The sequence below is a fragment of the Bacteroides faecichinchillae JCM 17102 genome, assembly GCF_000614145.1.
GTDB lineage: Bacteria > Bacteroidota > Bacteroidia > Bacteroidales > Bacteroidaceae > Bacteroides > Bacteroides faecichinchillae.
Map to the genome: position 1 here is coordinate 1 of NZ_BAKK01000002.1, position 115,343 is coordinate 115,343.

101 protein-coding genes, 3 tRNA genes and 14 pseudogenes (1 of these 118 running past the window's edge) are annotated in these 115,343 nt (G+C 39.5%); 42 read left to right on the forward strand and 76 right to left on the reverse strand.

Annotated features, from left to right (window positions below; translation table 11 throughout):
- Positions 1-190: 190 nt before the first annotated feature.
- Positions 191-1,627: an aspartate ammonia-lyase gene (locus JCM17102_RS00990; RefSeq protein ID WP_025073625.1), complete on the reverse strand. Its 1,437-nt coding sequence runs from the start codon at positions 1,625-1,627 to the stop codon at positions 191-193.
- Between the two features lie 177 nt (positions 1,628-1,804).
- Between JCM17102_RS00990 and JCM17102_RS00995 the strand changes: the two genes are divergently transcribed.
- Genes JCM17102_RS00995 through JCM17102_RS01005 form a run of 3 tightly spaced genes read left to right on the forward strand, consistent with a single transcriptional unit; the run spans position 1,805 to position 5,440 of the window.
- The gene (locus JCM17102_RS00995) at positions 1,805-3,115 is read left to right on the forward strand and encodes an anaerobic C4-dicarboxylate transporter family protein (RefSeq protein WP_025073626.1); all 1,311 of its coding nucleotides are present in this window, start codon (positions 1,805-1,807) and stop codon (positions 3,113-3,115) included.
- A gap of 33 nt (positions 3,116-3,148) precedes the next feature.
- Positions 3,149-4,207, forward strand: a complete 1,059-nt coding sequence (ansB, locus tag JCM17102_RS01000; RefSeq protein WP_025073627.1) for an L-asparaginase 2 — start codon at positions 3,149-3,151, stop codon at positions 4,205-4,207.
- Between the two features lie 15 nt (positions 4,208-4,222).
- On the forward strand, positions 4,223-5,440 hold the full coding sequence (locus JCM17102_RS01005; protein WP_025073628.1) for a porin: 1,218 nt from the start codon (positions 4,223-4,225) through the stop codon (positions 5,438-5,440).
- A 470-nt stretch (positions 5,441-5,910) separates the two neighbouring features.
- Here the strand turns inward: JCM17102_RS01005 and JCM17102_RS25635 are convergent, their stop codons facing one another.
- From JCM17102_RS25635 to JCM17102_RS01060, 12 genes are all read right to left on the reverse strand, one after another.
- Positions 5,911-6,837 carry an AAA family ATPase gene (locus JCM17102_RS25635; RefSeq protein WP_051572665.1) on the reverse strand — a complete coding sequence of 309 codons (927 nt, stop codon included), beginning with the start codon at positions 6,835-6,837 and terminating at the stop codon, positions 5,911-5,913.
- A 353-nt stretch (positions 6,838-7,190) separates the two neighbouring features.
- On the reverse strand, positions 7,191-7,988 hold the full coding sequence (locus tag JCM17102_RS01015; protein WP_025073629.1) for a hypothetical protein: 798 nt from the start codon (positions 7,986-7,988) through the stop codon (positions 7,191-7,193).
- A 159-nt stretch (positions 7,989-8,147) separates the two neighbouring features.
- Entirely contained in the window at positions 8,148-8,687 is a 540-nt protein-coding gene (locus tag JCM17102_RS01020; protein ID WP_025073630.1) for a hypothetical protein, read from the reverse strand.
- A gap of 1 nt (position 8,688) precedes the next feature.
- A complete protein-coding gene (locus JCM17102_RS01025) occupies positions 8,689-8,910 on the reverse strand; it encodes a hypothetical protein (protein ID WP_016275721.1) in 222 nt (73 codons plus the stop codon).
- A 9-nt stretch (positions 8,911-8,919) separates the two neighbouring features.
- A complete protein-coding gene (locus tag JCM17102_RS01030) occupies positions 8,920-10,137 on the reverse strand; it encodes a leucine-rich repeat protein (protein WP_025073631.1) in 1,218 nt (405 codons plus the stop codon).
- Positions 10,097-10,240: a hypothetical protein gene (locus tag JCM17102_RS30575; RefSeq protein WP_159106299.1), complete on the reverse strand. Its 144-nt coding sequence runs from the start codon at positions 10,238-10,240 to the stop codon at positions 10,097-10,099. Before JCM17102_RS30575 ends, JCM17102_RS01030 begins: the two co-directional genes overlap by 41 nt.
- A 93-nt stretch (positions 10,241-10,333) precedes the next feature.
- Positions 10,334-11,146: a hypothetical protein gene (locus JCM17102_RS01035; protein WP_025073632.1), complete on the reverse strand. Its 813-nt coding sequence runs from the start codon at positions 11,144-11,146 to the stop codon at positions 10,334-10,336.
- A 22-nt stretch (positions 11,147-11,168) separates the two neighbouring features.
- Positions 11,169-12,590 carry an FmdB family zinc ribbon protein gene (locus tag JCM17102_RS31105; RefSeq protein ID WP_245798449.1) on the reverse strand — a complete coding sequence of 474 codons (1,422 nt, stop codon included), beginning with the start codon at positions 12,588-12,590 and terminating at the stop codon, positions 11,169-11,171.
- Positions 12,591-12,593: 3 nt separating this feature from the next.
- Positions 12,594-13,271 carry a zinc ribbon domain-containing protein gene (locus JCM17102_RS01045; RefSeq protein WP_073349128.1) on the reverse strand — a complete coding sequence of 226 codons (678 nt, stop codon included), beginning with the start codon at positions 13,269-13,271 and terminating at the stop codon, positions 12,594-12,596.
- Positions 13,272-13,616: 345 nt separating this feature from the next.
- Entirely contained in the window at positions 13,617-14,204 is a 588-nt protein-coding gene (locus tag JCM17102_RS01050) for a tyrosine-type recombinase/integrase (RefSeq protein WP_025073635.1), read from the reverse strand.
- A gap of 119 nt (positions 14,205-14,323) precedes the next feature.
- The gene (locus JCM17102_RS01055) at positions 14,324-14,656 is read right to left on the reverse strand and encodes an SH3 beta-barrel fold-containing protein (protein WP_025073636.1); all 333 of its coding nucleotides are present in this window, start codon (positions 14,654-14,656) and stop codon (positions 14,324-14,326) included.
- Between the two features lie 35 nt (positions 14,657-14,691).
- A complete protein-coding gene (locus JCM17102_RS01060; RefSeq protein WP_025073637.1) occupies positions 14,692-14,997 on the reverse strand; it encodes a hypothetical protein in 306 nt (101 codons plus the stop codon).
- A 172-nt stretch (positions 14,998-15,169) separates the two neighbouring features.
- On the opposite strand from JCM17102_RS01060, the gene JCM17102_RS01065 reads away from it, so the two are divergent.
- The 3 genes from JCM17102_RS01065 (at position 15,170) to JCM17102_RS01075 (ending at position 17,646) form a co-directional block, all read left to right on the forward strand.
- Positions 15,170-15,463 (forward strand): helix-turn-helix domain-containing protein, encoded by a 294-nt coding sequence (locus tag JCM17102_RS01065; protein WP_025073638.1) that lies wholly within the window; start codon positions 15,170-15,172, stop codon positions 15,461-15,463.
- 302 nt (positions 15,464-15,765) lie between these two features.
- Positions 15,766-17,097: a hypothetical protein gene (locus tag JCM17102_RS01070; RefSeq protein WP_025073639.1), complete on the forward strand. Its 1,332-nt coding sequence runs from the start codon at positions 15,766-15,768 to the stop codon at positions 17,095-17,097.
- A 258-nt stretch (positions 17,098-17,355) separates the two neighbouring features.
- On the forward strand, positions 17,356-17,646 hold the full coding sequence (locus JCM17102_RS01075) for a helix-turn-helix domain-containing protein (RefSeq protein WP_025073640.1): 291 nt from the start codon (positions 17,356-17,358) through the stop codon (positions 17,644-17,646).
- Here the strand turns inward: JCM17102_RS01075 and JCM17102_RS21320 are convergent.
- Positions 17,643-17,852, reverse strand: a pseudogene (locus JCM17102_RS21320) (tyrosine-type recombinase/integrase); the annotation flags it as partial. The gene JCM17102_RS01075 and the pseudogene JCM17102_RS21320 sit on opposite strands and share 4 nt — an antisense overlap.
- Before the next feature lie 279 nt (positions 17,853-18,131).
- Here JCM17102_RS21320 and JCM17102_RS25640 point away from each other — a divergent pair.
- The 3 genes and pseudogenes from JCM17102_RS25640 (at position 18,132) to JCM17102_RS30855 (ending at position 20,951) form a co-directional block, all read left to right on the forward strand.
- A pseudogene (locus JCM17102_RS25640) lies at positions 18,132-19,360 on the forward strand (tyrosine-type recombinase/integrase).
- A 21-nt stretch (positions 19,361-19,381) separates the two neighbouring features.
- The gene (locus JCM17102_RS01090; RefSeq protein WP_025018273.1) at positions 19,382-20,584 is read left to right on the forward strand and encodes a site-specific integrase; all 1,203 of its coding nucleotides are present in this window, start codon (positions 19,382-19,384) and stop codon (positions 20,582-20,584) included.
- Between the two features lie 37 nt (positions 20,585-20,621).
- Positions 20,622-20,951 carry a hypothetical protein gene (locus JCM17102_RS30855; protein ID WP_008628674.1) on the forward strand — a complete coding sequence of 110 codons (330 nt, stop codon included), beginning with the start codon at positions 20,622-20,624 and terminating at the stop codon, positions 20,949-20,951.
- Here the strand turns inward: JCM17102_RS30855 and JCM17102_RS30860 are convergent.
- The 15 genes and pseudogenes from JCM17102_RS30860 to JCM17102_RS30580 form a co-directional block, all read right to left on the reverse strand.
- Positions 20,927-21,076, reverse strand: coding sequence for a hypothetical protein (locus JCM17102_RS30860; protein WP_168770338.1), 150 nt, complete (start codon positions 21,074-21,076; stop codon positions 20,927-20,929). The two genes, JCM17102_RS30855 and JCM17102_RS30860, sit on opposite strands and share 25 nt — an antisense overlap.
- 484 nt (positions 21,077-21,560) lie before the next feature.
- A complete protein-coding gene (locus tag JCM17102_RS01100; protein ID WP_025073643.1) occupies positions 21,561-22,691 on the reverse strand; it encodes a Fic family protein in 1,131 nt (376 codons plus the stop codon).
- A 37-nt stretch (positions 22,692-22,728) separates the two neighbouring features.
- Positions 22,729-23,010, reverse strand: coding sequence for a hypothetical protein (locus tag JCM17102_RS01105; protein WP_008628680.1), 282 nt, complete (start codon positions 23,008-23,010; stop codon positions 22,729-22,731).
- Positions 23,003-23,401 carry a hypothetical protein gene (locus JCM17102_RS01110; protein WP_008628681.1) on the reverse strand — a complete coding sequence of 133 codons (399 nt, stop codon included), beginning with the start codon at positions 23,399-23,401 and terminating at the stop codon, positions 23,003-23,005. Before JCM17102_RS01110 ends, JCM17102_RS01105 begins: the two co-directional genes overlap by 8 nt.
- A gap of 5 nt (positions 23,402-23,406) precedes the next feature.
- Positions 23,407-24,233, reverse strand: a pseudogene (locus JCM17102_RS25645) (GIY-YIG nuclease family protein).
- Positions 24,234-24,235: 2 nt separating this feature from the next.
- A complete protein-coding gene (locus tag JCM17102_RS01120; protein ID WP_025073644.1) occupies positions 24,236-26,047 on the reverse strand; it encodes a hypothetical protein in 1,812 nt (603 codons plus the stop codon).
- Positions 26,048-26,052: 5 nt separating this feature from the next.
- Positions 26,053-26,841, reverse strand: coding sequence for a toll/interleukin-1 receptor domain-containing protein (locus tag JCM17102_RS01125; protein WP_008628684.1), 789 nt, complete (start codon positions 26,839-26,841; stop codon positions 26,053-26,055).
- Positions 26,842-26,844: 3 nt separating this feature from the next.
- Positions 26,845-28,239, reverse strand: coding sequence for a restriction endonuclease subunit S (locus JCM17102_RS28755; protein ID WP_025073646.1), 1,395 nt, complete (start codon positions 28,237-28,239; stop codon positions 26,845-26,847).
- An 8-nt stretch (positions 28,240-28,247) separates the two neighbouring features.
- The gene (locus JCM17102_RS01135) at positions 28,248-30,251 is read right to left on the reverse strand and encodes a type I restriction-modification system subunit M (RefSeq protein ID WP_025073647.1); all 2,004 of its coding nucleotides are present in this window, start codon (positions 30,249-30,251) and stop codon (positions 28,248-28,250) included.
- 6 nt (positions 30,252-30,257) lie between these two features.
- The gene (locus JCM17102_RS01140; protein ID WP_008628687.1) at positions 30,258-30,461 is read right to left on the reverse strand and encodes a helix-turn-helix domain-containing protein; all 204 of its coding nucleotides are present in this window, start codon (positions 30,459-30,461) and stop codon (positions 30,258-30,260) included.
- A 102-nt stretch (positions 30,462-30,563) separates the two neighbouring features.
- Positions 30,564-30,944, reverse strand: a pseudogene (locus tag JCM17102_RS29375) (hypothetical protein).
- Positions 30,945-31,057: 113 nt separating this feature from the next.
- Positions 31,058-31,297, reverse strand: coding sequence for a putative DNA binding domain-containing protein (locus JCM17102_RS01150; protein ID WP_025073648.1), 240 nt, complete (start codon positions 31,295-31,297; stop codon positions 31,058-31,060).
- Positions 31,298-31,328: 31 nt separating this feature from the next.
- A complete protein-coding gene (locus JCM17102_RS21345) occupies positions 31,329-31,652 on the reverse strand; it encodes a helix-turn-helix domain-containing protein (RefSeq protein WP_051572675.1) in 324 nt (107 codons plus the stop codon).
- Between the two features lie 7 nt (positions 31,653-31,659).
- A complete protein-coding gene (locus JCM17102_RS21350; protein WP_033886400.1) occupies positions 31,660-31,989 on the reverse strand; it encodes a helix-turn-helix domain-containing protein in 330 nt (109 codons plus the stop codon).
- Positions 31,980-32,186, reverse strand: coding sequence for a hypothetical protein (locus JCM17102_RS30580; RefSeq protein ID WP_025018267.1), 207 nt, complete (start codon positions 32,184-32,186; stop codon positions 31,980-31,982). The genes JCM17102_RS21350 and JCM17102_RS30580 overlap by 10 nt, the downstream gene beginning before the upstream one ends.
- A gap of 213 nt (positions 32,187-32,399) precedes the next feature.
- Between JCM17102_RS30580 and JCM17102_RS01175 the strand changes: the two genes are divergently transcribed.
- On the forward strand, positions 32,400-32,957 hold the full coding sequence (locus tag JCM17102_RS01175; protein ID WP_025073651.1) for a sigma-70 RNA polymerase sigma factor region 4 domain-containing protein: 558 nt from the start codon (positions 32,400-32,402) through the stop codon (positions 32,955-32,957).
- A gap of 45 nt (positions 32,958-33,002) precedes the next feature.
- On the forward strand, positions 33,003-33,416 hold the full coding sequence (locus JCM17102_RS21355) for a hypothetical protein (RefSeq protein ID WP_033886401.1): 414 nt from the start codon (positions 33,003-33,005) through the stop codon (positions 33,414-33,416).
- Between the two features lie 100 nt (positions 33,417-33,516).
- Here the strand turns inward: JCM17102_RS21355 and JCM17102_RS25650 are convergent, their stop codons facing one another.
- A complete protein-coding gene (locus tag JCM17102_RS25650) occupies positions 33,517-33,996 on the reverse strand; it encodes a DUF3408 domain-containing protein (protein WP_275564292.1) in 480 nt (159 codons plus the stop codon).
- 191 nt (positions 33,997-34,187) lie between these two features.
- Between JCM17102_RS25650 and JCM17102_RS30585 the strand changes: the two genes are divergently transcribed.
- Positions 34,188-34,493 carry a hypothetical protein gene (locus tag JCM17102_RS30585; RefSeq protein ID WP_159106300.1) on the forward strand — a complete coding sequence of 102 codons (306 nt, stop codon included), beginning with the start codon at positions 34,188-34,190 and terminating at the stop codon, positions 34,491-34,493.
- Between the two features lie 268 nt (positions 34,494-34,761).
- On the opposite strand, the gene JCM17102_RS01195 is transcribed toward JCM17102_RS30585, so the two are convergent.
- The 9 genes and pseudogenes from JCM17102_RS01195 to JCM17102_RS01235 form a co-directional block, all read right to left on the reverse strand.
- Positions 34,762-36,075, reverse strand: a complete 1,314-nt coding sequence (locus tag JCM17102_RS01195) for a sigma-54-dependent transcriptional regulator (protein WP_025073654.1) — start codon at positions 36,073-36,075, stop codon at positions 34,762-34,764.
- The gene (locus tag JCM17102_RS01200) at positions 36,050-38,377 is read right to left on the reverse strand and encodes an ATP-binding response regulator (RefSeq protein WP_025073655.1); all 2,328 of its coding nucleotides are present in this window, start codon (positions 38,375-38,377) and stop codon (positions 36,050-36,052) included. The genes JCM17102_RS01195 and JCM17102_RS01200 overlap by 26 nt, the downstream gene beginning before the upstream one ends.
- 46 nt (positions 38,378-38,423) lie before the next feature.
- Positions 38,424-39,127: pseudogene (locus JCM17102_RS32325) on the reverse strand (flavodoxin family protein).
- Positions 39,128-39,133: 6 nt separating this feature from the next.
- On the reverse strand, positions 39,134-40,315 hold the full coding sequence (locus JCM17102_RS01210; protein WP_025073656.1) for an iron-containing alcohol dehydrogenase: 1,182 nt from the start codon (positions 40,313-40,315) through the stop codon (positions 39,134-39,136).
- A gap of 24 nt (positions 40,316-40,339) precedes the next feature.
- A complete protein-coding gene (locus JCM17102_RS01215) occupies positions 40,340-40,669 on the reverse strand; it encodes a TIGR04076 family protein (protein ID WP_025073657.1) in 330 nt (109 codons plus the stop codon).
- A gap of 1 nt (position 40,670) precedes the next feature.
- Entirely contained in the window at positions 40,671-40,973 is a 303-nt protein-coding gene (locus JCM17102_RS01220; protein ID WP_025073658.1) for a putative quinol monooxygenase, read from the reverse strand.
- A 24-nt stretch (positions 40,974-40,997) separates the two neighbouring features.
- Positions 40,998-42,494, reverse strand: a complete 1,497-nt coding sequence (locus tag JCM17102_RS01225) for a flavodoxin (protein WP_025073659.1) — start codon at positions 42,492-42,494, stop codon at positions 40,998-41,000.
- On the reverse strand, positions 42,491-43,063 hold the full coding sequence (locus tag JCM17102_RS25660) for a DapH/DapD/GlmU-related protein (RefSeq protein WP_275564294.1): 573 nt from the start codon (positions 43,061-43,063) through the stop codon (positions 42,491-42,493). The genes JCM17102_RS01225 and JCM17102_RS25660 overlap by 4 nt, the downstream gene beginning before the upstream one ends.
- A 12-nt stretch (positions 43,064-43,075) precedes the next feature.
- Complete coding sequence (locus tag JCM17102_RS01235) at positions 43,076-44,218, reverse strand: NAD(P)-dependent alcohol dehydrogenase (RefSeq protein ID WP_025073660.1); 1,143 nt, start codon at positions 44,216-44,218, stop codon at positions 43,076-43,078.
- Positions 44,219-44,492: 274 nt separating this feature from the next.
- On the opposite strand from JCM17102_RS01235, the gene JCM17102_RS01240 reads away from it, so the two are divergent.
- Positions 44,493-45,407: a helix-turn-helix domain-containing protein gene (locus JCM17102_RS01240; RefSeq protein ID WP_025073661.1), complete on the forward strand. Its 915-nt coding sequence runs from the start codon at positions 44,493-44,495 to the stop codon at positions 45,405-45,407.
- Between the two features lie 69 nt (positions 45,408-45,476).
- Here the strand turns inward: JCM17102_RS01240 and JCM17102_RS01245 are convergent, their stop codons facing one another.
- The 4 genes from JCM17102_RS01245 to JCM17102_RS01260 are packed head-to-tail and all read right to left on the reverse strand — an operon-like array spanning position 45,477 to position 47,751.
- The gene (locus tag JCM17102_RS01245; RefSeq protein ID WP_025073662.1) at positions 45,477-45,740 is read right to left on the reverse strand and encodes an HU family DNA-binding protein; all 264 of its coding nucleotides are present in this window, start codon (positions 45,738-45,740) and stop codon (positions 45,477-45,479) included.
- 19 nt (positions 45,741-45,759) lie between these two features.
- The gene (locus JCM17102_RS01250) at positions 45,760-46,320 is read right to left on the reverse strand and encodes a flavodoxin family protein (protein WP_025073663.1); all 561 of its coding nucleotides are present in this window, start codon (positions 46,318-46,320) and stop codon (positions 45,760-45,762) included.
- A gap of 7 nt (positions 46,321-46,327) precedes the next feature.
- Entirely contained in the window at positions 46,328-47,242 is a 915-nt protein-coding gene (locus JCM17102_RS01255; protein WP_245798446.1) for an arginase family protein, read from the reverse strand.
- A gap of 47 nt (positions 47,243-47,289) precedes the next feature.
- On the reverse strand, positions 47,290-47,751 hold the full coding sequence (locus tag JCM17102_RS01260) for a nitroreductase (RefSeq protein ID WP_025073665.1): 462 nt from the start codon (positions 47,749-47,751) through the stop codon (positions 47,290-47,292).
- Positions 47,752-48,121: 370 nt separating this feature from the next.
- On the opposite strand from JCM17102_RS01260, the gene JCM17102_RS01270 reads away from it, so the two are divergent.
- Together JCM17102_RS01270 and JCM17102_RS30190 are read left to right on the forward strand one after the other, a co-directional pair.
- The gene (locus tag JCM17102_RS01270; RefSeq protein ID WP_025073667.1) at positions 48,122-48,472 is read left to right on the forward strand and encodes a winged helix-turn-helix transcriptional regulator; all 351 of its coding nucleotides are present in this window, start codon (positions 48,122-48,124) and stop codon (positions 48,470-48,472) included.
- A gap of 233 nt (positions 48,473-48,705) precedes the next feature.
- On the forward strand, positions 48,706-48,930 hold the full coding sequence (locus JCM17102_RS30190) for a hypothetical protein (protein WP_139262163.1): 225 nt from the start codon (positions 48,706-48,708) through the stop codon (positions 48,928-48,930).
- 25 nt (positions 48,931-48,955) lie between these two features.
- On the opposite strand, the gene JCM17102_RS31120 is transcribed toward JCM17102_RS30190, so the two are convergent.
- Positions 48,956-49,729, reverse strand: coding sequence for an MATE family efflux transporter (locus JCM17102_RS31120; protein WP_081800175.1), 774 nt, complete (start codon positions 49,727-49,729; stop codon positions 48,956-48,958).
- The gene (locus tag JCM17102_RS31125) at positions 49,729-50,325 is read right to left on the reverse strand and encodes an MATE family efflux transporter (RefSeq protein ID WP_275564295.1); all 597 of its coding nucleotides are present in this window, start codon (positions 50,323-50,325) and stop codon (positions 49,729-49,731) included. Before JCM17102_RS31125 ends, JCM17102_RS31120 begins: the two co-directional genes overlap by 1 nt.
- Before the next feature lie 136 nt (positions 50,326-50,461).
- Between JCM17102_RS31125 and JCM17102_RS01280 the strand changes: the two genes are divergently transcribed.
- Positions 50,462-51,295, forward strand: coding sequence for a helix-turn-helix domain-containing protein (locus tag JCM17102_RS01280; RefSeq protein WP_025073668.1), 834 nt, complete (start codon positions 50,462-50,464; stop codon positions 51,293-51,295).
- Between the two features lie 70 nt (positions 51,296-51,365).
- Here JCM17102_RS01280 and JCM17102_RS01285 read toward each other — a convergent pair whose 3' ends face one another.
- From JCM17102_RS01285 to JCM17102_RS01325, 8 genes are all read right to left on the reverse strand, one after another.
- On the reverse strand, positions 51,366-51,854 hold the full coding sequence (locus JCM17102_RS01285; RefSeq protein ID WP_025073669.1) for a pyridoxamine 5'-phosphate oxidase family protein: 489 nt from the start codon (positions 51,852-51,854) through the stop codon (positions 51,366-51,368).
- 3 nt (positions 51,855-51,857) lie between these two features.
- Positions 51,858-52,181 (reverse strand): DMT family transporter, encoded by a 324-nt coding sequence (locus JCM17102_RS01290; RefSeq protein ID WP_025073670.1) that lies wholly within the window; start codon positions 52,179-52,181, stop codon positions 51,858-51,860.
- A gap of 1,113 nt (positions 52,182-53,294) precedes the next feature.
- Positions 53,295-53,534, reverse strand: coding sequence for a hypothetical protein (locus tag JCM17102_RS01300; RefSeq protein WP_025073671.1), 240 nt, complete (start codon positions 53,532-53,534; stop codon positions 53,295-53,297).
- Between the two features lie 25 nt (positions 53,535-53,559).
- Complete coding sequence (locus JCM17102_RS01305; RefSeq protein WP_025073672.1) at positions 53,560-53,844, reverse strand: site-specific integrase; 285 nt, start codon at positions 53,842-53,844, stop codon at positions 53,560-53,562.
- A complete protein-coding gene (locus tag JCM17102_RS01310; RefSeq protein ID WP_025073673.1) occupies positions 53,844-54,467 on the reverse strand; it encodes a phage integrase SAM-like domain-containing protein in 624 nt (207 codons plus the stop codon). The genes JCM17102_RS01305 and JCM17102_RS01310 overlap by 1 nt, the downstream gene beginning before the upstream one ends.
- 162 nt (positions 54,468-54,629) lie before the next feature.
- Complete coding sequence (locus JCM17102_RS01315; RefSeq protein WP_025073674.1) at positions 54,630-54,851, reverse strand: DUF2795 domain-containing protein; 222 nt, start codon at positions 54,849-54,851, stop codon at positions 54,630-54,632.
- Positions 54,852-54,921: 70 nt separating this feature from the next.
- The gene (locus JCM17102_RS01320) at positions 54,922-55,485 is read right to left on the reverse strand and encodes a cob(I)yrinic acid a,c-diamide adenosyltransferase (RefSeq protein WP_025073675.1); all 564 of its coding nucleotides are present in this window, start codon (positions 55,483-55,485) and stop codon (positions 54,922-54,924) included.
- 45 nt (positions 55,486-55,530) lie between these two features.
- Complete coding sequence (locus JCM17102_RS01325) at positions 55,531-56,172, reverse strand: hypothetical protein (protein ID WP_136498405.1); 642 nt, start codon at positions 56,170-56,172, stop codon at positions 55,531-55,533.
- A gap of 97 nt (positions 56,173-56,269) precedes the next feature.
- Here JCM17102_RS01325 and JCM17102_RS01330 point away from each other — a divergent pair, with 97 nt between their 5' ends.
- Entirely contained in the window at positions 56,270-57,265 is a 996-nt protein-coding gene (locus tag JCM17102_RS01330) for a FimB/Mfa2 family fimbrial subunit (RefSeq protein ID WP_025073677.1), read from the forward strand.
- Between the two features lie 139 nt (positions 57,266-57,404).
- On the opposite strand, the gene JCM17102_RS01335 is transcribed toward JCM17102_RS01330, so the two are convergent.
- From JCM17102_RS01335 to JCM17102_RS32160, 4 genes and pseudogenes are all read right to left on the reverse strand, one after another.
- Complete coding sequence (locus tag JCM17102_RS01335; RefSeq protein ID WP_025073678.1) at positions 57,405-58,094, reverse strand: energy transducer TonB; 690 nt, start codon at positions 58,092-58,094, stop codon at positions 57,405-57,407.
- 297 nt (positions 58,095-58,391) lie between these two features.
- Positions 58,392-58,820, reverse strand: a complete 429-nt coding sequence (locus JCM17102_RS30865) for a putative collagen-binding domain-containing protein (RefSeq protein WP_199901477.1) — start codon at positions 58,818-58,820, stop codon at positions 58,392-58,394.
- Positions 58,797-59,854, reverse strand: a pseudogene (locus JCM17102_RS25670) (glycoside hydrolase family 140 protein); the annotation flags it as partial. The pseudogene JCM17102_RS25670 and the gene JCM17102_RS30865, both read right to left, overlap by 24 nt.
- A gap of 102 nt (positions 59,855-59,956) precedes the next feature.
- Positions 59,957-61,365: pseudogene (locus JCM17102_RS32160) on the reverse strand (sulfatase family protein).
- 513 nt (positions 61,366-61,878) lie between these two features.
- On the opposite strand from JCM17102_RS32160, the gene JCM17102_RS28760 reads away from it, so the two are divergent.
- From JCM17102_RS28760 to JCM17102_RS25685, 7 genes and pseudogenes are all read left to right on the forward strand, one after another.
- Positions 61,879-63,117: a toll/interleukin-1 receptor domain-containing protein gene (locus tag JCM17102_RS28760; protein ID WP_025073679.1), complete on the forward strand. Its 1,239-nt coding sequence runs from the start codon at positions 61,879-61,881 to the stop codon at positions 63,115-63,117.
- A complete protein-coding gene (locus JCM17102_RS01355; RefSeq protein ID WP_025073680.1) occupies positions 63,114-66,335 on the forward strand; it encodes a tetratricopeptide repeat protein in 3,222 nt (1,073 codons plus the stop codon). The genes JCM17102_RS28760 and JCM17102_RS01355 overlap by 4 nt, the downstream gene beginning before the upstream one ends.
- A 145-nt stretch (positions 66,336-66,480) precedes the next feature.
- Entirely contained in the window at positions 66,481-68,148 is a 1,668-nt protein-coding gene (locus JCM17102_RS01360) for a toll/interleukin-1 receptor domain-containing protein (RefSeq protein WP_033886410.1), read from the forward strand.
- Positions 68,149-68,255: 107 nt separating this feature from the next.
- Positions 68,256-68,393 (forward strand): hypothetical protein, encoded by a 138-nt coding sequence (locus JCM17102_RS30590; RefSeq protein WP_159106301.1) that lies wholly within the window; start codon positions 68,256-68,258, stop codon positions 68,391-68,393.
- 13 nt (positions 68,394-68,406) lie between these two features.
- Positions 68,407-68,841: a hypothetical protein gene (locus JCM17102_RS01370; RefSeq protein WP_025073682.1), complete on the forward strand. Its 435-nt coding sequence runs from the start codon at positions 68,407-68,409 to the stop codon at positions 68,839-68,841.
- Between the two features lie 519 nt (positions 68,842-69,360).
- Positions 69,361-71,468 (forward strand): annotated as a pseudogene (locus JCM17102_RS25680) (BT4734/BF3469 family protein).
- 427 nt (positions 71,469-71,895) lie between these two features.
- A pseudogene (locus tag JCM17102_RS25685) lies at positions 71,896-73,180 on the forward strand (NCS2 family permease).
- Between the two features lie 137 nt (positions 73,181-73,317).
- On the opposite strand, the gene JCM17102_RS01390 reads toward JCM17102_RS25685, so the two are convergent.
- Positions 73,318-73,671 (reverse strand): DUF4890 domain-containing protein, encoded by a 354-nt coding sequence (locus JCM17102_RS01390; protein WP_025073683.1) that lies wholly within the window; start codon positions 73,669-73,671, stop codon positions 73,318-73,320.
- Positions 73,672-74,552: 881 nt separating this feature from the next.
- On the opposite strand from JCM17102_RS01390, the gene JCM17102_RS31140 reads away from it, so the two are divergent.
- The 8 genes from JCM17102_RS31140 (at position 74,553) to JCM17102_RS01420 (ending at position 84,082) form a co-directional block, all read left to right on the forward strand.
- Positions 74,553-75,338, forward strand: coding sequence for an IPT/TIG domain-containing protein (locus JCM17102_RS31140; protein ID WP_275564298.1), 786 nt, complete (start codon positions 74,553-74,555; stop codon positions 75,336-75,338).
- Positions 75,339-75,478: 140 nt separating this feature from the next.
- Positions 75,479-75,913 carry an NHL repeat-containing protein gene (locus tag JCM17102_RS31145; RefSeq protein WP_275564299.1) on the forward strand — a complete coding sequence of 145 codons (435 nt, stop codon included), beginning with the start codon at positions 75,479-75,481 and terminating at the stop codon, positions 75,911-75,913.
- Positions 75,914-75,949: 36 nt separating this feature from the next.
- On the forward strand, positions 75,950-78,709 hold the full coding sequence (locus JCM17102_RS25695) for a SusC/RagA family TonB-linked outer membrane protein (protein ID WP_306302448.1): 2,760 nt from the start codon (positions 75,950-75,952) through the stop codon (positions 78,707-78,709).
- Positions 78,703-79,059, forward strand: a complete 357-nt coding sequence (locus JCM17102_RS32165; RefSeq protein ID WP_306302449.1) for a hypothetical protein — start codon at positions 78,703-78,705, stop codon at positions 79,057-79,059. The genes JCM17102_RS25695 and JCM17102_RS32165 overlap by 7 nt, the downstream gene beginning before the upstream one ends.
- 13 nt (positions 79,060-79,072) lie before the next feature.
- Complete coding sequence (locus tag JCM17102_RS01405) at positions 79,073-81,028, forward strand: RagB/SusD family nutrient uptake outer membrane protein (RefSeq protein WP_025073684.1); 1,956 nt, start codon at positions 79,073-79,075, stop codon at positions 81,026-81,028.
- Between the two features lie 21 nt (positions 81,029-81,049).
- On the forward strand, positions 81,050-82,009 hold the full coding sequence (locus JCM17102_RS01410; RefSeq protein ID WP_025073685.1) for a BT_3987 domain-containing protein: 960 nt from the start codon (positions 81,050-81,052) through the stop codon (positions 82,007-82,009).
- Between the two features lie 34 nt (positions 82,010-82,043).
- A complete protein-coding gene (locus JCM17102_RS01415; RefSeq protein ID WP_025073686.1) occupies positions 82,044-83,549 on the forward strand; it encodes a LamG-like jellyroll fold domain-containing protein in 1,506 nt (501 codons plus the stop codon).
- Between the two features lie 92 nt (positions 83,550-83,641).
- Positions 83,642-84,082 carry a hypothetical protein gene (locus JCM17102_RS01420; RefSeq protein WP_025073687.1) on the forward strand — a complete coding sequence of 147 codons (441 nt, stop codon included), beginning with the start codon at positions 83,642-83,644 and terminating at the stop codon, positions 84,080-84,082.
- Between the two features lie 198 nt (positions 84,083-84,280).
- Here JCM17102_RS01420 and JCM17102_RS01425 read toward each other — a convergent pair.
- Positions 84,281-84,364 (reverse strand) — tRNA-Leu (locus tag JCM17102_RS01425).
- Positions 84,365-84,527: 163 nt separating this feature from the next.
- On the opposite strand from JCM17102_RS01425, the pseudogene JCM17102_RS25700 reads away from it, so the two are divergent.
- A pseudogene (locus JCM17102_RS25700) lies at positions 84,528-85,609 on the forward strand (mannose-1-phosphate guanylyltransferase).
- A gap of 101 nt (positions 85,610-85,710) precedes the next feature.
- Here the strand turns inward: JCM17102_RS25700 and JCM17102_RS01435 are convergent.
- The 3 genes from JCM17102_RS01435 to rpsO form a co-directional block, all read right to left on the reverse strand.
- Complete coding sequence (locus JCM17102_RS01435; RefSeq protein WP_025073688.1) at positions 85,711-87,363, reverse strand: AMP-binding protein; 1,653 nt, start codon at positions 87,361-87,363, stop codon at positions 85,711-85,713.
- A 35-nt stretch (positions 87,364-87,398) separates the two neighbouring features.
- Positions 87,399-87,974: a helix-turn-helix domain-containing protein gene (locus JCM17102_RS01440; RefSeq protein WP_025073689.1), complete on the reverse strand. Its 576-nt coding sequence runs from the start codon at positions 87,972-87,974 to the stop codon at positions 87,399-87,401.
- A gap of 181 nt (positions 87,975-88,155) precedes the next feature.
- On the reverse strand, positions 88,156-88,425 hold the full coding sequence (rpsO, locus tag JCM17102_RS01445; protein ID WP_025073690.1) for a 30S ribosomal protein S15: 270 nt from the start codon (positions 88,423-88,425) through the stop codon (positions 88,156-88,158).
- 156 nt (positions 88,426-88,581) lie between these two features.
- Between rpsO and typA the strand changes: the two genes are divergently transcribed.
- Positions 88,582-90,381, forward strand: a complete 1,800-nt coding sequence (gene typA / locus JCM17102_RS01450; RefSeq protein WP_025073691.1) for a translational GTPase TypA — start codon at positions 88,582-88,584, stop codon at positions 90,379-90,381.
- 330 nt (positions 90,382-90,711) lie between these two features.
- Here typA and JCM17102_RS01455 read toward each other — a convergent pair whose 3' ends face one another.
- The 4 genes and pseudogenes from JCM17102_RS01455 to pckA all read right to left on the reverse strand — a co-directional run bounded on the left by JCM17102_RS01455 (position 90,712) and on the right by pckA (position 95,932).
- Positions 90,712-92,013, reverse strand: a complete 1,302-nt coding sequence (locus tag JCM17102_RS01455; RefSeq protein WP_025073692.1) for a MutS-related protein — start codon at positions 92,011-92,013, stop codon at positions 90,712-90,714.
- A gap of 155 nt (positions 92,014-92,168) precedes the next feature.
- Positions 92,169-92,267 (reverse strand): annotated as a pseudogene (locus JCM17102_RS29400) (chromate transporter); the annotation flags it as partial.
- Positions 92,268-92,360: 93 nt separating this feature from the next.
- Complete coding sequence (locus JCM17102_RS01460) at positions 92,361-94,151, reverse strand: right-handed parallel beta-helix repeat-containing protein (protein ID WP_025073693.1); 1,791 nt, start codon at positions 94,149-94,151, stop codon at positions 92,361-92,363.
- Positions 94,152-94,325: 174 nt separating this feature from the next.
- A pseudogene (pckA, locus tag JCM17102_RS25705) lies at positions 94,326-95,932 on the reverse strand (phosphoenolpyruvate carboxykinase (ATP)).
- Positions 95,933-96,216: 284 nt separating this feature from the next.
- On the opposite strand from pckA, the gene upp reads away from it, so the two are divergent.
- Both upp and JCM17102_RS01475 read left to right on the forward strand, forming a co-directional pair.
- Entirely contained in the window at positions 96,217-96,870 is a 654-nt protein-coding gene (gene upp, locus JCM17102_RS01470; RefSeq protein ID WP_025073694.1) for a uracil phosphoribosyltransferase, read from the forward strand.
- A 332-nt stretch (positions 96,871-97,202) separates the two neighbouring features.
- Positions 97,203-97,781, forward strand: coding sequence for a DUF4890 domain-containing protein (locus JCM17102_RS01475; RefSeq protein ID WP_025073695.1), 579 nt, complete (start codon positions 97,203-97,205; stop codon positions 97,779-97,781).
- Positions 97,782-98,368: 587 nt separating this feature from the next.
- Here the strand turns inward: JCM17102_RS01475 and JCM17102_RS01480 are convergent.
- Both JCM17102_RS01480 and ahcY read right to left on the reverse strand, forming a co-directional pair.
- Entirely contained in the window at positions 98,369-100,870 is a 2,502-nt protein-coding gene (locus JCM17102_RS01480; protein WP_025073696.1) for a YfhO family protein, read from the reverse strand.
- A gap of 25 nt (positions 100,871-100,895) precedes the next feature.
- Positions 100,896-102,314 carry an adenosylhomocysteinase gene (gene ahcY / locus JCM17102_RS01485; protein ID WP_025073697.1) on the reverse strand — a complete coding sequence of 473 codons (1,419 nt, stop codon included), beginning with the start codon at positions 102,312-102,314 and terminating at the stop codon, positions 100,896-100,898.
- Positions 102,315-102,498: 184 nt separating this feature from the next.
- On the opposite strand from ahcY, the pseudogene JCM17102_RS25710 reads away from it, so the two are divergent.
- Positions 102,499-103,664: pseudogene (locus JCM17102_RS25710) on the forward strand (sensor histidine kinase).
- Between the two features lie 83 nt (positions 103,665-103,747).
- Here JCM17102_RS25710 and JCM17102_RS01495 read toward each other — a convergent pair.
- Both JCM17102_RS01495 and JCM17102_RS01500 read right to left on the reverse strand, forming a co-directional pair.
- Complete coding sequence (locus tag JCM17102_RS01495) at positions 103,748-105,436, reverse strand: S41 family peptidase (RefSeq protein ID WP_025073698.1); 1,689 nt, start codon at positions 105,434-105,436, stop codon at positions 103,748-103,750.
- A gap of 44 nt (positions 105,437-105,480) precedes the next feature.
- The gene (locus JCM17102_RS01500) at positions 105,481-106,470 is read right to left on the reverse strand and encodes an adenosine kinase (RefSeq protein ID WP_025073699.1); all 990 of its coding nucleotides are present in this window, start codon (positions 106,468-106,470) and stop codon (positions 105,481-105,483) included.
- A gap of 77 nt (positions 106,471-106,547) precedes the next feature.
- On the opposite strand from JCM17102_RS01500, the gene JCM17102_RS01505 reads away from it, so the two are divergent.
- Both JCM17102_RS01505 and JCM17102_RS01510 read left to right on the forward strand, forming a co-directional pair.
- Positions 106,548-106,621, forward strand: a tRNA-Asn gene (locus JCM17102_RS01505).
- Between the two features lie 28 nt (positions 106,622-106,649).
- A tRNA-Asn gene (locus JCM17102_RS01510) sits at positions 106,650-106,723 on the forward strand.
- A gap of 67 nt (positions 106,724-106,790) precedes the next feature.
- On the opposite strand, the gene JCM17102_RS31150 is transcribed toward JCM17102_RS01510, so the two are convergent.
- The 5 genes and pseudogenes from JCM17102_RS31150 to JCM17102_RS25720 form a co-directional block, all read right to left on the reverse strand.
- Positions 106,791-107,852 (reverse strand): hypothetical protein, encoded by a 1,062-nt coding sequence (locus tag JCM17102_RS31150; RefSeq protein WP_275564300.1) that lies wholly within the window; start codon positions 107,850-107,852, stop codon positions 106,791-106,793.
- 277 nt (positions 107,853-108,129) lie between these two features.
- On the reverse strand, positions 108,130-108,831 hold the full coding sequence (locus JCM17102_RS31155) for a hypothetical protein (protein ID WP_275564301.1): 702 nt from the start codon (positions 108,829-108,831) through the stop codon (positions 108,130-108,132).
- A 25-nt stretch (positions 108,832-108,856) separates the two neighbouring features.
- The gene (locus tag JCM17102_RS28765) at positions 108,857-109,474 is read right to left on the reverse strand and encodes a RyR domain-containing protein (RefSeq protein ID WP_025073700.1); all 618 of its coding nucleotides are present in this window, start codon (positions 109,472-109,474) and stop codon (positions 108,857-108,859) included.
- A 229-nt stretch (positions 109,475-109,703) separates the two neighbouring features.
- Positions 109,704-110,411, reverse strand: a complete 708-nt coding sequence (locus tag JCM17102_RS01530; protein WP_025073701.1) for a ComF family protein — start codon at positions 110,409-110,411, stop codon at positions 109,704-109,706.
- A 43-nt stretch (positions 110,412-110,454) separates the two neighbouring features.
- Positions 110,455-111,257 (reverse strand): annotated as a pseudogene (locus JCM17102_RS25720) (inositol monophosphatase family protein).
- A gap of 361 nt (positions 111,258-111,618) precedes the next feature.
- On the opposite strand from JCM17102_RS25720, the gene JCM17102_RS01540 reads away from it, so the two are divergent.
- The 3 genes from JCM17102_RS01540 to JCM17102_RS01550 all read left to right on the forward strand — a co-directional run bounded on the left by JCM17102_RS01540 (position 111,619) and on the right by JCM17102_RS01550 (position 114,834).
- On the forward strand, positions 111,619-111,966 hold the full coding sequence (locus JCM17102_RS01540) for a DUF3795 domain-containing protein (protein WP_025073702.1): 348 nt from the start codon (positions 111,619-111,621) through the stop codon (positions 111,964-111,966).
- Between the two features lie 73 nt (positions 111,967-112,039).
- On the forward strand, positions 112,040-113,503 hold the full coding sequence (locus tag JCM17102_RS25725; RefSeq protein ID WP_275564302.1) for a hypothetical protein: 1,464 nt from the start codon (positions 112,040-112,042) through the stop codon (positions 113,501-113,503).
- A 410-nt stretch (positions 113,504-113,913) separates the two neighbouring features.
- On the forward strand, positions 113,914-114,834 hold the full coding sequence (locus JCM17102_RS01550; protein ID WP_025073703.1) for a HEPN domain-containing protein: 921 nt from the start codon (positions 113,914-113,916) through the stop codon (positions 114,832-114,834).
- A gap of 290 nt (positions 114,835-115,124) precedes the next feature.
- Here the strand turns inward: JCM17102_RS01550 and JCM17102_RS01555 are convergent, their stop codons facing one another.
- Positions 115,125-115,343: the 3' portion of an HU family DNA-binding protein gene (locus tag JCM17102_RS01555; protein WP_025073704.1), read on the reverse strand. 381 nt of this gene lie beyond the right edge of the window; the window shows 219 of its 600 coding nt (coding positions 382-600); the start codon falls outside the window, past its right edge — the gene reads right to left on this strand; it ends in the stop codon at positions 115,125-115,127.

Consider the following 115,343-nt stretch of genomic DNA (forward strand, 5'->3'; position numbering starts at 1 on the left):
CTTTTTAAAAGTGATTCCTATTAATGATGCAAAGTTCTCCCTTTTCGGAGAAACAATCAATGACCATTTCACCGAATGAATTGGCAATTATTCCCAGGTGAATCAAAAGTAACAAAAAAATCGCCGGAGTCGATATAACATCAATTTCTCCAGCGAATCTTTTCCGATTGATTATGTGGCCACTTACTATTTATTCATAGTTCAGATGAATATCCAACTTCACCGGTTTAATCATATTTTCCGGTTTGAGAATGGTATCCAGATCTTTCTTAGAAAGTATATTGTGTTCCAAGACAAGTTCGTAGACCCCTTTCCCTGTCTCCAAGGCTTCTTTTGCTATCTTCGTCGAATTCTTATATCCAATGATTGGGTTCAATGCCGTTACTACGCCGATACTATTGTGTACATCACGCTTACAAGTTTCCTCATTTGCAGTGATACCATCAATGCATAATGTCCGCAACGTATCGAAACCATTCATCAACAAGTCCGCAGATTCGAAACAGCATTGTGCCATTACCGGCTCCATAGCATTGAGTTCCATTTGTGCGGCTTCACCGCTCATAGTCACACAAAGATCATTTCCAATGACTTTATAAGAAATCTGATTCATTACTTCAGGAATTACCGGGTTCACTTTTCCAGGCATAATAGAAGATCCCGGTTGCATGGCAGGCAGATTAATTTCTCCCAATCCGCAACGGGGACCGGATGCCAGTAAACGAAGATCATTACATATCTTATTCATCTTCACAGCTACCCGCCTCATCGCAGAAGAATAACCGACCATACAAGAAGTATCCGAAGTAGCACCAATTAAATCAGTAGCTAGTTTAATATCCAGACCGGTAATTTTACGCAAAGCATCAATACACTTTTCAGCATATTCCGGTTCGGCAGTAATTCCGGTTCCGATCGCTGTGGCACCCATATTGACCGTCAAAAAGTCCTGTGCAGCAAAATCCAAATTCTTCACTTCATCTTCCAGAATACTTGCAAAACCATTAAATGTTTGTCCAAGAGTCATTGGAACAGCATCTTCTAACTGAGTGCGTCCCATTTTTATAATATGGGCAAATGCTTTTCCTTTTTTTCGGAAAGACTCAATCAAGATACCAAAATGTTTCAGTAACTTAAGATGAGTATAATACAATCCAATGTGAATAGCGGTAGGATAAGCATCATTAGTCGATTGTGAACGGTTCACATGGTCGTTGGGGGAACAATACTGATATTCACCACGTTGATGTCCCATCAATTCCAAAGCACGATTGGCTATCACTTCATTAGCATTCATGTTCGTTGTTGTTCCCGCTCCGCCTTGAATCATATCAACGGGAAATTGTTCGTGATGTTTTCCTTCCAATATTTCTTTGCAAGCTTTCAAAATAGCATCCGTTTGTTCTTCCGTCAATAAATCTAATTCACGATTAGCGATGGCAGCTCCCATCTTGGTGATTGCCAAAGCCTGAATGAATAAAGGGTATTCACTCAAATGAAATTTGCTAATTCGGAAATTCTCAATTCCTCGAAGTGTTTGTACTCCATACAATGCATTTTCCGGCACTTCACGACTACCTATCAAGTCGCTTTCCATACGAGTTTTCTTAGATAATTTTTGTTCCATATCGGTTGTTTTATAGCTATAACTTTTTCGTTAGTTGATATAATAACCAATCAAAGATGTTATTGTTTTAATAAATATGCAAAAACTATTCAATAACTTTTTTTGTTGTTAATTCCAAACGGATAGAAAATTAAAAAGGAATTAGTTATATTTGCTTTAAACTTAAAATAACAGTTTATGATATTACAATTAGCTTTTGTTCTGACAGCTATTATTATCGGTGCACGCCTGGGAGGTATAGGACTTGGTGTGATGGGAGGTGTAGGTCTGGGAATTCTAACATTCGTTTTCGGTTTGCAGCCAACTGCCCCGCCCATTGATGTCATGTTAATGATTGCAGCTGTCATTTCAGCTGCTTCTTGTATGCAAGCTGCGGGAGGACTCGACTACATGGTAAAACTCGCAGAACATTTGCTTCGAAAAAATCCGTCACATGTCACATTGCTTAGTCCGCTGGTAACTTATCTATTCACCTTTGTCGCCGGAACCGGGCACGTTGCTTACTCTGTTTTACCAGTGATTGCCGAAGTTGCTACAGAAACAAAGATACGACCGGAACGTCCGCTTGGCATTGCTGTAATTGCTTCGCAACAAGCTATTACAGCAAGTCCCATTTCTGCTGCAACAGTTGCTTTGCTTGGTTTATTGGCGGGATTTGATATCACTTTATTTGATATCCTTAAAATTACAATTCCTGCCACTATTGTCGGGGTATTGGTCGGTGCGCTGTTTTCCATGAGAGTGGGTAAAGAATTAGTAGACGATCCTGAATATCTGAAACGCTTAAAAGATGGATTGTTTAATGATAAAAAGATTGAAATAAAGGATGTCAAGAACAAACGTTCTGCCATGTTGTCCGTTCTCATCTTTATACTTGCAACTGTTTTCATAGTTTTTTTCGGTTCATTTGAGGGGATGCGTCCCAGTTTCCTCATTGATGGAGAAACCGTAACTCTAGGAATGTCTGCTATCATTGAGATTGTGATGTTGTCCGCTGCTGCGATTATTCTTATAGTGACCAAGACAGACGGGATCAAAGCAACACAAGGTTCCGTATTTCCTGCTGGAATGCAAGCTGTTATTGCTATTTTCGGTATTGCCTGGATGGGTGACACTTTCCTGCAAGGTAATATGGCACAACTTACTTTATCCATTGAAGGTATTGTACGTCAAATGCCTTGGTTATTCGGTATTGCATTATTTGTCATGTCAATCCTATTATATAGCCAAGCTGCTACAGTCCGCGCATTGATGCCACTAGGCATTGCACTCGGAATTTCTCCTTATATGCTGATAGCACTATTCCCCGCCGTAAATGGTTATTTCTTTATACCTAACTATCCGACTGTAGTAGCTGCCATCAATTTTGACCGGACAGGGACAACAAAAATCGGTAAGTATGTGTTGAATCATTCCTTTATGATGCCCGGACTGGTATCTACCATCGTAGCAATTGGTTTGGGACTACTTTTTATACAAGTATTTTAATAATATAATTAACCTAAACATCATTATTAAGTTATGAAACAATTCCAGAAACTAGGTCTGATAGTAGTCACACTACTATTTTCCGTAACAATGGCATTTGCCCAAAAACCGAATATCCATATTCTTGCCACCGGAGGAACAATTGCTGGAACAGGAAGTTCGGCAACAGGAACCAATTACACTGCCGGGCAAGTAGCTATCAGTACATTGCTCGAGGCAGTACCCGAGGTTAAGAACATTGCTAATGTAACTGGCGAGCAAATCGTAAAAATCGGTTCACAGGATATGAATGATGAAGTATGGCTAACTTTGGCTAAAAAGATCAATGAGCTATTGAAAAGAGCGGATATCGACGGTATCGTTATCACTCACGGAACAGATACAATGGAAGAAACCGCTTACTTTCTGAACCTGACAGTCAAAAGTGACAAACCGGTAGTAATAGTAGGTGCCATGCGTCCTTCAACAGCACTTAGTGCCGATGGTCCGCTAAACCTTTATAATGCTGTAGTTACTGCGGCTGCTAAAGAATCCAATGGAAAAGGTGTATTGGTTGCTATGAATGGTCTTATCCTGGGAGCAGAAAGTGTAGTAAAGATGAATACAGTAGATGTACAAACCTTCCAAGCTCCTAATTCCGGTGCACTAGGTTATGTCCTGAACGGAAAAGTTACTTATAACCAAATTACCCTCAAAAAACATACTACCCACTCTGTATTTGATGTAACTCACCTGACTTCACTACCTAAAGTTGGCATTGTATACAGTTATTCCAATATTGAAGCAGATATGGTAGCCCCTCTACTCAATAATGGATACAAAGGAATTATCCATGCAGGAGTAGGAAACGGTAATATCCATAAAAACATTTTCCCACTACTGATAGATGCACGTAAAAAAGGTATCCTAGTAGTCCGTTCTTCTCGTGTACCAACGGGTCCTACTACTCTCGATGCTGAAGTAGATGATGCCCAATATCAGTTTGTGGCTTCCCTGGAATTGAACCCACAAAAATCACGCGTTTTGCTAATGCTTGCACTAACCAAAACCATGGATTGGAAACAAATTCAGGAATATTTTAACGAATACTAAAAACCGAGCCAACTTATGAAAAGACTAGTGCTTATGCTACTCCTTGCGGGTAGCATACAGGGAGTATACGCCCAAAATACTGAAAAAAAGGAAAAGTTCTCACCCAACACTCCGTTGTTTGAGGAACTGACAGATGTGAAAAAGAAAACAGATAAATTCAATCTTTTCCTTAATATGCAGGGTAGTTTTGATGCACATTTCAGAAATGGGTTTCAAGAAGGGGATTTCAACATGCATCAGCTTCGTATAGAAGCAAAAGGAAACATCAATAACTGGCTTTCTTACCGCTATCGCCAACGGCTTAACCGTTCGAACGATGCTAACGGCATGATAGACAATCTACCGACTTCTATTGACTGGGCTGGGATTAATATCAAATTAAACGATCAGTTCAGCCTTTTTGCAGGAAAGCAATGTACGGCATACGGAGGTTTCGAATTTGATTTAAATCCCATAGATGTCTATGAATACTGCGACATGATTGAGAATATGAGCAACTTTATGACTGGATTGAATGTCGGATATAATATTACTTCAGATCAGCAATTAAACCTCCAAATATTAAACAGCCGTAATAACAGTTTTGAGAAGACTTATGGTATCACAGAAGATTCTGAAGGTAAGCTTCCCGATTTAAAATCGGGGAAAATGCCGTTAGTTTATACATTAAACTGGAATGGTAATTTCAACAACGTATTCAAAACCCGTTGGTCAGCTTCTCTTTTGAATGAAGCTAGTAGCAAGAACCTCTATTATTATGCCATAGGTAATGAATTGAATCTTGGGAAATGGAATGCGTTTGTCGATTTCATGTATTCACAAGAAGCAATTGACCGCACCGGAATAATCACAAATATTATCGGTCGTCCAAACGGTCATAATACATTTAATACTGATTATCTCTCTGTAGTAGCCAAATGCAATTACCGTTTTCTCCCTAAATGGAATGCTTTTGTAAAAGGGATGTATGAAACTGCTTCCGTCAGAAAAGCCGGTGAAAATATAGAAAAAGGAAATTATCGCACCTCTTGGGGGTATCTCGCAGGGATTGAGTTTTATCCAATGGAAACTAATCTCCATTTTTTCGTAACTTACGTAGGACGTTCATACAATTTCACCTCACGTGCCAGAGTACTGGGACAAGAGAACTACAGTACGAATCGGATATCCGTAGGCTTCATTTGGCAGATGCTATATTCTAAGTCAGTCTTCTCATATAAAAATACCCGATAACCTTTGATCATTATCGGGTATTTATATATCCAGTGCTAATTTTAGACTAATATTCCTCTTCGTTAAAGAAGAATTTGAAGTATGAATATCAGCTAATTACATAAGAAGATGTAGTTTTTGGAAAACCTATTTGGCACTGAAACGCTGCAAAACGCCATTTCATGCCCGAATACGTAAAATAGACCACAATATCGACAATCAGCCATAAACATACGATTTATATTATTTTAATCAAACAATCTCCCCCTCTAGCATTCCATAACAAAACATCAAGGGAGACGCTACAAAGATAAGCGTGAATAAACTTTTGAGCAAACATATTACGCACTTTATTTACGCAGTCGCAATTACGCACTTTTTGCGCATTCATTTTACGCACCCTTATGCCACTTCTTCATACTCTACATATTCGGCTTCCGATTCTTCTTGTATTATCGGGGATGATTCTGTGGAAACATTGGCAACCTCTTTCAATTCTTTAAGCCAATTTCTAACCGTACCTTCTGCCACACCCAACTCTTTGGCAATCGCCTATTGCTCAAACCTTCTTCATGGAGTATCTTTACTTTTGCCTTTAGTATATTTTTATCCTCAGACTTGGACGGTTTCAATAACTTTTCTTCTGCCGAACAACCCTCTTCCACAAATTGCGGAAAATTATCTTCCTTGACTATTCTATATAAGATTACATTATCTCGTCCATGTTGATTTTCGCCTTGTCTCACTTTTATCTGTTTCAAGTAAATCGTCTTTTCATCCATTTGAGAACGTCCCATCGCAAAACTACTATCGCAGAAGTTCATCAACCTTTTACTCCCTGCCAAATCATCAGCCACAATTTCCTTCTTTGAGTTTCGCTTCTTGGTATGGGCAATTACAAGTAAACTCAGTCCGTATGTATGCTTCATCGCTGATAGCCGTTTCATAATTCGAGTGGCTTCCATACCTTGGTCAAGTTTTCCACACAAATAGGTAATGTTATCCACAATATATGTTTTTACTCCCATTTTCACCCCTTCTTCTATCTTTTGAAATAAATACGCCTCTACTTCATTATCCGTACAGACTTGTTCAATTCTTAAACTTGGGCGATAAAGATTGTCAGAGAATTTATAAGGTACTCCCGTTTTATCATTCGTATAACGTGAACGAAATTGGCTCAAAGACAATTCATAATCTAAATACATTACTTTACGTTCTTGTGCTATATCCTCAGCCATTTGCATGGCATATAAACTCTTACCAACATTGGATTCTGCAAAGAATATACATAGTTCATTTTCGTACCAAAATGTCTTATATAATGCCTTTGTTGGTGGAAGTTTCAAGGCTTTTTCCATAGCTTCATTTGCAGTTAAATATGTCTGAACTCTTGTTTCAATATTATTTTTTTCCATTTTCTTCTTTTTTAAATATTAGAAGGCATAGTTTCTACTTCCAAAATCATTTATTGACATTGGCTGTTACTATATAATTGTTTGCTGCCTTTATCTACAAACAATATATTATCAAGTATTTAAATCTTTTTTATTTAATGGAACTACCTTTTGAGCAGTAGGCATCCTAAACGTTCCATAATCACCCTTAGGAAAGGTAACTCATCAATCAGAAAGAGTGCTCATTCCTTTCTGATTAATGATGCAAATGTAAAAAGAAGAAATGGAATTTGGCAACTAAAATCCAACACTTGTTATCCAATCCAAAATCCAAACCAAAAATCCAATAAGCAATTCTATTTTTTTATATAAGTTTACTCCAATTCTTTTGGTACTTCAAAACCGTACTTTTTTAATGCTTGTACTATGTATGAAATATTTTCATTTTTTTCTCTAAATAATTCAGGCTTATGAATGTATTTATAAGCAGAATTATTCGCTTTATTGGTTATGTCATAGTCTTTATTTGTTACATAATTTGCAATCTTTATAATTGTTTCTAAGTCAAGTTTACTACGTAACATATAATACAACACAGCGGTTCTATTCTTATTAGAAGTGCCATTTACTTGTTTACTGTTAGATGATAACATTGCTTCTGCATCTACTTGTTCGTTGGGAGTTTCTTTTTTTTGATATAGATATTCCACATATTCATCGTAAGCCGTTTCTTCATATTTCTCAGAAATATATTCTAATTTATTGGGATTTTCCAAAAAATCTTCTAATGTGTCTTTAACAAATAAGAAACGCCAAGTTGTAATTTTCAAAGAGTATTCTTTACATTCATAAATAAAAGCCAAATACCCGTTCTCCTCTAATTGTTCAAATTGGATTAATAAGTCATTTATAATCCGTAATAGATATTTCATGCAAGGAAACTGATATAATTCTTGTTCCCCATAAGTAGCATATCCAATAAGATAACTATATAATTGCGGAGTCGTCTCAAAGTACAATATATTCCTTAAAAATTGTCTGCAACGCCACCAATCGTAATATTTAACAAGAATTTCATCTAAATTAATTTTTTGAGCATTCGAGATACTTCTGTCATAATTCTCTTTGATATTGTCTGTTATCTTAACAATATCCCTTGCATCTATATCCATTGTTTCCTCGTTTTTATAATTTGCCACTAAAATACAAAAAAAGAGTAATCCCAATAGACTACTCTTTTAAAAATGATGAATAAAATGAAGTATCGCTATACCTCTTAATATTTAAAGAATCAGTATATATAACTTTGAATAAGTCAATTTTACCCATTGTCATATATTAATAAATATCTCGTTCTTTTTCATATCACGTATGTACCGTTCAGAATAAGACATCGGTGAAGGATTGAGATAACAACCTTTATATAAGCAAGATAAACCATTCCCTTTTAGCCAATCTTCAAAGAAAGCATCAATCAAAGAAATTATGGAAGTACATGAAGAATTTTCACAGATAGATACTTGCCTATATTTAACCGAAATTTCATCGGCAAACAATCTTAAAGCTGTAAAATCACATGGTTCTTTAGCCTTGTTTAAATTAGCGACAACAAAGGCAGACAAATAATATACGCTTCCATTGCCATTCACGCAACATCCGAATATTGGGCAATAGCGAAAATCATTTTTTATAATATCCGCTTGAAGTTTTTTTATTAACTCCTTCTGCATACAATTACTTTCACGAATTCCTATCAGCACAAATCCATGTTGTAAATAGTTCCATAGATTCTTAACTGTCATTTCGTCAAGTAAAACCAACGGTTGTTTATTATTAGTGGAAATCCCACATATTTTTTCTATAAAGTTCATACTAATTTATAGTTATATCTTTTGATAACCCCCAAATGCTATCCTTACTTATTATGCTATAAGTAACCAACTCCTGATTATCTTCCAAGCTAATGCGTTCTTTCACTGAATTTATATCATTTTCAGGTATAATGTATTCAGGTATTTCAGGTGTATTTTCCTCTTCGCTACAAGCCGTAAAAAGCGTTGCAAACAATGTAGTCAGTAAAAGTATCTTCTTCATAATAATATTCTATCTTTTAGTATTTACTTTATATGGTTTTAAATTAAACTCTTCCGCTTCCACTGAAATCTTATATTCCATCTTGGGATTCAGGTTCACAATGTTGTTTCCCGTATTCAGTTCTATATCACTGACCTTTCTTCCGTCTTGGAAGCATGAAACAACTCCCGTTTCTGTTGCATCATCCTTTATATTGATGATTAACTTTCCTTTATCCAAACGAATGTCAATGGGATTGGGTGACACATAACCAAAGTATGTCAGGTTCTTGGATAACCCCCAATTATCATCCATTTTATACTTATTGTATAGACCCTTATCAGTAAGATAGACTATACTATTTTTAAACTTATCACCAAATGAATTTTCTTTAATTATTGGTGGTTTAGGTGATGTTACAATGATGCTGTCAAGATTGGTGTTTATTGCTCTGTCCTTGATGATGTCAGAATTGAAAGCATTCTCGCCAATGGATTCAAGATTTTCAGGAAGATAAATTCTTGTTGATATGGTATTAGCAAACGCATTATCCTTAATCGTTTTAAGGTTCTTCAAGTTGGAGAGATAGATATAACCATCGAATAAGTCGTTCCAAAAACGTTTTGCATTTGGTTTATCAGGATTTCCACTATCATTATAAAACGATTCATTCCATTGTTCTTCTGAATCCAAGTAAAGGTCAATGATATTCGCAAGAGCATACTCACCTATTGAAGTTATATTCTTCGGTAAGATGATTGACTTATATTGCGGTTTTTTATTTAATTTCTTGTTGTTATAACTTTTATCAAAGGCATAAGGTGGTATCTCACCATCAGGATATTCATGATAGCCGTTTAAAGTACCATTTTCTCCTTTATAACCTCGAATTTCAGCATTACCATACATTCTAACATCATTCAAGTTTGGAAGGCTGTCACGCATGAATTTGAAGTCCTCTGCTGTCAGGTATGTATGATGCCAAGTACCATCTTCGGGATTCTGTTTATCTTGTATTATGATGTTATCTATTGTTTTCTTCCAAATTTCATAATCAGGTTCAAGCCCATATTCATTCCAAAATTCACTATTTGGGTCAGGATTCCAACATTCTTTTATTCTTTGAATAATAGACCTATGTGGATAATATTCACCTGCAAAAATTAATGTATTTCCCCATCCAGGTCCATCACCAAGGTCAAATTCTTCATCCCCTTTTGTATTCGTTGAGTCCTCTTGTGCTGACATTATCAATCTTGTACGTTTCAATCTTCATGGACGAAGTTTGTGCATTTGCCAATGGAAGTACAAGCATTCCAAAGAGCAATGTAAAAAGCAGTTTCTTAATCATATAATATTAATTTAAAAGTTATATATTATTTATACTGTTTATATTATCTATTGTTGTGGGTACATTTTGTACTACATCTTGTATTACATTTTGTCAATACACATATTCAATCAAGTAATATCCTTTGGAGTAAGAACTATTCTTTTTATTGATTTTCTTCAATAGATTACCTTCATAAATGTAATCGAAAGAATTACTGCCACTTTCTTTTAAAACCAAGTTTTTAGGCTTCTTACCACACCACTCAGTCGCAAACAATATATGCGCATTGTATGGGTGGGCAGTATGTTTTGTTAGTGATACCAAATTAATGTTGGTATTATCTTTTTTATCAGTATAATGGGTTTTAAAATCTTGTGTATAACCATCATCATTAGTATAGCGAAAACCTACCACATTGCCATTTTCCCAAGTATATTCCTCGTAATTATGGATTTTATACCGATTACCACCTTTTTCCTCAGATATAAGGTCAATACTCTTCAACTCCCCACTATCATAATATGTAAGTGTACCAACAGTTGTAACACGTTCCCCATTTAATCCATAGATATACAACCTTGTCATATATCCTTGTTGGTTAAAAGTAAATTCACATTTGGAGTTGAGAACTTGCTTACCATTCACATAAGAAATGAATTGATACCGATTATTGATGATGGTAAATGTTTCCACAGCTTTATATTTGAAATTCTGATAATACTCTTTCCGTACTTCAATCAGGTTTCCATCATCATCATACTTGAAATGATACCATTTATCCCCTTTGTTGCCAACCTCTTTTTGAGTAAAAGCATTAACCCAATGTATGCTTTTCACCAAATATTCACCTCTGCTATTTGTTTTTTGGGCGAATACACATATATTGATACTTATTAAAACGAGTGTAGTTAAAATATTTTTCATGCCTTATCTTTTTAAATGTTCATTAATGATTATCATTTATTACCTCACTTGAAATTAGTTTCAATCTGATTTCTAATGAATTACCTTCCATTTTCCCATATCCTTTTAAATGTTCGGGAGAAGAAAAAGAAAGTTCAAAGACAATTTTCTCATTTTGGCTTTCACCAACCAACTGTAATGATTTATCGGATATTAATTGCCCCGTCAAATCTAACACCGTACCATACTTTACATTTTGGTATTCACCATTTATCATGCCATTTGACAAAACTCCAAAATCCACCTTTATGGGAAAACCTTTCATATCACCCTCATAACGGTAAAAATATCCTTCTATTAATCCTGCATTTTCGCTTCTTCGCTCTATTGAGGGATTTTCTTCGTCATCAACAAGTCGTTTAGTTCCACCCAAATCCACCAACTTATCACCATCATATTTAAAAATATGGCTATCTTTTATAGCAGTTCTTTGCCCATCATTTACCCTTTTCATATATTCGATACGATGTGCATGTATTTCTTCATTGTTTATGTTATCGACAAAGAACATAGCGTATAATTTTGTAGCAGCAGCAAGTTTACAATGCTCGCCATCATTCACGAAACAAAAAATATATGATTTGTTTTCCGTTTTGTTATTAGCTATCTCCTCCGAACTTGGAGTAACATACGCATTCACCACTGCATCATTTATACCATCACCATTCAAATCACTTATAAAAACCTTATATCCTTCGCTGCATTCTTCCAATGGAATAAGCTCCCTATCCCCTTTATAATGTTGCCAATGACGTAAAAAACATTCTCTTACATGTGCTTCTGTTAATTCTAATTTTGACTTGACTGTATTATCAGGTTCTTCCGAAAGTGGCATAGCTTCACTTTCTGCTTTCTCTTTTTGTTTTTGTATCAATTCGTTGAAATGGCGATTAAATTCATCCGTATTTTCTCGACTCCTGCGGTTTATAAAATACACTTGTATGCCTACAAAAAGCACTAAAAAAATAAAACAAAAAAGATAAACCCTTCTTTTATCACCTTTGGAAGCTTTTATTGTAACTACTTCACCACCTTCTACTATATATTCTGCTTCTGTGAAAAATCCAATAACAGCATCATATTTAAGTTCAAGCCGACTATTTTTAGCAGGATTAACATCCAATGTAAAATTAACCTTTCGTAATTTTCCAAAAGTCGACAATTCTATTACAACGGGAGTTGTTTTCAAAAGAATCTTTGTTGATAAACCATCTTTAAAATTACCACCATGATTAATTTCTTCTCCGTTTATTTTCAGTTTTATAGTTCCTTTTACTCTAAAAGTAGAACTCCCTTCATAATAAATTTCCATGAAATGTATTGAAGCGGGACACCCGCATTTCGGACATCGTTGGGCTGCATCAGACATCATGTGTCCGCATTCTTCACATTTAATTAAAGCCATAAATCACCGTTTTAATTTTCTATTGATTTCTTCCAATTCTCTTGTTTGTTTCCTCTTCTCTTGAAGTATTCTATAACCATTCGGGTCTTCACGCATCATTCTTGCATCTTCCATTTCCTCCACCTTATCAAATTCATATCGGATTAGTATTACAATAAAAAATATCACTCCTGCCACTATACCCCAAAGCAAAGAGTGGTCATGACATATCCACCATCCAAAATCAAATGAAGCGGTGAGCATGGTTATTAACATTTTACCACTTCCCAAAAGAAAACCTATATTGATTGACGCAATAATTCTTCCTGATAAAGACCAATTTAAGCCCTCTTCTCCTGACGCATCATAACTTAAATTATTTATCCAAGTCAACAAGCAAAAAGCTATAATTGAAACTACGATAATGCCAATAACACTTCCTGAAATATGAAAAGAAGATTTTTCTTTAGCTTCATTACCGCTAATCTCGGTAGCTTTTGTTTTTGTAGGCAGAACTTCTTGTTTCTTTTTGATAGGATAACCACATTCAGGACATTCATAAACATTTTCTTCCACCATTGTAGAACATTCAGGACAAGGTTTCATAACTTTCTTAGGGGGTATTGGCGTACCACAATGTATGCAAGTTCCCGATTTATCGGAAATTTGCGCACCACAATTGGAACAATCAATAAGTGCCATACGAAATAGAAATATTCCCACAGACTCAAAAGGGAGGGTTACAAAAAAAGGAAGTGGAGTCTGTTTTGTTTATCTCATCAAGAGGCTCTCGACTGCCCGTACAGAAGATAAATAAACAGCTCCACCCTTGACGACTATATGTTATGGTACATATATAACACGCCAAAGGGAGAACGTTTTTCTATTCCTACTGTACAATGAATTGTCGAGATTCCTTGATTCAGAATAAAGCCAAACGCTTCCTTATATACTATGTCTGCCATTGCAAACCAACGACAATGCAAATATATACATTAAAAGCGAATTTGGCAACGTTCTGTGAGCTGTTTGGGGAACAAATATATACTAAAAGGTCAAACAATCATAGGTTTGGAGTAATTCTTCTGTACGAAGCCCCAAATACCGTTTGGTAATAGCCACAGAACTGTGATTGAATAACTCCATCAACTTTATTAAGGCAAGTTCCGCATTCTCGCCATTCATATTATAAACTTGTCGTCCAAAAGTTTTACGTAAACTGTGACAACTGAAATTTTTAATTGACAAATCATATTTTGTTTTAATCTCCTTTAAAATCACATTGATACGCTGCACAGTGAATACACTTCCCTTTTGGCTGACAAGTATAGGAGCATCTACACCAATGGGGTGAATTTGTTGGTAACAGTCCGAAATATGCCTTTTCAATTGTGGGTTAATCCGTATGGTTCTACTTTTTCCCGTTTTCTTCTCAATAATACAAAATTCATCCACATGCAAAATCTCCTTCCAACGTAAAGCCAATATATCGGAAACTCTTAGTCCCCAAAAACAACCGATTGAAACGAACAAAGACATTTGAAATTTGCCATCCCGATATAGGGTGCGAATTAAATTCATTGCTTCTTTCCATTCTAAATAGTCACTTGTTGTTTGACTGTATTTTAAGCTCATAAATGTTCAATTTTGTTAGTTATCAAATTAAAGTGAATATTATATCAGTACCTCAAAACAACAGTGCTATTTAATTTATTGGTATTCAATACAATATTCACTTTGTGCATTAGTGAATATTAAAATACCGCTATTAGGTTCTCCCATCGGAAGGAACGCCAACTGCATTTTTCCAAGTCAAAATAAGCAGTAGTAGCATAATTTTCACGACTTGCGCCCCACCCATAAACCTTATCCTTTACGAAATCGTGATTGGTTGTGCCAAATGCAATACGAACTTCACCATTACTTTTCAAATAGGCGAATTTGACAATTTTTCCACTTTTCAATTTTTCTTTCAGTTGTTCAACCAAAACAGCTTTGGAAATCCCATCAATTTTACGTGCATTAGTACGGAGAGTAATAACTTCTGCTCTAATTGCAGTATTGGAACTTAAAATAATTGCTTGCATATCTTTATTGTTTTATTAGTTAATATTCTATTTAATCAATCACCGCAATAGAAACCATTGCCACGACCATAGCCCATAGCATAAGAAACTGCATCAGAAGACAAATCTTCAAACTCTTTTTTGTTAGGCTTTTCGTTTTTACGGGCGTTGTGTGCTGCCCAACTTGCAGCAATCATAGCATCAAGCCTTGCTGCCTTTTCTTCTCGTGTCTTAACAGCATTCCGCTCCCAACTCCAAGCTGCTCTTAGACACTCTGCCCACGTGCGCCCCTTGCGTTGGAAATCGTTTTTATAAAGTCTATGTGCGTCCTTCATCACTTGTCTTTTATCGTATCGTTTCATATTATTGTAGTGCTATTGATTTCTTATCACTCTGCAAATGTAGTGCTTTCGGTATACATATACAAATAAAATCGTATATTTTTAGAGCTACATTAACTTATTTTATGTATATCTATCAATATACATATCAATAATGAACGTATATTTGTATTTATAATAAAAATGAATACTTATGGCACTACGAATTAAAGAGGTTATAAAAGAAAAAGGTATGACCGTTCAAACATTAGCGGATAAAATGGGGATTAATCGTGTTGGATTAAGTAACCATATTAATGGCAATCCATCTGTTGCAGTATTGGAAAAAATTGCTGCTGCATTGGAAGTACCGATACAAGAATTGTTTGAAAAAGAAAAGAATGAAAACATTAATGGATATATTGAGATTGAAAATGAAGTTTTTAAAATCACTTCCTTTCAAGATATGGAAAATCTTCTTACTCGTTACAAACAGCCTGCAAAATGAAAAAAAATCATATAACCAACTGTTACCACACACAAAAAATCACATTATTAAGCCTATGCAAATAAATAATAAGTTACTAATTATAAGATATATAAGATGAATTACATAATATAAAAAAGAAAAACATATTCTATATACCGTACTTGCGTATCTTTCTTTAACTCAAAAAGACTTTTTTTGTCAATTCTAATTAAAAAGGTGGTAGTGATATATTTCAAGTCGTATATTTGCATTGAAAACACTTGAAGAGGAATCCTTTTTAAGTAGTGCGTAGATAAAAGGCTACTGCACAATAATATAAAATGATTAATAACGACAAAAAGAAAATCACGCTTGGCGTTAGCGTGCAAAAATTCAAGAACAAACCTGATAATTGGAAAGTATTAACCTATAAACGCCATACAATAACCATAGAGGAACTTGTAAACCTTATTTGCGAAGGGCATTGCATTTGTCAAAACTTCAAAACAACAAGTGAAATATTTGGACTTAGAGAAAAAACGATTGCCAATTTTGACTTTGCAGACTGCGTAGTATTGGATATTGACGATACGTTTCTATCTATGAACGACTTCTATTTATCATTAAAAGATGAACATAAGCCAACCATCATTTATACTACGTATAGTAATATTGATAATGTAAATAATAGATTTAGATTGATTTATGTTTTTAACGAACCGATAAGAAGCAATGAATATTATAGGGGCATAGCTAATACTATTGTTTATAATATCCAAAAAGAGATTGAAGGTTTTGATTTAAAGGACAAAACATGTTTGAATGCTTCGCAGCAATTCGCAGGTAATGGTAATGATAACATTGTATATTATTATAATGATAATATACTTTGTCCTACGGATTTTGGGTTTGATGAAAATTATTTTTCCAACTCAGATAGTATATTAAAAAAAGAGAGGAAGAACAACATACAAACAGACTTGGAAAGTCCGATTGGTAATACTGAATTTATGAAAGACTTTTGGGGCATGAGTTATAAAAGAAACGAAGAAGAATTTATACGTAAATATGCAAACGTATATCCATTCCTTGAAGCTACTCCACTGCCTGAGACGGATACAGATACACCTTATATATTATTACCTAACAATTATATTGAAATAAAGCGATATTGGTACAGAGAACCGCAAATCAAAAATGGCAATGAAGTGGCATATAAAAGCCACGTTGTTAAACTTAAATCAGGAAACCGCAGGAAGCTGTTATATGACGGTTGTTTACTCCGAAAGATAATGCTACCTGATATTACAGTAGAGCACTTACTATACTGCCTTGTGTGCGAACGTAGGTACTATGTGGATAACCAAGATAAGGTTATAACCAATAAAATATTATACCAAATAGCCAAAGATTCTTGGAGTGATATAGAGCGAAATATCAACATACAAAAGGACAAAAGACTGTTTATTGTAAATCCCAAGTATTGCGAAAAATATGGAATAAGCAAACAAACAGCCCGAAACATAGCCACTAAAATGTTATTGGACTTACAACTCAAACAATTATACGATACGAATTTATCAATTAAAGAGAATTTGGAATCACTGAAAAATCAGGGCATTAAAATCGGCAAAAGCAGTCTCTACAATTGGGTGAAATCACAAAAAATATAGCCAAAATTTGGGACTCCCGAAAGCAAACCACATGCAAAATACCCCCCATAGGGAGGACTTCCTCCTCCCTGAGTGAGGGGTTACGGTGGTAGGAGTATGTTAAATATCTCAAAAAGCGTAGTCTATGCCGCCGAAAAGTGGTAAATGACTACTCCAAGTCGTATATTTGCAACGTAACGATATTCCCATATCATTACATAAGAATAACCACCTTGTCTATAACTCTATGACCTGAGTGGAGAATAATATATTTAAGCCATGAGTTATGAATTAATTGATAGTGAGAAGCTGAACCAATTAATCTTAAGCATAGAAGTACTAAATGAACAAGTAAGAGAACTATCTAAGAAATCTAAAATTACAGAAAAGAAAATTTACACAAACTGTGAAATTAGAGAATTGCTTGGAGTACAAGACAAATTGATACGAAAGTACCGAGACGATGGCAAATTGGCATATCATAAAGAAGGGGATAAATTTTGGTACACCCAAGAAGATATAGACCAATTTTTATCCCACAACCACTATGAAGCCTATGCTTATAATTAATCAGCAGCAGTGTTATAATCAGGGGTGAAATCAAAGTTTAACTTTGTTTCCACCTCTTTTTGCAATGTTTCAGGTAGAAATTTCGCATACACTTTTTCTGTTACCATCACGCTACTATGTGCCAACAAACGACTAACTTTATGTACATCGACCCCATTATTCAAAGCGAATACAGCAAATGTATGGCGCGCCATGTGGAAAGAAAGAAGTAATATGAGTAATGGAAACGAAAAGAAGGTGTAACGCAATTTTCTGGTAATTAACTATTTCTCTATATTCTTCCACATGAGTAAAACGCAAAAAAGCGAGGCTTATTGAGAATATTCAGTTACCAAATCGTTAGCAGGGCTGTTACCGGCAGGGATAAGGTAACGAAGAGCGGATCAAACAATTTAAAATAGCGATATATTACACTGATTGTCATAGTTTTGCATATCGAAGAACGCTTATAAAACAGGTAAATTTGCCACTAAAAATATAAGCGTATGAAAGTAGAAAAATTCAAGGTGTTGCTCTACCTCAAAAAGAGCGGACTGGATAAATCCGGCAAAGCCCCGATAATGGGGCGCATCACCGTTAACCGGACGATGGCGCAGTTCAGCTGCAAGCTCTCCATCACTCCCGAACTGTGGAATCCCCGTGAAAGCCGTCTGAACGGCAAGAGCAAGGAGGCGGTGGAAGTCAACGCGAAAATCGACAAGTTGCTGTTGGCGGTGAATACCGCTTTCGATTCCCTTCTGGAACGAAAGACCGATTTCGATGCGACAGCAGTCAAGGAAGCCTTCCAAGGCAGCAAAGAGACGCGGATGACCTTGCTCAAACTCTTCGACAGGCATATTGGGGAAGTCAGGGCACGTGTAGGTATCGATGTGTCTCACCGTACACTTCCCAATTACCTCTATACCCGCAGCCGTCTCGCTGATTTCGTCAGCAGCAGGTTCAAAGTATCCGACCTTGCTTTCTGCCAGCTCAACGAACTATTCATCCGGGAATTTCAGGAGTATGTGGTAATAGAGAAAGGCTTGGGCGTCCAGACAGTGCGCCATTATTTGGCCATCCTTAAAAAGATTTGCCGCATCGCATTCAAGGAGGGGCACTCGGACAAGTTCTATTTTCAACACTACAAATTACCCAAACAAAAGGAAACACCTCCAAGAGCGTTAAGCAAGGAGGATTTCGAGAAGATACGGGACATAGAGCTTACCGGATGCCGCCCCGAACACTCCATTGTCAGGGACATGTTCCTTTTCGCCTGTTATGCCGGAACCTCGTACGTGGATGTGGTGGCCATCACTCCCGACAACCTGTCAAGAGACGACAACGGGGCATTGTGCTGAAATACCGCCGGGGGAAGAACGGGCAGTTGAGCCGTGTGAAGCTGCTGCCCGAAGCGGTAGCCCTTATCGAAAAATACCGTGACGATACACGGGGCACACTGTTTCCCGTAATTCCTTACCAGGCTCTGAAATGGTGTCTGACGAGCATCAAAATGAAAGCCGGTATCAAGGGGCGTTTGTCCTACCACATGGGACGGCACTCGTTCTCGACCCTCATGACCCTTGAAAACGGCGTACCTATCGAGACTGTCAGCAAGATGCTGGGGCACGCGGATATAAGGACTACCCAGGTGTATGCCCGTGTAACCCCTAAGAAACTCTTCGAGGATATGGACAAATATATCAAAGCGACAAAAGATTTGAAACTCATTCTCTAACCCTATAAATACAATTCGATTATGCGAAGCACTTTTTCCATTCTATACTACATCAACCGCGGCAAGGTCAAAACAGACGGAACGACTTCAATACTGTGCCGTATCACCATTGACGGCAAGAGCAGCGTATTTGCCACCGGTTATTACTGCAATCCCAAAGACTGGAACGCCAAAACAGGGGAAGTAAAGGATGCAAGGGCAAACAACCTCCTTGTCGGACTCCGTTCCAAAATTGAGACCTCATATGACAATCTATTGAAGGACGCGGGTATGGTCTCGGCGGAAATGCTCAAGAACGAGATTACCCATGTAGCAACCGTTCCGGTCACATTGCTGAAAGCCGGGGAAGAGGAGCGGGAAAGACTGAGAATCCGCTCGGAAGTGATAGATTCTACCTCCTCTTACCGCCAGTCCAAATCCTCGCAGGCATACCTGCACGAGTATCTGCTGTCGCTGGGTATGCGGGACATCGCCTTTGAGGACATTACCGAAGACTTCGGCTGGGGCTATAAACTCTATCTGAAAACCAAAGGCTGCGGGAATGGGCATATCAACCACTGCCTTACATGGCTGAACCGTCTTATCTATATTGCAGTGGACAGGGAGATACTCCGTTTCAATCCGCTTGCGGATGTCCCCTACGAGAAGAAACCGGACTACAAGTTGAAACACATAAGCCGGGCGGAACTGCAACGGGTCATGGAGCAGCCCATGCCGGAGAGGTTGCAGGAGCTTACCCGGAGGGCCTTCATCTTTTCGGCCTTCACGGGGCTGTCATATGTCGATGTGAAACGGCTTTATCCCTCGCATATCGGAACAACCGCGGACGGCAGGAGGTATATCCGTATTAACAGGAAGAAAACCGATGTCGAGTCCCTTATACCGTTACACCCCGTAGCCGAACAGATATTGTCCCTCTACAATACAACCGATGACGGCAGGCCGGTATTCCCTCTGCCCAATCGGGACAGGCTTTGGTACTGCATCCACGAGATAGGCATATTGGCCGGCGTGAAAGAGAATCTCAGCTACCACGCAAGCAGACATTCGTTCGGAACCTTGACGCTTTCAGTAGGTGTGCCGATCGAGAGTATCAGCAAGATGATGGGACACACGAACATCCGGACCACACAAGGCTATGCCAAAGTGACCGATGATAAAATCTCCGAGGATATGGATAAGCTGATGGCAAGGAGACGTGAAAACGGGGCATCTTCCAATTAGAATCCCTGTTTCGCGGTCGCCCGCTTCCTCGCCGCCCATGGAAGTTAGTACAGACTTCATTGAAAGTGAAAAAGTCGGGCGGCAGGCCGTTTCGGGCAGAATCTTCCTCCTTCGGAGCGTATTCAGCCCGAAAACTTTTTCCCTTTCACGTCTGTACAATGGATGCCGTCGGCAGCGGAAACAAGCGACCGACGGAAAAGTCGGAACAAAAACAAAAGAGAAACAGCATACGTTCAGTAGAATACTACCGGTCTGTATGCTGTTCCGATATCCTATAGGAGGGATATTTTTTGACAGCCGAATGAAGCGGGCAGGCGGCAAACTGCGCTCCCTCCAGAAAAATCAATCCGTTTTTTCGGTTACTTGACAATATCCGCCTTTGTCCGGTTCAATGTGCTTTTCACTTTGTCGGCATTCGGTCAGGCTATCTGCTTTCCTATAGCGTTGTTCGGCAAAAGCTTTTGCACTTGGCGTGTTGTTCTTAGAAAGCATAGTGAATGATTTTTCTCCCTACTTTTTATTTCTTCTTCTCTTTTGTCGATTTTTCCTTACTTCTTGAGTTTTCATACAGCTTCTTTCCATTGTTGTAAATGACATCCAAAAGTTCGTTTGTAAGTTTGATGTCTGCAATTTTTATAATACTATCTTCTCCTATTGGATAGCCAAGAATATTGACACTACCAACGCAGCATATTTACATCACTGATTATCAGTGACAATTCATTTTATCAGTACAACCTCCGTTTTTACAAGTACATAGAATGCAAGGACAAATGCAAATCATTGTATTTCATTGTTTTGCATACACGTGTTGTGCCGTCTATTTTCAGTCTTTTTGTGGAATGTCCGCTATCAGCTACAATGTATTGAAGATAGGATATTTCCGCAGATATGTTACAGAACGCTTGTAATGGCTTTCTAGTTGATTGTATGTTTATGTTCTCAGATTGAATAGGGAATATGCAGTTCTTGTCTGTCATTTTTGCATATATTTAGAATTATACACTGCCAATCCTTTAATCGTCAACAGATATTTCTGACGGGGATGGCGAGGCTTGTCGGGGTAGAGCATAGAAACAAATCCCTCTTTTATGGCTGGATTGAGTGAGTATTCCATAAAATTCTCACGGTTTTTTAATCCTACGGTTGCCATCATCTCTTTGACAGATAATCTATTGTTCGCAATAGCTTTTATTAACCGGATGATATTTTCATTATCTATCTGTAATGGATTTTCCGATCTTGACGGGGTGCTTGACGGGGTACTTGTCGGGGTGGAGATGAGTATGTCTTCGGGCGCATTTACTATCATAAAACGATTCCTCAATTCATTGTTTTCTCCCATCAATAGGTTACGAAAGAATCGTTCCAAATAGGCAGCTTCCCTTTTGATTCCTTTTTGTATGTTTTGATAGTTGGCTCTAACTAAAGCATTACGGAAGTACCAAGAGTGTTTAGCGAAAAGGTCATTCTCAACATTGAATCCCATCGAACGTAAATATTGGATGGCAAACACTGCTGTAGTTCGGGTATTACCTTCTCCAAACGGATGAATCTGCCACAATCCCGATACGAATTGAGTTATATGGCTGACTATTTGATAAATGTCCAACCCCGTATAATCAAACGTCTTTTCTTGTTCAAGGTCATATTCGATGGCTTTCCGAATGTCTGGAGCAGATACATAGAATACGGTATCACCACGAAGTACCCATTCTTTTTTGGTAATATTGTAATCTCTGATTTGTCCAGCAAATTTGAATACACCATCAAATATTCGTCGATGGATAGCGGTCAATCCAGCTACAGTGAAAGCAAACGAACGCTCGTTCAAGAGCTTGGTTATATTAGCAGAAACTTTATCGGCTTCCTCCGTTTCGTAATCTTTTTCAGTACGAATATCTTTCGAATCGTAGTAACTCTTGATAAGTTGTTGTACTTCATCAATGGTTATATCCCCCTCAATATGCTTACGAGCAGTCTCAATAAGATATTCGGAGGGCTTCAGGCCATCTACCGCTTGAAGTCCTATTGCCGTTTGCCACGCATAGCCTTTTTCACGCTTTTGCGGCTCGCCTTGCTGAATGTATTCGTCGAAGTTTAGCATTTAATGTAATATATCAGAGTTAACCTGCTTTTATTATTTAAATAATTCTCAATACCCCTATAAGGTAATCCAAGCATATTCCAATTTTTTGAAAAGGCTTTAATTGGGGATTAATTGACATAACAACACTAAGATAATTCAATAAAATTGCAGGATTATAATCTTTGGTAGTTATTTCCAAAACTTGTTGAGAATATTTCAGCCATATACCATACAATTCTTCTGAAAGATTATAATCTTTCATCTGCTTTAATCCGTCATCAATCAATTCACGAATATATTTGCGGATTAATTCTTGATTCTTATTATAATTATTCATTTGTGTATTCTTTTTGAATGTCTTTTAATTGATTTTCTAACTCGGCTAAATCAGGATGGTTATTTTGTTTAATAATATCTTCTTTCAATATTTTGATTTTATGTGTTATTTCATCTTGCTTGGCTTGTTCTTTATTGAATTTAAAACCATATCCTTCTATACTATTGATAAGAGGCATGATTAATAACAATAACCATAAAACAAAAATTAAGCTGTTTCCATCAAATTTGCAAATAAAACATTGAGTTACAAATGTATCAAAGTTTTTTAATACATACATTGACGAAAAAATCAACAATATTATATACCATCCTTTTCTTATCCAATGTAATTCAGATTCAACCTTATTCAAATCATACAAGAATTTGTAAATTTTAGAAAATATATTCATATCATCTATTCTAATTGTTTTCTATAAACTGAATCTAATGTATTTCCATCTTTATCTTTCCATACTAACCAGCCGTTGTTGCTACTACCAATACAGAAATCGGCGGCAGTACTGGGGCTTGAAAAAGTTTTATCCGATGTCAATACCAATATTCCGTTTTCATTGGCGGTGTAGTCTTGAAGCATCTTTTCTCGCTTTTCTTTCCAGTTGAAAGACGGTACCATTGTTGGGGCAACAATGCTTCCTTTTAGGACTGTGAATCCATCAGAACTATAGAAGCCTTTTGCATTGCATCCTCTACCTTTGGTGTAGAACAAATGTTCTTCCTTCGGTTGTGATACTTCAAAGATATTGCAACCGATAAATGATGCCAAAAACTTCACATCTTCGAAAAATTCATCTATTGAGTCCTGTTGATGCTCTGGTAGATTCGGTGCTTTAGGGATTTGTTTATTATCGCTTAAAACAAAAGCGTTTGCTTTCTTGGCTTCAGCTATCGCTTTATACTCTAAGTATTGCACATCAACTTTAGTCATATCGGCATCTTTCGATACGAATATGAGTGCTTTTTGCCAAAACGCTTTTTTGCTGTCGTGGTCTTTTACACGTTCTTTAAAGTTTTCCGTTTCACCTATATATGCCTGTGGTTGGTTGATTCATCTTCGCCTAGTAATATATAAAACGCAGGTTTTTGCAACTTCTTTTGTGTATTCAAATAAGAGAGGTTAGAACGTGGCACGACAAACATTTGGCAAATCTTGTTGCTAATGAATGCGTATTGAGTTCCTTTCGGATCTCCATCAATGAGATATGTTGTTACTGTTTTGCCCATAATTATACACCGTAATGCTTTTCTAATCGTTCTACAAGTCCATCAACTAACTGGGAATAATCCTTAAAACGAAGTTGTGACAAATTCCTTAAATTGAATCCAATAAATTTATCCATATCTTTTCTCTCTTTATTGTGGTCAGTGTCTTCTTTATATAATAATATCATGTTAGGAATCATATTGTGAGATTGTGCCACCCCCATTGCATATCCTATTTCATGATAAACATTAATGTTAGCACTACTTAAATCTGCAATAATCAAACTACATGATTGTATAGCTTCCAGTATTTTATCTTGAATGGAGAATGTGCTTGATTCAATGGTTCTATCAATTCTAATAGGTCTTGGATTCAATGTTATATTGCGATGTTTAGCATTAAATGTCTCTACTGCTCGAACAATTTTTTCGTATATCAATTCACTTTGAGAATCCCCAAATTGCATTGATATGAAAATCTCATTTCTTTTTGTCTGATGTATTCGCTCAAACATATTAACCAAGTTCTCTGAGCCATCGTTGGACAAATCGTCTGCATCAACAATTTTGTTTATTCCATTTTGCTTCGCCCAATACACAAAGGATTTAAGTCGATTCTTATCTAATAATGCATAAAACACCATTGCACACAAGAAAGCAATATTCCCATATTCGTTTCCCTCAAATTGTTCATATTCTCGTCCAACTATATTTAAAGCTTGTTCTATGGTATTTGCATCTTGTACCTTATCGAGAAATGATTGATAAGTTTTCAATTGACTCTTTCTGACTTCTAATGAGTATTTTGCTCCATTGTATTGATTTTGCAAATCGCGTACTTGCAAACTGTATCCATAAACATCTTTCTCCAGTGTCCTATACTCTGATGAAGTTACATCATAATTGCTCCTAAATTTGAAATCATCTAATTTCTCTACAAGTTGATCATGCAATGTTTGAAGTTTAACTAATTGCGAATCCAATTCTTCATATTTTGCTTGAGTACCTGGCAACCTTTTTTGCTCTTCTTCGTATGCCTCTTTAATTTCTGGAATAAACTTGTTAATTAATTGTACGATTCTCAAACAAGCAGTACGATAATAGTCTTGGTCAATAGAATCATTAACCCTTAACCAAGGAATCGCATTGTATCGCCCTGACTTTACTTGTTCTATTAGACGAAGTGCAATTGGGTATTCTTTCCCTAAATTTTCTTTATCGTCAAACACATTCAAATCATGAATAATTTTCAAACTTGCCTCTTGTCTTAATGGTTCTTGCTTAAAATTTATGTTATGGAATATACCAGCTTCAAACTTGTCCGCTTGTTCTTCTGCTGAGAATATCACAGTAAAAGGCACAATAAGTTTTTTCAACTCATTTATGTCCGCATTTGTTTCAGTCCAAACGCTATCAGCAGGACTGTCAAAAGGTTCCAATCTATGATTCCCGTCAACCCTAACTAATTCAGTATTTGTTCTTTTGATTAAATAAGCATGTCTTGCCCGATACCCCTCATAAGGGAGTCTTTCACTTAAAACTTTTAATCCAGGAACAAATTGGGCATCATCTCTATCTACCGCATTATCAATACCGATATTTCTTGCAAAGTTCTCATAATCATGTACTCTGCAAGCAAGAGTAATTTCAGGGAAATACTTGTATTCTCCATTTGCAAGAAACTCAACGATTTCTTTTTTATGATTGTCCAAAGCATTTCTTTGATATGAATCTGGTTTATGAGATATTGCGGCCAAATCCTTTATGGGGGCGAAACCTCTAAGCACAACATAATGATTAAATGTTTTATATATTATTCCTTCTAACTTTGCCATAATTTCTACTTGATGTTATTTATATATTTTAGAAATGCTTCTCTTTGGCGACTCCAGATTTCCTTATCCGGTAATCCAAAATATTCTATCATTTCTTTATGTAACGCATCTAAGGCTATAGATGAATTTATCATTTCTGCCTTTCGAGTGTCGCACAACCAACCTATTTTATTAAAATTCACATCAGGTAAAAGATATAATCGTACTTTGTTGTCGTAAGCCCATACTGCCCCCATTTCATTAATACAGATTTCGCTGGCCTTATATTTTTTAGAAATTATCAAGAACGCATAATCTACATTTTGAATATTCGTTTGTATGTGTTTACGAATATCCTCACCATTTTTTACTCCCATTTCTTCAATAGAAGTACAAAAGATGTCTTCGGCTTTTATTCCTATACCGAGTTGCAAGATGTAATCAACAAATTTTTCAATAATATCTTTATTCTTGGACGAATGGCTTATGAAAATTCGTTTACTATTTACATCTTTCTTTTCTAAAGAAACGATACAGTCAACAATGGCTTCAATAGCACTTAAATGTATAATTTTATCATTGTCATATTGATCTATATGTTTCTGTAGTAACTGGGATATTGTCGGATATTTGACTTTGATATTTTCCACTAAAGCCAACAGATTTGTCTCTAATAGTTTTATATCACCATTAATATCATAATCTGTAAATATAAGATTCAAATGAGAATATGGTATTTTATTCCGTGTAATTCTTACTTGCGTCTTTATGATTGTTTGGCATTGACATGCAATGCTATAAATATCTTCTTTCATGGATTAGCCTAATATTATTTTTTCTATTTCTTGTTTTGTACTTTCAAGTAATTTAACTCCTTCTTTTTGAAGTTGTTTTGCTTGTTGCCGTATTGAAACAACACTTTTTACCATCTCATTTTGAATCTCGATTTCAGGCACAGGAATGAGCATAGAGGATATTTCTTCAAGATTTATATTAGCCCTGGCTACTGGTCGTTTAAGGCGATCAAGATTAAGTTGGCCTATTGAAGATTTTATTACCTCCTTAATATATTCCGGATTATATCCATCTTTCAATCGTACTAAAGCTATTGCCTGATTGATATTTGCTTCACGAGACGAATGGTAAATTCCAACTTGTCCTATTGTTGCGCCAACAATAGCAATCATTATATCACCGTTTTGTACTTTAGATGACTTCATTCGAGTATTATGGACATTGCGTTTTATGTATAATAAATTATCAAAATCTACTTCGCCCATAATGTCAATATTGCCGCTTCTGATGAATGCTACACCATGTTCAGAATCAGTATAATCATCACCGCCTGATTTTGGAGTAATACCACTTGTTATCAATACGGTAATATCACTTAATCTTACCAATTTGTAATTGGAGGTCTCTTTTAGATGTTTAAATGCTTCTTCAAAGTATTCATTATGGTAATAAGGGTCATACCTATTGCCAATTAATTGAGATAAGGAAACTACATTTACTTTTGCATAAATATCTTTTGAGGGTAAAGCTACTCCCATATTCTTTAACACGAAAGAGTCTATACTATCTAACAAAGATTTCGCTTCTTCGTCTTTTTTCTGTTTTGCTTCTTGCGCTTGAATATATTGCTTGATAATTTGTTTTTGAATATCAATAGGAAGGAGTGGTATTTTTACAGACTTTAAATAAGAACTTGATACACGTTGTTGACCTGCAGAGCCACCAAATGAATTTTGAGCAGATTTCAATACTCGCTTATCCCGTAATATATAATGAATATATTCAATTAAAATATTATCAGATTTTGGTCTTAGTACAAAAAACTCCGTTGAACCACAGCCAAATCCATTTTTTAGTTTACAGGCAATTGCAGATTTCCCATTTTGCATACATGGAGTAATTTTTGCCCATAACAGATCGCCTTCTTGAAATTTTGTAAAACCTTTAATCTCCCGAAATCGGATAGTTTTCAATGTCTTAATAGTTCCATTATGTTCATCAATAGATTCCATAGGAATAAATGACATTTCTTCATTATCAGAAATGCCATCAAATGAAACAGGAGGATTTATGTAAACTAATTGTCCTAAATCAAAAGAAGGATACGAATTAGATACAAAGTCAAAACGTGCATTGTAAAAAGACACATCAAAACGATTACCTAAAGCTTGTGAGATATTTATTTTATTTTCAATCATAAGCAATACTAAATTATTGACTTAATACGTTTTGCAACTTCAGGCAGTTCACTACCCTCTATCTTCTTTCCTGTAGCGTCATAACCAATATTTTCAACTTCTATCATTAAAACTTTATAGTCATTAACAAACTGAAAGATTCGCTCCTTATAAAGATCTAACATCCGTTCTGTGCGCTGTTCTTTGTCAAGGTCTTTTTCTTTCTGCACAAGAGCCTTAACATCTTTAAGCGTTTGTTCAAATTTCTGAGTCACAACTTTTGGATGTTTTTTGAGAAATAAAATAGAAGATTTTACACCGGCTTTAACGTGTGAGAATGTATGCTGTGGTAGAGAAACAACAGCCAGTATTTTGAATTTTTCAACCAACCAATCACGTACATATTGACTTGTTGAATTTGTCAGAATGCCATCAGGTACGACTATTGCCAAATATCCATTTTCCTCATTCAGGTATTTATAGCATCGCTCCAAAAACAGAATTTCTGTACTTTGAGATGCACGCCATTTCTTTTTATTGTTGTCATCTGCAATCCGGTCTTTTATCTCAGTTATGCCAAGATTCTTTTCAAACAGCTCATATTCTTTATAATAGTTTACTTCGTCTGCCTTAATAGTAGAACCAAATGGAGGATTGGTCATAATCAAATCAAACGTTCCATCCTGAAATTTAAGATTACGATTTTCTATCTCTAATGTCTTATTGTTCTTAAGACCATCATTAGTGATAATGTTAGTATGGCCGTCATCGTGAATTATCATGTTCATTTTGGCAACGCGCGATATTTGCTCGTTGATTTCAATGCCGAATAAATGTTTTTCGGCAAACTCATGCCAATAATCTTTCCATGATGAACTTTCAGCATTTTCGCCATATATTTCATTAGCTTCGTCACGAATTGTTTTTAAAGCATGAAGCAAGAAACCACCACTTCCACAGGATGTGTCAAGTACTTTCCAGTCCTTATCAATATTTATAGAATTAACGATAAACTCAACAATCGGATTAGGCGTAAAAAATTGTCCGAAGTCTCCACGGAAGAATTCTCCCATGAAACTTTGAAAGGCAACCCCCTTTGCATCAAGATCTGTTCTGGAAAGATTTATGTCTTGTAGATACTGAACGACGGTATATATCTTGTGTTTGTCAAGCTTAATGTCATCTTTGAATACTTCTGGATCTTTCTTGCGCCCATGCTCATACAACTCTCGAACACGTTTTTCAAGTTCCGTTTTAGCTTTCAGATTCTGTTTATCATCTTTGTCTTCTGGATAAGATATGATCTGAAAAGCAAACGGTTCCCCTTTTGTTTTTGGAGTATTGTCTCTCCATTTCTCGTCCCATATCTTACAAAAAATAAGCTTGTCCAATTCATCGAAAGCCGTAGTAGGAGCTAAAGCTCCGCCACCCCACAATGCATCGTGAGCAGACTTAAACTTTTGCCTCAATTCTGCCTGTGTCCCGGCTTGAGGTTCTTTTGCTCCTTTTACATATTTATACCTTTCAACTTTCCCCGCTCGTTTGGGAATGTCTGAGATGCTAATTCGTTCTATTGGATATAGTTCAACTATCTCAAAGTACTCATCTTTAATCCCAGACGTAACCCAGATATACTGACTTGCCAAAGAATGGGCATAGCTATATGCTTGATCAACTGCAACCTGAAATTGCCTTTCATTTATTTGTTCTTCTTTACATTCAACTACAATCAAGATTTTAGAATTTGTCTCATTATAAACAAGAATATCTGCTTCTTTTGTTGAAGAACCTACTTGAACATTTTCATTGACAGATATATTCAGAGGCGAATAATTATAGTCAATAACAAGTTTTAGATATGCTGTTGCTTGTACAAATTCCTCTGGATTACTGAGTTTACGTTTTGCATTATTCTTACAATGGTATGTTATATAACTATTATCGTTGTTGATAGTAATATAATTATTCGCAATTCCCTTTTTAAATAAATTCGTGGAAAGTAGCTCTTTTATTTCGTCTTGAGTCTTAGCCATAATACATTAATTTTTGCTATCAATTAAATCTTTAGGGTTTACTTGAAGAATGGATGCTATTTCAAACAGAACTTCTAAACTTGGTTGTCGTCTGTTGCAAACATATGCATTGACTATGCAGAAACTTCTGCCAAGTTTCTCTGCCAGCCAAGTCTGCTTGATTCCTCTTTCTTCAAGCACCTCTTTTATTCGATTCATGGGTTTATCCATTGTTTTATTTTTATATCATCAATTTGAATACAAAGATATAAAATGTTATGCTATATAAAAAGAAAAGAGGAGGGAAGTTCCTCCTTAATCTTAATTCATGTATTAGACATTCAATTCTTTCAGTGCTAGTGCATAATTGGAACAAAAACCGTCCATTATACACTTCAAACCAAGTGTCTGATAATACTTATAGTCGTCGCCTTTAGTGCATAGGTATTTGTAACCGTAGCGTGGCATGTACTCCTTGAAGAACCGAGCCAAATCTTTCAGGTTTTCTTCTTGGTCCTTCTCGAAGTTATTGCGCACAATGATGATAGACTAGTCGGGGAAGTTGCCTCTTCCACAGCTATACTCCCAAAAGCGGATGTAGCAGTCCAAATCACGCTCACTGATGTTCACACAAAAGCCGTTGGCATTTTGCATCACGCTACAACTGTTTCTGTAGCCGAACTTCTCACACAAGTAGAGATTGAAATCAAGAATTAAATCTTTTTATTTTACAAAGCAAGAAGAATATAGAATTTTGCTTATTTCCAAATTGCTTTTGAAAGATGGATGAAGCGAGCAGGCAGCAAACTGCGCTCTTTCCAGAAAAATCAATCCGTTTTTTCGACCACTTGCCAATATCCGCCTTTGTCCGGCCCGATTCGTCGGAGCACTCCGTCCGCTTTCAGCCTGGCAATCTGTTTTTTCCACGGCTTTGGGGGGGGTATTCTTATCCGCTGGGCAAGTGCTGCTGCGCTCAGTGTATTGCCCTGTGAAAGCAAAGCGATGATTTTCTCCCTACTTTTTACTTTCTTCTCCCTGCTTTTAGCCGGTTTCTCCCCACTTTTCATTTTGAATCATGTTATGATAAAAGTTCGATGTTTATGTATTTTTCAACTTGTACGCTTCCCTGTACCCGTCCATCAAGGTGCGTTCTATGTCAGAGGCCCTGTACAGGATTCTACCGCCTATTTGGGTGTATGGCAGTATGCCGTTGTTACGGTAGTCCTGAAGACTCCTGCGGCTGACCTTCAGTTTCACCGCCAGTTCCTTGTCGGTGTAATAGCGTTCCCCGTCCAGCGACGGCTTGTTGCTGTCACGTATTTTCTCCACCCTTTTAGAAAGGTCTTCCAGCGACGAGAAAAAGGCTCTCACGCGCGTGTCGTTTTCCGGTGTCAGCAGCCGGATGTTGTCGTTGTCAGTCATAAGCATGCTACTTTAGGTTGTTAATATTACATTCTTTTCCCTTATCAACGGCCATACGTCGTTTCATTCCCACCACAGAAAAGACGGCCTTCACGTCTTCCGGCCTGTAGTACACCTTGTGGCTTATCTTCGTGTAAGCCAGCGTTCCGTTCTCCCGCATCGTCTGCAAGGTTCTCGGGCTGACGCAGAGTAGCTTGCACACGTCATCGCTGTCAAGCCACTCCCTTTCTCCTAAATCCTCATGCTCCCGGCAGAGCCGTTCCACCTTTTTAGCGAAATCCTCGAACCCCGAGAGCATCCTCTCGAAAGTTGCCTTCTCTATGACCACTACTTCCATATTCCTGTAAATTTAAGTTTGACATTGATTTTTATTACAAAACGGAACGAGGAAATAATGCCATCCCAACCGTTTCCGGAAGCGAAGAAAATAAAAAAATCAAGACGGGCTGCCAACCGGACGAGAGGTGTCACCGGCAGACATCCCTTTTCACCGTCCGGCTGTAATTCCGAAGGTGAAAACAGAAAAGGACACACTTATTTCTTTGAAGCAAAGGTAGCCGTTCCCCACCGGGGCGCAAGGCCGGGGCCCTGCGGGTCGGCGTGGAAAAAATCATCCTCGCTGCGCTCCGGTATTTTTTCCAGCCGAGCCTTGACGACTTTCCGGTGGGAGAACGGCTGTAAGGCATACAAAGAAACAAGAGTGCCCGTACCACGGGCCGGATGTCTAACAGATAAAAGCAAAAGGATATGGCAACAAAAGACGTGAAAGACTTCAACGAATGGTTCGGCCGTTCATACGCGAGAATGAAAGAGAGACTCTCCATCTATGGAAAAATTGACGAGGACGCATTCCATGACGCTTATCTGGCAGTCAGGAAACAGGTGATGTTCTCCGGCGGAATCGAGGACTGGGAATCCTACTTCTTCGGATGTTACCGGAGAATGCTACAGACGGGAACGAGGGACAGCAGCCGCTACGACTTTCCCGGGAACGAGTATTTCGTGAAACTGGGAAAGACCGACGATGCGGAAGAACCGGAAAAACGGGAAGAGGTGCTTACCGGATGCGACAGGCTGGTAAGGGATATACAGAATTTCCTCAGGCGGCACTTCTCTTACGAGGATTACAGGATATTCATGCTGCGGTTCTACGAGACCGGCAGCTCGTTCCGCACCATTGCCAGACACATGGGAGAGAAAACATCGGCGGTAACACGACGGGTACAGGCGATGATGGAATCCCTTCGGGCAAACCGGAAGTTCATCGCCAGAAGAAGGTTGATAATGGCCGGAGAGTCGGCATGACAAATCTGAAAGATAATAAATGTATCACTCAAAACATAATCGATTATGAAACTGACTGTTTATGACAAGAGCAATTCCCACCCGGCACTGACCTACAAGGGGAAACGGATAATCACGGTATGCCGTGACGGCAGCATGTACCTGAGCAAGATTTTGAGCAGGGAGCTGGGCCTGCACGCAGGCAACAGGCTGTGCATCGCCAGGGACGACGACAGGCCGAAAGACTGGTACATGTTCGTTTCCGACGACGAGAACGGGTTCACGATATGGAACGACCCGCGTTGCGCCCGCTTCTCGAACAGCTTCATAGCCGGCATGATACTTGATGCCGCGAAGGTGGAGAGGTGTGCGGGCTTCATGGTGGCAAGGAAACTGGTGAAAGTGGACGGCAAACTCTGCTACAGGATAATCCTTGACAACCCGATACCGAAAGGGTTGAGAACTACCGGTACGAGATAAGCCGGTACCGGGAAGAAAAAGCAGGGGCATCCGGAGGAGGGAAGAGATTCCAGCCTCCGGGTGTCCCTTTTTTCATGCGGCGGGATGTATCATAACGGTTTCAGGTTGATACGGCTGCTGTAGATGCGTTCAGCTCGTCACGGTACTGTTCCAGATGGGCAGAGAGGATATTGTCGATATAGCACGAGATGCTGAGTGTGGGCGCGATTACGGAAAGCAGGGTACGCACCCGTTCGTAGTTCTCGCTGCTGACATAGGTCTGCCGGCGTTCTTTCACAACGTTGTTGCCAAACAGATGTTCGGGATACTCCTGAAGACTGTTCTTTTTCCGGCATGTTTTCTCCCGGAGGACCTGGGACGGCGTTTCTTCCTCGCTGCCGGACACACCGGAACCGGGAGCTTCCACCTTGTCAGGTTCGACAGGAATCCCGGAACGGTTTTCCGGTTCCTTGCCATCTTCTTTTTGGGAGCCGGCAGCGTTGTTCCCATAACGATTTTCCAGGACGGAGGCGGGAATATCCCCGGCCATTACGCGGCGTATCTGCTCCTCGTCGATTTTAACTTCCTTTCTCTTTACCATAATTCCATATTTTAGATAGTTAGACAATTTTTCCGGCAGTCCTGCACTTTCCTCACCTCGTGAATGTAAGAATACCACCCTTATCACATGTTTACATTATCTGGCGGGTATGTGCATCCGCCCGGTAAGTCGGTCATGTGCCCAATCCCCCACGTGTTCTGCCTGACATCAGGCCGGTCACGCATTCACACATGGGCGGACGGTTGCATTATTATGTTCTTATATGTTCACATTCACCCGTTATCGAAAGGTATGATGTAACCATGCACCCCGTACCTGACGAACACATGGATACTTGTGCGACCGGACGCATTCCGGCATACGCCAAAATAACGATAAATTTTCCGGATTGGCACTCTCATGGCAGCCTGATGACGGCCTGTGACACCATGTGTCATCCTGTTACACCGTTCTGGTGTCCCGATGGTGCCGATTTTGGGTATTCAAGGAGTTATAAAGATGACGAAGAAAGAATTTTCTCGGATGGAAGAGAATAGTCCGCTATATTACAATTTTTCGGATGAAAAATTCATGTTCAAGCGAACATGGCAAGTTGTGTTTTGGGGCACCCGAAATTATTTCCGGCACCCCAAAACAACTTGCACTCGCCTGAAGGCTCGGGAGGGGCTCCACTCCGAAGTCGTTGCGCCCAAAAGCGGAAAAACAGGAACAAAAATTGGAAAAATGACCTCCGTAATATACAGACCGTCTCTCAAGAAATGACCGCTATTGAAAAAGAAAACGAGCTTTATTCGTGTTTCCAATCTACCGCAACCCGTATTTCTTCATTTTCCGATACAGTGTCGCGGAATTTATTTTCAGCAACCGTGCCGCCTGTTCACGGTGCCCGTTGCATATTTGCAGGGCTTTGATGATGGATTCCTTCTCTGTATTCTCGTCTTTCAATGGTAATATGACAGGGGCAATCTCCTTATTCACACGCTCCGTTTGACCGCCGGTATTTAGGTCCGGAAGTTCCAACAAAGGAGTTTCCGTGACCAGCACGGCACGTTTGATTCGGTTCTGCAACTCCCGCACGTTGCCCGGCCAGTGATAGGCGAGCATCCTGCGCCTGGCATCGTCCGTAAAGCCTTGCGTTTCCCGTTTCAGTTCTTTGGAATAGCGTTCACGGAAAAATTCGGCCAGTGGCAGGATGTCTTCCGGACATTCCGCCAACGACGGCTGCCGAATCTCGAACTCGTTCAGCCGGTGGTAAAGGTCTTCCCTGAAACGTCCCTCCCGGATGGCCAGTTGCATATCCTCGTTCGTGGCGGCAATTATCCGCACATCGGCTGTCCGCTCCCTGCCGCCTACCGGAGCATAGGTATTCTCCTGCAATACCCGCAGGAGCAAGGACTGTATCTCGTAGGACATCGTCCCTATTTCGTCCAGAAACAGCGTGCCGCCTTTCGCCATGTCGAAATATCCGGTCTTGGCGCTGTCGGCACCGGTAAACGCCCCTTTCTCGTGCCCGAAGAAGAGCGAGGCGGCCAGTTCACGCGGCAACGCCCCGCAGTTTACCGCGACGAACGGCATATTCCAGCGTTCGCTGTTGTTATGGATGGTTTGTGCTATCGATTCTTTGCCGGTTCCGTTGGCACCGAGAATCATTACCGACATATCGGACGGAGCAACCAGCCCGGCAAACTTTTCCGCTTGCAGAATCCTGGGGCTTGTTCGGTGAAACAGCTCCTTCTCTTTCCTGCGCACCGTAGCCACCGGGCGGAACACATCTTCCGCCAACTCCAGCAGATGCTCCCGGTGTACCGGTTTGGGCAGGTAATCCCTGGCTCCGAGTTTGATGGTACGCACCACATCCGAAACGGAAACATATTCCGTGGTCAGGATGAACGGGATGTCCTTTCTTTCCTTGCGCAACCATTCCAGCAAGGAAATGCCGTCCCCCTCCGGCAATCGCACATCCGACAATATCAGGTCGAACTGCGTTCTGCGTATCAACGAGCGTGCTATCGGCTCGTTCATGGCCGTCACGGCATCATAACCCGCCTGGGCGAGCCAGTCTTTCTGCATCTGTGACAGACCTACATTGTCTTCAACTATCAGTATCTTCCGTTTCATTCGTCACTCTTTTTATCTCGGTTTCCACCACTTTAATAAGTATGGCGGCGTAATCCATAATCTGCCGGGTATGTTCATTCAATATCTTATCGTTTATAGTCTCGTTTTTCAGTAAAGCGCGATAAGCCGACAAGGCTTCTTCCATTTGCAGCAATTCCCACATCGGCTGCATCCGGTGGGTGATTTCACGCAATTTCTGCCTGTCACCGTTTTTCATTGCCGTACCGAGTTCCTTCCGGTCTTTTTCCGACTGGGATATAAAGGAAAGAAGCGTTTTCGACTTGTTGCTGACTTCAGAGAGTATCAGACTGAAATCGACGCTATGGTTATCTTCCTGTCGGTTTTTTCTTATCGTTGAAAGCAGGCTGAGCAACTCGGAGGAAGAGAAAGGCTTGTAGATATAGTCTGTAAATCCGGCATGGAGAAATGCCTCCTTGTCCCTGTCACCGCGCGCAGTCATGGCCACAACGGGTATGGTACGGGAGTTCCCGATATTTGAGTTCCGCAACAGCGTCAGCAGATCGAAGCCGTTGGTTCCCGGCATTTGAATGTCGGACAGCAGCAAATCATAATCCTTGCCCCGCATTGCCTTTACAACCTCTTTGGAAGTGGCACAGGTTGTACAGTTCATTCCGTTGCGCTCCAGCATCTCCTTTATCACATCCAGCAACATGGTGTCATCATCGATGACAAGTACATTTTGGGGCAGGTGTACCGGGTGCGGGATTATCCGGTTCTCGCTTTCTATCGGTTCATCCGTCATCTTCATGGGAAGTGTCACGCGGAAGGTGCTGCCTTGGTCTATACTGCTTGTCACATTGATGGTTCCGCCAAGCAGGTTGACAAGTCCTTTCGTGATTGGCAGACCCAGTCCGAATCCCTGGGCGTTAGCCACGGAACTCAAGCGTTCGAACGGACGGAAGATACGGGAGAGCGTCTCCTCACTCATGCCGATACCGGTATCTTTGACTTCTAACAGCAGTTCTCCTTCATGATAACAGGCATTCAGACTAATTGTACCGGCTTCCGTGAATTTAACGGCATTGCTGAGCAGGTTGTCTATAATCTGCTCGATGCGGTCCACATCACCGTAAAGTTTGACATCGGTATCCTTGAAATCGTGACAGAACAGGATTCCCTTGTTATTGACCACGTGGGAGAAGCCGAAAACGGTACGTTCCAACAAGTCTTTAAGGCTGAAAGGCACATCGTTGCGGGTTTCTTTGGCCTCGTTCAGACGGTACACGTCCAACAGGTTGTTGAGCAAGTGTACCACGTGTTTACATACAATCCTGATGTTGTCCAGGTGATTGTTCCTGCGTTTCTTTTCACGGGTGTCCGTAGCCAGTTCGGCACACCCGCTGATGATGTTCAGCGGGGCACGGATGTCATGGGAAATGGTAAGGATAATATTCTTCCGCATTTCCAGCAACGCATTGTTCTGTTCTATCGTTTCTTCCAGGCGTTTCCTGTTCCTTGCCTTAATCTTGATATCCCGTTGTATGATAAGATACAAAACAAACAACAGGATTATGGAGAATGCAATCAAACCGGTAATGACAAGAGAGGAATGTTCGTAGGAAGCTTTAAGACGTTCTTCTTTGTTTTGAAATGCAATCGATGTCTGCTCGTCCAAACTTGTAATCAGCATGCGTAGTTTCCGGTTGAGTTCCTTATTGTGTAACCGCAGGCTGTCCGTATAGGTCTCAATGTTTCTTCTGCGTTCTTCCTGCAAGGAAATAAGCTCGTTACCCCGTACTCTCACTTTTGTATTAGCGGATGGCAATTGTACGGTTTCCTTGACTCCAAAGAATCCGGCTATCCCTTTTTTCTTGCGGGTGACAGTATGGGAAGTATTTGCTTGTGATGTGACAAGTGAATATTGACCGGCCAGCAGGCTGTCAATATGTTTTTGTTGCCGGAAAATTTCTTTCATCCGCAATAGATGTTCCTCTTTGTTGAGCAGCAAGGTACGGAGGGAATCCACCTGTTCCGGACGCACAAATTCCTTGCATTGTTCACGTAAAATTTGCAGCAGGGAATCCGCTTTCAGACGACGTGTACGGTATAACTCACAATCTTTCCCGGTCCATGTCATGACGGATTCCCCGAAAGTAGCAAGCACGGTGATATGGCGATGGGTAGTGCTGATATTGCTTTGTGTCTGGAATATGGTTATTGACTCCTGCTCTATCTCCGCCACACGTTTACGCTCGTGTAAAACGATGGCGACCATACAACAGATGACCGCCATCAATAATAAATATCCGGCAACTATCTTATGCTGCAATAATAACTTCATTAGCTGTAAACTTCTCAGGTAATCTAATTCTCTGTTTATTTGTTTTTCAAATCCGTCTAAGCAGCCACGCGATATTCTGTCCGAGGTTTTTCATGTTGGCGACGCCCTCCTCGTCTTTCATGGCTTCACCGGGCAGACGGCCGTAAGCTATGTTCCAGTAAGTGGAACCTGCGACGTACATTTCTTTGTTGAGAAAGAAATGGTTGATGGTGTCGATGGTATTCATGGCTCCGGCACGTCTGGCAACAGCTACCGCTCCGCCTATCTTGTGACGGAACATTCCCGGATTGGTGTCGCTGACCACGCTGGCACGCTCGATTACTGCTTTCAGCGTGGATGAAACATCTGCCGAATAGGTTGAAGACCCGAGTATGATGCATCGGCTTCGGTCATCTTTTGATAAAGTTCCTGAAACATATCATTGCCTAACACGCAGTTTTTCTTTCCGGCACAAGCGAAACAGGCTTTGCAGGGGTTTATCGTATGTCCTGCCAACTGTATGTGTTCTGTCTCGTAACCTTCCTTTTTCAGTTCGCCCAATACAAGATTCAGCATGTCCGCCGTATTGCCGTCCTTGCGTGAACTGCCGTTGATTGCCAATACCTTCATTTTTCCTCGTTTTTCTTCTTTTTCGGACAGTCCCAGCACATCGGTGGCGTTCACGCCACCGATGCCCAGTCCTATCCCTGCCGCTACCATACCCATCTTTTTGAGTGCTTCACGGCGGGTCATACTATTTTTCTCACTCATTTTCGGCTATTTATAAGATTCCGCAAATATCCGTACGATGTCTTCATCCGTCATTTGCACCCGGTCGCCAGTGAACATGATACCCATTACTTCGCGTGTGTTGCGCATGAAGGTCTCGAATTCGTCAGGCGTGATGCCGTAGTCGGACATCTTTAAGTCTGCTACGCCACAGGCTTCCTGCAAACGAACGAGAGCCGTGATGAAATCTTCCGGCTTTGTGGCTTCGGTCATACCCAGCAGTCGTGCCAGTTCGATGAAACGGTCGTCACAACCGTGATTGCGGACGAAATAGCTGAAATAAGCCTTGCTAATCATAATCAATCCGGCTCCGTGCGGTAGATTGGGATGATAGGCGGAAAGCGCGTGTTCCAGTCCGTGTTCGCTGGTAAGCAGGGTAAGCGTCATTACGGCTCCCGACAGGGTGTTGGCGAATGCCACACGGGTGCGGGCTTCCAGATCGGAACCGTCTTTCACGGCACGCGGCAGATATTCGGCGATGTTGCGGATAGCTTCGCGTGCATTCATATCGCTGGCAAGGTTGGCACTGGCGGCTATGAATCCCTCCACGCTGTGGAACAGTGCGTCGAAACCCTGAAAGGCGGTAAACTGCGGAGGCACGGAAAGCATCAGCTCCGGATCGACGATGGCGAGGACGGGAAAGAGCGACGAGTGCATGATGAACGCCTTTTCGTTCGTATCCTCTTTGGTAATGACCCCGCAGCCGTCCGTTTCCGAGCCTGTGCCGGCAGTGGTCGTGATGGCGATGATAGGTAACGGACGGTTCTTTATCGGCTGTCCTTTGCCGGAGCCGATGGGCACATAGTCCCATAAATCGCCCTCATTGGCAGCCAGCAGTGCAATGGCTTTCGAGCAGTCCATGACGCTGCCGCCACCCAGTGCCACGAGGAAATCGGCATTGTACGCACGTGCAGTGTTTGCTCCTGCTTCGGAGTTGGCGACTGTCGGATTCGGCATAATGCCGTCGAACACCTCGGTTTCCACACCTGCCCGGTGCAACTGTTCTTCGGTACGGGCGAGGTAGCCGTTAGAGCGTGTGGATTTGCCGTTGGAGATGACAATTAAAGCCCGTTTGCCCGGCATGGGTTGTGCGTGAAGGCTGTTCAACTGTCCTGCCCCGAAAAGGATGCGGGTTGGAATGTACTGGTCGTAACTGAGATTCGTTTTCATTGTCTTATACTATTTTGTTAATCATCAAATAAAAGGAGATTTAACTTCTTCATCCGTTGCTTCCAACTTGAAAAAGACGGGACGCAAGCCATCATTGCAGCAAGTAATCGCAACTCCCGGCTGGCGAACCCAATCATTGAAATAGAACTGCTTTGCACCATTAGCAAGAGCAAAAACGTATGGGTGAATGGTTCGCCATGCACCATCGCAGAAGCCTTCGGGCTTGCCTAATTCGGCATAGAACACCTGTCCCTCTTTCATCATATTGCATGGCTTTAATCCCGGGATGCCATAGTCGCGGGCTAAGTCTTCATTAAAAGTGGAACGCAATACGGTTATTTTTACTTTCTTCATGTTATTTCATCCGTAATCCGTCAATAAGAGGTATTGCATCCATGATTTCGAGATGAAGTACCATGTCTTTTGTTTGGGCAAAGTATTTTTGGAGGTGAGGCGATACGAAATGCCGGTCATAAGCGTCCTGATTCTTGTATTTTTCAAGAATCGTAAACCGGTTTGTATGTTCTTTATCCCATACGGCATAAAGAACCTCGACACCTTCTTCCAAGCATAGCGATGCTTCTATTTCCTCTTTCAATATTTGCTTGTATTCTTCGAGTTTGGACGGTTCAACCGTTATGTGTGCTATTTTTATCATTGCTATATTCTGCTATAATTGATGTTAATACCAGTCGTGCTTCTCGTTCCGGTCGAGTGCGGCGATTCGAGCCATTTCGTCATCGGTCAGCGAAAAGTCGAAAACAGAGATGTTCTCCCTGATATGATCGGGGTTGCTTGAACCGGGGATAGCGACCACACCCCGTTGCAAGTGCCATCTGAGAATCACCTGCACTACCGATTTATTGTGTTTGGCTGCAATTTCGGACAATACTGGATCACTCAAAAGCTCTTTCTGATGTCCGCGACCTCCGAGCGGATACCATGCCTCGACGACGATCCCGAGGTCATGGAGATGTTCCATTACTTCCGTGTCCTGATAATAGGGATGAACCTCGTTTTGAACCAACACAGGTTTGATGTTCACTTTCGGCAGAAATTCATTGATTTCCTTGACATAGTAGCACGATACGCCTATCGAACGGATTTTGCCCGCCGCCACATATTTTTCCATCGCCTTGTACGCTTTCACGTCGTTTGCCCCCGGATGGTGCAACAGCATCAGGTCGATGTATCCGATGTCGAGTTTGCGCAGGCACTCCTCGATGGCGGCTTCGGGATTGGAATACTGGTTGGGATAGAGTTTGGTTGCCACGAAGATTTCCTCACGCGGCACACCCGATTCGCGGACACCTTGTCCCACTTCCTCCTCGTTGCCATAAATGTAAGCCGTGTCGAATTTACGGAAACCGGCGGCAAGCGCAGCCTTTACAGAATTGACGCAAGTGGCTCCATGCAGGCTGTAAGTTCCTAACCCGAGAATCGGCATATCGTAGCCGCTGCTTAATTTCACTGTCGGGGCGTTTCCGTTCGTCCCTTTCGAGAGGTCGAATACCCCTGCATTCGTATTATTATTAAAATTCAAGTTCATACTTTCAATCCAGTTTTTAATTGTTTCTTTCGATTCGTTACCACCGAACCGTCGTCCCTGCTTCCATTCGGCTCCGGTCGCCAGACGATGCAGGTCGGTATCGCTCGAACCGATGCCGCTGGAGTGGGAGGTGCAGAACGGAACAATGGTCTTGCCCGTGAAGTCGTGGCTTTCGAGGAAGGTGAAAATGACTTTCGGAGCTTTGCCCCACCAGATGGGATAACCGAGGAAAACCACATCGTAATCGGCAAGGTTCTCGCATTTGCCCTTGATGGCAGGGCGTGCCGACGGGTCGTTCTGCTCGCGGTTGGCACGGGAGGACGAATTGTTGTAGTTCAAATCCTCGGACGTGTAAGCCACTTCGGGCTCGATGCGCCAAGTCGCCGCATCGCTCGCCTCGACAATCCGGTCGGCAACGCCTTTGGTCGTGTTTGTGCAGGAGAAATAGACCACCAAGGCACGGCCACCCGTAGGCTGTGGGTCAGGTGTAGGATCGGGATTCGGTTCCGGGTCTGGGTCGGGAACTGGGGACGGTTCTTCGGTTTTTACCGGCTCGTCGGTCGGGCTGCAAGCTCCTGTGGAAAGAGCCAGCCCCGACATAAGGAGAAGGGATGATATAAGCATTTTCATATCGGTTTATTCTTTGATTTTACGTAATATTTTTGCAGGTACACCCGCGACAACGGTATTGTCGGTACATCTTTCGTCACAACAGCTCCGGCGGCAACGATGGCGTTTTCACCGACGGTAACGCCCGGCATTATCATCGCACCCGCACCAATCCACGCGTTGCGGCGGACGATTACGGGCTTGACCAGCAGCCGATGCCGCAAAGCCGGTTCTTCGGGATGATGTTCCGTCAGAATTTTCGCTCCCGGTCCGATGAATACACCGTCTTCGAGTGTGATGCCGCCTTGGTCAAGGAACGTGCAGCCGAAGTTGATGAACACCTCTTTGCCCACACGGGTCGTTTTTCCGAAAGCCGTATAGAACGGCGGGAACATACGCACGGAGGCATCCAGCGGCTGTCCCCAGATGCGTTCGAGCAGCGCACGCACTTCATCGGGCGTGTGATAACCTGTGTTCAGTTCCACGACGAGCCGCTTCGTGTTCTCGATCTCCTCGCACAAACGGGGGAAGTCGGAATCCGTTTCCGAAATCCGCTTTCCGCTCCGCATTCTTTCTATAATATCGTTCATCGTTCCGTCCCCTTATTTTATTGTACTCATGTCGATTACATAGCGGAACTTCACTTTCCCGTCAGCAACGTTGCGCCACGCCTTGTCTATTTCGGAAGCATCTGCCTTGATGATTTCCACTTCGGGATATATGTCGTGCGCCACAGAATAGTCGAGCATTTCCTGCGTTTCCTTAATGCCGCCGATAAGTGAACCGTACACCTTGCGCTGGGAGAGGAAAGCCATGTTGGCTATGTTGAGCGTCGATTTGTCGGGAAGTCCCACGATAGCCATTTCACCGCCCATTTTCAGCATGGCGACATATTGTATCGGCTCGTAGTTGGCGGGGATAGTGCTGATGATAAAATCGAACGTGTTGCGCAGTCCCTTCATCTCTTCGGGATTGTTCACATTCACGTAACGGGTAGCACCCATACGGGCGGCATCGGCACGCTTCTCCTCGGTGCGGTCGAACACGGTCACATCGGCTCCCAGGTCCACCAGATATTGCACCGCCATATGTCCCAGTCCGCCGTAACCGGCTACCGCTACCTTGTCGCCTTTCTTGACGTTGCTGAAATGAATGGGCGACCAAGTCGTCACACCCGCACACAGAAGCGGGGCGACCCGTTTCAGGTCGGCGTTTGCAGGTATCTTGATGGCGAAGTTCTCGCTTACCACGATGTTGTCCGAGTAGCCGCCCATCGCCATCTCGCCGTCGTGGTAGATGTCTCTGGAATTGTAGGTAAATGTCGTACCCTTTTCGCAGAACTGCTCCTTGTGCATTTCACAGGAGGAGCAATGTCCGCAGGCATTGACCATGCAGCCGACGCCTGCCAGATCGCCGACCTTGAATTTCGTGACGTTCTTGCCGACTTTCGCCACACGTCCGGCGATTTCGTGCCCCGGAATCATGGGGTAAGCGGCGTGCAATCCCTGTTCCTGCTGCTCGTCCCAAGCGGCGTGCAGGTCGCTGTGGCAGATGCCTGCATACAGGATTTCAATCTGGATGTCGTTGTCGCCGATGGCATGACGGGTAAACTCGTAAGGATGGAAGGTGTCTTCGGCGGAGAACATGGCGAATCCCTTCGCGGGAACACGCTCGTTTTGGTTTTGTGCAACGGCAGAAGCGAAGAAAGCCAACGCCGTCATGGTTGTAATTACTATACGTTTCATATTTGCTTGATTTTGAATTATTGTTTTTTGTACGATGCAAAATTAGGGAGTTCCATGATGTGACACGGTACCTGTCTTACGGACAGAAGTACCCCGATTACAGATTCTATTGCAAGCGTTTCAGTATGATATTCAGCAAAGTACCCGGCTTACGGATAAAAGTACCCGAATTACGTGTTTTGCCCTATGATGCTTTTATAATCGGGGAAAATGTATTTCCTTTGTATTGCGAATAAGAAATCTACGTTATTGAAAGAAAAGTATTTATAGAATTATGGATCACACTGCGGATATAGTAAAGGCTGACACCATCGAACAGTACAATCGGTTCTTTGGGTTCGAGACACGCCACCCGTTGGTCGGCATCGTGCATTTCGACGGCTCCGTGCCGCAACCGACACACCGGATGACGCTGGGATTTTATGCGTTGTTTCTCAAAAAGACGACCGGGTGCATCATCAACTACGGAAAGACGGTCTATGATTTCGACGATGAAACGGTCGTGAGTTTCGCTCCGGGACAGACGGTCGGCATTCACCGGTTGGAGGACGGCCCCGCACCGGAAGCCATCGGTTTGTTGTTCCATCCCGATTTCTTGCACCGTACTTCGTTGGGGCAGAAGATGAAGCAGTATTCGTTTTTCTCCTACGCATCCAACGAGGCGTTACATCTTTCGACGGAAGAGCGCATCATCCTTCAAGATTACATGGAGAAGATTGTCCGTGAGTTGCAGCATCCCATCGACAAGTTCTCCAAGTCGCTGATTGTTTCCAATATCGAGGTGCTGCTCAACTATTGCATGCGTTTCTACGAGAGGCAGTTCATCACGCGTGAGGATATGAATCACGATGCGTTGGCACGTTTCGAGCGGCTGTTGGACGATTATCTCTATTCGGATACGGCGGCAAAGGAAGGAATCCCGACCGTGAAATATTTCGCCGACAAGATTTGTCTTTCGCCCAATTATTTCGGGGATTTGGTAAAGCAGGAAACAGGGAAAACGGCGCAGGAGTACATACAGTTGAAAATGATAGCCGTAGCCAAGGAACGGATGCTTGATCCGGCAGGTACAATCAAGCAGATTGCAGAATCGCTTGGGTTCCAGCACCCGCAGCATTTCGTCCGTTTTTTCAAACGGCAGGAAGGTTGTACGCCGAAGGAGTTCAGGAACAGGGTGACGGCTTCCTAAAAGCCTGAAATAAAGATGCCGCCTGAATTTATCGTTCAGGCGGCACTTCTGTATATGTTTGAATAGTAGCTACTTTATTCTTGATGGTACGAATGTGATTCGTTTTGTGCCTTTGGAGGTGGTATATTTTTCCAAATGGGTAGAATAGAATAACCGTGGTGGAACGTCCTTCAAGACAAAAGAACCGAATCCGGACCATTTTACAGGTTCACCTGTCGCAAGCGTGCGCTTGGTAATCTCGACGGCTTTGTCGAGCACCAAGGCGATTTTCTCTTGCGACATGGGCGGGTCGAGTTCGCTGGAGATGGTGCGGATCAGTTCTTTCTTGTTCATAGTATCTGTTCCCGATTTTCTATTGACCAATCAACATTTTGGCCATGTTGTATCCTAATGTCCGCATTGTCCGAACTCCCATTTCATCCTCTTCATTTTGCTGTTGCTTTTCAAACAGCATATTCCAATAGCTGCTGCTGATAATAGGCATTTCGCTGAAAGTAAAGTATTTATTCAGGCGATCTATTGCGCTGTTTGCACCGGAACGGATACAACTGGCAATGGCTGCGGCAGGTTTTCCCCGAAATAATCCGCCATGTGTGCTTGCTGCATAAAATACTCTGTCAAGCAGTGCACATAAAGCTCCATTGGGAGCAGCAAAATAGACGGGTGTTCCGATAATCAAACCGTCGGATTTCAAAATAGATTCTATCAGCTTGTTGCATACGTCGTCGGAAAATGCACAACGGTATGTTTCGGCACATTTCCGACAGTCAATACAACCTCTTACTGATTTGTTGCCAATCCAGAACCATTCTGTTTCGATTCCCTTTTCATGCAGGGCTTCCTCTACCAGACTCAGAGCTTGCCAAGTTCCTCCTTGGGGATGCGGACTTCCATTGACCAATAAAACTTTCATACCCAGATTATTTCAATAAGGGTAGTTGGTGCAACATCTCTTTGATGCGAATCGCAGTACGCGGCATCGGTTCAGCAACGGTCAAACCGACAATCTCTTTTTCCGTAGCGATGTCGTTTATTACCCTCACGACTTCCGATATTTTCATACCGCTGGGAACAACACCGACAGCAGCTATGATTTCGGCAGGGTCGAGCACGTCCATATCGAAATGTACGACGACTTTGGACGCTCCGCACGATTTCAGCCAACTACGTATCGCATCGCTGTTCTCACGGACATCTTCCGGCGTCAAGTGTTTTATTCCGTATTGTTTTTGTCTTGTCTTGATTTCGTCACGCTCCCAATCACGCAGTCCGACAAAAAGGATTTTGGACGGGTCGAATTTTGTCGGTAATTCTCCGATGATTTTCTTGTCGCCCAATCCCATGCAAGCCGTTACAGCCATCGCATGATATGCCGGATACACATCGCCCGGCAACGTAATGTCGGGGTGTGCGTCAATCCATATCATTGCTACGTCGTCCTTGTATTTGTCGGCGAGGTAAGTGAAAGGCGCGACACTTACGGAACATTCGCCGCCGAGCGTTACGATTTTATCGGGATTTTCTATTTTCAATATATCCAATGCCGCCTTTGTCTGGCTTACGAGTATATCCCTATCGAGTACGCCATCCGTAACCTTACGTTCCGCAAGTGCCGTTGCGACCGGGACCGTTATGGTTTTCTGTCCGTTGTCGGGAGCGAGGAAATTCAGCAACTGCGCTCCAAGATAGTATCCCCTCGATGCCTGTTCGGGGTCTTTCACTTCGGTTATCCACTTGGCTATATCCGCACCTTGCCATTGCGGGTAAATCAAACGTATCGTGTTGTTTTGAGCGTAAAGGGTATTCATTCCCAATGCTAATGCTGCTACTGCCATTGTCTTGAATTTCATTATACTGGTTATTATTGTTTTACATTAGAATTTCAGTCGATATAATGTACATAATCCGCTTTTCTCGGCTTGGGTTGGGGCGCTTCTTGTGCGCTGTAACCGAGAATGCAATTCCCGATACCTTCGTATTCGCCTTCGATTCCCCATTCCCGCAGAAGGGATTTTCCTTCCGGAGTGTCGAATACCTCTTTTGCCCGATGTATCCAACAACTGCCCAGCCCTACGGCATGGGCTGCGTTCAGAAGATTGCCCATTACTAAAGCTCCGTCATAGAGATAGGTCGGGCATTGTTTGTCTGCCAGTACCACCAATACGACGGGAGCACCATAAAACGGATCGGATTCGCTTCCCATGATGCCGGCATTCAGTTGGGATAACCGATTCCGCATCTCCTTGTTCGTAACAGCCACGATAATGGGCGATTGTTTTCCCATTCCGGTAGGAGCGTAAGTACCTGCTTCTACAATTTGTGTTATTAACTCTTTTTCAGGCATTTTGTCCTGATAGGCTCTGATTGCCTGCGGGTTTTCAGAACTTCCAATACTTTGTTTTCACTCATATTATTTTCTGTTTTCGTATTCGAGCAAGATGTAACCAAAAGAAGCAGGATTATAAATCCAAAATGTTTCATTACTGGCAATAGACTTAACTTTTCAACGGTTGAGCCACAGGTTTGAAAAAACGATATCAATGTATTCTTTTTCATAATTTATTTTGTTTTTGCGTGCAAAGTTATAGTGTTCTGCAATTTCAGGCAAGTACGGTAAAATTATTCATATAGTGATAAATTTACCCCTATACATACTTTTGTGCGTATTAAACAAAAGATGTATATTTACAGCAATTTTTAGACGTAGTATAGTTATGTATGAGAAGAAAATCCCCTTTGATATAAATTGTGATATAAAAATCACGATGGAAATAATCAGCGGTAAGTGGAAATGCTGTATTATAAATCGGTTGGCAAATGGTGCAAAACGACCGAGCGAACTGCATCGTGAGTTTTTGGATGCAACTCCACGAGTAATCAATCAACAATTAAAAGAACTCGAACTGCACGGGATTATTAAGAAAGAGATTTTTAAGGAGTTGCCTCCGCATTCTGAATACTCATTGACAGAAGCTGGGAGAACATTGCTTCCTTTAATTGCAGAGCTTGAAAAATGGGGCGCTGGTTATCGCCCTGCTCTGAAAAAGATTTTGGGGTTGGAATAAGTTTGGGGTAAGAGAATAATAAGGATGCCGCTTGAATTTGTTTTTCAAACGGCATCTTAGTTTGTAGCCGGTGATCATATAGCCTGCTGCCCCCAATTGCCATTCATGCGCTGGCCAATCTGATTATAGACTATTTTGTTCTCGACGGTACGAATGTGATTCGTTTTGTGCCTTTGGAGGTGGTGTATTTTTCCAAATGTGTGGAATAGAACAGCCGAGACGGAACGTCTTTCATGACGAAAGAACCGAAGCCGGACTATTTCACAGACTCATCTGCCGCAAGGGTACGCTTGGTTATCCCGACGGCTTTGTCGAGCACCAGAGCGATTTTGTCCTGCGACATGGGTGGGGTAAGTTCCTTGGATATGGTGCGGATCAGTTCTTTCTTGTTTATTTCGTGTTGTCATGCTATTTCAATGTCAAATTCTTTCTCTTGGGCAGAAAGGCGTTTTATGTAGATAGACCATCGTTAGCAATCGTATTTCAGATACCGACGAATTTCTGCCTGACGTATCGGATGTAAATGACGGCACAGGTCAGCAGTTCCGCTGCCGGAATGGCAAGCCATAGGCCGGAGACACCGAATGCCCGGGGCAACAGGACGAAGCACGGCACAAGGAACAATATGCCCCGCAACAGCGTATATACGGTGGAAACCATAGCTTTCTCGATGCTCTGATAGTAACCGATAAAGGCGATGTTGATCGCGAAGAATACGGCGCACAAGGCAAATAGCGGCAAACCATCGACCGCCAGCATATATGCACTCTCCTGCGGACTGAGAAACAGGCGGGCGACCTGCGCCGCTCCCGCCCACAGTCCGACCGTTACCGATGCTCCGCATATCACAGCGGTAAGAACCGATATGCGCAGCGTCCGGCTGACGCGGTGGAGCAGATGCGCCCCGTAGTTGAAGCTGATGATAGGTTGCGCCGACTGGGCAACGGCATTGCTGATGGAGAAAACAACCGGAAAGAGATAGCAGGCGATGGCGAAAGCTGCGACACCCTCTTCGCCGAGCATAGAGATGAACATATAGTTTCCCGTGAGCATCATGACGCTCATAGCCAGTTCGGTCAGGAAAGTGGCGAATCCGATACGGACCATGTACCCGGTATTGCGCAGAGTCAACAAAAGCGAGGTCAGGGTCCGTTTCAGCGGGTAGAACCGCAGTTTGTCCGCGAACCGGAAGAAATAGGCAAAGACCATCGCTCCTCCCACGGCGCAGGCTATTGATGTGGCCAATGCCGCACCCATCACTCCCCAGCCAGCGGGAACACCATGTACCAGTCGAGTACGATATTGACGACCGCAGCTACGATCTGAATCGTCATGGCATACTTCGGCGCACCGTCCAGACGGATGAGCATCATGCCCACACACTCGACGAACAGGAAAAACAAGCCGGGCAACAGCCAGAGCAGATAGCTCACGGCATTCTCTTCGAGCAGAGGGCTGCACCCCAGTGCGTGAACGACGCCACGGGGAAAAACAAAACTGCCGAGACCAATTACCCCGACAAGCAATAATCCGACGATGAAAGCCTGCGTCATGATGATACGGGCAGCTTTCACTTTGTTTTCCGACAGCCGGATGCTCGCTATGACCGAGGCTCCGATTCCGAACATCAGTCCGATGCCGGTGATGACCATAAAAACCGGGGCGACGATATTCACCGCTGCGATTCCTTCGGTTCCCACGCCCCGACCGACGAAGATGCCGTCGATGACCGTCAATGCCGAATTGAAAATCATTCCGACGAGCGTCGGGAAAAACAGCGAACGGAACATAGGACCGATATTGTCGTTCGCAAAATCGAGCCTGTCTCTATTTAAATTTCTATCTTTTTTCATCTGCTGATATGTCATTGAATACAGGCCGCAAATTTAGATATTCTCCCCGGGACGGAAGGGGTGTTTTTTCGGTGACTTATGGTACTTTTCAATACATCTGACTTGCCGACAGTAAGATTTTGCCTAATTTTGCGGTATGAATACATCGACATATCAGAATGAATCATGCGGCATAACCGACTGGAAGAAAAGCATCGGACGTGTCATCAGAACCGACGGGTGCGTGTTCCTGCTCTGTACGGGCGGCAGAGCGACCGTGTCGGCGAATATGCAGAATTTGGTTTTCCGCAAGAATGACCTTGCCGTTCTGACCTCTGATGTCTATTTTTCAGTATCGGAGGTGTCTGCCGGATTTTCGGCCCGTTATGTTGCTTTGTCCGAGCCTATGCTCGAAGCCGCCTATTACCGGATTACCAGCGTATCCTTGTGGGATTACCTCCATCATGTTCCGATATTGAGGTTGTCGCCGGAGCAATGCAGCCTCGTGTCGGGGTGGCTGGAACAGATGGAGTGGATACTGACGCATCTTGACGGCCCCGACCGTTCGGTTCTGCTCAACAACAACGTTTACCACCTTTTTATCGCCATTGATGCCGAACTCGGCAAGGCTGTCGAAACGAAAATCCATGCGCATAAGGATCGGGCGTGGGATATTACCACTCGGCTGTGGTCGCTGCTGACGAAGCATGCGTTCCGGGAAAGGTCGGTCTCTTTCTATGCGAAAGCGTTAAATATAACTCCGGATTATCTGAATAAGGTGTGCCGCCGTGCTTACGGCATGTCGCCGAAGACACTGATCGAGCAGCAGTTGCTTGTCGAGATGAAAAGTTACCTTATTGATACGCGGCTGTCCGTATCCGAAATCGCTGACCTGCTGAACTTCGAGGACGCGTCGTATATGTGCCGTTTTTTTCGGCGCAAGACCGGTTGTTCGCCGCTGGAGTTCCGTAACGGCGGTGCGGTCCGGTAGGTGGCGGAATAATGCGGAATGCCTAAATTTTTTGTATTCCACGACATGTATATGTCGCAGAATATAGTATTCATCTCTTTCTCACAAGTTCAATAGCTTCCTTGCCTGTCAAATGCTCAATGTCGAGACGGAGAATAAGCATGTGCGACAGACCTTTTTCCAGCTCTTTTTGTAATCCTGCATCATCGCCGGGATTGTATCTCGCACCCAGCAAAGATGCTGCATACATCCTTTCGCTCTCGGATTCGATGATTTGAATTTTCCCGAAGGCAATGACACTTCGGAAATAGGTGGTAAACTCGGAGGGGCGAACCTCATCGGCAGCTATGACACAAAATGAAGCCTTGTCATGCCCTCTTATGGCATCTACCTTATGACCCGTTTTGGCACTATGAAAATATAGCCTGCCGTCAGCATAAACATAACTTATCGGAACAGCATACGGATAGCCGTTGTCACCGAGCAGGGCAAGTGTGCCGGATGTCGCCACCGACAAAATGGCATCACATTCCGTTTTTGAGAGCTGTTGGCGAGAACGCCGCATCTTACGAAATTCCATGGCTTATGATACGATTTTAAGTCCGATAATTGATGAGATTAGCGTGAAGATGAAAAACAAACGCCAAAAAGTTGCCGGTTCTTGGAAAAAGAGGATTCCCACCAAAACCGTTCCGACAGCCCCGATACCGGTCCATACGGCATAGGCAGTGCCTATCGGCAGGCTCTGCGTGGCTTTTGCCAGCAATCCCATGCTTATAATCGTAAACACAAGGAATCCTGCCATCCAGCCCCACCAAGGGAGACCATCAACGGACTTTGCACGTCCGAGACAGTAAGTAAAGCCGACCTCGCAGAAGCCGGCGACAATCAGAATTATCCAATTCATAACTGAATCCGAACCTGTTCGAGGGCTGCAAGAATTCTCGGCGACTCCTTCTAAGGCGATACAAAATTACAAAAACACAGAGGAGTTCAAAAGCCTTTTATAAACAAAATCACGATTGTCACTATTTTTGCGATTTTGGACTAATTCTCATGGTCATTCCTTGCTGTCAGTTTCCACGTACTGTCAGATAGCAAAGGATTTGAAATTGATATGACTTATATTTTTGTATTGATATGGCCGAATGACTTTGCAGATGGTGTGGTAGTTAAATCGTTATCGCAATTCTCCTATGTTATTCTGATGATAATCGACAGAAAAATGCCGCTTGAATTTATTTTTAAACGGCATTTATTATCGGTTATACGGCCTGTTGTTCCCAACTTCCGTAACAGGCATTCATGCGCTGGCTAATAAATTATAGACTATTTCATCCGGAACGGGACAAATGAGATTCGTTTTGTACCTTTGGAGGTGGTGTATTTTTCCAAATGTGTGGAACAGAACAACCGTGACGGAACGTCTTTCATGACAAAAGGACCGAACCCGGACCGTTTCACAGACTCACACGATGCAAGAGCGCGCTTGATAATCCCGACGGCTTTGTCGGGCACCAAGGCGTTTTTCTCTTGCAAGACATAGGCGGGGCGAGTTCGCGGAATATGATGTGTACCAGTTTTTTCTTGTTCATAACATTTTATTATTTATTCTTTCCAAAAAATCTATTTTGAGGATTTCAGATTGCCTCTTCGTGATGAAAATAATCGATCAATAAAATGACATTACGAAACATATTCCAGAGAATTTTGCACTCGAGTTGAGCCAATATGGAATTAACCAACAGGTCTTGTTTCTCCAATGCCTCTACCAGTGAATCTACTGAACCAGCATTACAATAATTAAGAAGGGAAAAATCGAGGGTTATAGGATTTATATTAGGTTAGCTATTGAAATTGTGGTAAGAAAAAATAGCAGATAAATTTAAAAAATACTATCTTTGTATAACAAAAAGTGTTCTTTTGACTTAATGCAAAATATGGCGAATATGTGTGATTCGCTCGTTTCTAAATCGTTACCCATTTAAGAGGATAGGAACTATAATTGATTGTATATCAATTATAAAATAGAACTTAAGTGTCTTGCAACGTGCATCGTCAAATTGAATGACAAATCTCCGATTTTATGTCCTAATGCTTTTAACGACACCTTTATAGGAGTGTTCTTATTAATCCGCATTCGTTTAAGTTCTTCTTCATCAGCCAAATTAAAATCATCAGGCAGCAAAGCAAATACAAAGCGGTTACTTCTTTTTTTCATCTTCCATTGCTCCAAGATTTTTACTGCCGCATCATTCAAGGTAATTTCATGTGGTACTTGTCCCTTATACAGAACTTTTTTTCAACTTATGCTTTTCCAAATCAACGTGCATCCATTGAAGGGTTAGTATATCGGAGAAGCGCAAACCGCAAGCATGAAAGGCAAATAAAAACATATCCATATATTCCCTTGTACGTGGATATTTCACTACATTATACAACGCAACAAACTTACTCAACTGTTCTTTAGTCAAGTAGTGTACATCTTCATCTTCCGCATCTTCATCCGATAATTTCGTTTTAATTGGCAAATACTTTTCTGATATTACATCAGCAACAGACGCTTCCATCAACCTTTTCTTGCTGCAAGTTTTGCAGCCTTCATCAATGGAGTTAATGACTTATTGATAGTGGCATTTATATTATTACGTTTACTTTTTCGCCATATAATATAAGAATCTATTATATCTTCCGTCATATCAGCAATACTAATGCTATCTTCACCTAATTCCTCCAAAAGAAAAGTACGAAACAGTTTCAAACCATTTAAACCATTATCACGAACACTTATACCTATCTTTTCCGTCTTATATAACGATTCTAAATTGTCAATAGCCAACTGTACAAAATCCTGATTTTTCTCCTCATTCGCATTGTATTCACCTCTAACCATTGAGCGCAGTACATCAATTGTTAAACGTTTCTCAGACGGGAAATCTAATATCAGCGCATCAATATCATTTTTCTTTTTATCAAGCATCTTATTCAGTCGGACACTTTGCGGATGGGTAGCACGAACCTTTTGTGCCTTATCGTTCCATTCCTTCTCCTTCACCCACACATCCGTTTTATCTTTTGCAATCTTTCTATCCAATGAATATTGAATATAAACCTGATACTCACCTTTAGCATTTTGATTATCTTTCCGCAAAACAAAGCTGCCTGAATTACTTAATGACTTAACTCGTCCCATATACTTACTATTTTAAATTTAGGAATATGGAGCAAAAATAATGTAATTTTTGGGAAACATATTCGGCTTTAAAACGCCTTAAAACGAAAAATGGACGATTTTTGAATCGCCCATTTTATTGATTTTCAGCTTGATTTTCAAGTCCTTTTGCCGATTTTTGCATTAATACTCCTCTTCGTTAAAGAAAAAATCTTCTTTGCTAGGATAATCCGGCCAAATATCTTCGATACTCTCATAGATTTCGCCCTCATCTTCCATTTCCTGGAGATTCTCAATAACTTCAAGAGGAGCCCCTGAACGCATGGCATAATCGATCAACTCTTCTTTGGTTGCCGGCCAAGGCGCATCTTCTAGTTTTGATGCTAATTCCAATGTCCAATACATAATCTTGAGTATTAAAAGTGAATACTAACGTCTTGTTTTCTATTTTTCGGCAAAAGTATAATAAAATCTATCATTTACAACTATTATCCCAAAATATTTCATTATTTTGTTCATCAAAATTAATTTTTCGAGATAAAACGAATAAATAGTCTGATAATCTATTCACATAGGCCAGAAGTTCGGGAGAAATTGTACAAGTTTCGGACAAAACTAAAATGCGGCGTTCGGCTCTCCTACAGATAGTACGACAAACATGACAAACAGCTGCACCACGAGCGCCTCCCGGAATAATAAATGCTCGAAGTTCCGGCAACTGTTCATCCAATTTATCAATTTCTTTTTCAATACGTAACACGTCTTCCTGAGTAATAATACTTGCGCATTTCAGTTGTGTTTTCTCCTGATCGGTGGCAAGGTGCGAACCTATAGAAAATAATTTATGCTGTATTCCCAAAACAAAATCGCGGTCATTCTCATCTATCAAATAGGTATACAACCAACCCAAATGGGAATTTAATTCATCGATTGTTCCATATGCTTCCAAACGTATATGAGTCTTCGGAACCCTGGTACCACCAACAAGACTGGTAGTTCCCTTATCACCGGTTTTTGTATATACAAGGCTCTTTTTCATAATCTTCTATTTATCATTATATATTAAGGTAACGCATAACGGTTCTCAGAAGTTGATCATATAATGCTGTTTTATTTTTGTTTTATCAAAAAAAAGCAGACCGACATCATACAAATCAAAAGTAATCCCTACCCGTTCATCATTTTGCAATTCGTGCCATAACGTTCTCATCTGCCTGGAGTAGGTTATTCCATATACAACAAACAAACTTTTAGGAGTAGTCCGTTGCACACAAACCTCAAAAACTTCTTTTACTAGAACCGGATTCCGGGAATCATTCAGATATAGGAAATCAATCGGTACGTCTGTATCCAGAAAAAGTTCCGACAAGTCAGATGCAAAAAGATATCCGGCAGAAGGCTTTGCAGATTGCAAATAGAGAGAACTCACAGAGGGGCGCCCAACTTCTACAATAGTGGCAGGTTGTACCCTGTTTACCAATCGGAACAACAAGCGGTTAATCTTTCGTGTTCCTTTATACCATCCACATTCTTTTAACTTTTTCTTCTGTTCTGACGCTAAAGAACGGTAAGCATAGTAAGGTAGCTTCTCATAGATCACGTCTGTAATCAAATTGAAAGCAAAAGGAGAATGGACACCATAACCACAACGATAACGGAAACGGGAAAGCCAGATAAAAGGTCTTTTCAAGCAAAGTAGTAGATGATTCATAAGACAATCATTCATTTTTCATTCGTAATGCAAAGATACGTTTTTTAATCTCACAGAACCAATTCAAATAGAAAATGTTATTAGGGAAAACAGGACCTAAACAGCTTTAATTATGAAGAAAATTATTTTTATGGCAACACTAACAGCTGCCATCTTCTCCGGTTGTTCCAGTGACAATCCCATGTTACCCGAAAATGATTGTGGCAACGGAAGTAATGGCGGTGATGGTAATAACGAACTTATCAGCCCCAATATACATGCCACTGTCAATTCACCAGACAACTCACAGAGTCCGATGACTGGTGTTCTGGAAGTATACCCCTGCCAGGCCGGAACTTCCATCTATTTTGGCAATTACATTAATGACATGCTTACGCCATTCCCGGGATTATATAACCTGAAAGACGGAAGTACTTTCGGTACTCCGAAACGTGCGCTATCACTTCCAATAGGGACATATAACATGATTTATTGGGGAACACCTAAATATGAAGAACCTATCTACAGTAATCCGACAGTGACTGACCCTCAGATCACTGTTGGCGGAGATTTATCACAACAGTACTTTGGACTTCGCCAGAATATTCCGGATACTACATATTACCCGGTTTTTGATTTGGTATATGCTGTGAAACCAGCTAATATTGGTACAGAAGAGTTAAATGCTGCCATGAAACGGCAAGTTGCAGGTTTGAAAGTTATTGTAAAAAATAAGAATAATGGTATTTTAAGTTCCAGCATAGCTAGTATGACAGTTCATATCGGAGGGATTGCTGAAAAAATGAACCTATACACTGCAGCTGTGACAAACCAAACCAAGACTGTAGCTTTCCCGCTTGTTCTATCCACAGATGGTACTCAAATGAGTAATGCCACCGTTATGCTATTTCCATCCTCAGTTAGTCCTCTATTTCAACTCATTGTCACTTTGAAAAACGGAACTGTAAAAACATTCAAGCAACCTCTGAGTTCTCCTTTGAAAGCGAATACCCGACTTACCCTAACATTGACTTTAGCCGAAATCTTCTCGGAGGAAGAGACCGGAAATTTTACAATAGACAATTGGCAGGAGGAAAGCGAAACAATCGACATACCCAGTTTGAATTAAATAAAGAGTATCCACTAATCGATAAAGTAACAATTACCGAAGATACGTTTGACGATTAATAATATTTCTGACTATCAATTGAAAAGGGTCGATTCTCATCGCGAGAATCGACCCTTTTTACTCATTTATTCCAAAGTAACTACTGCAATGTGAAACTCACCGGTACAGTAAACTTTACTCTTACTTTCCTGCCGTTTTGTTCACCCGGCTTCCATTTGGGCATTGTACTAATCACGCGGAGAGCTTCTTTATCCAGATAAGGATCAACACCTCGCACCACTTCAGGGCTTGTTATCGATCCGTCTTTGTCTACGACAAACTGAACAATTACTTTTCCACTCGTGCCCGTTTCCTGAGAAATCGTCGGATACTTGATATGTGAAGAAAGATACTTCATTAATTGGGCAGTCCCACCGGGAAATTCCGGCATATTCTCTACTGCCACATAAATCTCATCCTCCAATATTACTTCCTCCACTACTTCAGTTGGCGGTGCCAAAATGCCCTCAACAGGTTTAAACGACATATCTTCCACTACCATAGAAATATCTTCCTCTATCTCTGTCTTATCATCCACTACTACGAATACATCGACTAACTTTGTCACTGGTGGTGGTTCCGGTTTCTTCTCATCAGGAAATGTGATTGGAACAAGCTCCGTTACAAAGATGGATTCGTCATTCAATGACGATGTTGTCGCAATTCTTACACCATGTTGTGTCCATTCGAACGAAACGAACATGAACGCAAGCGCAACAACCAAACCCATCATCAACCAAGAACCACGTTGGTTCTCAGTTGCAGCCTTTTTTGATTTCTTGGCTTCCATAAAAAATTTGTTTAAGTAATTAATAATAGAAAATATATAGTATATATACTACTTATCGTATTTCTTCTTAAAGTATTACTTATAGTGCTCTCTAGCTGCAATAAATATAGTAAATTTATAGACAAGTTATTCTTTTTCAACAAATTATTTAAGAATAAAGGCAGTTGTTTGCTTTTATTTAAAGATTGAAGTTATTAACTAAAGAAATATTAACGAATGATTTCCATCTTTAAAGGAAAGAAATTGATGATTGACACATTTCATAATGATATCCAACGCCAGACTTTGACATTACATTTAGCTTTTTCCTGGTACAGGATATTTTTTTGAGGCATCATCCAAAACCAAAATCCAATCTATCATTTCTCCGGGATCAGGGGATATAAATGTCTGTTCTCCTTTATTAGAGTAAATACCTGCATTACTAGCTTCTCCTGTTCTGGGATTATACCACCAAGCCTTGATTTTATCACCTTTCAATACATTCATTCGTACCTTAAACTTTCTGCCGACAGGTGCGTATATCATGGCGTAGGAAAAATCTTGATCACAAGTCGCAACAAAACGATAGCGGCCTTCTCCCGGCATGGCTGTGGGGATTCCGTCCATAACCAGTATCTTCTCTGTTGCAGGAATACGTGTGAAAAACGGACGTGATTCTATCAACAAACGTCCGTATATCATTTGCTCTGAACCCGGCTGATGTATGGCATCACGCCAAGACATTAAAGGATTATTAATAGGTCCCGATTTGTCAGGATCATACATTTGCCAAATCGAATGATGACCATAAGTATGCCCGAAAGCCCCATTAAATAAATCCCAATATAGAACACGACGAATATCCGATGCGATAGAATGTCCCTACGTTTAGCCTGAAAAGCAACAGGATGATCTTCATACAGAGGTTCACCATCCATTACCGGCTTAGCGGGAGTACGATTATAATCATCTCTGGTTTTAGAATAGTTTCCATATTCTACTTCGTGTCCGTTCTGACGCATATTAAAATCCAGCCAATCTTCCGCATGAAAGAACTGAGCAGAACCTTGTCCTCCTGTAGGATGAAATGTGCGGAGATGTTTTTTCCCATCTCCAGCCGCAAGTCCTTCGGCCATGGCCCGTATTACTTCTTTTTGGTTTTCATTCTCAGGATTTCGATCTCCTCCCAGAATCCATATAATTTGCGCCTCTTTATAACGTCTCCCCAGAAATTCTCCATAACTCCTCGCATTCTGTTTATTAAAGACAGGAGTACCGTCATGCCAATATCTGCCCCATGTTGGAAGAAAGCCTATATATAAATTGAGTTCGTTGGCCTTTTTTACAACATAATCCACATAATCCCAATAATCATTATCGGCACCTTCTTTTATTAAAGGTTTATTCGGATCATTATTTTCAAAAGGTAGGAAACCGTAAGCGTTAGGCACACTGATTCCATCGAGCTCAGCCAAAGCAACCGCTTGGACAACAGTAAAGCCTTTCCGCGCACGATCTTCAAGGTATAAATCAGCTTCTTCCTTATTAGTGCGATGGAATAATTCCCACGCCGTATCTCCTAGATAGAAAAAAGGCGTACCATCACTATACTGCAAAAAACGTTTATTTTCAGAGATACCAAGACGACTTTTTAAAAAATCTCCTCTCGTTTTGGAGTATTTACTTACCTGCGCTTCTATCCCTCCGGCAGACAACATTACTATTGTCCAAATGATAAACCATTTTTTATTTTTCATGTTTGTATTATATTTAATCATTAATCATATAAGTACTATTGCCCATTGGCAGAACTAATCCATTGCATAAACAACAAGAATCAAATCAGATATTGCCCCATCAGGATAAAGCAAACTAATTATTTAATGAGAAACATCCTCTACACGACCTGCCGGACGCCTGTTTCTTCCTTTTGACTTTGTCAGATTATCGCCCAAATCCTCTCTTGCCTCTTCGGCCATCTTCTCTAGTCGTTCTGCTATTTCCGGATACAGTTTTATCACATTATATCGCTCTCCCGGATCACGACGAAGATCAATTAACCACTTCTCATTTAACGGATAAAACTCATTTACTTTCCCGGGCGCTCCATCATTACCAGGCAGAAATCCCTCATAAGTACGATGCTTATGTGGAAATATCAATTTAAAGAACCCATCCGTCACAGCTTCCAAATCGTTTCGACGATAATAATAATAAAATGTAGAACGAGGATTTGCACTGGGAATCTGTTTCAATAAAGGAATTAAGCTGACACCATCTACTTTATGTTCCGGAAGTGGCACATCTGCAATCTCGGCAAATGTAGTCAACAAATCAATGCCGGATGCCAAATTGCCGCAGATACTCCCTGCAGGAATCATCCTTTCCATTGCATGATACATGGGACCCGCTGTCCGCCTTCAAAACTTGTGCCTTTCCCTTCACGTAATCCTCCGGTATTACCGGCATGATTGCCATAATTCAGCCAAGGCCCATTATCGGACAAAACAATAACCAACGTATTTTCGTCCAGTCCCTCCCTTTTCAATTTATGCAGTATCTCCCCTATACTCCAGTCTAATTCCATCATCACATCCCCATATAAGCCTATTGCACTTTTTCCTTTGAATTTGTCAGACACAGCCAATGGAACGTGCGGCATAGGATGAGCTAAGTACAGAAAGAAAGGATTTTTCTTATTTTTATCAATAAAATCAACAGCCTTATTGGTAAAATCCGTCGTAAACCGACTTTGATCAGGATTCAGTTCAATTACTTTTTCTTTTTCAATTAACGGCAAATCAGGATAACGGTGACTTGGATGGTTCGGCCACATATCATTAGAATAAGGTATGCCATAATAATCGTCAAAGCCATTTCTTAAAGGAAGAAATGGTATCGCGTCTCCCAAGTGCCATTTTCCATAAGCTGCACAAGTATAACCTTTAGGCTTCAAAACTTCAGCAATAGTCAATTCATCCTCATGTATTCCGTTTTTTGCTCCGGGGGAAGGTGCGCCAGCCATTCCGATACGATTGGGATAACATCCCGTCAATATTCCCGCACGAGAAGCTCCACTCACAGCTTGTGGAGCATAGAAATGAGTGAATTGCATACCCTCTTTTAGCATCCGGTTCAGATTTGGCATCTCGTATCCCATAGCTCCATTGGAGCACACATCGCCATATCCCATATCATCCATCAAGATAATTACAAAATTTGTATGTTTCTTTGCTGATAACAGCTGGGGCAAGCAAAGGATTCCGATCAATAAAGTGGCCACTCTCATTTTTCTAATATAGATTTAAAAGATATATGGTGGCAAAATACCTAAAAAATCTTGAATCTACAAGAAAAGAAGCGATAATATAATTTGCGAGCGCTTATTAGGAGGGTTGTCTTGCTGGCTAAAAATTCTTTTCTTATATTTGAGCTTTAGTAATGCTTCGGTAAATAGTAGAGCTTTTATAGATCTGAAGCAGAACTACTGATTTACAATACACTAATTTAATAAGTAACTATTCACGACTAGTTGACAGAAAATATATAGTATAATACTACTTGTCATATTTCTTTTTAAGCATTACTTAAAGAGTTCTCTAGCTGCAATAAATTATAGTAAAATTATAGACAAGGTGTTCTTTTACATCAGACGATTTAAGAATAAAGAGAAACATTTGCTTTTATCTAAATATTAAAGAGATTAACCCAATAAATATCAACGACATATTCTTTTTATCATTTCCTTATTCTATTCCGTAGCAGCATTTAGACGATTTATTTGTACAAAAGACCTCAAGTGATGAAAAATAACCACACCCTTTTATTGCTTTTCCATTCATATTTATGTAGTTTTGTCAATACCCAAGGAAAACAACAATTAAGATTATCGCTCATGCCCAATCAAGAGTTTAAATATTACGCTTTTATCAGCTATAGCTGGAAAGATAAAAAATGGGCTAAATGGCTCCAAGATAAGCTAGAGGCTTACCGACTTCCTAGTATGGTCAGAAAGCAAAATCCTGATATTCCCAAACGTTTCGATATATTCAGAGATCAGACGGATATTCGTATGGGACCTTCTCTGAAAGATATCCTACATGACGAATTAGCCAATTCGAAATATTTAGTCATTGTTTGTTCACCTCATGCCGCCCGATCAAAGTGGGTAAGCAATGAGATCTCCGAGTTCATTGCAATGGGAAAGAAAGAACAGATCATCTTGTTTATTGTCGATGGCATTCCTTATAGTGGCCAACCAGATACCGAATGCTATCCGGACATTATCAAGCAACATTTTCCTGAATATCTGGGGGCTGACGTACATGCAGAAGGAAACGAATCAACATGGAGCAAAAGAGAAAAAGCATTTATCCGGATGATTGCCAGTATGCTGGACCTAAACTTTGACAGCCTTTGGAATCGTCATCGCCGATACCTCCTGCAAAAACTGGTTTCGTATTTCTTCATCTTCCTATGTTCCATCTCGGCTTTATGCTGGACCTGGTATGCCAACCGATCTTTCAATACACAGATGACCATTCACGAAACGACTCTTCATAATCCGAATCTGCCCCCATTAGAAGAAGCACAAGTGATTCTTCAACTAAAAAACGAGATCAAACAAGACACCTTGCATCATATCAATGACAATGTGCTATGGACTAATATTCCGGCAAAATACCGAAATAAACCAGTTAGCATCCGTTTTGTCTGTTCCGGTTTTGAAAGCATAGATACCACTATTGTTCTAAAAGAATCCTTACGTCTTCCTGTCAAAAGAGATCCGGCTGTATATGGTAATATTATAGCTTGTTTGTATGACATAGAAACCGAGCGGGTTCTTCCTGATATATTCGTAGAAATTGAAGGGAGAAAGATTCAAACAGACACAAATGGATATCTGCATTTATTCATTCCTTTAGCGGAACAACGCAAATGTTATACTTTAAAATCATCGGTACACTTAGTAGATACTTGCATCTATATGCCTTGCGATAGTAATGCCATTATTCGTACTCTTTTAAAAACACAGCCATGAAAAGATTTATTCTCTATCTATTAGTACTTATTCCTATACTATCTCTCGCACAAACACAAAGCGGCTATGTGCGTACAGCCGGCAAACCGAACCAGAAGGGGCAACCGTTGGGGGGCGTTTCCATCAAAGTTTCTGGCAATTTCAATGCAGTAAAAAGCGACGAAACGAAAGGAACATTTGCTATTCCAATGAAAGATTATAAAGACGGGACAGCATTCGTACTGCAAAACGTTTATAAAAGTGGGTATGATCTAAGCGACAAAGACTTTCTAAGTCGGAAACATCCTTTCTCCAGCCAAGTACCATTAGAAATCGTTATGATTTCCAGAGCGGACATTATTCGGGTACAGACAGAGATTGAAGACCGGGCCAGAGCAAATGCGGAGAAAAAGTATCATGCACAACTAAAAGAGTTGAATGAACAGTTAGAGACTCACAAGATATCGGATGAGCGATATAGAAAAGAGCTAGCCGATTTGCAAAAGAAACAGGAATCCTTTGACGCTCTGATTGCGATTATGGCAGAACAGTATGCCCGTACAGACTACGATAAATTGGATTCTCTGAATAAGATAATCAATGTCTGCATTGTCGAAGGAGACCTTGAAAAAGCAGATTCGCTGATCGATAGCAAAGGAAATATAGAGCAACGTGTAGTAGCATGCCTAGAACAGGAAAAGGTATTGGAGAAAGCGGAGGATGAATTACGCAAAGCGGAAGCGCAGATTCAGCAAAACAAAGAAAGAGCAGTTCAGCAAAAAGAGGATATCGCACAAGATTTATATAATAAGCATTCCATTGCATTAAGTCATTTCGAGATAGATTCGGCAGCATATTACATAGAGTTGAGAGCGGAATTGGACACGACAAATCTAGTTTATCAACATCAAGCCGCAGAATTTCTATACGAATATAAAGCCAACTATCAAAAGTCAATGTACTATTCCCAACGATTGCTAAATTGCGCAAAAAAGCAATACTATGAGGAAAGTAAAGAAGTAGCAACTGTCTATAATAATATGGGTGTTATTTATGACAGCCAAGGAAAGTACCAGGAAGCATTGGAATATTCAAATAAAGCACTAGAGATACGAAAAAAAGTACTAGATAATGAACATCCAGATGTAATGGAATCATATCACAATGTCGGTACTGTAATACTAGAAAGGCATAAGGAAGGATGGGCATATTACAACAAGGCACTTGAAATATCAGAGAAAATATTAAACAACAAACATTTTATAAATGATGAGATTCTTATAAAAATAGCAAATTTATATAATAGTATTGGCGTTGCTTATTGCAGCCAAGAGGAATATCAAAAAGGAATAGAATATTACAACAAGTCATTAATAATTTTAGAGCAAGCATTAGGTGATAAACATCAATATATAGCTATAGCAACATTATATAATAATATAGGAAGTATTTATTACAGCCAAAAAGAATTTCAAAAAGCAATGGAATACTACCACAAAGCATTAATGATACTAGAAAAAACATTAGGAAAAGAACATCCAACAGTAGCAGTAACATACTGTCATATAGGCGATATATATAGTTCAAAAGAAGAATATCAAAAGGCATTGGAATATCTCAATAAAGCATTAATGATACAGGAAAAAGTACTAGGTGATAAACATCCAGATGTAGCAAAATCATATACTCGCATAGGTGCTATATACATCTTACAAGGAAAATATCAAGAAGCAGTAAAATGCCATAACAAAGCATTAATGATAATTAAAAGAGAGTTGGGAAATAAGCATCTAGACGTAGCAAGATCATATGATAGGATAGGGATCACTTATTACTTACAAAAAGATTATCCCAAAGCACTGGAATATTATCAAAAAGCATTAATAACGAAAGAAAAACTGTTAGGAAAAGAACATCCGGATGTAGCAATATCATATAACAAGATAGGTGAAGTTTATTCATCACAGGAAGAATATCAAAAAGCAATGGAATACTATAATAAGGCATTAACAATACAAGAAAAAACATTGGGAGAAAAGAATCTAGATATAGCAGATTTATACGGCAATATAGCAAGCAATTATTTCTTACAAGAAGATTACCCAAAAGCAGCAGAGAACTACAGTAAAGAATTAATAATAAAAGAAGAGATATTAGGGTCTGAACATCCCGATATAGCAGCAATATACGACATGTTAGGTTTTATCTATCATTCACAAGGAGAATATCAAACATCGACAAAATACTATAACAAAAAATTAATGATACAAGAAAAGCTATTAGGTAAGGAGCACTTGGATGTAGCAAAATTATACAATTATATAGCAGACAATTACTGCTCACAAAAAGATTACCCAAAAACTCTGGAATATTATCAAGAAGCATTAATGATACAAGAAAAACTGTTAGGAAAGGAGCACCTAGATGTAGCTGAATTATACAAAAAGATAGCTGTTAATTACTACTCACAAAAAGATTACCCAAAAACACTGGGATATTATCAAGAAACACTAATGATACAAGAAAAACTGTTAGGAAAGGAACATCTGGATGTAGCAAAATCAATGAATAATATAGGTGATATTTATAGTTCACAAGGAGATAGTCAAAAAGCATTGGAATATTATAATAAAGCACTAATGATATTGGAGAAAACACTAGGATGTGAGCATCCAATAACCGCAACATTATACAATAATATAGGGTATGCTCATTATTCGCTAGGAGAATATCAGCAAGCATTAGAATATTACAAAAAAGCATTGACAATATATAAGATAGCACAAAGCAATGACTCCGCAACTATCAGCCAAGGATTAGTGAAACTTTATGACACATACAACAAAGCTTCAAAGGACCTCAATTTCCCGGGAAGAGAGACCTTTAAGAAAGGATTTAACGATTTTATGAGACATATAGCCTTTACTGCCAAAGTGCTGGAAGGCGACTATCCGGCGGCCAATGAAGGATTGCAGGGAATATATTACATCTGCGCTTTCGAAGATTGGGATATTAACAGTTCTGGAAATTTCTTCGATTACAACGATTCTTTGCGTGGTAAACCTAAAACAATCGTATTACTAAAAGACGGTGTAATCTCTTCTCATCACTTCGACAATCAAATCGGAGTGGAATTAGGTTTAAAAGAAGTTTCGGAAGAAGAAAAGCAACAACTTGTAAAGACCTATAAGGAGTGGAAAGCCAAAGCCATCATCAATCCAAAAGGGAACGTAAAATAAACTGCATCAAGCCTCATTTGCTTAGAAAGCTCTTCGGACGGGGATTTGCAAGCGGTGTAAATAAATAACAAACATTTTCCTTGTTATTTATTTTGTTATCAGTCTAAAATTGTATAAGTTAGCGAAATATTATAAACCGAGTATTATGAAATACGACATCTTTATAAGCTATCGCCGTACCTCCTTCGAATCGGCCAATCTCATTGCTGAGAAACTGCGAAGGGCAGGCTATTCCGTATTTTTCGATGTAGAGACACTACGATCCGGAAAATTCAACGAACAGTTATTAACGGTCATAGAACAATGCAAAGATTTCATCATCGTTCTTCCGGAGAATGCTTTGGACCGTTGCAATGCCCCGGAAGACTGGGTACGTAGAGAAGTATGCCACGCCATGTTGCATCAGAAGAATATCATTCCCATCATGCTTGCCAACTTTGAGTGGCCGAACCCTATGCCACAAGGAATGGAAGAGTTACGAAATTATCAGGCTATCTCTGCTTCTTCATACGAATATTTCGACCTGTCCATGCAGCGGCTGACCGGTTACCTAATAGGTAAACCACATAAAAAACATCAGAAACTCTTACTACGGGCAACTCTTATTGTTGCCATACTCGCAGTCTGTGCCGTCATCGGCTACTACTCTTTCCGACTGATGGCAATCCCCGTCTGCACAGACACTGCGAACACCGTTACACAAGGCATGGGTGTCATCAATTTGTTGGGAGAAACCAACCAAAACCTACAAAAAGAGTGGGACAAATTCTGCCAAAAGCAACATTCGGCTACGAATAATCCGGAAAAAACAGACGCATTGAAGTCGGATATGATCAAAGCGATCAATCATTATCAAGAGGAAATAAACAAATTGCAAACCCAACAGCCTTCTCCTGAGTTTGTAACCGATAACTATAGAACGTTCCTTTTGGGACTTTATGACGTAAATATGACAGAATTAACGGCGTTCGTCCAGACGTACCATTCTATGTTCGACGATCTAAATCATCAGATTGAATTTCTGAAAGGAAGGATGGATGATAATGATTTCAGCTCATTAAACCTAAACATGGCAAAAGTCAATTTCGAAGGCTTCCAATATTCAATGAATTCGCTCTATTACGGTTACCTGGAGTTACTGTCATTGCTCCCGGAGGAATCTCTGAACTTATACAAACAATTATCTCCGCATTGGGGACATTTTCCTAACGGAATAGGTACTACTCTTTCCAAGGAAGAGTATCAACGGTTTCAAGAAAATGAAATGAATAAATTCGAAGCTCTTATCAAAGATACTGAAATAAAAGTAGCCAAAACGGAAGGTGATCTGGATAAACTGGGACAAAGACTGGAGAATTTAGAGAACACCGTAAAACCTCAAAGTGGAAATGAGCAAAAAACAACATCGGAAAACACCCATGCGGAAAGTCAGTTGGAAAAACGAAAAGAGGCTTTAAAAGCTAAACAACAATATGTAGAATCACAAAAGAAACAGTTGGAGGAATTGGATAAAAAATACGTGGAATCTTACCAACGAATGAAAGAAAAGTGCCAACTGGACGAGAAAGACGATCAAAGCTATATGTGGGGAAAGATGTTACATTGGGCGAACTTCATGACAACCATCGTTGATAGTCGCAAACAAATGGAAGAAAAGGGCGTTTACTCTACTTCATCCATCACACCGGAATTGGCTTTAGCAGATTTGAACAGTCTTCTGTCCTGCTATCAGACCTATCATCCGGAAGCGAAAATTTATCTACCTGCCATGAAAGCTTTTTATAAAGAGGTCGCTCAAGCAAACGTCCGTTAGCCGGAGTATTAGTTTTCGGATTCAAAGATGATGCAGTCCACCCTCTTTTAAAAGCCGGAGATATTATCATCACCCGTAATGAAACACCCATTATCAAATATGAAGATTTGCAGAAAGCCATTAAGGCCAATAAAACGGGCCCTGTCACTTTCCTTCGTTTGTCTTCCGATGGAGTACTGAAAGAACATACAGAGAACATGCCGGATACTAAAATATTAGTGGGATATATGGATTTAAAAGAATAATAAAACGATCATCATGGGAACGTTCAATTCTAGTAAGACATTCTACGCATCATCGACGCTAATACCGACAATTGCGCAAGACATCACCGCAACTTTCAAAAATGAAGAATATGAAGTGCAAAGTCAGCAACTGAAAAATGGAGGATACGACATCTCCATCACGAAAGGAGGAGTATTCAAAGCCATCATCGGTATGAAAACAGCACTGAAAGTGAATATCATACCTAATGGAAATTATATACAGATTACTGCCGGTGTAGGTATCTTTGGTCAGCAAGCTATTCCGACGGTTATTTCCATGCTCTTCTTCTGGCCCGTCCTTATCACGCAGATTTCCGGTATGGTGTCCCAGTCTAAAATGGACGATCGTGTAATGGAAATAGCCAACAATACCATCCATCGTATGGCTCAGCAACAAAATAAGAGCGCAAATCCAAGTATTCCTTAATCTGGAGAATATCTGATTTTCCCTTTTGACTTATCAGATTATATCCCGAAACCGTTCTACTAGAGAAAAACCATCATTTTCTCTATCAACCTATCACCAGTTTTCTGTATTCCCCTATTCATCGTACTTTCAAGAGGTGATAGGTTACTTTTCAACCTATCACTTCCTCTATCACCTATCACCGGCAAACTATAGAACCTATATTTACCAGAAAACATACAGATAAACTAGATGTTTTTAGCCTCTAAACACTTTGTTCAAATGTTTGTAACAAAGTGTTCGTCTTATTGAAACAGAGTGTTTCACACCGAGAAACAAAGTGTTTCATGCCTTGAAACACTTTGTTCCACCCTATAGAACTGGAATTATAGCATTACTTATAAAATATTCATCCTTATAATTTCTATTTTTCCCTCAACAATATATTTATAAACATGCTGCATCATTTGGAAAACCGGAGAATAAGCAGTATCTTTATATGTCCTAAAGACAGGGCACAAATTAGAAAACATTTTTATCATGAAAGTAACTTTGATGCGGGAAAACGGTGGAGCAACAACCATGCGCACGCTTGACGCAGACCTACAAATGAAAGCGATGATGCATGAAACAAAAGCTCAACCGGTAAGCAATCTGCGGATGAGCATACGATACGCATCACCGGACAGTCAACTGGAAGGAGTGGAAAAACTATCGAAGATCATCCTGCTGCCGCTTTCCGAAAAACGCCTAACGGTATGCAAATGACCGAATACAACGGGGTTGTACAAATAGAAGTAAACCACTTGGCAAATCAGGTGGAAGTAAATCTGGTAAAACAGGAAGCCTCCGAACTTTCCCAAACGTTCGCCGCATTCATGGGATCGGGAGCCCATTCCGTAAAAATATGGATACGGTTCACACGACCGGACAATTCCCTACCGACAACGCGGGAAGAAGCCGAAATATTTCAGGCTCATGCTTACCGGAAAGCTGTCAGCCTCTACCAACCGGTATTATCTTACCCCATCGAATTGAAAAACCCGACTTTGGAACAGTTTTGCCGGCAGACATATGATCCGGAACTCTATTATAACCCCCAATCTACTGTCGTCTACCTGCGCCAACCGTTAGAGATGCCTGCAGAAACGACTTACAAAGAAACCGTCCAGGCGGAATCATCCCCCTTTAAACGGTTAATTCCGGGATATGACAGTTTCGATACACTGTCCGCACTTTTTGAAGTGGCACTAAATAAAGCATATCAATCGTTGAGCGAACTCCAACCAAGTCTGCACACCCACTCCGACGAAGACCTAAAGCCCTTGTTGGTTCAGTTAGCCCGGAACTGCTTTTTGGCAGGCATACCCGAAGAAGAAACCACTCGTTGGGCAATCGCTCATTTCTATACAAAAAAGAAAGAATTCCTCGTCCGACAAACAGTGCAAAACGTATATACAAACGCAAAAGGATTTGGCAAGAAATCTCCCCTCTCTCCGGAACAGGAACTGGGGCTTCGTACTGAGGAGTTTATGCAACGACGATATGAGTTCCGCTACAACACCATAACCGCAGTAACGGAGTATCGAGAACGAAACACGTTTTGTTTCTATTTTCGTCCTATTAGCAGCCGTATACGAAACAGTATCGCCATAAATGCGCGATTGGAAGGGTTAAATCTCTGGGACAGAGATGTGATTCGGTATCTCGACTCCGACCGTATACCGATATTCAACCCGATAGAAGATTACCTTTTCAGTTTGGATGTCCGTTGGGACGGACGCGACCGGATACGCGAACTTGCTAACCGAGTGCCTTGCAACAATCCCCATTGGCCAGACCTATTCTACCACTAGTTCCTGAACATGGTTGCTCATTGGCGTCAGATAGATCGGAAACACGCAAATTGTACGGTTCCTTTGCTAGTCGGTCCGCAAGCTTACCGGAAATCAACATTTTGCAGGAGTTTATTACCTCCTGAATTACAAACATATTATAACGACCGTATTGATTTCAGTAACAAACGGGATGCAGAGCTATCTCTCAATCGCTTTTTACTGATCAACCTGGACGAATTCGACCAGAATAAAGAAAATCAACAAGCCTTTCTGAAACATATTCTTCAGAAACCCGTCGTCAATGTAAAGCGTCCGTATGGCACAACTACCGAAGAGATTCGGAGATACGCCTCTTTCATCGGGACGAGTAATCATAAAGACTTACTGACGGACACTTCAGGGAATCGGCGTTATATCGTCATCGACGTCATGGGACCAATAGATTGCTCACCAATTGACTATGAACAACTTTATGCACAAGCCATTCATCATCTTTACAAAAATGAACGTTATTGGTTCGACACACAAGACGAAATGTTTATAGAGGAGGGTAATAAGGAGTTCCAGGTCATGCCGATTGCCGAACAATTGTTTCACGAATATTTCCGCCCGGCTTGTGAAGGCGAAGAGTGTGAACAGTTACTCGCTATCGAAATATTGGAACAAGTACAACACGACAGTAAAATCCATGTTTCAAACTGCAATATTATTCAGTTCGGAAGAATCTTGCAGAAGAACAAAGTACCTTCTACAAGGTCAAAAAGAGGAAACATGTATAAAGTGGTGCGGATAAAGCCTGAAAAAGGATAAATATACGATTTATTGAAGGTGATAGGTGATAGATGAGGTGATAGGTTGAAAAATAACCTATCACCTCTTGAAAGTACGATGAATAGGGAAATACAGAAGATTGGTGATAGGTTGATAGAGAAATTGATGTTTTATCTTGGAGGAGCGAAAATTCATCGAAGACACAGTCTGCAGTGCACTATATCCATAAATTCATGAAACTTGTTCCAATTCTAGTCATTTGGAGAGTATCTTAAACAAACATATTATTAGTAAGGTCTTTCCTTGTCATATTCTTATCCGTTCCTTTGTTTTTCTGCTCAAAAATTCACAATGTAGATTAGTAACTGTAACAAAATAGATTCATGTTTCATTATAGCTGATTATTTTATCTATTTTTGTAGTACAAAAAAATCACTTACTACAGAATACTTTTAATAAAACAGTTATGTTACAAAAAATATTTGGATTCAATCCTAAATCAATGCAACTGAAAACCGAAATATTGGCCGGACTTACTACATTCTTGACCATGTCCTATATTTTGGCTGTTAATCCAAGTATTTTAAGTGTAACTGGCATGGACAAAGGAGCTGTATTTACTGCAACTGCTGTTGCTTCCTTCATTGCCACACTCATCATGTCTACCTGGGCTAAATTGCCTTTTGCATTAGCACCCGGAATGGGTTTAAATGCTTTTTTTTGCATTCACAATCTGTTTAGGTATGGGAAATACATGGGAATTTGCATTAACTGCCGTCCTCATCGAAGGAATCTTATTTATCTTATTAACTCTTTCTAATCTCCGAGAAGCTATGCTCAATGCCATACCAAACTCGTTGAAAAGTGCTATTGGAGCAGGTATCGGGCTATTCATCGCTTTTATAGGATTACAAAATGCCGGTGTAATAACCAATAATGATGCAACCTTAGTGACACTGGATAATATCACGTCAGGATCTCCTTTACTTGCACTCATCGGCCTTGCCATCACGTCTGTATTACTTATCAAAAAGATTAAGGGTTCTATGTTATGGGGAATCCTTGCTACTATGCTAATTGGTATACCCATGGGTATCACAGAATATAACGGGATTATAAGTACCCCACCGTCATTGGCACCAGTTTGCTTTAAATTCGATTTTTCTGAAGTCTTCACAAGTAAAATGGCATTTACCGTATTCACACTTCTGTTTATTGATATGTTTGACACCATAGGTACTCTTGTCGGTGTTTCCAATAAAGCCGGAATGATGGAAAACGGAAAAATTCCACATGTCAAAGAAGCGTTTATGGCTGATGCTATCGGCACTACAGTAGGTGCAATGCTAGGAACCAATACCGTTAGCACTTATGTTGAAAGCGCATCGGGTATCGCACAGGGAGGACGTTCGGGTATTACTTCCTTTGTAACAGCTCTTTGTTTTGCTGTAGCATTACTTTTTGCCCCACTTTTTCTCTCTATTCCAAGTGCAGCAACTTGTCCCATCCTAATATTAGTAGGATTGTTTATGATGTCTCCAATTAAAGAAATTGATTTGGATGATTATACGGAATCAGTCCCTGCATTCATCTGTATCATCATGATTCCGATGGCTTATAGCATTTCTGATGGCATCGTACTTGGGCTTATAAGTTATGTACTTACCAACTTACTTTGTGGTAAATTTAAAAAGATATCAATTACTATGTATATTTTAGCAGCACTATTTACACTCAAGTATTTGGTGTAAATATCTTATATAATATATAAAAAGAAGAAAGTATATCATTTTTCAACAATATACTTTCTTTCCTTTTATGAAATGACAAATACATTGTCACCTCACACCCTATTTATAAATAAAAAAGTTTAAAAGAATAAGCGAAGTTATTTAGTTCTCTTTTTTCTGTTCTCGTTTTCCTTTTTACGCATATCCTGATATTTTTTGTATTGCTCATCAGTTAAGATCTTTTTTATCTTAGCTTCTACTTCTGCTCTCTTCTTTTGCATTTCTTCGCGCGAAGGTCTTTCACCCGATTTCTGTTTAGCAGGTCTCATTTCCTCCAGAGCTGCTTTAAAATCTTTGGCCTGTTTTTCATTCAGTCCCAGATCTGTAATCATTTTCTCTACTCGCTTTTCTCTATCAACTTTCCTTTGTTGACCTTGTGGACGATTTTGTGCAATGCAAACTGTTGTTCCTATTAATAAAGCAACAACTAAACTTAAAATCTGCTTTTTCATATTCTAATTATCATATTAAGTGAATAATGTATATATGACTACATAAATGACCGAAAGTTAATTCCAGTCTAAAGAAAAAAACATCATTTTTGCATTATTTATGTATTAAGCGGTTAGAAGGAATAAATTCTTGCCCACAGCATTTCGTAAAGTGAATACTTGAAATGGCTTTGGATTTTTTGCTGATTTTTTAGTATAGTATTTCACTTTTAATTAGTGATAGTCCCACTTTATCCTTTACCTATAATGCTTAAAAATATAAACGTAATGTAACTTTTATTAGTTACAGAGGAAGCCCAAACACTAGTAAAACTACTTTCCTACTTCGATATAAAACATCAATCAAGTAGATATATTAACGTAAATCTAACCTAATAATGACATTCAATCAGCGGACAATCGACTATCAAATAGAGTACAAATAAAAAAATCACCAAGAAAACAATAATAATAAACAAGACACAAAGTTAATATTAGGGACAAATTAGTTAATATAGGCGCCATAAATAAAATTAACCGGAGTTAATCCTTTAAAAAATCATATAATTATTATACTTTCGCAAAACCGTTAATAAGATAAAACAAAACCTTATTAAATTATAACTAATACAAAATAAAACACTAATTAATGAGAAAGAAAGTATAAAAACACACTACCTTTTTTAGTGAGATTAACATCCTACTAAAGAATACTTAGAATATAAGACCTATTGTTATATCTTTAATTATTAAAAACAATGAAAAAACTATGTACAGAATCACCTCCAGACAACCTTATTTATGAATAATAAGTAGTCAATTATCCCAATTAACCATTATCTAATTAATTATTAAATTCATTCTTTAATCTATTACTTATGAAATTTAATAGAAAAACAAGTTTGAGATTAGGAATTAGTATTCCGCTATTTCTAATCGTTGCATTATCTATTATTAGTGGATGCAATAACAGTGACCTTCCCCCTATTATTTCCAGTGCACAAAGTACGCCACCGGATTTCAGTAAACCAATTATTTTAGAGTCATTCAGCCCAGACAGTGGTGGCGTTGGAACTCAGCTTGTATTGAAAGGACAGAATTTTGGTACAGACAGTAACTATTTGTATGTTACTGTCAATGACAAGAAAGCCAAAATTGTTGGTGTAAAGAACGATTACATTTACGCAGTAGTTCCTGCCCGTGCAGACACTGGATACGTGCGCTTATATGTGGGACAAGGAGACAACGTAGAAGAGTATGCATTGGATAAACCATTCCGCTATAAATTTAAACGTAACGTAACGACTTTAGCAGGTAAAGACCAAGAAAATGGACGTATAGACGGTGACTATGGAGAAGCACGTTTACAACGTCCTTGGTTTCTTCTTGCCGATAAAGATGATGCAATGTACTTTGTTGACGAAGGTCGTGGAACGGATAAAAACGGAGCCTTACGCCGCGCACGTGAAGACTTAATAGAAACATTAGTACAATGTTCAGCAGGGCCATTCCAATCACCTACTTGTTTGGCTTTCAGTCAGAACGAGGATACACTTTATATAACCAATAAATCCAGTCATGAGGTAACAACAGATGTTAATATCCTCTATTGTACACGTGCCGGAGGATTTGTTGATACTAAACCTTTCGTTTATATGAAAGCGCAAAAACACAGGGAATTGCAGTAAATCCGAAAACTGGAGAAGTTTTCTTCGACAGCCAAACAGACGGATATATTTATCGATATACTGGCACCGGTAAGACTGCAACGCAAGAAGATACACCATACGAACAACTCTTCCGTATCAGTGGAAGTTCAAATGTGGAGATGAGAATGTTATTCTCCCAAGATGGTTCCACACTTTATGTTGTAATTCGTAATAGACATTGTATCTATAAAATAAATTATGATACAGAAACTCGTACATTTGGTGTTCCGGAAATGTTTGCAGGACTTTGGGGAGAGTCTGGATATGCCAACGGAGTTGGAACAGGAGCACGCTTTAATTGGCCAGGACAACCTGCTCTTGATGAAGATGGAAATCTATATGTCCCTGACAAAAGCAATCATTGTATCCGCAAAATAACTCCACAAGGTGAAGTTTCATTATATGCCGGTAAAGGTACCGAGGCAGGTTATAAAGATGGTACTCCCGATCGTGCCCGTTTCCGTGATCCTGAAGCCGTCGTATTTTTGAGTGACGGTGCTATGTATGTAGCCGACCGAAACAATCACTGTATACGTCGAGTTGTAGTAGAATAAATAATATGAAAAATAAACAGATAATTATAATATATTATGAATAACATACAGCGGGCAATTTTTATGTTACTACTCTTACTGGGTACACAAATCTCAAGCTTTGCCCAGCAGTCGAGACAAAACAATACGATTGAAGTAAAAGGTATTGTAAGAGATGAAATGGGGCCAGTCATTGGAGCTTCTATTATAGCCAAAGGACAACCAGGATTGGGAGTAACATCTGATATAGATGGAAAATTCAAATTAAAAGTTAGTCAATTTGATATTCTGGTCATTTCATTTCTTGGCTACGATGCAGTCGAACTCCCGATTGTGAAAATCAAAGATATCTCAAATGTAGATATCAAATTAACTGAAAGTAGTAAAAAAATCGACGAAGTCGTAGTTACAGCTAGTGGTACACAAACCAAGAAGACTCTAACTGGTGCTTATACATCTGTAGATATTAAACAATTAGCATCTCCTTCTGGAAATCTGACAAATTCTTTAGCAGGAGTGGTTCCTGGTATCATTGCTGTTCAAAGTTCAGGTGAACCGGGTGAAAACATGTCTGAGTTTTGGATTCGAGGTATTAGTACATTTGGTAGCGGTAGTGGAGCACTTGTATTGGTAGATGGAGTAGAACGAAGCATGAATGAAATACCGGTACAAGATATTGAATCCTTCTCTATTCTGAAAGATGCATCTGCTACAGCTCTCTATGGTTCCAAAGGTGCAAATGGTGTTGTATTAATTACCACCAAACGAGGTAAACCAGGTAAAATTAATATCAGGGCTCGTTTTACTTATGGTTATAATCAAACAGGACGTATGCCACAGTTTGCCAATGCATATGATTGGGCTACATTAGCAAATGAAGCCAAAATAGGACGTTATGAAAGTCCTCTGTATACCCCAGAAGAACTCAATATTATCCAAAACGGACTAGACCCTGATTTGTATCCTAATGTAAACTGGCAAGATCTTATGCTGAAAAAAGGAAGCCCACAATACAAAGCAGAAATCAGCTTCTCAGGAGGAGGTGATAATGTTAGATACTATGTATCTGGACAATATTATGATGAAAATGGTATTTACAAGACTCAAAGTTCAGAAAATAAATATAATACCAATTCCACTTACAAACGATACAATTATCGTGCAAATGTTGATATGAATCTAACTAAAACCACTTTAGTAAGAATTGGAGTAGGTGGATGGTTAGTTGACCGCACACAACCAGGTGCAGAAGGAGACAATATCTGGGGATCATTCTCAGAATTTACTCCTTTAAGTTCTCCACGTAAATATTCAACCGGACAGTGGCCCCATGTTAATGGTCGTTTGACACCTGAAATTCAATTAACTCAAACTGGATATAGAACCATATGGGAAAATAAAGCAGAATTAAACGTTACTTTACAACAAGAACTAAATTTTATTACTAAAGGGTTGATATTTGAAGGTACTTACGCATTTGATACACAAAATTCAAATATTACCAATCGCCGTAAATTACCTGAATTGTGGGTAGCTCAAAACTATCGTGATCAAAAAGGTCAGTTAATTCTTCGTAGGACATCTAATCCACAGACGATGACTCAAACTGTGACGACCGAAGGCTGGAAACGTAATTATTTACGTGCCCATTTAAAATACAATAGGTTATTTGCAGAGGTTCACCGCGTAGGAGCTTATGCCATGATTTATCAAGAACAAAATGCAGATACCAGACTTGCCAATGAAGGTGATATTATCGCCTCTATACCTCACCGTAATCTCGCCTATTCAGGAAGTTTTACTTATGCATTCCGCGACAGATACTTGGTGGAGTTCAATTGGGGATACACAGGATCCGAAAATTTTGAGCATGGCAAACAATTTGGCTTTTTCCCTTCCTATTCTGCTGGATGGGTTATTTCTGAAGAACCTTTTATTAAAAGAATTGCACCATGGCTAGAAATGCTTAAAATTAGAGGTTCTTATGGTTTAGTAGGTAATGATAATATCGGTGGACAACGTTTTCCTTACATTTCTTTAATAGGAACGACCAATGGTTATAACTGGGGAGAATTCGGTTCTCACGGAATTCAAGGATACCGTATAACAACAGTTGGAACTCCAAAATTAACCTGGGAAACTGCCAAAAAATACAATTTAGGTATTGATTTCAACCTTTTTAATAGTAAAATAACAGGTACAGTGGATATCTATAAGGACGTACGCGATGATATTTTCATGAGACGTAATCACATGCCATTAACTACAGGTCTGGCCGATCAAACCCCAATGGCAAATGTTGGACGTATGAAAGCCACAGGATGGGATGGCAACATTGCTTTTTTACAACGAATCGGACAAGTAGATATTACATTACGCGCCAACATGACTTACCAAAATAATGAAATTGTAGACCGTGATGAAGCAGCTAATGAACTTTGGTATAAAATGGATAAAGGATTCCGCCTCAATCAGACACGTGGTTTGATTGCGCTTGGATTATTCAAAGATCAAGAAGATATAGATTGCAGCCCATCACAAACAGGATTAGCAACAGATGGACGCCCCGTTTTACCTGGAGATATCAAATACAAAGATGTAAATGGTGACGGTGTTATTACAGATGATGATTATGTACCATTAGGATATAGAGAAATGCCAGGCTTACAATATGGTATGGGTGCAAGTGTCCAATGGAAAAATCTTTATGTTAATGTTTTGTTCCAGGGAGCTGGTAGACGTGACTGGTTTGTGGGTGGAAACGGACCTCATGCATTCCATAACGGAATGACAGGTAACATTCTTCAAGAATGGTAGATGGGAACCGTTGGAGTCCAAGAGAAGTCTCTGGTACAGCTGACACAGAAAATCCGAATGCAGACTGGCCACGTTTAACTTGGGGGAATAATGCAAACAACAATCGTAAATCTACTTTCTGGATGAAAAACGGACGTTACTTACGCCTAAAAAATGTGGAAGTTACTTATGATCTTCCCAAAGCGTTTGCTCGCAAAGTATATATGAGCAATATACGTCTAGGCTTTGTTGGAGAAAATCTCTACACCTGGAGTCCATTTAAATGGTGGGATCCGGAAGGAAACAATGAAAGCGGTTCTAATTATCCAATTAGCCGGACATACTCATTCTCAGTTCAAGTTGAATTCTAACAAAATATTAAATATGAAAAAATTAATATTCAACATAATAGCAATAGGGACAATCTTTATGCTTAGTTCATGTGCCGATTATCTTAATGTAGATAAATATTTCTACGATCAACTTTCTCTGGATTCGGCATTTGCAAAGAAAATTTATGTAGATGGATGGTTGGCTAATGCCTATGAAGGAATGAATTTTATGGCAGAGTTTAAAGAGCGTTACCGCTGGGGTTCTGATGACCTGATTAATCCAGACGAAAAGGCAATGCAGAATGGTAATTACAGTGCTGATGACCCATTAGACAATATGGATGGTCGTGGTGCAGCCGGTACAATGTATAAGGTATACGAGACAGTACGCAAAGCTTCCACATTTATTGACAATGTCGGCAGATGTCCCGAACTAACACTCACAGAAGTCTCTGATTATACCGCACAAGCACATTTCCTACGCGCTTATGCTTATTGGTCTTTACTTCGTAGATACGGTCCTATTCCCTTAATTCCTAAAGAAGGATTAGATGTGAACCTTTCATATGAAACACTTTCATTGCCACGTTCCAAATTCGATGATATCATTAACTTTATTAACGAAGATCTGGAGCTTGCAGCTGTAAATCTACCGGTAAGACGTACCATTAATAACATGGGACACCCTACCAAAGGAGCTGCTCTGACTTTACGTGCACGAGTACTTCTGTATGCAGCAAGTCCATTATTTAATGGAAATACAGACTTATTTAACATGAAAGATAACGTAGGGAATCAATTAATTAACCAAACTTATGATGAAGGGAAATGGGCACGAGCTGCTGCCGCAGCTAAAGACGTAATGGAATTAAATCAATATTCATTAAATATCATAAAACCATCAGCAACAACTATCATGCCTCCACACCATGCAGAATATTCGGATAAAGAATTTCCTAACGGCTGGGCTGATGTTGACCCATATGCATCGTATAAATCAATTTTTGATGGAACAATCCTTGGTTCTAAAAATGATGAATTGATTTTCACCCGTACCAATGAAGGACATAACACTATTAGAGGATTAGTGGAGTCTTGCATACCACGAACCTTAAATGGAGGTAATAAAATTGGCGTTTCCCAAAAAATGGTAGATGCTTATTATATGAATGACGGACGTACCATCCAAGAAGGAAAAGCTGACGGCTATTACCAAGAAAGAGGCTTTACAACTAGTTCAACAGAATATCCATTTCTACCAGCAAAAGTCTCATTACAATATGCTAACCGAGAACCCAGATTCTATGCATCTATTGCATATAATGGTTCTATTTGGGAATGCGAAAGTGCGAACGAAAGTAAATATAGAAGGCAACAGCTTTTCTACTACAAAAATGAGAACGACGGAAAACTAGGATTCAAAGAAGATCTCCCTTTAAGTGGTATTGGTTTCAAAAAATTCTATAATCCTGAAGATGCGTTAACGACTGGGGGATATGTGGTAAACAAGACAGAACCTTCAATGCGTTATGCAGAAGTACTATTGATTTATGCAGAAGCACTTAACGAGCTGACTACCACGCATAATGTAGTAACCTACAACGGAAATAGTACGACCATTTCACGTGATATTGAGGAAATGAGATATGCTTTAAAACAAATCCGTTTCCGTGCCGGTTTACCAGATTTTAAGGATGATATATATGCTGATCAAGGTGAACTCCGTACCAGAATAAAAAGAGAACGACAAATAGAATTTCTTGGTGAAAATGCTTTCCGTTTCCTTGATAATCGTAGATGGAAAGATGCTATGGTAGAAGAAAATATGCCATTAATGGGTTGTAATATCAACATCAGTTATGATGAAGATAAGATACAATTATATTATGTACCTACAGCCATTACTTCAATGCCTAAAAACTTTGAACAAAAAATGTATTTCTTCCCTATACCGACCGAAGAACTGAAGCGAAATGTAAATATGACCCAAAACCCAGGATGGCAATAACAACATAATTAAGTTATAAATATGAAACAGATTAAAAATATAAGTCTTATTTCCTTGCTTTTATTGGCGTTTTCTTCTTGTGTAGACGAGTTAGATGACGAATTATTCACAAAGTTCACTAACCTGAAACTAAGTGGATGGCAAGAAACGTCCTTGAATATTGAAGAGGATAATACAGCTATATTACCTCTATATTTTGGAATAAACGGAACTTCCGGTAATGATAAAGATATTCAAATCAAAGTTGGTTTTGATGCTGATACATTAGATGCCTATAATTGGGAGAAATATAAGAATGAAACAAGTAAATACTACCAACAGTTACCCGAGGAAAGTTTTACTTTAAATCAAAATACATTTACAATCAAAAAAGGAGATCTAAACACAAGTGGGTATTGTACAATAGACCTTTCCCTTATTGGAGATTTGTATGATAATTACGTATTGCCTTTGAAAATCACATCTTCTGTAGGCGAACCTATCGGTCCAAATAAATATTCTAAAGCATTGTATCACATTGCCTTTAAGAATCATTTTTCTGGAAACTTTGCTGGATATGGTACTATAAAAGAAGAAGGTACCAGCTATACCACTTCAGCTAATGGTAAAACGTTGTATGCAATTTCTAGAAATAAATGTTATATGTATGTAGGTAATGTAACACGTGATAATAGTACTGACTTCAAACAATATATCGTTGAATTAACGTATGACGAGACAACTAAGAATATTACATTAAGTACAAAAAACAGTGCGTTAGATCTAGAAGCAGAACCTGTCAGTATTACACGTAAATATACCAAAAATACCACTGATCTGCGTAAGTACAACGAAGAAACTGTCATTGTTATGAATTACAAATATAACGATTTGTCAGAAGGCAGCTCCGCACGTTATTCATATGAAGGTACATTGACGATGAACCAAAGCGTATGGGCAAAAGACTATCCAGATGTACCTATAGAAGATGAAGAGGAGTAAACGAAGAGTAATTATTAACTAAAGATTAATAAACATGAAAAAAATATTATTCATACTATCAATAGTAACGCTCCCACTAGTGTTTACCAGTTGTAGCGATGATGACGACAATGGAGGTAATACTATTCCCGCTGATGCCGTAGAACTGAAAGTAGATGAAACAGAATTGCAGATTGCACAAGAAAATAGCCGTATAGTGAATATTACGGCTGGTAATGGAGATTATAAGGTAACTTCCTCTAATGAAGAAGTGGCAACAGCCACTGTCGATGGTAAAGTGATTACAATTACAGCACTTCCAACAGATAATAATGCGGAAGCAATAATTGTTGTGACAGACAAATATTATAAAAGAGCTTATATTAAAGTAGAAACGGCTGCTGTCTTTGGAATACGTCTTAATAAATCGGAAGCCACTCTTTTTTCCCAAGTTGACGGACAGGATGTATTCACGTTCAAAATTATCACTGGTAACGGTGGATATAAGGTAGAATACCTTGAAAACCCTGATAATTGTACAGAACTAATCGGAATAGAAGATATAGAAACGACCGGTACTTTTACTGTGAAAGGTTTAGATAATGGTACAGCCAAAATCAAAATAACCGATAAATTAAATAAATCTCTAACAGTTGTTACAAAAGTAATTGCTCCAGATCCACTCATAACAAATTACGACGGAAAGATTCTACAATTTAGTGCAACACAACAGAACGGAAAAGTAGAAATAATCAGTGGTAATGGAGGATATAAATTGGAAATTGCTGATCCAAGCATTGTTAAAGCATCCATGAACGGCAGTACAATTGAAATAACCGGTAAGAAAAATGGTTCTACATACATCACAATTACTGACTCTAAGAAACAAGAGAATAAATTGACTGTAACAGTAGATGGAAAGAATTATGGCTTAGCGCTCGATAACAAATTCTGGCTCTATGCAAATTTCGGAAATATAACTGATAATAAGCTTGTTAAAGTCAAACAAACAACTTGGGAAATCATTTGTCGTTTGAACTCACTTTCATGGTTAGAGACATTTATTGGTATGGAAGGGAAATGTCTATTACGTGGAACAGGAGATGGTTCACATATTGAATTATCAGCATTAGGAGATGCCTTTAAGTTCCATAGTAAAACTGAACTTAAAACAAATGAATGGATACATATCGCATTTGTTATAGACTGTTCTAAAACTAATCATAAAGAACAATACCGCTTATTTATCAACGGAGAAGAAGATGATTATATCATCGACAATCAAAGTAATAGACATGAAGAAGTAGATTTAGCCTCAAGTAATGACGATAACAAATTCACACTTGGACGTGCCTGTGGTGACGACCGACGTATGCTGAATGGTTCTATCGGAGAAGCTCGTGTATGGACTGTTGCCCGTACGCCAGAGCAAATCAGAGCTAATCTGTGGAGACTAACAGAAAAGGACCCTGTAGGCTTACTAGGCACTGGGAATTTAACGCCGGAATTGAAACAAATTATATTCAAGATATTGCCGGAGGAAAGTTTGAAAACAACTTAACCATTTGTGGTAAAGGTGGTGCTATTAGTACTAAAGTACCTATGTCGGCATGGATTGAAAAAGATTATCTAAAATAATAAAAACGAAACGATATGAAAACACTTTATAAGTTATTATTATTATCCTTCCTGTTTACTTGGACATTTTCATCTTGTAGCGATGACGATGACGTAACATCCTTAATAAAAGATCCTGTCATAGATACTGTGGCTCCGGTTTCATTGTTACGTGCAGAAGTAACAGAGAATGAAAACGAACTGCTAGTCAAATGGACGAATCCGATGAACAAAGATGTGTATCGGGTAGAGATTTCTTATTCAGCAGTCACCGCCCGTGCATTTTCCGGGAGTCCTATACTTGTTGAAGCATCTAAAGGTACCGAAGGAGAAGTACTCATTACTGTACCTTGCTATGATGTCTATACCATTTCTGCAGTAGCCATAAATAAAGCAGGTATACGCTCCCCCAAAGAAAGTGTAAAGGCAGAACCTTATCTTCCTAAAGCTACGGAATCTGACGACAAAGAAGAATAAAATATCTGAAATCTAAAATAGGAACCATCACAGAACTCAATTTTGTGATGGTTCTCTTTTATAAGTACATTCTGATACGGGAAGAAAATACACAAAAAATCTTTCAGAATTTTGGAATGACCCGTTTTTACATTGATCCCAAGTTACAAGGAGTAGAAAAGAAAAACGGAGAGAGTTTTTCAACTTTCTCCGCTTCAGTACCCAGACCCGGGGTCGAACCGGGATGGAAGTGAATCCACTGGTGTTTGAGACCAGCGCGTCTACCGATTCCGCCATCTGGGCGCATACTTGATCTCTCAATTGCGGTGCAAAGATACGACTTAATTTTAAATTCACAATAGTTTCGCTAAAAAAAGGAGCAAAAATTTATAAAACATATCTGAAACGCTTCTATATTCAGAGAATAAAGTGTACATTAGCAGAAACTTTAAAAAGAGTCACAATCATGACAGGTAAAGATAATTATTGTGTTATTATGGGGGGCGGTATTGGCAGTCGCTTCTGGCCTTTCAGCGTAAATCGTTGCCTAAGCAATTTCTTGATTTCTTCGGAACTGGTCGTTCACTCCTTCAACAAACCTTCGATCGTTTCAAAAAAGTAATTCCAACTGAAAATATTCTAATTGTCACCAACACTATATATGCTGATTTGGTGAAAGAACAGTTACCTGAACTGGATAAAAGACAAATTCTGTTAGAACCAGCTAGAAGAAATACTGCACCTTGTATTGCCTGGGCTGCTTACCACATTCGTGCCTTGAATCCAAACGCTAATATTGTAGTAGCTCCTTCGGATCATTTGATTCTGAAAGAAGAAGAATTTCTCTCTGCTATCGAAAAAGGATTAGATTTCGTTTCACGTTCCGATAAACTTCTAACATTAGGTATCAAACCTAATCGTCCAGAGACAGGGTATGGATATATACAAATTGATGAACCAGCTGGCAATAACTTCTATAAAGTCAAAACATTCACAGAGAAACCTGAATTGGAACTCGCGAAAGTATTTGTAGATAGTGGTGAGTTCTATTGGAACTCGGGACTCTTTATGTGGAACGTAAATTCAATAATAAAAACCGAAGAACTACTTTTACCTGAACTTGCGTCGAAACTGGCACCTGGCAAAGATATTTATGGAACTGATAAAGAAGCAGCATTTATTGAAGAAAACTTTCCCGCATGTCCCAATGTATCAATAGATTTTGGTATCATGGAGAAAGCTGACAACGTATATGTATCTCTAGGAGATTTCGGATGGTCCGACTTAGGTACATGGGGGTCTCTTTACGACTTGTCAGAAAAAGACATGGATGGGAATGCTGCACTAAGCTGTAACTCCCTAATTTATAATAGCAAAGATAATATAGTGGTTCTCCCTAACAATAAATTAGCCGTTATCGACGGCTTAGAAGGTTATCTTGTAGCTGAATCAAATAATGTATTATTGATCTGTCCAAAAAATGAAGAACATGCCATCCGCAAATATGTGAACGATGCACAAATGCAATTGGGAGACGATTATATTTAATGAATAACTAAAAATGAGGAATGAAGAGTGGTTGTGCATTATATTGCAAAATAGTTCTTCATTCCTCATTCTTAGTTATTCATTTTCAACAATCTTTCCCTTTAAATGATTTCTATTTCTCGTTCCTTGCAAAGTTGCAAACCTAGATCTTTCAATCTAAACTTCTGAATTTTCCCACTACCAGTCATAGGGAATTCATCGATAAAGAATATATATTTGGGTATCTTATAGCGGGAAATTTTATTTCTACAAAAATCACGTACATCCGATTCACTTATTTGAGCCCCTTCATGCAAGATAATAAACGCACCAACTGCTTCACCATACTTCTTAGAAGGAATACCTGCAACCTGAACATCTTTCACACCCTCAAGCTGATAAAGAAACTCTTCTATCTCACGAGGATAAATATTCTCACCACCACGTATAATCATATCTTTAATACGCCCAGTAATACGATAGTTCCCATTTTCGTCTTTAATGCCTAAGTCACCAGAATGTAAAAAGTTGTTTTTATCAATCACTTCTGCCGTAGCTTCCGGATTCTTATAATAACCTTTCATAGTATTATATCCACGGTTACACATTTCACCTTGTACGCCTACCGGGCATTCTTCACCCGTCTCTGGATCAATCACTTTGACTTCTGTAAACTCAAAATCTCGCCCTACAGTATTACAACGTACCTCAAACGGATCATCGATGCGTGTGGCCGTCATACCTGGTGCAGCTTCTGTCAAGCCATATACACTGGTGACTTTCATATACATTTTTTCCTCTACCTGCTTCATCAATTCCACAGGACACAGTGAACCTGCCATAATGCCCGTACGCAAACAAGACATATCAAATAGATCAAACATAGGATGATTCAATTCAGCAATAAACATAGTCGGCACACCATAAAGAGCAGTACAACGCTCTTTATGAATGGAAGCCAATACAACCAATGGATCGAAGCGCTCCACCATCACTTGTGTACAACCATGTGTCAAACAGTTCATAGTAGCCAATACCACACCAAAACAATGGAACAATGGTACACAACAACAAAGTTTATCATCAGCAGTAAACTTCATATGCTCCCCTGTCAGGAAACCATTGTTACTAATATTGTAATGAGTAAGCATCACGCCTTTCGGAAAACCAGTCGTTCCCGAAGTATACTGCATATTCACCACATCGTGACAATCAACTTTACTCTTCATTTCATTCAGCCGATCGTCTTCTACATTATCTCCCAACAATAGAATTTCTGCAGTATTATACATTCCACGATGTTTTTCCTGACCGACATAAATCACATTCTTCATATAAGGGAAACGCTCACTTTTCAAATGACCACGTTCACAATTTTTCAGTTCAGGAAGCATTGCATAGGTCATTTGCACAAAGTCGCTGTCTTTCTCACCATTGACAATACAAAGAGTGTGCATATCGGAATTCTTACAAAGATATTCCAGTTCAGCCTGCTTATAGTTCGTATTCACAGTCACATATACTGCACCAATCTTTGCGCAGGCATATAATAATGTCAGCCAATCGGGCACGTTAGCTGCCCAAATACCTACATGCGTACCTCGTTCCACACCTATAGCGATCAAACCTTTCGCCATATCGTCTACACGACGATTTAACTGACTCCATGTAAAACGGAGATTGCGGTCGGAATATACAATATATTCTTTATCGGGAGTTTCTTCGGCCCAGTGTTCCAGCCACTGTCCCAAAGTACAGTTCAAAGTAATTGTCATTGGGATTAAATTTAAGATTGATACTTATTACTTAATTATACCGGTGTATAAACAACAGCCAATATTTTTGCCGCCTGACCTTCGTATGCATGGACATGATGAGGCACAATAGAATCATAATAGATACTATCACCTTCCTCCAGTAGATAAGTATGCTTGCCATAACTAATCTCCATCACTCCTTCCATAACCATAATAAACTCTTCACCTTCATGTGATGAAAGTACAAAATCACTATCTTCCGTAGGCATCACATCAATGATAAACGGTTCCATGTGGCGGTCTGCTTTCGACTTGGATAAAGAATGGTACTCCATATGCTTACGAGAATGAATCGCATTATTCGAGAAGCTGATAGCGTCTTTCGCTTCTTTTTTACGGCAAACAACTGGTCCAACTTCATCCTGGTCATCTAAAAAAGTTCCCAAACGAACTCCCAACACACGTGCTATTTTAATAAGTGGTGCTAGAGAGGGTATATCGATATTCTTTTCAATTCGTTCGATCTGTTCCACAGCTAAACCGGAGCGCTGAGAAAGCTCTTCAATGGTAATAGTTTTGTCTTCTCGGAGAGCTTTAATTTTTTCTCCTACAATTTTACTTGTATCCATATTGAAAGTATTTTTGTCTTCAAAGGTTATAAATTATAATTATTAAGCTGCAAAAATAGTAAAATCTTTATTCCATCACAATTATAAGCGTTAAATTCTATCAATCATTCACTACTATAGATACAAAAAAACCGTTTCTCTTTCTCGAGAAACGGTTTTCAAACTTTTCGCTGCAAGTAGATTACTTACGCAAACCGAGTTCTTTAATGATACCACGATATCTTTCGATATCTTTAGCCTTCAGATAGTCGAGCAAGCGACGACGCTTACCTACTAACATTGTTAAAGCTCTCTCTGTACTATAATCTTTTCTGTTGAGCTTCATATGCTCAGTCAGATGAGAAATACGGTAGGAAAACAAAGCTATCTGCGCCTCAGCTGAGCCAGTATCAGTGTTAGACTTTCCGTACTTTCCGAAGATTTCTTGCTTTTTAGCTGCGTCTAAATACATAATTTTTAGAATTTTGATATAGTAAATTGTTCTTTTGAGCGTGCAAAGATAGACATTATCTTTATATCCCACAACGTTTTACAGGAAAAAAGTATGTTTATAGCGTATATTTCTAATCCAATTTTAGTACCTTTGCGCCCAAATAATAGGGATTATATGCAAAATATTCGAAACATTGCAATCATTGCCCATGTCGATCATGGGAAAACAACGCTGGTTGATAAGATGTTATTGGCTGGAAACTTGTTCCGCAGTAACCAAAATAGTGGTGAACTCATTCTGGATAACAACGATTTGGAACGTGAACGTGGTATAACTATTCTTTCCAAAAATGTATCCATCAATTACAACGGTACTAAAATTAATATCATTGATACTCCGGGGCACAGTGATTTCGGGGGTGAAGTAGAACGTGTCTTGAATATGGCTGATGGTTGTATTCTATTGGTGGATGCCTTTGAAGGCCCGATGCCCCAGACGCGTTTTGTATTACAAAAAGCACTGGAAATCGGCTTGAAGCCGATTGTAGTAGTAAACAAGGTCGATAAGCCAAACTGTCGTCCGGAAGAAGTTTACGAAATGGTATTCGACTTAATGTTCAGTCTGAATGCTTCTGAAGACCAACTCGACTTTCCTGTCATCTACGGTTCTGCCAAAAACAACTGGATGAGTACTGACTGGAAACAACAGACCGACAGTATCACTCCATTATTAGATTGCATTATCGAAAATATTCCGGCTCCGGAACAATTGGATGGTACTCCGCAAATGCTAATCACTTCATTGGATTATTCTTCATACACAGGTCGTATTGCCGTAGGACGTGTTCATCGCGGTACACTGAAAGAAGGTATGAATGTAACACTCGTGAAACGTAATGGTGATAAGTTCAAAACAAAAATTAAAGAGCTACATGTATTTGAAGGCTTAGGACGCGTCAAAACCGATGAAGTTTCTTCAGGAGACATCTGTGCATTGGTAGGTATTGATGGATTTGAAATTGGAGATACAATCTGCGATTATGAAAACCCGGAAGCATTGCCGCCTATTGCAATTGATGAGCCTACAATGAGTATGTTATTTACCATTAACGATTCGCCATTCTTTGGCAAAGACGGTAAGTTTGTGACTTCACGTCATATCCATGACCGCCTTACAAAAGAACTCGACAAGAATTTGGCTCTACGCGTAAAGAAAAGCGAGGAGGACGGTAAATGGATCGTTTCTGGTCGTGGCGTACTTCACCTTTCTGTGTTAATAGAAACGATGCGTCGTGAAGGATATGAGTTACAGGTAGGACAGCCTCAGGTTATTTTCAAAGAAATTGACGGAGTAAAATGCGAACCGATTGAAGAACTGACAATCAACGTACCGGAAGAATATTCAAGCAAGATCATTGATATGGTGACTCGCCGTAAAGGTGAAATGGTAAAAATGGAAAATACCGGTGAACGTATCAATCTGGAATTTAATATGCCTTCTCGTGGTATCATCGGTTTGCGTACTAATGTATTGACCGCCTCTGCAGGCGAAGCAATCATGGCTCACCGTTTCAAAGATTATCAGCCATATAAAGGAGAGATCGAACGTCGTACCAATGGTTCTATGATTGCTATGGAAGGTGGAACAGCTTTTGCTTATGCTATCGACAAATTACAAGACCGAGGTAAGTTCTTCATTTTCCCACAAGAAAATGTCTATGCCGGTCAGGTAGTAGGTGAACACTCTCACGATAATGACCTGGTGATCAATGTTACCAAGTCAAAGAAACTGACCAATATGCGTGCTTCCGGTTCTGACGAAAAGGCTCGTTTGATTCCACCAATACAATTCTCACTGGAAGAAGCTTTGGAATACATCAAAGAAGATGAATATGTAGAAGTAACACCGAAAGCAATGCGTATGCGTAAAGTTATTCTAGATGAAATTGAGCGTAAACGCGCTAACAAGATCTAATAAATAATAACCAAATCAATATAAGTGACGGGAGATGGAAAATAACTATCTCCCGTTATTTTTTTCTTTAAAAAGAAAAAGATGTATTTATGACCAACAAAACAAATTGTATTTATGAAAATAAAAATAATATTTATCCATTCTTGGCATCTTATTCGCTTCTCACAACAAGATAGCAATAAACTAAATCCTATGTGTTAGACACAGCAGCTAAAATAGTTAGCATGAAGAATATAAATTCTGCCATTCCCACTAATGATTCACTCATTAAAGGGATGAAAGTTACCATATACCATCCACTAACAAAACATCAAGTTAATTATTCAGCTTTTACAAATTCAATATCTTTTTCACCAACCAATAACCTACTCTTGCTTCCGAGATACCTTTCCGCAATCGATGAGGACAGACGAAACAATCTTCTTTGATTTCCGCCTCCATGTAATAAAAACAACAAGAACTATCTTTTTCAAATGCTTTCGCATATTCAAGAATGTGCGTAGAAACAAGAAAATGACAATTAGCAAATTCTTTTAATATCTCATTTACCGCAACAGAAGCTTCAAAAGCATCCTTCGCATTTGTGCCACGGAACATTTCATCCAACACGACTAAGCACCTCTTACCTTTTCCCGCTTTCTCCAACACCTCTTTAACACGAAGTATCTCTGCCATAAAATGACTTCGTCCGTCTCTCAAAGAATCGGGCAAATTGATTGAAGTATATATGCCCTCATATAGAGGACAAACCATTGATTTTACTGGAACAGGTAATCCACAATGCGCTAACCAGACAGCCAGAGTCAATGCTTTTAATGTAGTCGATTTCCCCGCCATATTGGATCCCGTAAAAAGACAGATATTACCTTGGGACATTTCCCAATCATTTACTTGCGCATTCTTCACAAAAGGATGTACTACTCCTTCTACCGAGAAATCCATGCTCCAAACAACCTTTGGAGTGCTACAAAGATTTTTTTCTTCAGCAATCCGATGAGCAGTACGGCAAACATCCAACGTATAAATAACCGACAGCAACTCTTTCAAAGATAGCAAGCGGGTACATCGAAATAAATAATCATATTTATCTATCACATAATTGGAGAATCGGGTATCCTTATCAAACGCCTGTTGCAAGACATTTTTCAGTTCAGTTCCATGCAAGATATCCTGTACCAAATCAATCATATCTTTCCAAAGTTGCGGTACAATTTCCTGTTGCTCTGTAATCCACTTTTCCAAATGATGTAACATTCGAACTATAAGTTTAACCCCTCTACAAACGACATAACGTTGAGAATCATACCTCACAAGACGATCAATAATTGTAGCACAAGACATTATAACATTCGCCTCCCTAATCTGGTCACGATAACTCAGGTAATACTCGATAAAGTCCAACTCTTCCTCATTCAAAGGAAGTTCCGGTAGTGCCCCCCAAGCTATAAGTTTCTGTCTTTTACAGATCATTTCCCAGTCACTCAACGGATACATAATCCATTCCATCATTAAAGATTTCCCTTGCTTCGTTTCCGTTTTCAGAAACAAAGAAGAAAGGGCTTGTTCGTCCTGTACGCCATCCGTTATACTAAGATCTATGCAAGTTTGCTTATCGGTATCCAGATATGTCATAAACAATTATATTATAATACGAGAACAATGAATTCTTAATCCTCAATATAAAATTAGTCCTACAGAACCCGCCAAACAAAGTTAACAAAATCGGATGAAGGTTCCATTTCCATGTTATCAGGAAAACTGAAACAAAGTCACTTGAGAAATAGCTACACATCAGTAAACTGTCGTGAAGTCAGCCAATGATGATGGTCTACAATCTCATGTTTTATCAATGAAAGCATTGCATATCCACCTCCAATAGTAAACATTCCTATTTTAGCGAAAGTGAAAAAAAAGTTTCAAGTAATTTATAATCATTCTCCAGTCGATGTTCTTTCAATATTAATTTTGTTATCTGTGTATCAGTCTTCCATTATCTTCACATTGGTCACCCGTTCCAGCAAAAATCGGCTCTTGTTCCAATGGAATGGTTTATAATCGGAATTCTGCACTATTGTATTATTGCGGAAAATCAAGCCATCTACCGACTTAGCATATAATATAGGTGCATCAAAAGTTTCGAATATATTTCCTTCGATGACAATTCCACCATCTTCCCCTCCATGGAAGTACTTCTGCTGATCTTTTAGATTAGGAATTTCCGGATAAATAGAAATAACAGCATTTGTAAATTGAAACATATTAGTAAGAGCATTTACAAAACGGTTTCCACGAATAAGCACATTACGGCAAGCACCGGTTTCAAACCAACCATTACAATCACCACATAAAAGAATGGCTGCTCCTGAAGTATGATCAAAAAGATTATTCTCTATAATTGTTTTTCGGGGGGTACTGAACAGACTCCCGCGAGCACGATTATTACGTATTACATTATTGGCAAAAAACACCTCCGGAGTCCAAGTCAAATTCTCAATACCAAAACCAGCCTTTTCATTAATCATTGGATCGATCGGTTCTTGAAAAGTAATGCAGAACTCACGGGCACCCTGAACCCCTTCTTTATCATATGGACGAATAGAAACAATATGATTCACTCCCTCAATAATTTCCATAGTCTCCGAGCGGATGAACTGCACACTGTCACCTTGGTATCCCCAATCAAATCCCCATGCCTGATTATGCATATAGCGTCCTACCAAAGTATTATCATCCAGTCTCTTAATGACTTTCAGGTAGGTGCCATGCACATTAATTGCATCATCCATCATTCCCTCATAAAGCCCATTTTGAGAAACAATCACTCCTTTACAACCGGAAAAGTGGGTTGCATCCGCTTGAGTAGTAAAATAACGCAGATCGTTTTCTCCCCTCAGGCAAACACTGAATCCATCTAAAGTTATATTTTCACAAAGTTGTGCCAATAATCCCATGCCTTCAGCATAATGTATCTTTACGTTCTGCAATGTAGTGTTTACATCATGAGACAGAAAGATTCCCGGTGTAGGTCGTTCTCCTGTCCTCATTGCAACCACTGTCCCCGGAATCAGACGCTTATCTTTCCACTGAGGAGCGTTCAGGCAATCAGAAGAAACTTCTCTGATCCCTTTAGTCGGACAATGTAAATCACTCGTTTTATATACCAGCCTTTTTGTTTCCTTCTCAAAAGCGATACCGCTACCTGGCTGTATTTGCCAACCGTCACCATAGTTTTCAAATACCGAATCCTTCCTAATCCGATATTTCACCCATGGAGCCGGTCTGAAAGTAATTCCATACTCAGGAGTATTATCAATGATTTCTACTTGCGCAATATGCGGATTTTCGAAGTCAATGCTGAAATTCTTTAAAGTACAATTGACAGAACGTAACAAAGACAACGGAATCATTCTTCCATGAAAAATAAATTCAGCCCCTTGCCCGTCCAATACTAAATTGGATAAATCTTCCAATGCTATTCCCACCTTTTTGGGATTACTTTGATCATGATTGGATATATAGTATTCACGCACATCCGCACCCGTCTCATAAAAATCATATCTTCCAGTAGAGAATCTCAGAACGATCTCATCACCAAATTCACACTCAGCTTTTATTTTTGCGATCACCTTTCGCAAAACAGGACTGGCATTTTTTCGGCTATCAGCCTTCAATCCCAATTTAGACATATCATATACACGCTCCTTTGCATTCGTAGAAAGCCCTATGGACAGAAGAATAAGGCAACAAAGAAATGATTGTAGTTTTCTCATATTACAGTAATTTGGTTTATATCATGTCTATACAAAGATACAACATAACCTACATATTTACAAGTTATTACTTTCATTCCTTACCTACGGAAATTACTCATAGAGATGAAAGTTATCAATACAGAAAAAGGCGGCTCCTTTCGGAACCGCCTTCTCATATCTGAATCCAATAAATTAGAGTTTCGGACCAGCAGCAACCAAAGCTTTACCAGCTTCGTTACCTGTAAACTTAGCGAAGTTCTTAATGAAACGTCCAGCCAAGTCTTTTGCTTTTTCTTCCCATTTACAAGCACATTCGTAAGTGTCGCGTGGGTCAAGGATTTTCGGATCAACACCCGGAAGTTCTGTAGGAACAACGAAGTCGAAGAAAGGAATCACCTTAGTAGGAGCTTTATCGATAGAACCATCAAGGATAGCGTCGATGATACCACGAGTATCTTTGATAGAAATACGTTTGCCAGAACCATTCCAACCAGTGTTTACCAAGTAAGCCTTAGCACCAGTCATTTCCATCTTCTTAACCAATTCTTCTGCATATTTAGTTGGATGCAATGACAAGAAAGCAGCACCAAAACAAGCAGAGAATGTCGGAGTCGGTTCAGTGATACCACGTTCTGTACCAGCCAATTTAGCAGTAAATCCAGACAAGAAGTAGTATTGAGCTTGTTCAGGGTTCAGGATAGATACCGGAGGCAATACACCGAATGCATCAGCAGACAAGAAGATAACTTGTTTAGCATGAGGACCTTTAGACACCGGTTTAACGATATTTTCAATGTGGTAGATAGGATAAGAAACACGAGTGTTTTCTGTTACGCTCTTATCTGTGAAGTCGATCTTACCATCAGCAGCAACAGTTACATTTTCAAGCAAAGCGTCACGTTTGATAGCATTGTAGATATCTGGTTCACTTTCTTTGTCCAAGTTAATAACTTTAGCATAGCAACCACCTTCATAGTTGAATACACCTTCATTATCCCATCCATGTTCGTCATCACCGATCAATTTACGTTTCGGATCAGTAGACAAAGTAGTCTTACCCGTTCCAGACAAACCGAAGAAGATAGCTGAGCTAGTTCCTTCCATATCTGTGTTAGCAGAGCAGTGCATAGAAGCAATACCACGAAGTGGGTTCATGTAATTCATGATAGAGAACATACCTTTCTTCATTTCACCACCGTACCAAGTATTCAAAATAACTTGTTCTTTAGTCTTCAAGTTGAAAACTGTAGCAGTTTCAGAGTTCAAACCAAGTTCTTTGTAGTTATCAACTTTAGCTTTAGAAGCGTTGAAACATACAAAATCAGGTTCTCCGTAGTTAGCAAGTTCTTCAGCAGTCGGGCGGATGAACATGTTAGTTACGAAGTGAGCCTGCCAAGCCACTTCCATGATGAAACGTACTTTCATACGAGTAGCTTCGTTAGCACCACAGAAAGTATCAACAACAAACAAACGTTTGCCAGACAATTGATTTACAGCTTTTGCTTTAAGATCAGCCAAGCCTCTTCAGTACAAGGTTTATTGTCGTTTTTGTATTCGTCAGAAGTCCACCATACAGAATCAGCAGAAGCTTCATTCTTAACGAAGAATTTATCTTTAGGAGAACGACCGGTATAGATACCTGTCATCACATTAACAGCACCTAATTCAGTTACTTGACCTTTTTCAAAGCCTTCAAGACCTGGTTTTGTTTCTTCAGCGAACAAAACATCATAAGACGGGTTGTGCAGGATTTCAGTTACACCTGTAATTCCGTACTTGCTCAAATCTAAATTTGCCATTTTCTTTTGAATTAATTTAAATTGGTATTTCGTTTATTATCTCTTTTTTTACCTTAACATGGAAGAGTCTTGGGTACTCCTTTTATAATCCGAGGACAAAAGTAATACTTTCTTTGAAAAGCAAGAAGCTATTAGAGAAATTTTTCCCTAATAGAATCTCTTTTATAAATTCCTAACAATATCTGCAAACTGAATATTGCAATTTGAAAGATTATCATTTACTTTGCAAGGCAGTATGTTATCAATATGATAAATATAAGATTAAATAACGATTTAAATATAATATGAAAGTAATTGATTTTAGCCAGACAAATTCCATTCTAAACCAGTATGTTGCTGAAATAAGAAATGTAGAAGTTCAGAATGACCGTCTGCGTTTTCGCCGCAATATCGAGCGAATTGGAGAAATTATGGCTTACGAAATAAGCAAGGAGTTACAATATTCAGTAAAAAACATACAGACTCCTTTAGGGATTTCTCCGGTCAGTACCCCAGATAATAAAATAGTTATCAGTACTATTCTTCGTGCCGGATTACCTTTTCATCAAGGCTTCCTAAGCTACTTCGATCAAGCAGAAAATGCTTTCGTCTCTGCATATAGAAAATATAAAGACAAGTTAAAATTTGATATACATATTGAATATATAGCTTCTCCACGTATTGACGAAAAAACATTGATAATTACAGACCCAATGTTAGCAACAGGTAGTAGTATGGAGTTAAGTTATCAGGCTATGCTGACCAAAGGTCATCCTTCAGAAATCCACATTGCTTCTATTATTGCCAGCCAACAAGCTATTGATCATATAAAGAATGTATTTCCGGAAGACAAGACAACGATCTGGTGTGCAGCCATCGACCCTGAAATCAACGAGCATTCTTATATTGTACCCGGATTGGGAGATGCAGGTGACTTAGCTTATGGAGAGAAAGAATAATATTCTACCAAAACTAATTACATCTGAAATCTTATTCTAATATACTAATTCATAAAGGTGATCATCTCAACTGTTTCTTATTTAGGGTACATCTCGAGAAGAAGCAGCTGAGATTATATATGTATCAAGAAGTCCTTAAATATTTTTTCAAACCATCTTTACGGCAAAATCTGTACAAAATATAGTATTACTTAGATTAATGGAATTAGGTTGAATAAATCATTTCTATCACCTTTGATAGACAAAACCTCGTCTCCGGTCGATTTTATTTTTCTCAGTTCCTATATTTGCCTAACTTTGATTCAATAAAATCAATTAAAAAGATAACAGATATGAAAAATAACATGAAAATTGTTGGGGCCATGATATGCTTTATGACCTTTGCCGGTTTTGCAATTGCACAAGAAACGCCCGAATCTCAAGCCAAACAACAACAGGAAAAACGCCTTCCCCACGAAGTGCCTAATCCGGAAAAGATAGCAATGCGAATGACGGAACAGATGCAGAGATCATTGCAACTAACTGAGAAACAATACAACAAGATTTATAAACTTAATTTGAAAGAACAAAAAAAACGCTTTAATTTGATGCAATATGCTGAAAACAAAGGTTCATTTATGAGAGGAGGGTTCGGAATGGGAGAAGGACGTCCTCCTATGCCGATGGGTGGAGGTGAACCTCCGATGGCAAGGGAAGGTGGATTTCCCAGTAGAATGGGAGGAAGACCACGAATGCAATTAGATGATGATTCTGCCGAAGCTCTAAAAAAAGCAGCAGAAGCTAAAGATAAAAAAATAAAGAAGATTCTGACCACCGAACAATATGAGAAGTGGAAAGCGGAACAAGAAGCCAATCGTGCCAAAGCGGCTCAAATGAGAAAATCAAATGATAACCGCCCAAGAAGGGAATAAAATCACAATGGCATATAATCTACACTCAATAAATAATTAAAAACAGTTTTTTGTTTTCATAATTTTTTAGTGAATACAAAACGGTTCTCTTCGTGAGGAAAGGAGCCGTTTTTATTTTCCTAGACTTCAAATAGTCATCTTCTGTGCATTATCTGTTGTCTTCGGATAAAGTCTCGGTTGCCCGCTCCTTGTATGTAGGGTTCTTCTTCTATAATATATTATCAACTTAATTCTTATTTTGGTTTCATTAATAAATAGGCTGTTGGCTATTAATATAAATCATATCCTTTATTAATAGCAAACTTATCCTTTATCAATAGATAACTTACTCTCTATTAGGAGAAAACTTATTTTTCTCTTATATAAAACTATAACCGCAAGCTCCGGTTATATAACTGAAACTTTTGATTATATAATCAAAGGTTCCGGTTTTATAATCAGGACTTGCGGTTATAATCCCTTTCCTACAAAAACACATTTTAGTTCTTGAAGGAACAAGTTTCCTTCCGATTAAAAAGAATTTATGCAGAACAAAGATAACAAAAAAGTTCTTATTATGTCATAAGAATCTTTATTCTGCGTTTTATTCACTTTATGGCTAATTGTTTTCTTTTCAACCACACAAATAACATCATTCCAATCAACAACAAAGCCATGGCAGCATATGCTATACTCTCTGTCAAGTGTAAACTTTGCGGATCAAACCACATTTCAATTGTATGTTTACCGGCCGGAACATTCATTGCACGCAGAATATAATCAGCACGTGCTATGTCTACCGGTTGTCCATCAATTGTTGCTTGCCAACCCGGATAATAAATTTCAGAGAAGACAACGATCCCATCTTTGGCAGAAGAAGTCTCATAAACCAAACGATTCGGTTCATAACTTGTCAGACGAATCACAGACAAAGAATCTTTATACCCCTCTGTTACCCCTTTCAGATTCTCCTTGAATTTCACATCTACCACAGCAGTTTCTATCGGGGAAATATCATTCAGTGCATCTATTTCTTCATTAGCATTATCAACGTACTGAACTTTATCAACAAACCAAGCATTGCCGTAAGTATAAGGATTCTCTACAGGTACTGTCTCGCCTTTCTGTCCAGCCGGGAATATGAAATATTTCGTATTCAACATATTCAGTACCCGGAATTTAGAAGCATCTACACTATCCATAGCCCCGCCGGCCGCAGCTATCGCCTGATAGGTCTGCTGCATCTCCGGAGAAATATGATGTTCGATCATTTCTTGATAACGGCGCAATTTTGCAGCGTGATATCCACCTACATTCTTATGCCAATAAGAGGTATTATTTTCATTAAAGGTATCTGTTGCAAAATTTAATACACGATAATTCAAAGTAGTATCCTGAAGAATTATTTCATCTGCCTGACTCTTACGGAAGACATCTGTCTTTTGGGATTTGGGAATAAACTCTTCATCGTATAAATAACGCTTATTCACACTCCACATATCTACCAGACAAAGAATTGCAATACCTGCTATCGTTAAGGAAGCTCTTAACTTCTCTTGCAAATAAAGGAATAACAACGCACATCCTACTACTATAATAAAGAAACTACGCCATGCATCCGAAGTCACTAATGCTTTTCGCATTTCAGTCAGATTAGCCACAATTAGAGATAAATGTTCAGCCGGAATCCCTTGTTGCAAAGCAGCCATCTCCTGAGCCGGAATATAATTAGAGAAGAAAATTCCCGGTGCAACTGCCAAAATCAAAGCAACACCCGCCGTCAATACCAAGCTGACAATTAATCCTGTCCGGTTCTCCTTCAATTTCAAAATATTCGGTTTTGTCAACACTTCTTTCAATGCAAAAATAGCTAGCAATGGAATAGTAAACTCGGCAATCACCAGAATAGAAGAAACCGCACGAAACTTATTATACATCGGCATATAGTCTATAAAGAAGTCCGTCAGCCCCATGAAATTCTTTCCCCACGAAAGCAAAATTGAGAAAATAGTCGCGCCTAACAATGCCCACTTCAAAGGTCCTTTCACAATAAAGCACCCCAGAATAAACAGAAACAGTACAAATGCTCCTACATAAACCGGACCGGATGTCATCGGCTGATCACCGAAATACTGTGTCAGTTGAGAATAAATACTACTGTATGTCGGATCTGCCTTTTCCATTGCCGTTTCATTCCTTGACAAAGGAACAGATGCTCCCCCTTTGACATTCGGCACCAGCAATGTCAGTGTTTCACCTATCCCGTAACTCCATTGTGTGATATAATCGCGGTTCAGACCACTACTTGTCTGATTTGCTGCAGCTGCCCCTTCATGTTTCAGTTCACTTTTACCGCGCATTGTTTCTTTGCTATACTCATACGTATGATATAGATTAGAAAGATTTGCACAGACTCCTATCACTGCTGCCAATACCAATACAGCACTGGCTTTAAAAAAGTGAGGTAATTCTTTCTTCTTATATGCATCTTCGAAATAAGCTCCAACAAAGAACAGGATTACAAACATGAAGTAGTAACTCATCTGTATGTGGTTGGCCTGTATCTGAAGTGCTATAAACAAGGCAGTAATGATTCCTCCCAGCAGATACTTCTTACGATACGCCAACACAATACCGGCAATCGTAGGCGGAATATATGCAAGGGTTATAAATTTCCAAATATGTCCTGCCGATATCAGTATGAAGAAATAGGACGAGAAAGCCCAGATAACACCTCCTAAAGCCGACAACCAAACCGATATTCCAAATGCCCTGAGCAGTATATAGAAGCCAAGCATCATAATAAATGTCAGCACTACATAAGGCGGAAGATACAAATGATAGACCGCTTCCACCCATTTCAATGGCTTGGTTGAATCATAACTCGGAGACATCTGGTAAGTAGGCATACCTCCAAAAAGAGAGTTTGTCCAACGAGTACGTTCTCCGGTACGTTGCAAATATTCTGTAGCTTCTTGTCCACCACCTACTCCGGCAACCGAATCATTTTGAAAGAGAATACGTCCTTCAATATCCGCTGGAAAAAAATAGGCAAAAGAAAGAATAACGAAAGCCAGAATGGCAATCAAATCAGGAAGGATTTTCTTCATAATAATGAATAATAAATGAAACTGACTAATATCTATAATGATCAGCCTTATACGGCCCATCTACCGACACACCGATATAAGCAGCTTGCTCAGGAGTGAGTTTTGTCAGTTTCACCCCAATCTTTTCAAGATGCAAACGCGCCACTTCTTCATCCAAATACTTCGGCAAACGATAGACATTTACATCATATTTCTTATTGAACAGTTCGATTTGAGCTAAAGTCTGATTAGTGAAAGAGTTACTCATCACAAATGACGGGTGACCGGTAGCACAACCCAGATTTACCAAACGACCGTCTGCCAATAGAATAATACTATGTCCATCCGGGAAATAATAACGATCTACTTGTGGCTTGATATTGACACACTTAATGCCGGGATAGTGTTTCAAAGCATCCACCTGAATCTCGTTATCGAAGTGTCCAATATTACAAACAATCGCTTGATCTTTCATTCTTTCCATATGATGGATACAAACAATATCAATATTTCCTGTTGTTGTCACGAAAATGTTACCTTCTGTACATGCTTCTTCCATTGTTACGACTTCAAAGCCTTCCATAGCAGCCTGTAAAGCGCAGATTGGATCAACCTCAGTCACTAACACACGTGCTCCGTAAGTGCGCATAGAATGAGCACATCCTTTTCCTACATCACCATATCCGCACACCACAACTACCTTACCGGCAATCATCACATCTGTAGCACGCTTGATACCGTCCGCCAATGATTCGCGGCAGCCATACAAATTATCGAATTTAGATTTCGTTACAGAATCGTTCACGTTAAAAGCCGGGAACAAAAGTTTCCCTTCTTCCTGCATTTGATAAAGACGATGTACTCCGGTAGTCGTTTCTTCTGAAACACCACGAACTTCTGCAGCAACACGATGCCAACGAGTATTATCTTTAGCCAAGACTTTCTTCAATATGGCATTTAACTCAATTTCATCTTCTGCATGTACTTCTTTATCCAAAACAGCCGAGTTGTTTTCAGCTTCATAACCTACATGAATCATCATCGTAGCATCGCCACCATCATCCACAATTACATTCGGTCCTTTACCATCGGCAAAGTTCAATGCTTGCAATGTACACCACCAATAATCAGCCAGTGTTTCCCCCTTCCAAGCAAACACAGCTACTCCCGAAGCAGCAATTGCAGCCGCAGCATGATCCTGTGTTGAATATATATTACAAGAGCACCAACGAACTTCAGCTCCTAATGCAACCAGCGTTTCAATCAGAACAGCCGTTTGAATGGTCATGTGCAATGACCCCATGATACGGGCACCTTTCAGTGGTTTGGATTCTCCATACTTTTCGCGAAGAGCCATAAGGCCAGGCATCTCTTTTTCTGCCAAATCGATTTCCTTGCGTCCAAAATCAGCAAGCGTAATATCTGCCACTTTATAAGGCAGAGTAGAGAATAATTCTGTAGACATATTGTAAATCATTTAATATATAATGCTTGCAAAGATAGAACATTCTGATTAGTAGGACAAAAGCTATCCAGCTTTTTTATCAAATAATAACTTGGAGGAGAAGATGTACTATTAAAATATTGTTTTATATTTGCAACAAGTTACACATATTCTACAACAATTATACAATTATTATCCATTTGTTATGGAGCACTATGAAAATAAAACGAAAGAAGAGCTGTTGAAAATAATAAATCAGTTAGAAAGCGAAGTAGAAAGCCTTTCTTCTCGATTGCCTTCTTCCGGACAAAAACGTTTTCGCGACAAATATTGTACACGTATATTGGACGCTTTGCCCGATATGCTGACGGTTTTTGACCATAATGGAGATATTATAGAACTAGCTTCTTCCCCGGCTACCAATCATGTAGAAGGGACGACGGCAACAAGTATTATCCATTCAAATGTAAAAGATATTATCCCGGACGAAGCCTACGAAAGCGTACGTCAGAACATGGAGAAAGTGATACGCACAAAACAAAGTTCTACTTCCAGACATAATTTGACAGTAAATGGTGCCATACACCATTTTGAAAATCGCATTTTTCCGTTAGACAATGAATACTTACTATGTATGTGTCGGGATATTTCACAGCAATGGGAAACAGAAAAAGCGTTAGATGAAGCTCGTATCAAAGCGGAAGAAGCCGACCGGTTGAAGTCTGCTTTTCTTGCCAACATGAGCCACGAGATTCGTACTCCTCTCAATTCAATTGTAGGATTCTCACAATTAATAGCGACCTCTAATAATCCGGAGGAAAAGAAACAATATTCAGCAATCATTGAAAAAAACTCAGAGTTATTACTTAATTTATTCAGTGATATTTTGGATTTATCCGCATTAGAGTCAGGCTCTCTTAAGTTCAAGATTCACCCCATCAGGCTATTGGAGATTTGCATACAACTAGAACAACAATACAACTCTAAAACTCATGATGGAGTAAAGTTAATCCTAGATGATGGGATAGCAAGTACCATGTACTGGGAGATTCTGAACGTGTCACCCAAGTGATTAGCAATTTACTCAGCAATGCAACGAAATTCACGATCAAAGGAGAAATACATTTCGGTTGTCAGGAAAAAGAAGACTTCGTAGAATTTTACGTCAAAGATAGCGGTATTGGTATTCCAGCTCAAAAAGCCGCAACCATTTTTGAACGATTCGGTAAAATCAACAATTTCGTTCAAGGCACAGGATTGGGACTAGCTCTTTGCAGAATGTTAGTAGAACGAATGGGAGGACGTATTTGGTTACGCTCCCAAGAAAAGAAAGGAACGACCTTTTATTTCACTTTGCCGAAAGCATATTAATAATTATACAGGTAAATAAAAGACGGTGGATAGTTGAACTAGCTATCCATCGTCTTTTATATTATTGATATAGCAATAAAAACTTATTTCTTTGCTACCGGCGTACTTAGTATCTCTTTATACTTTGCCTGATCATTCAATATTTTCAATGCAGCTTTCAGAGCATTATCATCTTTCAATTGCTGGATGATACCTCCACGTTGGAAATAATAACGTTTGATAATCTCAGAAGCAATCATCGGTTTAATATCTTTGGAGAAATAGTCCAAGTCACGATCAAGATTATGATTCAACTTCTTTTCCAGTGCGGTAAACTCCTCAGAAGCGTCCGTCATATACCCTTCAAACTCAGCAGCTTCTTTCAGAGTCTTCAGGATCTTTTCACTTTGCTGGTCATATTTAAAATCAGCCTTTTTGACCATAGCCTTAAAATCTTCATAATCAGCATCGGTCACTTCAAACTTTTCCGGAGAAGGAATTGTAGGATGCTTCAAGCAATATTGAGTAGCATAGTTGAATATCAGGTTATCACGCATCAGATAATACAGAATATTTGGCAACTTCTCTTGCTCTACAACAATATCCGGCATTACACCTCCCCCGTCACGTACTTCACGTCCTGCTACCGTATGGAATACTTTAGTCAAACTATCCGGTATTGTACCCACACTTCCATCCTCATTACGATGTTTATAGTCAATAGCCTGCACACAGCGTCCGCTCGGAATATAATACTTAGAAGTAGTTACTTTCATCGTTCCACCATAAGGCAGAGTGCGTGGAACTTGAACCAATCCCTTTCCAAAAGTACGGTTACCAACAATAACAGCACGATCCAAATCCTGCAAAGAACCAGATAAGATTTCCGATGCAGAAGCCGTTCCACTATTTACCAATACTGCAATTGGAATATCCAGGTCCAATGGTTCACGTAAGGTCTTGTAGGTATTACTAGCTTGTTTTATCTTTCCTTTAGTAGTTACAATGACTTTTCCACGAGGCAAGAAATAGTTGGCTATTTCTACTGCTTCATCCAAAAGCCCACCACCATTGTTACGAAGGTCAATTACCAAGGAAGTGGCTCCCTGCTTTTTCAGGTCCAGTAATGCTCTCTTAAAGTCTTTCGAAGGATTACCTGAGAATGTACTCAGACTGATATACCCCACGTTATTTTCCATCAAAGTACTATATGGAATAGGAGGAGTCAGGATCGACTCACGTACAATATCAAATTCCATGGGAGTACGTCCCCCCTTTTCGTTAGGACGTTCTATCTTCAATTTAAAGCTAGTACCTGCTTCTCCACGAAGCATTTGGCTTACTTCTGCATTATTCTTTCCGGCAAGATCCTTACCATCAATTTCCAGCAAGATATCTCCAGCCTTTAATCCTACTTTAGCAGCAGGAGTATTTTCGAATGGTTCCGCGATCATAGAACGTTTCATCTTCACATCATAAGTTATCAACGAACCAATTCCACCGAAACTTCCTTTGACCATCTGCTCCAATTCACTCTGATCCTCTTCAGGAAAATATTCCGTATAAGGATCTAAAGACAACAACATATTATCAATTCCTTCACGAATTGTTTTATTGGGATCAATGGTGTCTACATAGAACATATCCAACTCTTTCACAATAGCATTGAATATATCCAGATTCTTAGCAAGCTGGAAATTCCGGTCGTCTCCATTCTTGAAACTAAAGAAAGCAACCACAGCGATTACGCCTACCAGACCGACGATTATCCGCTTATTCAGCAATTTTTTCATATTCCTTTCATTAAAATAGGACGTAAAAATAACTCAATCCTTGGTTATTCCGCTAGAACCTTGTTAATATTTAACTTAATTTCATCCCAACGTTCCTTTGACATCGAAGTTCCAATCACTTGGATAACATTTCCCGAGAGAATAGAACCTATTTTAGCACACTTCTCCAAAGAGTATCCACAAGTAAGACCATACAAAAATCCGGAAGCAAAATAATCACCGGCACCTGTAGTATCCACCACTTTCTCGACAGGAATAGCAGAAACTTTTATTTCCTCTGTTCCTTTACGAATATATGAACCGTTTGCTCCAACTTTTACGATGGCGATGCTGCACATCTTTCCTATTATTCTTAACGCGTCTTCCGGTTCTTCACCTGTAAATGCTTTCGCTTCCTCTTCGTTAGCAAAAACAATATCTACATACTTATTTATTAATAAAGAAAAAAATTCAAGATCATTGGCCACAATATTATAGCTCGCCATATCCAGACAAACCTGCAATCCGGCTTCTTTAGCCAATTCAATAGCATGAAGAATCATTTCATGATCCTGCACCAAGTACCCTTCAATAAAGAGATATGAGTAACCTTTAAACATATCCAATGTCAGATCTTCCGCTTTCAAACTGGAAGCAGCTCCCAAATAAGTACCAAAAGTGCGTTCACCATCCTGAGAAATAAAAGTAGAAGCAATGCCCGAAGGCAGTTGTTCAGAGATCAACAATTTATCTTCAATCGTATTTTTCTTCAGATTCTCACGAAAAAAGTTTCCATAATGATCATTTCCCACTTTTCCTATAAAACCAGTTGCCGCTCCGAGACAAGCCAGTCCAAGTACAGCATTCCCTGCTGATCCGCCGGTTGCCAAGTGTGTTTTCATCTGAGAGAATTTGGAGTTAATTTGCTGTAACTTAGCATCATCTATTAGTTGCATGCTACCCTTAGGTAAGTCCATTTCATCTAGGAGTGTATCATCTTCCAGGGTTGCAAGTACGTCTACTAGGGCGTTGCCCAATCCTATTATTTTGTCCATTCTCAATATTTTTTTTGCAAAGATATTGCATATTTCAAAATATCCTATTACTTTTGCATCGCAATTGAGAAAAACATTCTTCCTTAGCTCAGTCGGTTAGAGCATCTGACTGTTAATCAGAGGGTCCTTGGTTCAAGTCCAAGAGGAAGAGCAAAGTTCAAAATCTCAGCTGCAAATATTCTTCCTTAGCTCAGTCGGTTAGAGCATCTGACTGTTAATCAGAGGGTCCTTGGTTCAAGTCCAAGAGGAAGAGCAATAAAGAAGCCACCTATTTATTTGGGTGGCTTTATATTTTCATAAGATCAGACTCCTAAACTATTTTATTGAACTGATTTCCTGTAATTCACGACAAGAGATATTCCTTTAACAATGCATCGGTCATAGTCCTTCGAACTTTTCGGTAATTCTTCATAAGAACAGATATCCGGGTGCACAAACCGTTCATTTTTAAATTCATCCTTCTTTACTTTACTACTAGCAATAATCTCCATCTCATCAGCAGTTGGTTTCCTAAAACCAAGAAGTAACTTTTCTACATTCCAACGATTATGTTCCACCCGAGCCAATAGTTCAATTTGCTCAGAAGTCAGTAATATATCACTCTTACCATCCCAACCAATAGACCGTAACTTATAATCAATAGAACAGGCACTATACAAATTGGACCACCGTTTAGCTACAGACAGCTCGTTCCAACTTTTCTTCAAACGTTCCATGCCCGGACAACTTTCAGGTAAGACACCATAAGTATTAAAAAACTCATAGATATAATGAATAACCATTCCCTTTTCCATTCCACTACGATCAAGATCATAGCAATTATCCATCATACCAAAAGGATAAATGTGCGAATATTTATGATATTGGCATTCTTCCTCATCTTTCCGGCTGCTCAACATACTAAGCAATGCACTGGATGTTTCTTGCCGGATAAATACCGGAATATTATTTTCGAAAACGTTATCAGGCAAATAAAGCCCAATAGCAACACTTTGAGGAGGATAGTTCAAACAGACTGCAATAGTAAGGATCTCATTACTCTCGGGGGAAGCCCACTGATTCAATTGCTGCTGTATAACCTCGCTTTCGGCACGCCCTTTGATAAACTCAAACCGAATATCCAGAAAATTAGCATCCGTACCTTCAAATTTTGTTGGAGAAAGTATCTGAATATCCAATCCTCCTTCTTGATTTACCTCTTTATATATAGCAGGCGCTATTTCAAAAAAATGTTGATACCTCCCACGGAAATAGTTCATTTCCGTATCGGCCTGATCATCTATAAAAGTAATCACACTTTTATATTTATTATCCCTGCAAAAATTGGGGAAATGCAATAAGTGAGCCGCCTCCACACCAAGAGCAATCCCCATTCGACTCATACCAATAATGACAAATCGTACCGTCTTCGAACTATCTTCTGTGATGGGAACTCTATCTAAAGAAGGATAAATAATGGGCTTATCCCCCTTATTATAGCAACGACTGAGAGAAGCTTTTTAGCCCATTCTTCATAAAAGTTGAAAGGATGAAATTCTATATACTTTCGCCATTCCACAGACAAATCCGTTAGCTGGAAAGCTGCAAAAGTCGTTTGATACTCAAACATTACAGTAAAAGGGATCATCGGACAACCTTCTTTCTTCTCGTGAATAGAAACTATTTTTTTAGAGAATCAATATTAAGTGAATCATGATCATGCTCATCTCGTTCACCGATAAGAAACACTTCACGAGCCTGAGTTGTGTGAAGTTTATAAAGCTCCTCCTTTGAATCCCGACGAGCATGTAGTACAACAATCCGACTTTCATTTTTAGTATCCAACAGAGTATGTACCTTATTTCTAATATCCACAGCCGGACAGGTACTTTGCACTAATATATAGCATTGCTCATAATGAGGATCTGAACATATCTGTTGAATTAGCGTTGGCACCATCTCATCAAAACCGATAATTACGACATGATTTCTCAATTGATAGTCAATATCTCCCTCACGAAAACGTTCCACTCTTCTCTCCAACATATTGGAAACCACCGAAATAAGCAGTCCCGTAAAAAGCAGCATACCAATTATCACTACCACTAGTGCAAACCAGCGAAAAGAGGGAGGTACATTATTAATATTACCAGGATCAATGAAAAGACAAATTAACTGAAATAATCTTCCCAATGGAGCACTAACTTCATCAGACGCTAGTTGCTCAGCTGAAGGATTAGCCAAATTATAAGCCAGACTCATCACAAAGATAAGCACAAACACCAACAGTATAATGCCAAATAGCCAAGACAATTGTTTCCATCCTTTTCCCGAAAAAGAACGGTCAAAATGCAAAGACAAAAGCCTAAATATAGAAATCATTGCATATTACAGTTTTAATAGTAACTCAAATTCGGTTCTTATTCTTCCGAATAATCTCCTTCTTTTGTTCTTCAGTATAAAGTTCACTCAACACTTCATGCTCTTTACGCAGGACATCCGTATATAAAGCAATCAGTTTTAAGATAATCTTTGTTATACCCAATAAAAAAGCACATGCTATGACTAAATATATAATACTCATATAAACTTCGTTAGTGGAAGGGAACGTACCTGTGCATACCTTAACTGCCCCCAAAGCTACAAAAGCCAACACTAGCATAAAAAAGAATATAAGAATTACAGTGACCCACTTCCAGCCTTTCTTTACCGGATTATAACTCGTTTCATTCTTTTTATTCTGTATCTCATATCCATTTAAATAAATGAATTTTAAAGCCTCTGTAGCAGCCATAAGAGAATCCTCTTTTTCCACATCAGGCAACTTGTCATAAGGCGCCATTTTAAGTGTTTTCTTTTCCTTATTATCATTCTCCGAAGCATATCTCCAACCTTTCAAATATTGCTGATACATCCATAACTCATGTGTATGAGCAGCCATTGCTTCGGACAATCCTTTCAATGACTCCGGCAGTTCAATCCCTTGTGTATCTCGCGGACGAGGAATATATTCGTTCATTTCCATATTTGTGCTTTTATTGGTATTAATCTTCCGTTACTTATAATTATTCCAGGACTCTCTATTTTATTTTTTGCTATATATATCAACCATAACTTTCATGAGTCTCATTCGTTTGATCTATATAGATATCAGACACCTAATTCCCTATTTATTCTCATAATTCAAAAGGATTGGGGTATGGGACAAAGATACATTCTTTTTATTATAGTATACCCCAATTCCTTTTAAATTATTACTCCGCTACAGCCAAAGTCAATATACTAATTCGTATCCCTTGTACTTCCATTAATGCAGAGGCACAGGCTACAGTAGTAGCTCCTGTTGTCAGCACATCGTCCACAATTAGTACATGCTTTCCTGGGAGATGTTCAGAAGAATGAAGTTCAAAAATACCATCCACATTCTCCCAACGTTCAAAAGTAGACTTACGTGTCTGAGTTTCTGTATTCTTCCTGCGAATAATAGATTCAGTATTTACAGATATCCCTGTCACAGCAGCAATCCCTCGGACAATCCATTCACTTTGATTATAACCACGAAGTTGTTGCTTCTTCTTATGTAGCGGAACCGGAATAATCACGTCTATTCCCTTGAAGAACCCGGACGGTAAAAGTTCCGACGCCATATAGCGTCCCATAGTCGCTCCTAGTTCTTTCCGTCCGCCATATTTAAGTTGATGAAGAATCTGACGAAAATCACTACCTTTTCGATAAAAGAAAAAAGAAGTAGCCCGTTCCAGAGGTACTTTCCCCCAGAAAAGCTGTTCCACCGGATTATCCTCCTGAAGATGATAATTGGTACGTGGCAAATTTATATTACACATCGTGCAAATACATTCTTCCCCTTTCGCCAATGGTCTGCCACAGACCAGACAACAACGAGGAAAAAGCAGAGACAAAAATGAACCGAGCCAATCTTTAATTAATAGTGTGTGTTTCATCATAGTAGTGATTTGTTTATTACAATTCAATAAATTAATAACATCACATATCCAACGGAGGAACTTCTGCCAATAGTTTTTGGAATAAAGGGTGCAAATACTTGTTGGTCACGATAATATGATGTCCTTCTATAAAATAATCATTACCATAAAAATCAGTTACTTTTCCACCAGCTTCTTGAGCAATCAATGCGGCAGCCGAATAATCCCACTTACCGAGAAATGCCTCAGCCCAAGCGTCGAAACGTCCCATAGCTACGTAACAAATAGCTGCGGCAGCGGAACCATTCATACGAATACCACCTACTTTACCATACAGTTTATCAATTAGGTGAAGGGCAGTCTGTTTATACTGATTATAATTATAAGGTAGTTCGGTAAAGACAAAAGCGTCTTTTGCATCTTTTATGTCTGATACATGAATTTCTTTAGCATTCATATAGGCTTTTCCTCCTTTCCAAGCATAAAAACATTCATCCCGACATACCTCGTAAACCACTCCTAGGAGCAATTCCGTACGGCTACGCAAAGCGATGCATACACAATATGGCGCCTCATCATGAATATAATTTGTCGTTCCGTCCAATGGATCGATTACCCAGTAATAAGGTTCATCCTGATAAGTAGCAGAACCTCCTCTGTTATAAATCCAGCTTCGGGCAACAAAGTGGAAAGTGCCGATACCACTCTTTTCTCCGATTCTTTATCTACATAAGACACATAGTCATGCGCATGTTTCTCCTCCACACGATCACGACGAAAACTTTTCCGTTCTTCTTTCAAAAAATATCCAGCTTCTGTAGCTATTCGGCAAACATCAGCAGTCAGTTGTTTTAAATCTAACATTTTGCTCTTTAAGTCTTAAAAGTGCTTCGAAGATATAACTTTTCATATAAAAAACCATATCAAAATAGTAATATTTCAGTTCATTAACTTGACAAACTTGAATATTATATAAGTTTCAATAGATTTACATTCGGAGAATGCTCATCATAAAGACCCTTACTATAGTTAATTTATAACGGCTCAAAGAATTAAACAAAAGCATGTTATTGTAGTCGAGATTCTCCAATATTTCATATCTTTGTCTAAAGATTAAAAATAATACTAAGATTCTTCTTTCTATATGTTGAAACACAAAGAAACATATGAAAATTAGCTATATCATGGTAAAATTAAGAACCGAAAGATCAGAAATAAAAAAACAATGAAACAATTAATTGCATGTTGCGGACTAGATTGCGAAAGTTGCGAAGCCCGCATAGCCACTGTCAAAAATGATAATGAGTTAAGAGAAAAGACTGCTCAAAAGTGGAGTGAAATGAACAACACACCGGAAATCACAGCAGCGACCATAAATTGTATGGGCTGTCGAACTGACGGAGTGAAATTTGCATTTTGCAGCAATTATTGCGGAATCCGAAAATGTGTATCCGAAAAAGGATTTAATACCTGTGGTGAGTGTAAGGAATTGAATCATTGCCAGATAGTTGGTGCTATTTTTCAGCATTCTCCCAACGCTAAAAAAAATCTTTTAGCTTCGGAAACTACCTGAAACCCGAGGACCTTAGATGAAGATTACAAAATTATTTTGTAGATTAAATTATCTGATTTATACTCACATCACCATGAAACATATCAAAACATCACTACTAGCAGCCTTTTGTGCTGTTTCTTTATCTATAACCGGGCAGCAATCGTCTTTAAAAAGTTTAGTACCGGATGAACCATCTAAAGCTCCAGATTACTTATGCACCTGGAATTTGCAAGGCTACGTAGTAAGTTATCAGGGTTCTGATCCAACCAGAGAGGCCATGAACGAAGAATATATGTTTGGTAAGGGTGCTTACCAAAATTGGGTAGATTGTTATCCATCCATCCGGAAAGATCTATACTTCGTAATGGACGATTCATGGGATATCCCTAAAGATGTCAATCACACGCCAAATAAGTATTTAGGAACTGTTGAACTGGATCCCAGTCGATTTCCATCATTTCGTGGAGATGCTGTCAGCCGTTTGAAACAACTGACAGATCGCATCAAAGAAAAAGGATGGAAAGGAGCAGGCGGATGGATTTGTGCACAAAAAGCTGAGATCTTCTCTGATATTCCTGAAGAAGAATACTGGACAGAACGTATCAAGGCTGCAAATGCAGCAGGCTTTGACTATTGGAAAGTAGATTGGGGAGCTCATGAAAAAGATGAAGCATGGAGAAAGATGCTGACTACTATCGGTAAGCAGTATGCACCTCGTTTATGCATTGAACACGCCTTTCAGAATAGTTTTATAGAGTTTAGTGACGCTTTCCGTACGTATGATGTAGAAAATGTGATAGCACAACCAGTCACCATACAACGAATTTGTGATTTACTACCCTACAAAGCTCAAAGAAATGCTAAAGGTATTATCAACTGCGAGGATGAACCATATATCGCGGCCGGATTAGGATGTGCTATCGGAGTGATGCGTCATCCATTTGTTGGGAATCTGCCGAATGGAACTCAGGATTTTGTTTTTCCTCCTGCAATACGGGATATGAAACATCGTTTGGACGAGGTCGTTCGTGGAGTAAGATGGCATCGGATAGCGGAACCATTCGGAGTCGGAAAAGAATTGGTGGCAATAGATAACGAAAAGTTAAATGATTATTGGGTTTTGCAAGATCGTGAAACTTGGAATACGAGTCGCCCTGTCGGTAGCAGATTAACTGCCGAAGCACCTGCCAGAGTTAGTAGAGGAATGCCTTTACCTGAAGTTTCCGATTCAGGTGAAGATAGACCATTTATTCTTGCTTCCCGCTATCCAAATGGTGCTGTTGCCATTGCCAGCATAGGACGCGCATTAGGTCACGAATACGTTTCGAAAGAAGTTTCCGTAAAAATAGCGGTTGAGAACTACGATTCTCCCATTGGTATCTTCGGTTACTTCAAAGATATTACAATCGCTTTTCCTTCATCTGTGAAATTGAAGAAGCATAAAATCTATGCACAAGACTTGGCAGGGGATATACCAGTGAATATTACCCAAAAAGTTTCAGTAAAAGGGAACCTTTTGACAATACCGGGAGAAGTGATACGTACTGTAGGTTGATGAATGCATCGAAAGAAGATTGTTCGGATCCCGGATTAGTGCTGAAGATTTTCTGATATAAAAGAAAAGTAACGGAAAATCCCTAACCCCAATTCGGTAAAGTTTACTTTATTCATTAATATCAAAAAATCCGGTTTGATTTTATTCAAGTCGGATTTTCAATTTTCCTATGATTTGTTTATTCCACATAGATCTAAGACAGGGATACACTTTTGGTTATTTTTTTAAATAATCATTTATCTGCATACGTATTCTCTCTCACCCTCTATAAAAAACTATACGAAATTCTCGAAAGCATATAAAGAAAAGTATGGAACTAAAAAGAACAAAACAGAGGAATTAAGAGATAGAAATAAGTGATATCTCAATTAATTTGTATTAACTTTGTAATTCAATAAATATCGTAACACATGAAAAGGTCAATAAAGCATTTACCTAAACGAACACAGGAAGAGTTAAATACCTTGCTGGAGTTGATTAAGCACGATTTGCCGTGGTGTTGTATGGTTGTATTATATGGTAGCTATGCCCGTGGCGGTTATGTCCTGTGGGACCAGAGAGTAGAGTTCGGTGTGAATACTTCCTATCAAAGTGATTATGATATAATGGTGGTCATCCCAAAGCCAAGAATGAAACATGTAGAAGACAGACTAAGAAACCAGATAACTCCTAAATATCACAAAGCTTTTGCCCATCGTCGTCATGCTTCACCACAATTCATTGTTGAATATGTAAATACGCTTAATAAAGAACTTGAACGCAGTCAGTATTTCTTTACCGATATTGTGAAAGAGGGCATCAAGATGTATGACAGCAAAGAATTTAAATTGGCTAAACCTCGTGAACTGTCGTTTAAAGAGATTAAAGAATTTGCTATTAAAGAATTTGAGATACATTCATCCTTAGGAATACGATATTTGAAGCTCGGACATATAGAATACAATGAAGTACAATATAGATCAGGCTCCTTTTTGTTGCACCAAACATGCGAACGATTTTATAACTCCATCAGCCTTGTATATACAAACTACCGTCTAAAGAGCCATAAGCTGGATGAATTGGTAGGCCATGTAAAAGAGTTTTCGAGAGAGTTAGCAGTAGTATTTCCATCGAGTACAGATTTTGAAAAACGATGTTTTGATCTGCTTTGTCGCGCGTATATTGAAGCTCGTTACAATAAAGACTTTATTGTAACCAAAGAAGAGTATGCCTATATGCTCGAACGAATTGAAATATTAAAAGAGATCACCCTCAGAATCTGCACAGAGAAAATAGCCTCTTATGATGCGCTAATTGCAAATGAAGAAACACAATCACAACAAAATCAATAAAACAATTCGACCTCGAAATAACGTTGCTAGAACCTCGGGCTAATAGCTCAATTGATAATAGCCCGCAATCATCTATCGAATCCACATCAAAAAATAAAAGTTATTCAGTTTTCACCATAGAATAAGAAACTAATTTCTGTTACCTAACCAAACAATCTCTATAGATATCATCCCCGCAGTATAATGACAATTCAACCGAGCTAAGCATGTACTCTTATTATTTTATATTATCAGACTATCTATCCTCTAAAGGAGCAGATTTGAAAAATCTCTATCATTTTTTAATGCCATCACTTTTTCAGGTACACCACTGTCTTACCTGCTCCATATCTCCGGATAATTCCTTCATCCAGATATTTCCTGAGAAATTCGACTGCCTTATCCCGGCTGATAGCTGCCAATCTCATAAAATCAGCACGAGTAATGCAACCATGTTCATCTATATGCCCCATAAGGAGTGTACGACATTCATCTTCCCCACGAGTATTGTCTGCACGATATGGTGATTC

Coding starts and splice junctions, on each gene's coding strand:
- JCM17102_RS01495 (WP_025073698.1), bottom strand. CDS start 105,436: ATGAAAAAATTGCTGAATAAGCGGATAATCGTCGGTCTGGTAGGCGTA.
- JCM17102_RS01280 (WP_025073668.1), top strand. CDS start 50,462: ATGAATACATCGACATATCAGAATGAATCATGCGGCATAACCGACTGG.
- JCM17102_RS01255 (WP_245798446.1), bottom strand. CDS start 47,242: ATGGCAGTAGCAGCATTAGCATTGGGAATGAATACCCTTTACGCTCAA.
- JCM17102_RS01070 (WP_025073639.1), top strand. CDS start 15,766: ATGATTAATAACGACAAAAAGAAAATCACGCTTGGCGTTAGCGTGCAA.
- JCM17102_RS30865 (WP_199901477.1), bottom strand. CDS start 58,820: ATGTCTTGGCGTGATGCCATACATCAGCCGGGTTCAGAGCAAATGATA.
- JCM17102_RS25695 (WP_306302448.1), top strand. CDS start 75,950: ATGAATAACATACAGCGGGCAATTTTTATGTTACTACTCTTACTGGGT.
- JCM17102_RS00990 (WP_025073625.1), bottom strand. CDS start 1,627: ATGGAACAAAAATTATCTAAGAAAACTCGTATGGAAAGCGACTTGATA.
- JCM17102_RS01120 (WP_025073644.1), bottom strand. CDS start 26,047: ATGGCAAAGTTAGAAGGAATAATATATAAAACATTTAATCATTATGTT.
- JCM17102_RS01195 (WP_025073654.1), bottom strand. CDS start 36,075: ATGAAACGGAAGATACTGATAGTTGAAGACAATGTAGGTCTGTCACAG.
- JCM17102_RS01540 (WP_025073702.1), top strand. CDS start 111,619: ATGAAACAATTAATTGCATGTTGCGGACTAGATTGCGAAAGTTGCGAA.
- JCM17102_RS01110 (WP_008628681.1), bottom strand. CDS start 23,401: ATGAATATATTTTCTAAAATTTACAAATTCTTGTATGATTTGAATAAG.
- JCM17102_RS21350 (WP_033886400.1), bottom strand. CDS start 31,989: ATGGAAGTAGTGGTCATAGAGAAGGCAACTTTCGAGAGGATGCTCTCG.
- JCM17102_RS31155 (WP_275564301.1), bottom strand. CDS start 108,831: ATGATTTCTATATTTAGGCTTTTGTCTTTGCATTTTGACCGTTCTTTT.
- JCM17102_RS01250 (WP_025073663.1), bottom strand. CDS start 46,320: ATGAAAGTTTTATTGGTCAATGGAAGTCCGCATCCCCAAGGAGGAACT.
- JCM17102_RS01135 (WP_025073647.1), bottom strand. CDS start 30,251: ATGGCTAAGACTCAAGACGAAATAAAAGAGCTACTTTCCACGAATTTA.
- JCM17102_RS01320 (WP_025073675.1), bottom strand. CDS start 55,485: ATGAAAAAGAGCCTTGTATATACAAAAACCGGTGATAAGGGAACTACC.
- JCM17102_RS25635 (WP_051572665.1), bottom strand. CDS start 6,837: ATGGAAAAAAATAATATTGAAACAAGAGTTCAGACATATTTAACTGCA.
- JCM17102_RS01030 (WP_025073631.1), bottom strand. CDS start 10,137: ATGTCAGCACAAGAGGACTCAACGAATACAAAAGGGGATGAAGAATTT.
- JCM17102_RS01015 (WP_025073629.1), bottom strand. CDS start 7,988: ATGGATATAGATGCAAGGGATATTGTTAAGATAACAGACAATATCAAA.
- JCM17102_RS01460 (WP_025073693.1), bottom strand. CDS start 94,151: ATGAGAAAACTACAATCATTTCTTTGTTGCCTTATTCTTCTGTCCATA.
- JCM17102_RS28760 (WP_025073679.1), top strand. CDS start 61,879: ATGAAAAATAACCACACCCTTTTATTGCTTTTCCATTCATATTTATGT.
- JCM17102_RS25725 (WP_275564302.1), top strand. CDS start 112,040: ATGAAACATATCAAAACATCACTACTAGCAGCCTTTTGTGCTGTTTCT.
- JCM17102_RS25650 (WP_275564292.1), bottom strand. CDS start 33,996: ATGGTAAAGAGAAAGGAAGTTAAAATCGACGAGGAGCAGATACGCCGC.
- JCM17102_RS31120 (WP_081800175.1), bottom strand. CDS start 49,729: ATGGGTGCGGCATTGGCCACATCAATAGCCTGCGCCGTGGGAGGAGCG.
- JCM17102_RS31105 (WP_245798449.1), bottom strand. CDS start 12,590: ATGGCTTTAATTAAATGTGAAGAATGCGGACACATGATGTCTGATGCA.
- JCM17102_RS00995 (WP_025073626.1), top strand. CDS start 1,805: ATGATATTACAATTAGCTTTTGTTCTGACAGCTATTATTATCGGTGCA.
- JCM17102_RS01175 (WP_025073651.1), top strand. CDS start 32,400: ATGGCAACAAAAGACGTGAAAGACTTCAACGAATGGTTCGGCCGTTCA.
- rpsO (WP_025073690.1), bottom strand. CDS start 88,425: ATGTATTTAGACGCAGCTAAAAAGCAAGAAATCTTCGGAAAGTACGGA.
- JCM17102_RS01045 (WP_073349128.1), bottom strand. CDS start 13,271: ATGGCACTTATTGATTGTTCCAATTGTGGTGCGCAAATTTCCGATAAA.
- JCM17102_RS01220 (WP_025073658.1), bottom strand. CDS start 40,973: ATGATAAAAATAGCACACATAACGGTTGAACCGTCCAAACTCGAAGAA.
- JCM17102_RS01360 (WP_033886410.1), top strand. CDS start 66,481: ATGAAATACGACATCTTTATAAGCTATCGCCGTACCTCCTTCGAATCG.
- JCM17102_RS21355 (WP_033886401.1), top strand. CDS start 33,003: ATGAAACTGACTGTTTATGACAAGAGCAATTCCCACCCGGCACTGACC.
- JCM17102_RS01140 (WP_008628687.1), bottom strand. CDS start 30,461: ATGGATAAACCCATGAATCGAATAAAAGAGGTGCTTGAAGAAAGAGGA.
- JCM17102_RS01150 (WP_025073648.1), bottom strand. CDS start 31,297: ATGAAAAGTGGGGAGAAACCGGCTAAAAGCAGGGAGAAGAAAGTAAAA.
- JCM17102_RS01100 (WP_025073643.1), bottom strand. CDS start 22,691: ATGCTAAACTTCGACGAATACATTCAGCAAGGCGAGCCGCAAAAGCGT.
- JCM17102_RS01530 (WP_025073701.1), bottom strand. CDS start 110,411: ATGAAACACACACTATTAATTAAAGATTGGCTCGGTTCATTTTTGTCT.
- JCM17102_RS30575 (WP_159106299.1), bottom strand. CDS start 10,240: ATGATTAAGAAACTGCTTTTTACATTGCTCTTTGGAATGCTTGTACTT.
- ansB (WP_025073627.1), top strand. CDS start 3,149: ATGAAACAATTCCAGAAACTAGGTCTGATAGTAGTCACACTACTATTT.
- JCM17102_RS01415 (WP_025073686.1), top strand. CDS start 82,044: ATGAAAAAAATATTATTCATACTATCAATAGTAACGCTCCCACTAGTG.
- JCM17102_RS28765 (WP_025073700.1), bottom strand. CDS start 109,474: ATGGAAATGAACGAATATATTCCTCGTCCGCGAGATACACAAGGGATT.
- JCM17102_RS01225 (WP_025073659.1), bottom strand. CDS start 42,494: ATGAAAATGCTTATATCATCCCTTCTCCTTATGTCGGGGCTGGCTCTT.
- JCM17102_RS01550 (WP_025073703.1), top strand. CDS start 113,914: ATGAAAAGGTCAATAAAGCATTTACCTAAACGAACACAGGAAGAGTTA.
- upp (WP_025073694.1), top strand. CDS start 96,217: ATGAAAGTAATTGATTTTAGCCAGACAAATTCCATTCTAAACCAGTAT.
- JCM17102_RS01325 (WP_136498405.1), bottom strand. CDS start 56,172: ATGAATGATTGTCTTATGAATCATCTACTACTTTGCTTGAAAAGACCT.
- JCM17102_RS01075 (WP_025073640.1), top strand. CDS start 17,356: ATGAGTTATGAATTAATTGATAGTGAGAAGCTGAACCAATTAATCTTA.
- JCM17102_RS01310 (WP_025073673.1), bottom strand. CDS start 54,467: ATGGGACGAGTTAAGTCATTAAGTAATTCAGGCAGCTTTGTTTTGCGG.
- JCM17102_RS01500 (WP_025073699.1), bottom strand. CDS start 106,470: ATGGACAAAATAATAGGATTGGGCAACGCCCTAGTAGACGTACTTGCA.
- ahcY (WP_025073697.1), bottom strand. CDS start 102,314: ATGTCTACAGAATTATTCTCTACTCTGCCTTATAAAGTGGCAGATATT.
- JCM17102_RS01245 (WP_025073662.1), bottom strand. CDS start 45,740: ATGAACAAGAAAGAACTGATCCGCACCATCTCCAGCGAACTCGACCCG.
- JCM17102_RS01200 (WP_025073655.1), bottom strand. CDS start 38,377: ATGAAGTTATTATTGCAGCATAAGATAGTTGCCGGATATTTATTATTG.
- JCM17102_RS01420 (WP_025073687.1), top strand. CDS start 83,642: ATGAAAACACTTTATAAGTTATTATTATTATCCTTCCTGTTTACTTGG.
- JCM17102_RS01475 (WP_025073695.1), top strand. CDS start 97,203: ATGAAAAATAACATGAAAATTGTTGGGGCCATGATATGCTTTATGACC.
- JCM17102_RS01050 (WP_025073635.1), bottom strand. CDS start 14,204: ATGAGCTTAAAATACAGTCAAACAACAAGTGACTATTTAGAATGGAAA.
- JCM17102_RS31125 (WP_275564295.1), bottom strand. CDS start 50,325: ATGAAAAAAGATAGAAATTTAAATAGAGACAGGCTCGATTTTGCGAAC.
- JCM17102_RS01060 (WP_025073637.1), bottom strand. CDS start 14,997: ATGAAACGATACGATAAAAGACAAGTGATGAAGGACGCACATAGACTT.
- JCM17102_RS01125 (WP_008628684.1), bottom strand. CDS start 26,841: ATGAAAGAAGATATTTATAGCATTGCATGTCAATGCCAAACAATCATA.
- JCM17102_RS01210 (WP_025073656.1), bottom strand. CDS start 40,315: ATGAAAACGAATCTCAGTTACGACCAGTACATTCCAACCCGCATCCTT.
- JCM17102_RS01440 (WP_025073689.1), bottom strand. CDS start 87,974: ATGGATACAAGTAAAATTGTAGGAGAAAAAATTAAAGCTCTCCGAGAA.
- JCM17102_RS01455 (WP_025073692.1), bottom strand. CDS start 92,013: ATGACATATCTGGATACCGATAAGCAAACTTGCATAGATCTTAGTATA.
- JCM17102_RS01065 (WP_025073638.1), top strand. CDS start 15,170: ATGGCACTACGAATTAAAGAGGTTATAAAAGAAAAAGGTATGACCGTT.
- JCM17102_RS25660 (WP_275564294.1), bottom strand. CDS start 43,063: ATGAACGATATTATAGAAAGAATGCGGAGCGGAAAGCGGATTTCGGAA.
- JCM17102_RS01270 (WP_025073667.1), top strand. CDS start 48,122: ATGTATGAGAAGAAAATCCCCTTTGATATAAATTGTGATATAAAAATC.
- JCM17102_RS01290 (WP_025073670.1), bottom strand. CDS start 52,181: ATGAATTGGATAATTCTGATTGTCGCCGGCTTCTGCGAGGTCGGCTTT.
- JCM17102_RS01105 (WP_008628680.1), bottom strand. CDS start 23,010: ATGAATAATTATAATAAGAATCAAGAATTAATCCGCAAATATATTCGT.
- JCM17102_RS01090 (WP_025018273.1), top strand. CDS start 19,382: ATGCGAAGCACTTTTTCCATTCTATACTACATCAACCGCGGCAAGGTC.
- JCM17102_RS01025 (WP_016275721.1), bottom strand. CDS start 8,910: ATGAAGAAGATACTTTTACTGACTACATTGTTTGCAACGCTTTTTACG.
- JCM17102_RS01315 (WP_025073674.1), bottom strand. CDS start 54,851: ATGTATTGGACATTGGAATTAGCATCAAAACTAGAAGATGCGCCTTGG.
- JCM17102_RS01330 (WP_025073677.1), top strand. CDS start 56,270: ATGAAGAAAATTATTTTTATGGCAACACTAACAGCTGCCATCTTCTCC.
- JCM17102_RS01335 (WP_025073678.1), bottom strand. CDS start 58,094: ATGGAAGCCAAGAAATCAAAAAAGGCTGCAACTGAGAACCAACGTGGT.
- JCM17102_RS30855 (WP_008628674.1), top strand. CDS start 20,622: ATGGAAGTTAGTACAGACTTCATTGAAAGTGAAAAAGTCGGGCGGCAG.
- JCM17102_RS01480 (WP_025073696.1), bottom strand. CDS start 100,870: ATGAAGAAAATCCTTCCTGATTTGATTGCCATTCTGGCTTTCGTTATT.
- JCM17102_RS30585 (WP_159106300.1), top strand. CDS start 34,188: ATGGGCGGACGGTTGCATTATTATGTTCTTATATGTTCACATTCACCC.
- JCM17102_RS01435 (WP_025073688.1), bottom strand. CDS start 87,363: ATGACAATTACTTTGAACTGTACTTTGGGACAGTGGCTGGAACACTGG.
- JCM17102_RS01235 (WP_025073660.1), bottom strand. CDS start 44,218: ATGAAACGTATAGTAATTACAACCATGACGGCGTTGGCTTTCTTCGCT.
- JCM17102_RS30860 (WP_168770338.1), bottom strand. CDS start 21,076: ATGCTTTCTAAGAACAACACGCCAAGTGCAAAAGCTTTTGCCGAACAA.
- JCM17102_RS01260 (WP_025073665.1), bottom strand. CDS start 47,751: ATGCCTGAAAAAGAGTTAATAACACAAATTGTAGAAGCAGGTACTTAC.
- typA (WP_025073691.1), top strand. CDS start 88,582: ATGCAAAATATTCGAAACATTGCAATCATTGCCCATGTCGATCATGGG.
- JCM17102_RS31150 (WP_275564300.1), bottom strand. CDS start 107,852: ATGAGTCGAATGGGGATTGCTCTTGGTGTGGAGGCGGCTCACTTATTG.
- JCM17102_RS01240 (WP_025073661.1), top strand. CDS start 44,493: ATGGATCACACTGCGGATATAGTAAAGGCTGACACCATCGAACAGTAC.
- JCM17102_RS01005 (WP_025073628.1), top strand. CDS start 4,223: ATGAAAAGACTAGTGCTTATGCTACTCCTTGCGGGTAGCATACAGGGA.
- JCM17102_RS32165 (WP_306302449.1), top strand. CDS start 78,703: ATGGTAGATGGGAACCGTTGGAGTCCAAGAGAAGTCTCTGGTACAGCT.
- JCM17102_RS01305 (WP_025073672.1), bottom strand. CDS start 53,844: ATGGAAGCGTCTGTTGCTGATGTAATATCAGAAAAGTATTTGCCAATT.
- JCM17102_RS31145 (WP_275564299.1), top strand. CDS start 75,479: ATGAGAATGTTATTCTCCCAAGATGGTTCCACACTTTATGTTGTAATT.
- JCM17102_RS01020 (WP_025073630.1), bottom strand. CDS start 8,687: ATGAACTTTATAGAAAAAATATGTGGGATTTCCACTAATAATAAACAA.
- JCM17102_RS01390 (WP_025073683.1), bottom strand. CDS start 73,671: ATGAAAAAGCAGATTTTAAGTTTAGTTGTTGCTTTATTAATAGGAACA.
- JCM17102_RS30190 (WP_139262163.1), top strand. CDS start 48,706: ATGACGAAAGAACCGAAGCCGGACTATTTCACAGACTCATCTGCCGCA.
- JCM17102_RS01215 (WP_025073657.1), bottom strand. CDS start 40,669: ATGAAGAAAGTAAAAATAACCGTATTGCGTTCCACTTTTAATGAAGAC.
- JCM17102_RS01355 (WP_025073680.1), top strand. CDS start 63,114: ATGAAAAGATTTATTCTCTATCTATTAGTACTTATTCCTATACTATCT.
- JCM17102_RS01035 (WP_025073632.1), bottom strand. CDS start 11,146: ATGAAAAATATTTTAACTACACTCGTTTTAATAAGTATCAATATATGT.
- JCM17102_RS01370 (WP_025073682.1), top strand. CDS start 68,407: ATGGGAACGTTCAATTCTAGTAAGACATTCTACGCATCATCGACGCTA.
- JCM17102_RS28755 (WP_025073646.1), bottom strand. CDS start 28,239: ATGATTGAAAATAAAATAAATATCTCACAAGCTTTAGGTAATCGTTTT.
- JCM17102_RS01285 (WP_025073669.1), bottom strand. CDS start 51,854: ATGGAATTTCGTAAGATGCGGCGTTCTCGCCAACAGCTCTCAAAAACG.
- JCM17102_RS01410 (WP_025073685.1), top strand. CDS start 81,050: ATGAAACAGATTAAAAATATAAGTCTTATTTCCTTGCTTTTATTGGCG.
- JCM17102_RS01405 (WP_025073684.1), top strand. CDS start 79,073: ATGAAAAAATTAATATTCAACATAATAGCAATAGGGACAATCTTTATG.
- JCM17102_RS21345 (WP_051572675.1), bottom strand. CDS start 31,652: ATGACTGACAACGACAACATCCGGCTGCTGACACCGGAAAACGACACG.
- JCM17102_RS01055 (WP_025073636.1), bottom strand. CDS start 14,656: ATGCAAGCAATTATTTTAAGTTCCAATACTGCAATTAGAGCAGAAGTT.